Origin of the sequence: Pseudomonas sp. Irchel s3h14 (assembly GCF_900187425.1) — a bacterium.
Classification (GTDB): domain Bacteria; phylum Pseudomonadota; class Gammaproteobacteria; order Pseudomonadales; family Pseudomonadaceae; genus Aquipseudomonas.
In genome coordinates this window covers 460,677-573,748 of the sequence record NZ_FYDJ01000002.1, presented here as the reverse complement: position 1 = coordinate 573,748, position 113,072 = coordinate 460,677, and the positions used below count along the sequence as shown (strand labels likewise).

Below are 113,072 nucleotides of genomic sequence, written 5' to 3'. Positions count from 1 at the left end.
GTTTATCACTTCCTGGGTGACTCGAACCGGTTGCATCTGGGTGAAGACAACCATGTGCTGTTCCGTCCGCACGAAGTGTCGCTGTCGCGCCATGAACTGGAAGATCACCACGCGGCCGAGGTGCGGGATATTCGTCCGTTGGGCGCGACGACACGGGTGACGCTGAAGGTCGAAGGCCAGAGCGAATTGATCGAAGCTGAAGTGGTGAAAGATCACGACAGCCTGATCGGGTTGACGAAGGGCGAAACCTTGTTCTTCAAACCCAAGGTCTGGCAGAAGCTCGCCAACATCTAAGATCAAAAGCTTCGCGAGCAAGCCCGCTCCCACAGTGATTTGTGTCGTTCACAATTCCCCTGTGGGAGCGGGCTTGCTCGCGAAAGCGATCTACGCCGCTGCGTTTTTCTGACGCAAGCGCACGCCACCCACCCGCGCCTCGATCTGCTCTTTCAGGTCATGCCGCAACCCCAGCAAAAACGCCAACTCAACCACCACAAACAACGGCCCGACAATCAACCCCGTCACATCATCGACAAACGCCGGTTTGCGTCCTTCGTAGTGATGACCGACAAACTGAATCGCCCAACCCACCACAAACATCCCGATGCCGCTCGCCAGCCAGACCCACGTGCTCTGCTGCGCGAGGACATGACCCAGCCAGACACAAAGGCCCAGCAACACCGTCATCAGTACGCCCAGCCGTAACTCCAATCGCAGATAAAACCACGCCGAAGCCAGTGCCAAGAGCACGGCCGGTGACACCCAAACCCCGGCCAGCGACCACTCGGGCCGTGACAGCAGCACCGCCACTGCGACAACGATCAGCGGAATACCGATAAAGTGGCTGGCAATATTGCGCGGGTCACGGTGGTAGGCGGCGTATTGACTGAGATGGTCGACGAGGCTTTTCATTGTTGTTCCTCCTGTTGGGTGATGGATCATGCCCCGGGTCCACATTTCGCTCTGTCAGGCAGGCGACAATCTCCAGGAGTTTTCATGGACATGCAGGTTTGGCGTTCGCGGCTGGATAAAGGGCAGTGGTTCAGCCATTTACCTGTTCCTTTACAGGATAGTCTGCTGGCCGCCGCCAGGGTGCGGCGGTTGTCGCCGGGCCAGCGGCTGTTCAAGCGTGGCGATCCACCGTGCGGGCTGTACGCGGTGCTCGAAGGCTCGGTACGCATCGGCGCGGTGAGCGAGCAGGGCAAGGAGGCGCTGCTGAGCCTGGCGGAGTCGCCTCACTGGTTCGGCGAAATCTGCCTGTTCGATGGCCAGCCGCGCACCCACGATGCGTTCGGTCTGGGTCATTGCACCCTGTTGCACATCCCGCAAACCGCGCTACTGACATTGCTTGATGAACAACCGACGTACTGGCGACAACTGGCATTGCTAATGAGCCAGAAACTGCGCCTGACCTTCATCAATCTCGAACAGCTGAGCCTCATGCCTGCCGCCGCTCGACTGGCTCATCGCCTGCTGATGATCGCCGAGGGTTACGGCGAGATCGACCCGCCACGACGAGTGTTGCAACTGCCCCAGGAACAATTGGCGTCGATGCTTTCGCTGTCGCGCCAGACCACCAATCAGCTTCTCAAGGACTTGCAGGGGCAGGGGATTGTGAATCTTAAGTACGGCGAGATCGAGATTCTGGATGCGCAACGATTGCGGATGTTGGCGATTATTTAAAACCCGGCGTTAGTGGTGGGCTTTGGACGCGAAGGCGCCTAGCCTGTGATGACGACAATCGAGGTGTGCCATGCGTGTGCTGTTAGTAGAAGACGAACCTGAGACCGCCAAACTCCTGGCCAAGGGCCTGAGCGAGGCAAGTTACTCAGTCGATGTGGCGCTCAACGGTATGGACGGCCGTCGTTTCATCGAGTCTGGCGAATACGAGCTGATCATCCTCGACGTGATGCTGCCGGGGCTCAATGGCTGGCAGTTGCTGCAGCAGATCCGCAAGCTCGGTGATACGCCGGTGCTGTTCCTCACCACCAAGGACGGCATCGAGGATCGCCTGCGCGATCTGGAGTTGCATGAAGACGATTACCTGCTCAAGCCGTTTGCCGTGAGTGAACTGGTGAAGCGAGTGCGCAAGTTGTTGCGGCGGGATCGGGGGCGCTGAGACCGGGCCCGATCAATCAATGAGCTAGACTCCGACTTGGTTATGCATTAAATACAATGCAAATAGATTATTTCAATAAATATGCACTGTATATGATGCAGGTGAGCGGAATGGAAAACCTCGGCGAACTGATCAGGTTGCTGCGCAAAGAGCGAAAGATGTCTCAACAAGACCTGGCAAAGCAGTACGGCATGAGCCGTTCCACGATTTCGGGTATCGAGAACAACACCATTTCCGAAATTGGCCTGCGCAAGGTTGAAGCGATCCTTAATGGCTTCGGGTACGAACTGACGGCCGTGCCGCGGCGGTCGACGCGTCCAACACTGGACACCCTCAAAAAGGTGAACTTCCATGGGTGAGCAGCAGGAAAAGGAAAGGCTGCACATCAGTGTTTCCGGCACAACGGTCGGAACCCTCGGCCGTGCTCAGTCTCGCATTGATTCAGTGTTTGCCTACGCCGAAGACGCGCTAGAAGAAAATGCCGTCTCGTTGACCATGCCCGCTCGTCTCGAGAGCTACACGTGGGAGCAAGGTGTCCCGCCGGTTTTTGAAATGAATCTACCGGAAGGCGCACTGCGCGATGAATTGACTCGTCGCTTCAGCAAAGCGATTCGAGGGTTTGACGACTTCGCGATGCTGGCGATCGTCGGCCCGCACCAGCTTGGGCGAGTGGGGATTAAAAACGCGCAAGAGGCGGGTGACCGGCTACCTGAAACCAGCCTCGCGGATCTGCTGGTTCATGACGGTGCGCAAGGTTTGTTCGAAGATCTGCTGCACACCTATGGCCAATATTCGGGCGTTTCCGGTGTGCAGCCGAAGGTGCTTATCCGGGACAGTGCGACAACTGTCGACCGATTGACCCATCGAGGGGCAACGCATCTGGTCAAATCGTTTCGGCCAGAGGAATACCCGGAACTCGCTGCCAACGAATACTTCTGCATGAGGGCTGCGCTGCATTCGGGTCTTGAAGTGCCGGTTTTCGAACTGAGCGATCACGGTAAATTTCTGGTCGTCGAACGTTTCGATCTGAATGAAAGAGGTTATCTGGGCTTTGAAGATTTCTGCGTGCTCAATGCCTGGCCTTCGAAGGCCAAATACGATGGTTCGTACGAAGGCGCCGCGAGGCAGATCAAGGAGTTTGTCTCCCCGCCGTTGCTCAACGACGCCCTTGAGTCTTTTTTCAAAATAGTGGCGTTGTCATCCGCTCTGAAGAATGGCGATGCTCACCTCAAGAACTTCGGTGTGCTGTACGAACATTGCGGGGCTGATGCGCAAATCAGACTGGCTCCGGCCTATGACATCGTCACGACTTCGGTCTACATCAAGGCCGACAGTATGGCGTTGCTGTTAGGTGGATCAAAGGCGTGGCCCAAATACAAAATGCTGATGCGTTTTGGTCGGTCGGCTTGCAGCCTGACCGAGGGGCGGTGCAATGAATTGCTGCAGCAAGTCGCTCATGGAATAGATGTCGCGAAGGCGGAAATGGTTGATTACATCAGGGGAAATGGCGCCTTTGCCATGGTTGGCGAAGCGATGATCGAGCAGTGGAAATCAGGTGTAGCGCGCAGCTTGGTCAAAAGCTGATTACTGCAACCCATCCCGAAACTGCCCCGGTGTCATCCCGGTCCAGCGCTTGAATGCGCGGCTGAAGCTGCTCGTGTCCGCAAATCCCAGCAGATAGCTGATCTCGCTCAATGAGCATTGCGGATCGCGCAGATGCAGCAGCGCCAGGTTCTCGCGACTCTCGTTGAGCAGTGTATCGAACCGGCAACCCTCGTCCGCCAGATGCCGTTGCAGGCTGCGCAAACTCAAATGCAGGGCCTGGGCGATGTGTTCGGCGCTGGGCTCACCTTCCGGCAATTGCTCCTCAATGGCGTCGCGAACCTTGCGTTCCCAGGTCAGGGGTTTGAGTTGGGCGAGGGTGCGTTTGAGCACGGCTTCGTTGTGCTCGGCCAGTTCCGGGTTGGCGTCGTCCAGGTGGCTGTCGAAGTCCACGACGGCGAATTCCAGTCGGTCTTCATCGGCGGCGAAGTACACCGGTGAGCGGAAGACTTTGTGCCATTGATGCGGGTCCGCCGGCTCCGGGCGGCGCAGGTACACCGCCAGCGGGGCGTAATCGCGGCCCAGGCGATTGCGGCAGGTGCGTACGTAAATCGCCGTGAAGGCGTCGATGGCTTCGAAGGCCGGGGCCGGATTGCCTGGCGGGATTTTTAGGCGGAAGCGGTAGCGGTCCTCGGCGCGAGTCAGTTCCAGATCCAGGGCATCGCTGACCACTTGGTGATATCGCACGATGCGCTCGAACACTTCTCGCAGACTGCCGCTGGCGACCAGTGCATAACCGAGCGCGTGAAACGTGGTGGGGCTGACGAAGCGCGATACCCGCAAACCAATCGCAGGATCGCCGCTGACTTGCACCGCGATTTCCCACAGCCGCGTGGTGCCGGACAACGGGTAACGGGCGTTCGGGTCGTCCATCAATTGCGGGTCGAGCCCCGCCTGTTGGCACAGGGCGGTGCTGTCGAGGCCCAACGCATCGAGTTGCTTGCGCAGGGCGCGGGTCCAGCTGGCGAGGGAGGTCGGTTCAGTCATGCTGATTGGCGCTTCCGGTCAACAGGTTGGCGTTCACGGCTACCGCGTTGCGAGGGTTCACAAGGCAGGATGCGAACATCAATAACCAGAGGATGGAAGCATGCACGGTACTTCTGCAAGTCCCCAGCGACTGAATGCAGCACAACGATCAGCGCATATTCGTGAAGTGGTGCTGGCCAAGGGCGTTGAACTGCGTCAGCGCTACCCGATTCTCAACCATCAGGACGCCTTGGGCGCGGGCATTCTGGCCTTCGCGCTAGTCGGCATGATTGGCTCGGCGACGCTCTACATGACCGGGCACATGGCCTGGTGGGTGTGCCTGTTGCTCAATGCATTTTTCGCCTCGTTGACCCACGAGCTGGAACACGACCTGATTCATAGCATGTACTTCCGCAAACAGCGCGTACCGCACAACCTGATGATGGGACTGGTGTGGCTGGCCCGGCCGAGCACGATCAATCCGTGGATTCGTCGGCATCTGCACCTCAATCACCACAAGGTCTCCGGCACAGAGTCCGACCTGGAAGAGCGCGCGATCACCAACGGCGAACCCTGGGGTTTTGCGCGGCTGTTGATGGTCGGCGACAACGTGATGTCAGCGTTCATTCGTATGCTGCGGGCCAAGACCTGGGCTCACAAGATCAGCATCATCAAGCGCACCCTGAAGGTCTACGCGCCGCTGGCGCTGGTGCATTGGGGCGCTTGGTACATGTTTCTCGGCTTTCACGCGGCCAATGGCATCGCCTATCTGATGGGAGCGTCGATTGAATGGTCGGCGACTACTTTGTCGGCGATGCAAGTCATCGACATCGCCGCGGTGGTGATCATCGGCCCGAACGTGTTGCGTACCTTTTGCCTGCATTTCGTCAGCTCGAACATGCACTACTACGGTGACGTGGAGCTGGGTAATGTAATCCAGCAGACCCAGGTGCTGAACCCGTGGTGGATGTGGCCGTTGCAGGCGTTCTGCTTCAATTTCGGCAGCACTCACGGCATCCATCACTTTGTGGTCAAGGAACCGTTTTACATCCGTCAGATGACCGTGCCGACGGCGCATAAGGTGATGCGCGAGATGGGCGTGCGGTTCAATGATTTCGGGACGTTTGGGCGGGCGAACCGATTTGTGCGCACGGAAACAGCGGAGGCGCAGGAGGTTCGTGCCGCTCAGGTTTAGTGGATGTACTCGGGAACTCAAAACGTTGGTCATCAATTTGACCCAAAGGGGCGCTAAGTTGTGACGCAAGGAGTGATTGGTATATGCGATTTCGGCCTATAAAAGTAATTAAATATTCCTTTATTAGATAACCGTTTCAGCCAATCATCGCATCCAGTGATGTTGATAGCGCTATCAGATTTTGAGTTTCCGGGGCCGTCTCCTTGGCAGGGTGCGGCCCCTTTTTTTGTCCTCAGTAAAGTGATCGTTCCCACGCTCCTGCGTGGGAATGCAGCCCGGGACGCTCTGCGTCCCATCTAGAGCCGAACGCGGAGCGTCCGTTGAGGCATTCCCACGCGGAGCATGGGAACGATCAGTGAAGACTTGATATTCTATTAAGGTATTAATAAATAGCTTCTTATTCCTTAACGAATATAACTCTTCTCCCTATACTTGCTCAGGAACAGACACGCAGCAGGAGAGCTCCCCCATGCGCAACGAATCAATTCGCTACCTGATTGTGCCGGGCTGGCAAGGATCGCCAGAAGATCATTGGCAAAGCCATTGGCAGAACAGCCTGCCGAACAGCGCGCGGGTGGAGCAGGCCGACTGGTTGACGCCGCGTCGTGAAGACTGGGTCGCGGCACTGGCTGAGGCGATTGCCGCTGACAGCACGCCGGTGATCCTGATCGCCCATAGCCTGGGTTGCATCACTGTCGCGCATTGGGCTGCCACCGCGCCCGTGCAGTTTTTGCGTCAGGTTCGCGGCGCCTTGCTGGTCGCCCCCGCGGACGTCGAGCGTCCAGCCTGCGCACCGGCCCTGCGCAATTTCGCACCGATTCCGACAAACCTGCTGCCGTTCCCGAGTCAGGTTGTCAGCTCCGACAACGACAGCGCCGTCAGCACACCGCGTGCATTGGAACTGGCACGTAACTGGGGCGCCGAGGCGGGGATTTTGTCGGGTGCCGGACACATCAACGTGAAGTCCGGTCACCAACGCTGGGAGCAGGGTTTTGCCTATCTCTATCGCCTGCAAAACCGAATGGAACACCACGCCCTGCGCCGCGCTTGAACCTTTTCTTTTTTGCTTTTGTTTTTTAAAACAACGCCCCCCGTCTCCCGGCGGTTCAGGGCGGGAGTCTGCCATGAGTTTTGAAGCCTTCGGTCAGCCGCTGCTGACCTTCCCCGATGCAGAAAAAAGTCCTCTGAGTATTCGCGCCAAGGCGCTGGTGTTTGTCGATCCGCGTTCGCGTCAGTTGCGCCAGGAGCTGGAGCTATTGGCACCGCGCTCGATCTCGGTGTTGATCCGTGGCGAAACCGGCAGCGGCAAGGAGTTGCTCGCGCGGCACATCCATCGTGCGAGTGATCGCGGCGGGTTGTTCGTCTCGGTCAACTGCGGCGCGATCAGTCCGACTTACGCCGATGCTGAATTGTTCGGTTATGCCGCCGGCAGTTACAGCGGTTCGGCCAGCAGTCGCGCGGGCTGGTTCGGTTCTGCCAACGGCGGGACCCTCTACCTGGATGAGATCGGCGACCTGCCTCTACCGATCCAGATCAAATTGCTCGCGGCGCTGGAAAACCACGAAGTCACTCGCGTCGGCGCTCAACAACCGAGCCCTGTGGACGTGCGCCTGGTCGCCGCTACCAGCATCGACCTGGCCCAAGCGGTGGCCGCCGGAAAATTCAATGAGCGGCTCTACCACTACCTCAGCGAAGGCCAGCTCGAACTGCCGGCCTTGCGTGAACGGGTGGGCGATATTCTGTCGCTGTCCGAATATTTCCTCGGCATCTATAGCCAGCGCCTGGACCTGCCGGTGCCGCTGATCAGCGAAGCCGCGCAGCATTTGTTAGAGCAGCACAGTTGGCCGGGCAATACCCGGGAGCTGGAGAACGTCATTCACTTTGCGTTGCTGGTCAGCACCGGCGATGAGATTTTGCCGGAGCATTTGAATCTGCCTGAGGCGCCGCCGTCATTGACGCAGATTGAGCAACAGCTCAAGCAAATCCTCGGCAATGGTTCCATCGCTGAGAAAGAAGCCCTGAAACAACTCCTCAAAAACACCGCGCTCTTGTAGGAGCAAGGCTTGCCCGCGATGGCGTTTGACAGACAGACCGCGTTGCCAGGATCGCGAGCAAGCTTTGCTCCTACGGGGTCGATGTGCGAGCCAGAGCTGTATGAACAAAATGGAATATGAAAGTGAATAAAAGATATTGTTCGGGAATAAAAAATCCCGGTATTGTCCGCGTCACGCCAGCAATAGCACTTCACTGGCACTCGTACTAAACAAGCCGTCGTCGATGACGACCGTGATTTTCGATAAGGACACTGCATGAAAAAGGTTCTGTTGTTCACCGCATTGGCGGCTGCCCTGACCGCGGGCCTGGCCCAGGCTGGCGAGAAACTGGTGGTTGCGGCGACCCCGGTTCCACACGCCGAGATTCTGGAACTGATCAAACCCACCCTCGCCAAAGAAGGCGTGGACCTGGAAATCAAAGTCTTCACCGACTACGTTCAGCCGAACGTACAGGTCGACCAGAAGCGCCTGGATGCCAACTACTTCCAGACCCTGCCGTACCTGAAAAGCTTCAACGAAGGCAAAGGCACCAACCTGGTGACCGTGATCGGCGTGCACGTCGAACCGTTCGGCGGCTACTCGAAGAAAGTCAAAACCCTGGCTGAGCTGAAAGATGGCGCGACTATCGCTATCCCTAACGAAGGCAGCAACAGCGGCCGCGCCCTGATCCTGCTGCAGAAGGCTGGCCTGATCGAGTTGAAAGACCCGAAAAACGCTCTGGCCACCCCGAAAGACATTGCCAAGAACCCGCACAACTTCAAGTTCAAGGAACTGGAATCGGCCATGCTGCCGCGTGTTCTGGACCAGGTCGACCTGGACATGATCAACACCAACTACGCGCTGGAAGCAGGTCTGAACCCGGCTAAAGACGCGCTGGTGATCGAAGGTGCAGATTCGCCTTACGTGAACTTCCTGGTGGCTCGTCCGGACAACAAGGACAGCGTTGCCATCCAGAAGCTGGCCAAAGCGTTGACCAGCCCTGAAGTGAAAGCATTCATCGCCAAGAAGTACAGCGGCGCGGTACTGCCGGCGTTCTGATTCGCGAGGTAAACCCCTTCAAGGTTTCAAACGCCGACGGCTGATTCAGCGTCGGCGTGATCGTTCCCACGCTCCGCGTGGGAATGCCTCAAGGGACGCTCCGCGTCCAGTGACGCGGAGCGTCACGGGCTGCATTCCCACGCAGAGCGTGGGAACGATCCATATCTCTAGGCCACCCCGGCCTTCAACGCCCTGCGCAACGCCATCAACAACTTCACAATGTCCTGCGGATCCAGCCGCTGTGGCACTTTTACGTCAGCCATTTTTCTCTTCCTTGTGATGGTTCGGCCGGGGAGTCTGGCCAAAAGCTGTGCATCCTTGGAGGGGGATTCTGAAAAAAAGATCCTTCCTACAGCGCAAAGAAAAATAGTCGTCTTCCGCCGCCACAGCAAATGCGGAGGATAGTTTTTTGCGTGATATCAATATGCTTTAACGGTATTTAAATTCTTCTTTTTATACCTTTAAAGTCGGTGCCTGCCGGGTAGTTATCCACTGCCCATGGACTGCACCACCGTCGCTTACCCTGCGGCGTCCAGGATGTTCAATGAACTTCGATTACGCATTTATCCTCAGCACCCTGCCGGCGTTTCTTAACGCCGTGGGCGTGACGCTGCAGGTCGGCTTTATCGCCATTGGCACGTCGTTGCTGGTGGCGCTGATCAACGCGACGATTCTGGTGTTCCGCACGCCTTACTTGCAGCGGCTGGTCGGGCTCTATGTAGAGCTCGCCCGCAACACGCCGCTGCTCATTCAACTGTTCTTCGTCTACTTCGCCTTGCCGGCACTGGGCATCAAGGTCTCGGGCTTTGCGGCGGCGATCATCACCATGACCTTCCTCGGCGGCGCCTACCTCACCGAAGTGCTGCGTGCCGGCGTCGACGCGGTGCCACAGGCGCAGCTCGAGTCCGGGCGCTCCATCGGCCTGTCCCATGGGCAATTGCTGCGCTACGTGATCCTGCCGCAAGCCGGCATCCTCAGCCTGCCGTCGCTGTTCGCCAATTTCATTTTCCTGCTCAAGGAAACCACCGTGGTCTCGGCGGTGGCAGTGCCGGAGATTCTCTACACCACCAAGAGCTACATCGCGCTCTACTACAAAACCTACGAAATGCTCGCCGTGCTGACGCTGATTTGCGTGCTGCTGTTCTTGCCGCTGTCGCTGCTGCTCAGCCGTCTGGAAAGGAGGCTCCAGCATGGCCAGTTCGGGTCTTGAGTTGCTCTGGGTGTCATTGCCGCAACTGGGCAAGGGCGCTGCGCAAACCTTGTCGATCTCTTTCCTGAGCATCGCCATCAGCACCGTTGGTGGCGTGCTGTATGGCGTTTTGCGCACGCTGAATTCGAAATGGCTGAACGCAACCCTGCGCGTTTATCTGGAATTGTTCCGCGCAATTCCGGTGCTGGTCTGGTTGTACTTACTGTTTTTTGGCCTGCCGATTTTCTTCGGCCTGAGCATTCCGAGTTTCTGGTGCGCAGTGCTGGTGTTGTCGTTGTGGGGCGCCAGCGAAGTCGGGGAAGTGGTGCGCGGTGCGTTGCATTCGTTGCCTCGCGGTCAGCGTGAGGCAGGGTTGTCGATTGGCCTGGACGGCCCGCAACTCTACGGCTACGTGCTGCTGCCTCAAGCGCTAAAACGCATGACGCCGCCGACCATCAACGTCTACACGCGGATCATCAAGACCAGCTCCCTGGCGGTGCTGATCGGCGTGGTCGATGTGATCAAGGTCGGCCAGCAGATCATCGAGCGCACTTACGAATCGGTGCTGATCTACGGCGCACTGTTCCTGTTTTTCTTTTTCATCTGCTACCCGCTCTCGGCCGCCTCGCGCGTGCTGGAGCGGCGCTGGACGCAAGCATGAGCGCATTGATCGAGTTCAAGGGTTTCAACAAGTTTTTCGGTGAGCAGCAGGTGCTCAAAGAGATCGACCTGCAAGTGAAGTCAGGCGAAGTGATCGTCATCCTCGGCCCCAGCGGCTGCGGTAAAAGCACCTTGCTGCGTTGCCTCAACGGTCTTGAAGTCGCCCACAGCGGCAGCTTGAATTTTGCCGGTCGCGAGTTGCTGGACAAGGACACCGACTGGCGCGAAGTACGGCAGCAGATCGGCATGGTGTTCCAGAGTTACCACCTGTTCCCGCACATGAGCGTGCTCGACAACCTGCTGCTCGGCCCGGTCAAAGTGCAGAAGCGCGACCGCCGCGAGGCCCGTGCTCAGGCTGAAGCGTTGCTTGAGCGCGTGGGCCTTTTGGACAAGCGCGATGCCTTTCCGCGTCAGCTCTCCGGTGGCCAGCAGCAACGCATCGCCATCGTCCGCTCGCTGTGCATGAACCCGAACGTCATGTTGTTCGATGAAGTCACCGCAGCCCTCGACCCGGAAATGGTCAAGGAAGTGCTGGACGTCATCCAGGGCCTGGCCCGCGAGGGCATGACGCTGTTGATCGTCACCCACGAAATGGCCTTCGCCCGCGCCGTGGCTGACCGCATTGTGTTCATGGATGCCGGGCGAATCCTTGAGCAAAACCCTCCCGAGATTTTCTTTACGAACCCGCAAACCGCACGAGCGCAGCAGTTCCTGGAGAAGTTCTCCTACGTCGCCGCACTACCCAAAACGACTCAAACAAAGGAACTGGAACTGCTATGAAAACTGCCAAGACTTCTCTGCTGCTACTCCCGCTGCTCGGCCTCGCGTTGCTGGCCGGTTGCAACAAAACCGAAGAACCCGCCAAACCGGCGGCCACCAGCGTCAGCTATCTGGAAAAAATCAAAGCACGGGACAAGTTGATCGTCGGTGTCTTCACCGATAAACCGCCGTTTGGTTTCGTCAATGAAGCCGGGCGTTACGTCGGTTTCGATACCGACATCGGCCGTCAATTCGCCAAAGACCTGCTGGGCGATGAGAACAAGGTCGAGTTCGTCGCGGTAGAACCAGCGAGCCGGATTCCGTTCCTGCAAAGTGACAAGGTCGATCTGATCCTGGCCAACATGACCGTCACCCCGGAGCGCAAGGAAGCGGTGGAATTCACCAATCCGAACCTGAAAGTTGCGGTGCAGGCGCTGGTGCCACAGGCAAGCACTGTGAAGAACCTCGATGACCTGGCGACCCGCACCACCATCGTCACCACCGGCACTACGGCCGATATCTGGCTGACCAAGAACCATCCAGACTGGAAGCTTCTGAAGTTCGAGAAAAATTCCGAGTCTCTGCAAGCATTGGCCAATGGACGGGGCGATGCGTATGCGCAGGACAATCTGGTGCTGTTCAGTTGGGCGAAGCAGAACCCTGGCTATCGTGTGCTGACCCAGACCTTGGGTGCTGAAGCACCGATTGCGCCGGCGGTGAAGAAGGGCAATATCGAGCTGCGTGATTGGGTGAATGTCGAGTTGGCGAAGCTGGGTGAAGAGAAGTTTTTGCTCAAACTGTATGACCAGTATGTGCGTAAAGAGCTGAGCGATGACACCAAGCCTGAGAGCGTGATTGTCGAGGGTGGGAAGTGGCAGGGGTGATGACCTGACCGATGTTGTGATCTTTCGATCGCCTTCGCGAGCAAGCCCGCTCCCACATTAGACCGCGTCCGCCGGGACAACTCGGTCAACTGTGGGAGCGGGCTTGCTCGCGAAAGCGGTCTATCAGGCGCCGCTCAATCCGGCCAATACCACGCCGGTTCATCCAGCATCCGCTGCCCGACAATCCCGGTCTGGCCCAATGTCTTCTCCAGCACTATGCAATTGCACTCCGGATCCTCCTGCAACGCCGAGATCAACCGCCGCGCATGAGAAACCACCCACACCTGACACTGCTCGGACGCGCGGATAATCAACCGCGCCAACGCCGGCAACAGGTCCGGGTGCAGACTGGTTTCCGGCTCGTTCAGCACCATCAACGTCGGTGGCCGAGGCGTCAGCAACGCCGCCACCAGCAACAAATACCGCAACGTCCCGTCTGACAGCTCGGCCGCTGATAACGGCCGCAACAACCCTTCCTGATAAAACTCGATGGCAAACCGTCCGCCCTGCAACTGCTCGATATTCAAGCGCGCCCCGGGGAACGCGTCGCTGATCGCGGTCTGCAAAGCCTCCGGATCGCCGATTTCGCGGATGGTTTGCAAAGCAGCGGCGAGGTCGCGGCCGTCGTGATGCAATACCGGCGTACGGGTGCCCAATTGAGGTTGGCGCACCGGCGCGTCGGCGTCGCTGCGAAAGTGATCATAGAACCGCCAGCGGCGGATGAATTCACGCAGTTGCAGGACTTCCGGTGAGGTGCGCAAGCTGCCGACCTGATCGAACAGGCTGTCGAAATTCGGCGTGTGCTGGGTCAGTACTTCCCAGCTGCGACCTTCGCGAGCGCGGATCATCGGGCCTTCGCGGTCCACCAGCAGGCTGGCGGAGCGGTAGAATGGCCCGGACCAGATGCATTCTTTTTTGATCTCCGGGTCCAGGGCAAAGTACGAGCGCGTCGGTGTCGGCAGGCCCAAGGCAATCGAATAGCTGAAATCCTCCCCGGCAAAGCCCAGGCGCAGGCGTTTGACGCCGTGGCGCACGGTCGCTTCGATCGGCACTTCGCCGTTTCGCATGCGTCGGCTGATGTTTTCCGGTCCGGCCCAGAAGGTCGAATCCAGCCCACCCTCGCGGGCCAGGGCATTGACCACCCCGCCCTGAGCGGTTTCCGCCAGCAGGCGCAACGCGCGGTAGAGGTTGGATTTACCGCTGCCGTTGGGGCCGGTGATCAGGTTCAACCTGCCCAGCGGAATCACCAATTTATTGATCGAGCGGTAATTGGCCACCGCGAGGGTTTTGAGCATGGGAAGCTTCCTGCTGCGTGGTGCGCGATTCTGCCTTATTGTCGATGTCATCGTGCGCCAGGCTTTATTTCAAACCGTGAGGCGCACCCTTGGAACCCTGTTCTAAGCTCACAGTCGTATCGCCATTGGCACGAACGTACAACGCAAAGGAGTCTGCATGGTAGGTCCCGGATTGAAAACAGTGGTTGGCCTGAGCCTCCTTGTCCTGCTGAGCGCCTGTGGCGATAAAAAACCGGTCGAAAAGGACCGTCCGCGGGTATTCGTACAAGAGGTCAAATCGGCGGATTACGCGGCGACGGTGACCTTGACCGGTGATGTGCAGGCGCGGGTCCAGACTGACCTGTCGTTCCGCGTTGCCGGCAAGATCATCCAGCGTACAGTCGATGTCGGTGATCGGGTTTCGGCCAAACAGGTTCTGGCAAAACTCGATCCCAAGGACCTGCAAACCAGCGTCGACTCGGCTCAGGCGCAGGTTGTTGCCGAACAGGCCCGAGTCAAACAGACCGCCGCCGCTTTCGTTCGTCAGCAAAAACTCCTGCCCAAGGGCTACACCAGCCAGAGCGAATACGATTCCGCCCAAGCTGCATTGCGCAGCAGCCAGAGCGCCCTGACGGCGGCCCAGGCGCAACTGGCCAACGCCCGTGAACAACTGGGCTACACCGCATTGGTCGCCGACGCGCCGGGGGTGATTACCGCGCGCCAGGCCGAGGTTGGCCAGGTGGTGCAGGCCACCGTGCCGATTTTCAGCCTGGCGCGCGATGGCGAGCGCGACGCGGTGTTCAACGTGTACGAATCGCTGCTGACAGAGCCGCCAGAAGGCAAAACGGTGGTCGTCAGCCTCCTCGACAAACCTGAGATCAAAACCACCGGCACCGTTCGGGAAATCACCCCGGCCGTCTCCGCGCAGACCGGCACGGTGCAGGTCAAGGTCAGCCTCAACGGACTACCGGAAGGCATGCAGCTCGGTTCGGTGGTGAGTGCCACGGCCAAGACGCCAGGCAAGTCGGCAGTCGAATTGCCCTGGTCGGCACTGACGAAAAATCTCAGCGACCCGGCCGTGTGGCTGGTGGACAGCGAGGGAAAGGCACAGCTGCACACCGTCACTGTCGGCCGCTACCTGACTGGCAAAGTGATCATCAGCGCCGGCCTGAAGGGTGGCGAAAAAGTTGTCATCGCCGGCGGCCAGTTGCTGCACCCCGGCGTGAAGGTGGAAATCGCCGAAAACACCTATAAGGACTTAGTCGAGGGAGCCCAGCCATGAAGCGTCTGTTACTGGTTTGCGCCGGTGTGATGCTGGTGGCCTGCTCGAAAGAAGAACCGCCGCCGGAGCCGGTGCGTCCGGTGCTATCGATCAAGGTCCAGGCGCTGGACGAAGAAAGCCTGGGCCGCTTCGCCGGCAGCATCCAGGCCCGTTATGAAAGCAATGTCGGCTTCCGGGTGCAGGGACGCATCGCCAGCCGTAATGTCGATGTCGGTGCCGAAGTCGATCAGGGCGCGTTGCTCGCCACGCTCGACCCCACCGATCAGCAGAACCAGTTGCGTTCCGCTCAGGGTGATCTGGCCAACGTCCAGGCGCAACTCATCAACGCTCAGGCCAACGCCCGGCGTCAGCAAGAGTTGTTCGATCGTGGCGTGGGCGCCCAGGCGCAACTCGACGTCGCACAGACCGACCTCAAAACCACCCAGGCCTCCCTCGATCAAGCGAAGGCAGCGGTCGATCAGGCCAAGGACCAGCTCAACTACGTCGAACTGCGCGCCGACCACAAGGCCATCGTCACCGCGTGGAGCGCCGAAGCCGGGCAAGTCGTCAGCGCCGGCCAGCAAGTGGTGACCCTGGCGCAGCCGGACATCAAGGAAGCCGTGATCGATCTACCGGACACGCTGGTCGACCAGTTGCCGGAAGACGTGGTGTTTCAGGTTGCCGTCCAGCTCGACCCGAGCATCACCACTACAGCCATCGTTCGTGAAATCGAACCCCAGGCGCAAAGCGCGACCCGCACCCGTCGCGCCCGGCTGACACTGACCGACACGCCACCGGGGTTTCGCCTGGGCACGGCGATCAGCGTGACCCTTAGCTCTGCGATCAAACCGCGTATCGAACTGCCCCTGACCGCGCTCCAGGAGGTCGATGGCAAACCGCGGATCTGGGTCATCGACCCGCAGACCCAAACCGTTTCCCCACGAGACGTCAGCCTGATCAGCCGCACTGACTCAACGATGGTCCTGGCCAACGGCGTGAAGTCTGGCGAGCGAGTGGTCAGTGCCGGCGTGAATAGCCTGAAACCGGGGCAAAAAGTAAAAATCGATGAGGACAGCCCGCAATGAAAGGGAGTTTCAACTTATCCGAATGGGCCCTCAAGCATCAGTCGTTTGTCTGGTATTTGATGTTCGTCGCGCTGCTGATGGGCGTGTTTTCGTACATGAACCTCGGCCGCGAGGAAGACCCGTCGTTCACCATCAAAACCATGGTGATCCAGACCCGCTGGCCGGGCGCGACCCAGGAAGAAACCCTCAAGCAGGTCACTGACCGGATCGAGAAAAAACTCGAAGAGCTCGACTCCCTCGACTACGTGAAAAGCTACACCCGCCCCGGCGAGTCGACGGTTTTCGTTAACTTGCGCGATACCACCAGCGCCAAGGACATCCCGGAAATCTGGTATCAGGTGCGCAAGAAGATCAACGACATTCGCGGCGACTTCCCACAAGGCCTGCAAGGGCCGGGGTTCAACGATGAATTCGGTGATGTGTTTGGTTCGGTGTACGCCTTTACCGCCGACGGTTTGTCGATGCGCCAATTGCGCGATTACGTCGAGCAGGTCCGCGCCGAGATCCGCGAAGTGCCGGGGCTGGGCAAGGTCGAGATGGTCGGCGAGCAGGATGAAGTCCTCTACCTGAATTTCTCCACTCGCAAACTGGCGGCGCTGGGCATCGATCAGCGTCAGGTGGTGCAGAGCCTGCAATCGCAAAACGCGGTGACACCGGCCGGTGTGATCGAGGCCGGTCCCGAGCGGATTTCCGTGCGTACGACGGGGCAGTTTGCCTCGGAGAAAGACCTGGAAAACGTTAACCTGCGGCTCAACGACCGCTTCTACCGCCTCGCCGATGTCGCCGAAATCAGCCGTGGCTACGTTGACCCGGCGACGCCGGAATTCCGCTTTAACGGTCATCCTGCCATCGGCCTCGCCATTGCGATGAAGAAGGGCGGCAATATTCAGGAGTTCGGCAACGCGCTGCACCAGCGCATGAATGACCTGACCGCCGACCTGCCGGTGGGCGTCGGCGTGCACAACGTTTCCGACCAGGCCGAAGTGGTGGAAAAAGCCGTCGGCGGCTTCACCAGCGCATTGTTCGAAGCGGTGGTGATCGTGCTGATCGTCAGCTTCATCAGCCTCGGCGTGCGCGCCGGGTTGGTGGTGGCGTGCTCGATTCCGCTGGTGCTGGCGATGGTCTTTGTCTTCATGGAGTACAGCGGCATCACCATGCAGCGGATCTCCCTCGGCGCGCTGATCATTGCGCTCGGCCTGCTGGTGGATGACGCGATGATCACCGTCGAGATGATGGTCACGCGCCTGGAAATGGGCGAGACCAAGGAGCAAGCGGCCACGTTCGCCTACACCTCGACCGCGTTCCCGATGCTCACCGGTACGTTGGTGACGGTGGCCGGTTTCGTGCCCATCGGCCTGAACGCCAGCTCGGCCGGCGAGTACACCTTCACGCTGTTCGCGGTGATCGCGGTGGCCATGATCGTGTCCTGGATTGTCGCGGTGCTATTCGCCCCTGTGATCGGTGTGCACATACTCAGCGCCAACGTGAAACCTCACGACGCAGAACCGGGACGCATCGGTCGGACGTTCAATTACGGCATGCTCTGGGCCATGCGCAATCGCTGGTGGGCGATCGGCATCACCATCGCGCTGTTCGTGGCGTCGGTGTTTTCCATGCAGTTTGTGCAGAACCAGTTCTTCCCGTCCTCGGACCGCCCGGAAATCCTCGTCGACCTGAACCTGCCGCAAAACGCCTCGATCGCCGAAACCCGCAAGGCTGTGGACAAGCTCGAAGCAACGCTCAAGGACGATCCGGACATCGTGCGCTGGAGCACCTACATCGGCGAAGGTGCGATCCGTTTCTACCTGCCGCTCGACCAGCAATTGCAGAACCCGTATTACGCGCAACTGGTGATCGTCAGCAAAGGGCTGGAATCGCGTAACGCGCTTAGCCAGCGCTTGCGCGAGCGGCTGCGCAATGATTTTGTCGGTATCGGCAGCTACGTCCAGGCGCTGGAAATGGGCCCGCCGGTGGGGCGGCCGATTCAGTACCGGGTCAGCGGCAAGGACATCGATCAGGTGCGCAAGCACGCCATCGCCCTGGCCACTGAACTGGATAAAAACTCGCACATCGGCGAGATCATTTACGACTGGAACGAACCGGGCAAAGTCCTGCGTATCGACATCGCCCAGGACAAGGCGCGGCAATTGGGGCTGTCGTCGGAAGACGTGGCCAACCTGATGAACAGCATCGTGGTCGGTGTGCCAGTGACTCAGGTCGATGACGATATCTACCTGATCAACGTGGTGGGGCGTGCGGAAGACGCCGAACGCGGCACCCCGGAAACCCTGCAGAATTTGCAGATCGTCACGCCGGGCGGCACGTCGATTCCGCTGCTGGCGTTCGCTTCCGTGCGTTATGAACTTGAGCAACCGCTGGTCTGGCGCCGCGACCGCAAACCGACCATCACCATCAAGGCGGCGGTGCGCGATGAGATTCAGCCGACCGACCTGGTGAAACAACTCCAACCCGACATCGATAAATTCGCCGCCAGTTTGCCGGTGGGCTACAAGGTCGCCACTGGCGGCACCGTCGAGGAAAGCGGCAAGGCCCAGGGGCCGATTGCCAAGGTTGTGCCGTTGATGCTGTTTTTGATGGCGACCTTCCTGATGATCCAGTTGCACAGCGTGCAGAAGCTGTTCCTGGTGGCCAGCGTCGCGCCGCTCGGCTTGATCGGCGTGGTGCTGGCGCTGATCCCGACGGGCACGCCGATGGGCTTTGTGGCGATTCTCGGGATTCTGGCGCTGATCGGCATCATCATCCGCAACTCGGTGATTCTGGTGACGCAGATCGATGCCCTGGAGAAGGACGGTCATGCACCGTGGGATGCCGTGGTGCAAGCCACGGAGCATCGTCGTCGGCCGATTCTGCTGACGGCTGCGGCGGCGAGCCTGGGGATGATCCCGATCGCCCGGGAAGTGTTCTGGGGGCCGATGGCCTACGCGATGATTGGCGGGATTATTATTGCGACGTTGCTGACATTGCTGTTTTTGCCGGCGCTTTATGTGGCTTGGTACAAGATTCGCGAACCGAAAAAAGAAGCGCAGTAATTGATGCGTTGATCGTTCCCGAGTGACGCTTGGGAACGGTCCTACTTACATGGGTGGTGCGTTGCTGTACGGTCCCTTTCCAAATGGAGGAGGGACTTCGATGTCACCGATGACCTATTGTCTGCGCTATGTGCTGTTGCTCGGCGCTCTGTTGTGTTCACCCCCGACGCTGGCCGGTAATGTGCTGGAAAATTCGCTGTGGCGCGTCGAACTCGATCCCGCCACGCTGGCGATCCGCGTCATCCCCGCACAACATTCGCCAGTGCAAGCCTCGTCGGGCGGTACTGGGTATAAGGTCAGCAACCTCAAGCAAAGCGCCAATCGCATGGACTGGCAGTGGGATGACGGCGCCTGGACGCTGAGTGCCGCCCTCGATCAGCGAGACCTGTCCCTGTCCATCACGGCCCGTGATCCCGGTGAGCTGAGCTTTCTAAAACAGCCCGGCAGTTCTATGGGCAAAGGACTGATCTTGCCGCTGGCCGAGGGGCGTTATGTGCCTGCCGGTGATCCGTTGTGGCAAACCTTTCTGCTCGATCAGGGGGAGTTCAATACCACCCAAGACCTGAGTTTGCCGCTGTGGGGCGTTGATCACGGTGGCTTCACGCTGAACTGGCTGATGACCAACCCTTACAACAATCGCCTGATTTTCAGCGCCGAAAACAACAACACCCTTGCTCTGACTGTCCATCATCAATTCACCTCCCTTGAGCCCAATGCACCGCTAACTTTCAAGCTGTCGTTGGGTGATGTCGATCTGTTGGCGGGTGCCAAGCGCTATCGGAAATGGTTGGTCGACAGCGGGCAATACGAAACCTTGAGCGACAAACTGCTGAAGATTCCCGAAGCCAAAAAGCTCCTGGGAGCCAGTCATGTTTATCTGTGGGGTAACGACCTGCTCGGACCGGACGATGTTCGAAGCTGGCCAGCTTTGCTGAAAGGGTTGCGCGGTAACGGTGTACTGGCCAGCGAGTTACGTACCAGTTTTGACGCTGAAAGTACGCAGTTATTGGCCCGGGCTGAGCCACCGCTTGATCGTTACCAGCAAGTCACGTTGCTACGCAGCCTCAATGCTGCGCTCAACAAGAAGGCACGCAACGGCTGGCAGTCTGTCGTCGAACCGGACATGCAAAAACTGGCTGACGGCTACGGCTTGTTACGTGCAGAGCTGGCAGTGGCGTTCTCCGATGCTGTGACGGCAATACCGGAGCGCTGGGGCAATACCTTGTCACCAACGACTATCGAACAACTGAAAGCTGCGGGCTTGTCGCGATTATGGTTAGGCCTTGGCGAGGGTTGGGAAGGTGGTCTCTGGCACCCTGAAACGGTGCGTCAAGGCGTTGCCGCAGGCTACCTGGTGGCGCCTTATGATTCCTATGAGACGGCACTGACCATCACTGAAAACCCGGACTGGACCACCGCGCATCTGGGCTTCAGAGCCAATCAGGAATGTGCGATCGTGTTGGAAACCGGGACGTTCAAAAGCGGGTTTCAGCAATCGGGGCATTACACCGAGCCGCGTTGTGTTCGGCCATTGCTTGAGGCGCGCATCAGGGCTGTACATGGCAAGGCCGGGTTCAATAGCTGGTTTCTGGACGCCTACGCCACCGGCATGCTGTTTGATAGCTACCGTGTGGGAGCGACCATGACTCAGGTGCAAAATGCCGAGGGCAACATCGACGCCTCGCGCTGGGTCAACGAGACGTTGAAGCTACCGACCGGCTCCGAGGATGGCAACGCCACCACGGCCCAAGGTGTACTGTTTGCCCATGGGATGCAGACACCGGTGATCGGCTGGGGGGATTCGGATATGAGCAAGAATCCGAAGTCGCCCTATTACTTGGGCCGCTGGTTTCCTAATGAACAGCCGCAGGTTTTCTTCAAAACCGTGCCCCTCAAGGAACCCTACCGCACGGTTCACTTTGCTCCGCAAACGCGCTTGCCGCTTTATCAGGCGGTGTTCCATGGCTCGGTGATCACCACCCATCACTGGCTGTTCGACAGCTTTAAGTTGAGCAATGTGCGCGCCGAGAATGAGCTGACTCAATTGCTCTACAACGTGCCGCCGCTGTATCACCTGAGTGCGGCGACGCTGAAGCAGCGGTTACCGGTGATTGCTCGTCAGGATGTTTTCTTCCGCCCGCTGCATGAGCGTCTGGCGACTCAGGCGATGACAGATTTCCGTTGGTTGACTGAGGATCGTCAGGTACAGCAGACAACGTTCGCCGATGGCACCAGACTGGTGGCGAATTTTGATTTACGCGAACGTGAGATTGATGGGCGACAGCTGGCCGATCGAAGCATCACCGCGTTTGACGCGCATGGGGGAGTGGCAACCTATCAAGTCGCTGTGCAACGTTAGAAAACTTTCGCGAGCTTGCTCGCGATTGCGTCCTGACAGGCTACGCCGGCTTACGCCAAACACTCGCCAACCAAGGCTGCTGCTCCCGCGGCAGTCCCGCCGGCCGGTAGTAATGCTCCAGCTCCACAAACCCCGCCGCCGTCAGCAATTGCTGCCACGACTCAAGATCGTGGTACGCCCCATAACGCGGCCCATTCCACCCCTCCTGATTCTCGCCACGCGGATTGGAACTGAACAACACGCCACCCGGCTTCAAAGCACCGCGCAACTCCTTCAACACCCGAGGCAATTCCTGACGCGGAATATGGAACAACACCGCATTGGCGAAGACCCCGTCAAAGCGCTCAGCCGGCAAATCCAGCTTCAGAAAATCCTGCTGCCAGACCTCACAACCGCTGTCTTCGCGCGCCATCTGCGCGAACTTCTCCGAGCCATCAAGCCCGACAGCGGTGTGGCCCATGCGCGTGAAGGTTTGCAAATCACGCCCCGGCCCACAGCCAAAGTCGAGAATGTCGAACGGCGCCTCCCCCTGAATATGCCGCAGCAGCGCATCAATGTTCTGGCTGACATCATGATCGCGAGTCCCTTCGCGAAAACTTTCCGCCACCGAGTTGTAATGGCCCAGGGTGGTGGAGGTGATCTGCTCGAGGTCGGTGGGGGTCTGTTTCATGGTCGGCTGCGCAGGCAATTGGGATTTGCCGAATATACGCCAAGGCGCCGGTGGCTGCTTCGCAGCCATTCGCGAGCAAGCCCGCTCCCACATTCGACCGCGTTGCCCGGGCGGACGCGATCAAATGTGGGAGCGGGCTTGCTCGCGAAAGCGGTATCACTGACAACCAATGACTTGAGCCAGACTCAACGCTTGTTCAATCCACGCGCCAGCCGATCTCCGCCCAACTGAATCACCGCCACCAACACCACCAGCAACACAATCACCGTCAACATGATCTGGCTATCAAACCGCTGATACCCGTACCGATAGGCGATGTCCCCCAGTCCACCCGCACCAATCGCCCCCGCCATGGCCGACGAGTTGATCATTGTCACCAGCGTAATGGTGAACCCGCCGACAATCCCCGGCAGCGACTCAGGCAACAGCACATGCCAAACGATATGCCAGCGCCGGCAACCCATCGCCTGCGCCGCTTCTATCAACCCGTGATCAACCTCACGCAAACTGACTTCGGCAATGCGCGCAAAGAACGGCGTGGCAGCGATGGTCAGCGGCACCACGGCTGCCCAAACGCCGTACGTGGTGCCGACGATCAACCGCGTAAACGGAATCAGCGCCACCATCAAAATCAGAAACGGAATCGAGCGGAACAGGTTCACGAATGCACCCAACGCACGGTTCAACGCCGGTGCCTCGTAAATCCCGCCCTTGGAGCTGGTGACCAGAATCACCGCCAGCGGAATGCCCGCCAGCAGCGCGATCAATGACGACACGCCGACCATCAGGAAGGTGTCGATAAAGCCTTGCAGCAAGCGATCAAACCACATAACCCAGCACCTCCACCTGCTGCGCCCAGTTGCCGGCGCGTTGACGCAATTCCTCTGCGCCGAGGGACGAACCGGTCACCGCCAGCAGCAATTGCCCGAGGGCGTGGCCCTGAATCCGTTCCACGCCGCCTTGCAGCAAGCGCACGCGCCCGCCGAGGGCACTGAACAACGCGGCCAAGTCCGGCTCGTCGCTGGCGCTGCCGGTGAACTGCAAGCGCAACACAACAGCGGCGCCCGAGGACTGTGGATGTGCCTGCAAGCGGCTTTGCAGTTCTTCCGGCAAACCGTGTTGCAACGGTGCCAGCAAGGTTTTGCTGACCTCGTGCTGCGGGTTGCCAAAGACTTCCCAGACCGGGCCTTGCTCGACGATTCGTCCGTGTTCAAGCACGACGACTCGATCACAGATATCGCGAATCACCGCCATCTCGTGGGTGATCAGCACGATGGTCAGGCCCAGGCGCTGATTGATCTCGCGCAGCAGGCCGAGGATCGATTGCGTGGTCTCCGGGTCCAGCGCCGAAGTGGCTTCGTCGCACAGCAGAATCGCCGGGTCATGCACCAGTGCCCTAGCGATGCCGACGCGTTGTTTCTGCCCGCCGGACAGCTGCGCCGGGTAGGCTTTGTGCTTCTCTTGCAGGCCCACCAGTTCCAGCAATTCGCGGACTTTCTGCTCGCGTTTTTCCTTCGGCACACCTGCGACTTTCAGCGGCAATTCGACGTTCTGCCAAACAGTCTTGGCCGACATCAGGTTGAAGTGCTGGAAGATCATGCCGATGCGCCGACGCAGCGCCACCAGGCGGTCTTCATCGAACTCGCCGATGTCGACCTGATCGATCAGCACGCGGCCCGTGCTCGGTTGTTCCAGGCGGTTGATGGTGCGAATCAGCGACGACTTGCCGGCGCCGCTGCGGCCGATGATGCCGAACACTTCACCGCGCTGGATCGCCAGGTCGATGCCGTGCAGTGCCGCAACCGGACCTTGCTGGCCGTTGTAGGTTTTGCCCAGACCGATGAAGCGTACGTGAGCGCGGTTCAGGTCTGGGTGCAGTTCGGTTTGTATAGCGTTGTGTGGCTCTGGAATTTCCAGTCGCAGTTGGGTGGCTGCCGTCATATTCAGCTTTCCCAACCGGCTTGGTAGAGCTTGCCGTGGGCCTTATCCAGCGCGGCACGAACGGCCGGCGAATGCTGGTAAATGTCGACAAACTTGATCAGGCGCGGGTCGGTTTTGCTTTTCGGCTGGATCACGAACTGGATCACGTATTCCTTGTGATCGAGGCCGTCGAACAGTAAGGCAGAGCTGGCATCGAAGGTCTTCGACAAGCGGATGTAGGCTGGGTAACCCTGGACCAGATCGGCGTCGTCATAGGCGCGTACCAGTTGCACGGCTTCGACCTGCAGGATTTTGATCTTCTTCGGGTTGGCGATGATGTCTTCTTCGGTGGCCTTGTAGCCGACACCCGGTTTGAGGGTGATCAGGCCAGCCTTGGCCAACAGTTGCAAACCACGACCGCTGTTGATCGGGTCATTGGCAATCGCCACGCTGGCGCCTTCCGGCAGTTCGTCGAAGCTTTTGTATTTCTTCGAGTAGAGGCCGACGTTGTTGATGATCCCCGGCGCGAACGGCACCAGGTCAAAACCGGCGGCGGCCTTGGCGTTTTCCAGGAACGGGACGTGCTGGAAGTAGTTCACGTCGATGTCGCCGGCGGCGAGGCTGACATTGGGCGCGATCCAGTCGCTGAACTCCACCAGGTCGACTTGCAGGCCTTGTTTCTTGGCTTCTTCGACAGCGGCTTCCAGGGGAATGGCGAAAGCGGCGGTGGTGCCGACTTTCAGCGGCGCGTCGGCGGCGAAGGTGATGGAGCTGAAAAGGCCGAGGGCCAGGGCCAGTGCTTTGACTGGGTGAGAGAAGTAGGTCTTGGTCATGATGAGTTTTCCAGTCAGTGCATTGAATTTACGGATCGTTCCCACGCTCCGCGTGGGAATGCCTCCCGGGACGCTCCGCGTCCCTGCGGCGGTGACGCAGAGCGTCACTGGCTGCATTCCCACGCGGAGCGTGGGAACGATCAGTTACAGGGGTTAGTGTCGGTAGTGGGAACCGGTGTGTTGCTCAGGCAAATGCGCCTCGCCGTGAAACAGTTTTTCTCGCAGGCTGCCGCTGTCGTAAGCGGTCTTGTACGACCCTCGGCGTTGCAACTCCGGAATCACCAAGTCGATGAAATCCACATAGCTTTCCGGCGTGACAATTCGCGTCAGATTGAAGCCATCGAGGCCGGTCTCGGCGATCCACGATTCCAGCTCATCGGCGACTTGCTCAGGCGAACCAACCACCGTGATGTAGCGACCACCCAGCGCGTGTTGCTCGAGTAATTTGCGGCGGGTCCAGTCGTTGTTTTGCAGGTTCTTGGTGGCGGATTGGATCGCATTGCTCTTCACGTACTGGATCGGTTCGTCGATGGTGTATTCGGAGAAATCGATTCCGGTGGACGCCGAAAAATGCGCCACGCCGGCCTCGGCACTGGCGTAGCTCAAGTACTCGGCGTGCTTGGCCCAGGCCAGCTCTTCGGTGGCGCCGACAATCACGTTCAGCCCCATGAACACCTTGATGTCCTCAGGGTTACGCCCGGCCTCGACGGCACTGGCGCGCACCTTGTCCACTTGAATCTTGGTCGACGGTTTGTTCTGGCCGCTGATGAACACGCACTCGGCATGTCGCCCGGCGAACAGCAAACCGCGATCCGAACTGCCGGCCTGGAACAGCACGGGTGTGCGCTGCGGCGACGGCTCGCAGAGGTGATAACCCTCGACCTGATAGAACTCGCCCTTGTGCTCGACCTTGTGCACTTTCTCCGGTTGGGCGTAGATCCGCTGCTGCGGATCGTTAAGCACCGCGCCGTTTTCCCAGCTGCCTTCCCAGAGTTTGTAGAGCACTTGCAGGTATTCATCGGCCTGGTCGTAACGACGGTCGTGTTCCACCTGTTCGCTCAGGCCCATGGCTTTGGCTGCGCTGTCGAGGTAGCCGGTGACGATGTTCCAGCCGACCCGGCCACGACTCAGATGGTCGAGCGTGGACATGCGTCGGGCGAACAGATACGGCGGTTCGTAAGTCAGGTTGGCGGTGAGACCGAAGCCAAGGTTTTTGGTGACCGCGGCCATGGCCGAGACCAGCAGCAACGGGTCATTGACCGGCAACTGGATCGACTCTTTGAGCGGCACGTCCACCGAGTTTTGGTAGACGTCGTAAACCCCGACAATGTCAGCGATGAACAGGCCATCGAACAGTCCGCGCTCCAGTAATTGGGCGAGTTCGGTCCAGTATTCGATCGTCTTGTATTGGGTTGAAGTGTCCCGGGGATGCGTCCACAGACCATGGTTGATGTGCCCGATGCAGTTCATGTTGAACGCGTTGAGCAGGATCTTCTTTTTGGCATCGGCCATCAGATGGTCCCCCGCAGTGGCGGGTTTTCATCGTTGAGGTAGTAATTGCCGACTGCGTGATACTTCCAGCGCACCGGGTCGTGCAGCGTGTGTACCCGAGCGTTGCGCCAGTGACGGTCCAGACCATGTTCGATCAGGGTTGCCTGGCTGCCGGCCAGTTCAAACAGCGTGCTGCCAGCGGCGAGGGATATCTCGGTGCTGATGGCGCGGGCTTCAGCGACGGCAATCGACGCGGCGGCGACGGTCTCGGCGTTGGTCTTGGCCTGAGCCTTGTCGAGGTATTCGCCAGAGCGTTCCAGCAAGGCTTCGGCGGCGTGCAGACGAATGCTCAAGTGGCCGAAGCTCTTGATGGTCAGTGGGTCTTCGGTGGCTTTGTCGTGGCCGGAATCGATCCACGGACGGGTTTTGGTGCGCACGAAGTGCAGCGCATCTTCATAGGCAGCACGGGCGATACCGGTGTCGATAGCGGCGTGGAGGATCTGCGCCAGCGGGCCGACGGTGGTCGGGCGCTCGAACGCGCTCTGAAACGGGATCACGTCTTCGGCGGCGACGTAGACATCTTCAAACACCACCGAACCGCTGCCGGTGGTGCGCTGGCCGAAACCGCTCCAGTCGTCGATTACCGTCAGACCCTTGGCGTTACGAGGGACGAAAGCGAGTTGCTGAACACCGTTTTCGTCCACGACCGACGTCGGAATGCGCTGGGCATAAATCGCCCCAGTGGCGTAGAACTTGCGGCCGTTGATGCGATAGCCGTCACCGTCGCGGGTCAGGCTGGTGACGCGGTCATGGGCAGTTTTGGTGCCCAGTTCCGCGAGGGCATTGCCGAAGCGTTGACCGGCCAATACTTCTGCGTACAGGCGCTTCTTCTGCTCTTCGCTGCCATTCACACGCAACACTTCGAGCGCGTAGAAGTGGTTCTGCGGAATCTGGCCGAGGGAGCCGTCAGCCTGGGCGATCAGCGCGATCACCTTGGCCAGGGTGACGTTGGAAACCCCGGCGCCGCCATATTCTTTTGGCACGCTGATGCCCCAAAGACCCGAGCGGGAAAACACTTCCAGTTCCGGGTGTGGCAAACGGCGCTCGCGGTCGCGCAGGGCGCTGTCGCGTTTGAAATCTTCGGCCAGGTCACTGGCGACGATCAGGGCTTGCTCATCGCCGGTTATGACCGCGACGTGGTGAGAAAGAGTCATGTGTTTCTCCAGAGATCTGGTCAAAAGTGTTCTGGTCGTTAGATCCAGGAGTGCCGTGCGGGCAGTGTGCCGTTCAGGTGATAAGTGCCGACGGCGTGATATTTCCAGCGCACCGGGTTGTGCAGCGTGTGCACGCGGGCGTTGCGCCAGTGGCGGTCGAGGTTGAATTCGGCGAGGGTGGCGCGGCTGCCGGCCAGTTCGAAAAGCTTTTCGCTGGCCAGCAGCGAGATCTCGGTGGTCAGCACTTTGGCTTCGGCCACGGCAATCGAGGCGCGAGCGGCGGACTCGGCGGTGAGCGGTGCGGCATTGACTTGATCGAGCACTTGCCCGGCCTTGCGCAGCAGCGCTTCGGCGGCGTGCAGTTCGATTTTCAATTTGCCAATGTCGGCGATCACGTAGAGGTCGTCGCTGGCCCGTTCGACCTTGGCGTCGATCCACGGCCGTGCGCGGGTTTTCACGAACGCGATGGCGTCGTCGATGGCACCCCGGGCGATGCCGGCGTCAATGGCTGCTTGAATCAGCTGCGACACGGCACCCTGAATGTTCGGGCTGTCATTGATCTTCCAGTTGTCCACCACCAGCTCGGCGTCGACCTGCACGTTGTTGAGCAAAATGGTGCCGCTGGCGGTGGTGCGTTGGCCGAAGCCCGACCAGTCGTCAACGATGCGCAGGCCAGGAGTGCCGCGACGAACGAAGGCCAGCACTTGCTTGCCGTCGTCGTTCAGCGCCTTGACGGCGACCCAGTGGGCGAACAGGGCGCCGGTGGAATAGAACTTCTGCCCGTTGAGGACGAAGCCGTCGCCGCTGGCGGTGATTCGCGCCTTGAGTTCAAGGGTGTTTTTGGTGCCGCGCTCAGGTCCCGCGTTACCGATTCGCCAGCCCTCGAGCACGCTTTTGAACAGCTGTTTTTTTTGCGATTCAGTGGCGCTGCCGAGCACCAGGTTGAGAATGCCGAACTGGTTCTGCGGGATCTGTCCCAGTGCCGGGTCGGCCGCGGAAATGATCGCGAAGACTTCGGCCAAAGTTACGAACGAAACCTGCGGGCCACCGTACTCACGCGGGATGGCAATGCTGCCCAGGCCGCTGCGGGTGAACTGTTCGATTTCCGACCACGGCAGCTTGCGCTGCTGGTCGCGTTTGGCTGCTTGCAGACGGGCGACTTGCGCCAGTTCATGAGCGGCCTTGATGGCTTGTGCGTCGTTGCGCAAGACCTGCGCGGGCAACAACAGGGGGGCGATGTCCAGATCACTCTGGACGATTGCATCTGCCAGACTGGACATCAGTGCCGCTCCTTGGCTGCACGCAATGCCCTGGCGATCTGCACTGGGGTGATTGTGTTCCGGACCATACCTACCTCACATCTCATGGAAACGTCGCGATGGTTGCGACGAACGAAAACAAGAATGTCCGGTGGTCCGGTGCATATACCCTAAGCGTGTATAAAAAATTAATAAACTAACTTTTAGGAATATGCATAGAAGGGGTATCACAGATTCATGTAGCAGCTGGCGAAGCCTGCGTTCGGCTGCGCAGCAGTCGTAAATCCTGAGTCCACGATTAACCTGAATGACCGCGACGCCTGATTTCACGACTGCTGCGCAGCCGAACGCAGGCTTCGCCAGCTGCTACACGAATCTCAGTGTTTGCGGGGTTCGGCGGCCATGAGCATTTCTTTCGACCGGGCCTTCAAATAGGGATTGGCGCAACCGATCTTCAGCCTGCGCGGGGGGGCCCAGCGGGAGTTGTTACCCACCCGGTCTAGGATGCAGTAAGTCACTTCCAGCCGCAGGTCTTCGCCGGCTTCGAGAATGATCGCCGGCGGCACCCAGACCTGGATCGGCTGGCCGACATCGCCGGCCTTGAGTCGTGGCAGATCCATGCGCACATCGCCCCAGCGAAGGGTGATTTCGTCGTCGGCGGCCATGTTCAGGTAAGGCTCGATGGTCAAAGGAACCCCACGCTTGATCTGGTTCGGATTGACTCCCTGACGGCGAATGGTCTCGGGGATATTCACGGGCTCCAGACTCTGGTTTTCATCGCCGCACAGCGCAGACGGTTGGCCGCCAGGGCAGTCGAGTTTGATTTGCACCCGTCTGGCGGCGGACAGAGTTGGCCCTTGCCCGATCTGCATGATCCGGTAGTGAACGCGCGAGGTGCCATTGGCGATGAAGCTCTCGGGCACACGCAGTTGGACCGGTTGACCGACATCGTCGGCCGTCAGCACTCTGGAGGCCACGTAGCAGTTATCCCAGAACAGTTCGATCAGGTCGCCTTCGTCCATGCCGGAGTAGGGCGCCACATCGATCAGCAGGTGCGCCGCCGAGGTGATGTTGATGCAGGTCTTGTGAGATTGCGCCAGGGTCGGGGCCGCAAGTTCGGGTTTGTTCGAAGTGCTTGTCATGGGGGTTTCTCCTTGAAGCCTTGCAGCGAAAGTCCGTTTCTGAAAGTTCGAAAGGCGTGAATTGCCGAGCAACAAAACTGTTCACTGTGTGTGAAATTAAATAGTGAATGAGTGCAAGGTTGAACGCCTGTTGGAGACTAGATAAGAGTGCGCTTGAATAGGTGTCAATAGAGTTGGCTAGTTAAGTGTTGGATCTAGTGTTATTCAGAAAAATCCTACGCATTGAAGTTAATAAGCTGCACCGCTCTGTCGACTTTGACCTTGTTTTATGGGCTTTCAGCGCGTTGCTGACGGGGAGGGCCGGTTCGGTGAGGGCGCTGGGTTTGGCGAATTTTAGGCGAGGTTATTCTGTTGCAGGACATATATATGTACCGCACACAGCAATAAAAAATTATCTATTGTTCGGTGGGATGAATAAGAGAAGATAATATATCGAGCGGTTTTGTTAGTTGGGGTGGTTGTCACTTCCGTCCATGGAAGTTGACAAGTAGTGAAGCGATGTTTCAGTGGTGAGCGTTATTCAGGAACTTGCTGAGAAACTGCTTCGTCCGCTCTTCTTTTGGATTGGCAAACAGCGCCTTGGCTTCGCCTTGTTCGACGATCACACCCTTGTCGAAAAACACCACGCGGTTCGCCACGTCCCGGGCAAAGCCCATTTCGTGGGTGACGATGACCATGGTGCGTCGCTCTTCGGCGAGGCTGCGGATGGTTGCCAGCACTTCACCCACCAGCTCCGGGTCGAGGGCTGAGGTAGGTTCGTCGAACAGAATCACTTCCGGCTCCATCGCCAGCGCGCGGGCAATCGCCACACGCTGTTGCTGACCACCGGAAAGGCGACGCGGGTACGCGTCTTCCTTGCCCGCCAGACCGACCCTGGCCATCAGCTTTTTACCCAGGGCAACGGCTTCGGCGTGCGGGATCTTCTTTACGATGATCGGGCCTTCGATGACGTTTTCCAGGGCGGTGCGATGAGGGAACAGGTTGAAGTTCTGGAACACGAAACCCACGTGCTGGCGCAAACGTCGCACCAGGCCTTGCTGCTGGTTCAGCGGACGGCTGCCATCGATCTCGATGTCACCGACCTTGATCCGGCCGCTGGTGGGTTCTTCCAGGAAATTCAGGCAACGCAGGAACGTGGTTTTACCCGAGCCGCTAGGCCCGATGATCGCCACCACCTCGCCTTCCTTCACTTGCAGATCGATGCCGTTGAGCACCACTTGACCCTTGAACTGCTTTGTCAGTTTTTCCACGACAATCATTGGGTCAGGACTCCAGGTCGTGCCGATTGACCCGTGCTTCCAACTGGTTCTGCAGGTGCGAAAGCACCGTGGCCAGAACCCAGTAGATCAGCGCGGCGGCAAGGTACATGGTGAAAATTTCAAAGGTACGGGCAGTAATCAGCTGCGCCTGACGGAACAGTTCCGGCACCTGAATAGTGGCTGCCAACGCGGTGTCCTTCACAAGCGAAATGAAGCTGTTGCCCAGCGGTGGCAGGGCCGTGCGCATCGCTTGCGGCAGGATGGCCCGGCGCAGCGTCTGCGCACGGGTCATACCGATACTCGCGGCGGCTTCCCACTGACCGCGCTCGATGGAGCTGATCGCGGCGCGGAGGATTTCGCAGGCATAGGCCGCCATGTTCAGCGAGAAGCCGATCAGGGCCGCCGGCAGCGGATCAAGTTCGATGCCCAATTGCGGCAAGCCGTAATAGATCACGAACAGTTGCACCAGCAACGGCGTGCCGCGAAAGAACGACACGTAGATGCGGGCGATCCAGCTCACCAGTTTGAAGCGCGACAGGCGCATCAATGCCAGGCCGAAGCCCATCACCAGGCCGAAGAACATCCCGCCCAGGCTCAAGATCACCGTGTAGTACGCGCCCTTCAGCAGGAAGGGCGCGGAATCCAGCGCGAGTTGGAAAGCTTCTTCCATTATTTAGTGACGTCAGCGCTGAAGTATTTTTCCGAAAGCTTTTTCAGCGTACCGTCGGCACGCAGCTTGTCGATGGCTTTGTTCACCGCGGCCAGCAGCTCAGGCTCGCCTTTGCGCAGGGCGATGCCGGCTTCCTGGCGGGAGAACGCTTCGCCGGCGGCGGCAGTGTCCTTGGCTTTCTTGGCGTATTCCAGCGCGGCGAGGCGGTCGATCAGAATGGCGTCGATGCGGCCAACGCGCAGATCCTGGAACTTGGTCGGATCATCTTCGTAGGTGCGGATGTCAGCCTTCGGCACATTCTCTTTCACCCACTGCTCGTAGTTGGTGCCCAGACCTACGCCTACTTTCTTGCCGGCCAGATCGGCGGCGGTCTTGATGGTGTCTTTGTTCTTGGTCAGGGTCAGCGCCTGAATCCCGGAAACGGTGTACGGCTCGGAGAAGTCATACTTCTTCTTGCGCTCTTCGGAGATGGTCACCTGGTTGATCACAGCGTCCAGACGTTTGGATTCCAGTGCTGCGAGGATGCCGTCCCATTTGGTCGGCTGCAGTTTGACCTTCACGCCCAGCTCTTTGGCCAGGGCTTCGGAAAACTCGACTTCGAAGCCGGCCAGCTTGCCGTCGGCGTCGACGAAACTGAACGGTGGGTAAGTGCCTTCCAGGCCAACGTTGATCACGCCAGCGTCTTTGATTTTTTGCAGCTGCTCACCGGCAACCGCTTGCCCCAGCAGACCGGCGCTCAGCGCCAGGCCCAGCGAACCTACCAGCAGATTTCGTCGTAGTGCGGAAAAATTCATGACAAGCCCCTGTGTTTTCTTATGAAGACGCTTTTAGGAATGTTGGCAAATTCGGGATTTGAACGACTGCAATATCCTGCCCTAAAGCATCGTATGCGTCTCGCTGCAAATTCGCCTGCGGCGTGACTATATGATGGTGCTTTTAGATAGGAAAATAATAAATATCAACTTTGTTATTCGTTTTTGAGCTAAGCGATCGTTCCCACGCTCCCGCGTGGGAATGCCTCTAGGGACGCTCCGCGTCCAGTGACGCGGAGCGTCACGGGCTGCATTCCCACGCAGAGCGTGGGAACGATCATTCAAAGAAAGTCTTTGTAGGCAAACAACGCCGGCGCCCCACCGGTGTGCAGGAAGATGATCGGGCCGTCATTGAAGCGCTGGCGGCCGATGCCATCGAGCAAACCTGCCATGGCCTTGCCGGTGTAAACCGGGTCCAGCAGCAAACCTTCCTGACTCGCCACCAGCTTCACGGCGGCCAGCGTCCCGGCATTCGGTTCGCCGTAGCGCGGGCCGAAATACTCGTCCCACAATTCGACCTTGAAACTCGCTGGCAGGCTCACGCCCAGCAGCTCGGCAGTGCGCTCGGCGAGGCCTTGGACTTTCGGGCGTTGGTCTTCTTCGCTGCGAGAAACCGTGACGCCAATCACTGGCAAATCCGGCAGTGCTTCACTCAACGCCAACGCCAGGCCGCTATGGGTCCCGGCGCTGCCCGAAGCCAGAACCACGGCGGCGAATGTCAGCCCGGTGTCCTTGATCTGCTCGGCCAATTCCAGCCCGGCACGCACATAACCCAAAGCACCCAACGCATTGGAGCCACCAATTGGCACCAGATACGGCTTCTTGCCGTTGTTGCGTAGGCGATCGGCCAAGGCCTGCAGTTGTTCGTCGGCGTTGTCGAGGTTCTCCACCAACTCGACCTTGGCATCGAACAGGTCCAGCAACAGCCGATTGCCGTTGCCGACATAGTTAGCGTCGTCGGTGCCGAGAGGGTTTTCCAGCAACGCAACGCAGCCCAGACCAAGCTTGGCCGCAATGGCGGCAGTCTGGCGCACGTGGTTGGACTGAAGCGCCCCAGCGGTAATCAAGGTGTCGGCGCCTTGTGCCAGTGCATCGGCCGCCAGGTATTCGAGTTTGCGCAGCTTGTTGCCGCCCATCGCCAGCGGCGTCAGGTCATCACGCTTGACGTACACATCGCGGCCCAACCAGGCCGACAGGCGTTCGAGTTTTTCCAGGGCAGTAGGATGACCGAGCAGGTCGAGACGGTTAAAGCGGGCAAGCTGTTGTTTGATCATGGGGTCCGTACTGGCGGAGGGAGATGACAGGACTATAGGCACGCCTATTTAGCGGGGCAACTGCCAATCGGCCTTATGCCAAAAAGTGCTGAGCACAGCACAATCGGTTCTTAATTCGGCTTCCAGACCATGCCGTAAAGTAATCGCGGTTAACGCGGCCAGACAGTCCGGCCGCCCGTGAGGAGTTTTTACCGTGAGCGAGCGTTCCAGTCATTGGCAACTGCAGACCATCGTCAGCCAACTGCGCACGGCGCGTGATCAGTGGCGCGTACAAAATGGTCGCGCCAGCACCGAACAGGGTGGTCGCGAGTTGCCTTCCCGAGCGGCCATGGCAGAGATTCTCGAAGCCCTCTGTGGCGCGTTGTTCCCGATGCGTCTCGGCCCGGTGGATTTGCGCGAGGAGAGTGAAGACTTCTACGTCGGCCACACGCTGGACGTTGCGTTGAACGCGTTGCTGGCTCAGGCGCGACTCGAATTGCGCTACGCCGCTCGCCACAGTGCCCAGGCCGACACTGAAGTCGAGGCCAAGACTATTCAGATCATTCAGGACTTCGCCCTCGCATTGCCGGGGCTGCGCAGCCTGCTCGACACCGACGTGCTGGCGGCCTATCACGGCGATCCGGCGGCTCGCAGTGTTGATGAAGTGTTGCTGTGCTATCCGGGGATTCTGGCGGTGATTCACCATCGCCTGGCCCATCATTTGTACCGCGCCGGATTGCCGCTGCTGGCACGGATCAGCGCGGAAATCGCGCACTCTGCCACTGGCATCGATATTCACCCTGGCGCGCAGATTGGCCGCAGCTTCTTCATCGATCACGGGACGGGTGTAGTGATCGGCGAGACCGCCATCATCGGCGAGCGTGTGCGGATTTATCAGGCCGTGACGTTGGGCGCCAAGCGCTTCCCGGCGGATGAAGACGGTCAGTTGCAGAAGGGGCAACCGCGACATCCGATCGTCGAGGATGACGTGGTGATCTATGCCGGTGCGACGATTCTGGGGCGGATCACCATCGGCAAGGGCTCGACCATTGGCGGCAATGTCTGGCTGACCCGCAGCGTGCCGGCGGGGAGCAACCTGACTCAGGCGAATCTGCAGCATGATGACGGGACGCAGAAGTAAGCCCGGAAATCTCTACTGTGACTGATCGTTCCCACGCTCCCGCGTGGGAATGCCTCAAGGGACGCTCCGCGTTCCAGGGCCGCCGCCGATGCAGTGTCTGGCACCGATGTGACGCGGAGCGTCACGGGCTGCATTCCCACGCAGAGCGTGGGAACGATCGCGATAACCCTACCTCAAACCCATCCTTGAGCTAGCGTACGAACAGTGCCGCCGAGCCTTGCGATTAGTCCTTAGCACCCTATTCATGTTTAACTTGAACGCTCATTCAAGTTAAACCGCCGGTTTGCTGCCCGCTCACAACAGGAGGCTTGCCTTTGCCGAGTCCGTTATTGATTGGCCTGTTTCACCCCCTTGAGGTGCACCTTTCATGAGTGCATCGCCCACCCCCGCCAGCGGCCAGGTCCGCATGAATCCGCCGGTGTTTTATTTCTCGGCGACGTTTATTTTGCTGTTCGGCATCATTGTCATCGTCATGCCTGAACAGGCCGGCGCCTGGCTTCTGGAAGCGCAAAACTGGGCGGCCAACACGGTCGGCTGGTACTACATGCTCGCGATGACCCTGTATCTGGTCTTCGTGGTGGTCACCGCCTTGTCCGGCTACGGCAAGATCAAGCTCGGTGCCGACCACGACGAACCCGAATTCAGTTACCTGTCCTGGGCCGGCATGCTGTTCGCCGCCGGGATCAGCATCACGCTGTTTTTCTTTTGCGTATCCGAACCGCTGACCCACTTGGCGCAACCGCCGCAAGGCGAAGCCGGCACGGCGGATGCAGCGCGTCAGGCGATGCAGATTCTGTTTCTGCACTGGGGCCTGCACGGCTGGGGCGTGTTCGCCTTTGTCGGCATGGCGCTGGCTTATTTTGCCTACCGTCACAACCTGCCGCTGGCCCTGCGTTCGGCGCTCTATCCGCTGATCGGCAAGCGCATCAACGGCCCGATTGGTTACGCGGTGGACGGCTTTGGCATCATCGCTACGGTGTTCGGCCTCGGTGCCGACATGGGCTTTGGCGTGTTGCACCTCAACTCGGGTCTGGACTACCTGTTCGGCATCGCTCACACCCAGTGGATTCAGGTCGGCCTGATCACGCTGATGATGGGCGCGGCGATCATCGTTGCCGTGTCTGGTGTCGATAAAGGCGTGCGCGTGATGTCCGACATCAACATGCTGCTGGCCTGCGCGCTGCTGCTGTTCGTGTTGTTTGCCGGCCCGACCCAGCATCTGCTCAACACCTTGATCCAGAACATCGGCGACTACCTCGGCGCGTTGCCGATGAAGAGTTTTGATCTGTACGCCTACGACAAACCGAGCGACTGGCTGGGCGGCTGGACGGTGTTCTACTGGGCCTGGTGGATCGCATGGTCGCCGTTCGTGGGCCTGTTCATCGCACGGATTTCCCGTGGCCGGACCATCCGCGAATTCGTCTTCGGCGTGCTGTTGATTCCGCTCGGCTTCACCCTCGCGTGGATGTCGATCTTCGGCAACAGCGCCATCGATCAAGTCCTCAACCATGGCATGAGCGCGCTCGGTATGTCGGCCATCGATAATCCATCGATGACCCTTTACCTGCTGCTGGAAACCTATCCGTGGAGCAAAACCGTCATCGCGGTCACGGTGTTCATCAGCTTCGTGTTCTTCGTCACCTCCGCCGACTCGGGCACCGTGGTGCTGTCGACGCTGTCCGCCAAGGGCGGCAATCCCGACGAGGACGGACCAAAATGGCTGCGAGTGTTCTGGGGTGCAATGACCGCGTTGGTGACCAGTGCGCTGCTGTTCTCCGGCAGTATCGATGCGCTGAAGTCAGCGGTGGTGCTGACCTCGTTGCCGTTCTCGATGATCTTGCTGCTGATGATGTGGGGGCTGCATAAGGCGTTCTACCTGGAGTCGCAGAAGCAGATCGCGCAACTGCATTCGCTGGCACCGGTGTCCGGATCGCGGCGTGGCGGCTGGCGTCAACGCCTGAGTCAGGCCGTGCATTTCCCGTCACGGGATGAGGTCTACCGCTTCCTCGATACGACGGTGCGCCCGGCGATTGAAGAAGTCTCGGCGGTGTTCATCGAGAAGGGCTTGAACGTGGTCACTCAGCCCGATCCGGCCAACGACAACGTCAGCCTGGAAATCGGTCATGGCGAGGAGCGTCCGTTCATTTATCAGGTGCAGATGCGTGGCTACTTCACACCGTCGTTTGCCCGTGGCGGCATGGGTTCCAAGGAACTCAACAACCGTCGTTATTACCGGGCCGAAGTGCATTTGAGCGAGGGCAGTCAGGATTACGATCTGGTGGGGTACACCAAGGAGCAGATCATCAACGACATCCTTGATCAGTACGAACGGCACCTGCAGTTCTTGCATTTGGTGCGTTGATCGAACACTCACGTCTCGGTGGTCAACACCATGAACAACACCAGCGCCGCCACCGGTACACCGAACACGGCGCTGCCGACCACCAGTTCCGTGCTGAACGGCTGGCCGGCATTGACCATGCCGACCGCGCCGTTGATCAACGTCAGCGCCAGCCACAGCACGACAAAGCTGAAGGCAAGGACTTGGCGACTGAAGCCGATTTTCTCGCCGATGAACAGCATCAGCGCCAGTAGGATCAGGCCGAAGGTGATGATGATCGTGGTGTGCATGGGTGTGTACTCCTGAGTAAATGATCGTTCCCACGCTCCGCGTGGGAATGCCTCAAGGGACGCTCCGCGTCCAGTGACGCGGAGCGTCACGGGCTGCATTCCCACGCAGAGCGTGGGAACGATCAAAAGTCGTCGCAATCCTGTGGGAGCGAGCCTGCTCGCGATAGGGGCGCTGCGGTGTCAAGTGAGCATAGTTAAACCAACCCGCCGTTGACGCGCAGGATTTGCCCGTTGACCCAACCCGAATCCGGCCCGACCAGGAAGGACACAACGCGGGCGATGTCTTCTGGCTGAGCCAGACGTTCCAGCGGGGCCATCTTGGCGAAGGTCTGGATCTGCTCTTCGCTCTTGCCGTGCAGAAACAGGTCGGTAGCCACCGGACCGGGGGCCACGGCATTGACGGTGATACTGCGCCCGCGCATTTCCTTGGCGAACACCTGGGTCAGGGATTCCACCGCCGCTTTGCTGGCGATGTACACCGCGTAGCCCGGCAGGTTCATGCCGACGGTGCTGCTGGAGAAGTTGATGATCCGACCGCCAGCGTTCAGGCGAGTGGCGGCTTCACGCAGGGTGTTGAACGTGCCGCGAGCGTGAATGTTGAAGTTCTGATCGAACAGCTCATCCGTGTGTTGCGCCAGCGGCAGGACTTTGAGGATACCGGCGTTGTTCACCAGCACATCGACTTTGCCCAGTTGCGTTTCGGTCTCGTCGAACATCCGGCGTACGTCGTCGGCGTTCGCTACATCCGCCTTGATCGCTATGGCCTGGTGGCCGGCCTGACGCAATTCGACCACCAGTTTTGAAGCTTCGGTGGCACTGCTGGCGTAGTTGATGGCGACGGCGAAACCTTGTTTGGCCAGTTGTTTGGCGATCACCGCGCCGATGCCGCGGGAGGCGCCGGTCACGATGGCAACTTTCGAAGTTTGAGTAGTCATGGCGGTGATTCCTTGAAGTTGATGGCTTGGGGTGAAGCCAGATTCACATGTTTACTCAGGCCGATAAATGCACGAGAGTTGCCTTGACTGTTCAAGAATCGCCAACAATCGACCACCAGGAGACCCGCGTGGATCAAGTCAAAGCGATGAAGGTTTTCGTGCGGATCTATGAGCGCAGCAGCTTTACGCTGGCGGCTGATGACTTGAACCTGCCGCGGGCGACGCTGACCCACACGCTGAATCAATTCGAAGCCTGGCTCGGTACACGTTTACTGGAGCGAAGCACCCGCAAGGTGCGGCCTACGCTGGACGGCGAGGCGTACTACCTGCGCTGCGTGCAGCTGCTGGCGGAACTGGAAGAAGCCGAACTGGCATTTCGTAGCGTCGCACCGAAGGGCCGGTTGCGCGTGGATTTGCATGGCACGCTGGCCAAACACTTCGTGATCCCGGCATTGCCGCAGTTCATGGCGCGCTACCCGGACATCGAACTGTCCATCAGCGAGGCCGACCGCTTTGTCGACCTGATCGCTGAAGGCGTCGACTGCGTGCTGCGCGCCGGCACCTTGGGCGACTCCGGGCTGATCGGCCGCCGCGTCGCCAACCTGCGCCAAATCACCTGCGCCAGCCCCGCGTACCTGCGCAAATACGGCGAACCGAAAAGCCTCGACGACCTGAAACATCATCGTGCCTTGAACTACGTCTCGCGCACGACCGCCAAGTTATTTCCCTTCGAATTCATGGTGGATGGCGAACTGAAGGAAGTGGCTATCGATGGCGCGCTTTCAGTGTTCGGCGCGGAAATTTATGCGGCATCGGCGATTGCCGGGCTGGGCCTGATCCAGTGCCCGCATTACCGAATGGACACGCAGATTTCCCAGGGCTTGGTGCAGGAAGTCCTGATCGACACGCCTCCGCCACCAATGCCGGTTTCGGTGTTGTATCCGCACAACCGACACATGTCGCCACGGGTTCGGGTGTTTGTGGATTGGCTGGGGGAAGTGTTTGCGGGGGCACAGTAGCCGCTGGTCTATAGGGAAATCAGGCCTCTGCACGATAGGCTAATATTTATCAGAGTGTGTATGGTGTGTATTGGCGTGAAGCTTCGTCGCGTAGTGTGCGCAGCAGGTGCTGCCCACAAGGACGAAGGTGATGCGAAGTCGGGAAATGATCAGGATGATCGAGGAGGATGGTTGGTATCTGGTGGCCGTGAAAGGCAGCCATCATCAGTACAAGCATCCGTGCAAGCCAGGCAGGGTGACGATAAAGCACCCGGACTCGGATCTTCCAAAAGGAACGATCAACAGCATATTGAAACAGGCGGGTCTGAAATGAGCCCCGACACCGGATACGAAAGCCCCGAGCGGGCCACATCACAGGAAGGACTTACCGAAATGAAATTCCCGGTCGTTCTGCACAAGGATGCCGACTCAGAATACGGAGTAATTATCCCGGACGTGCCGGGTTGCTTCTCCGCAGGCGGTACTGTGGCGCAGGCATTTGAAAACGTGAAGGAAGCGTTGTCGTTGCACTACGAAGGCTTGGTGGCCGATGGAGATCCACTGCCGCAGGTGCATGAGATCGACGCTCATCTTGATAACCCTGATTACGCGGGCGGCGTGTGGGGGGTGGTTGAATTCGATATCACGCCTTACTTCGGCAAGTCAGTGCGCTTCAATGCCACGCTGCCTGAGCAGTTGCTTGAGCGTATCGATCAAACAGTCAGGCGGGATCAGCGGTACAGCTCACGGTCTGGCTTTTTGGCTGCCGCTGCCCTGCGTGAGTTGTCGGCGTAAATGTTGATCGCTCCTACGCAGGGCGTGGGAACGATCAACGGGCGGCAAAGATGAAACATGTGAAACGTTTCAGCATTTTCTCGAGTTCGAGGTTTATCGGCGTTTGTCTGGGCGTATGCTGGGCAACTTGCGAAGCAGTCGATACCAACTTCAAGACAGACAAGAGAGGATTCGATGACCTACACCGCTGCCGAAAACCGCTACGACTCCATCCCTTACCGCCGCGTGGGTCGCAGCGGTCTGGTGCTGCCGGCGCTGTCCCTGGGCCTGTGGCACAACTTCGGCGACAGCACGCCGATCGACACCCAGCGTTCATTGCTGCGTACCGCGTTTGATCTCGGCGTCAACCATTTCGACCTGGCCAACAACTACGGCCCGCCGTATGGCAGCGCCGAGATCAATTTCGGTCGTTTATTGCGCGAAGACTTCAAGCAGTATCGCGACGAGCTGATCATCTCCAGCAAGGCCGGTTGGGACATGTGGGCCGGGCCTTATGGTCAGGGCGGCGGTTCGCGCAAATACGTGCTGGCCAGCCTCGATCAGAGCCTGCAGCGACTGGGCCTGGACTACGTGGACATCTTCTATTCCCACCGCTTCGACCCGGACACGCCGCTGGAAGAAACCGCCAGCGCACTGGCCACCGCGGTACAACAAGGCAAGGCGTTGTACATCGGTATCTCCTCGTACTCGGGGGTTAAAACCCGTGAAATGGCCGCGCTGCTGAAAGAGTGGAAAGTCCCGTTGCTGATTCACCAACCGGCTTACAACCTGCTCAATCGTTGGGTGGAAAAAGACTTGCTGGATACCACGGACGAACTCGGTACGGGTGTAATTGCGTTTACGCCGCTGGCTCAGGGGTTGTTGACTGACAAGTACCTGAATGGTGTGCCGGCGGACGCGCGGGTCAATCGTCCGGGCGGTGCTTCGTTGCAGGCGGCGCACCTGTCCGAAGCCAACATCGCTCATGTGCGTGCGCTGAATGAGATCGCCAAGCGTCGCGGTCAGAGCCTGGCGCAGCTGGCATTGGCGTGGACGTTACGCGATCCGCGCGTGACGTCGGCGCTGATCGGTGCGAGCCGGCCTGAGCAGATTATCGAGAACGTCGGGGCGTTGAAGAATTTGAGCTTTAGCTCGGAGGAGTTGGCGGAAATTGACCGGTTTGCCCAAGAGGGCGGGGTCAATCTTTGGGAGAAGCCTTCGACGGCTGAGTAATCGAGCGCTGATCGTTCCCACGCTCCGCGTGGGAATGCCTCCCGTGACGCTCCGCGTCACAGTGGACGCGGAGCGTCCATGGCTGCATTCCCACGCAGAGCGTGGGAACGATCAGATCGGCTTACCGGAAGAACGGCGCATCCCCCAACACCGTCGCCCGCTGCATCACCCGCCGCGCGGGCCGGTAATCATCCACGGCGTAATGCTGTGTCACGCGGTTATCCCAAAACGCCACGTCGTCCTTCTGCCAACGCCAGCGAATGGTAAATTCCGGCCGTGTCGCGTGGGCAAACAGAAACTTCAGAATTACCTCACTTTCGGTTTCCGACAGCTCATTGAGCTTCGACGTGAAGCCTTCATTGACGAACAACGACCGGCGTCCGCTCACCGGATGAGTGCGAATCACCGGGTGTGACAGCGGCGGGTTTTTCCTGCGCGCTTCTTCCCACTGGGCCAAGGCTTGCGGCGTGTTGCCATAGCGCTCCAGCGGGAACGAACGAGTGAAATCGTGGGTGGCGGTCAGCCCTTCGAGCAAGGACTTCATCGGCGCGGACAGTGCTTCATACGCCGCGATACCGCTGGCCCACAGCGTGTCGCCACCAAACTCCGGCAACAACTTGGCGCTGAGCACCGCGCCCAGGGCCGGCGTCGGCAAGAAGGTTACGTCGGTGTGCCAGATCGCGTTGTCGCGCACGTCGGTGACGGCGGTGTCGAGGATCAGCACTTCCGGTTGTTCCGGCACATTCGGGTAAATCGGGTGTATGTGCAGGTCACCGAAATTGGCGGCGAAACGCGCCTGTTGCTGAGGTGTGATCGGCTGATCGCGAAAGAACAACACTTGATGTTTGAGCAGCGCCTGCTCGATGACGTCGCGCTGTTCCAGGTTCAGTGGCTGGCTGATGTCGACGCCGCTGATGTGTGCGCCGAGGGCGTAGCTTAAGGGAACGATGGTCAGGTTGCTCATGGTCTTTCTCTTCAATCCGGGCGCCGATCTGCCGGCGTAGTCAGTGCGATCAAAACGTCTTAGTGCGTCTGGCCATGCCACGGCACCAGTTTGCGTTGCAAGGCGCGCAAGCCCATCTCCATGGCGAAGGCGATCAGTGCGATCACCAGAATCCCCAGCACCACAACATCGGTGACCAGGAACTGCGCGGCCGACTGCACCATGAACCCCAAACCACTGGTGGCAGCGATCAATTCGGCGGCAACCAGCGTCGACCAACCCACACCCAAGCCAATGCGCACACCGGTCAAAATGTCCGGCAACGCACTCGGCAGAATCACATGACGAATCAACTGCGCCCGGGTCGCGCCCAACGACTGCGCCGCGCGCAATTTGGCCGGGTCGACGGTGCGCACGCCGGTCGCCGTAGCGATGGCGATCGGGGCGAAGATCGCGAGGTAGATCAGCAAGACTTTCGACAGCTCACCGATGCCGCACCAGATCACGATCAGCGGCAGATAAGCCAGCGGTGGAATAGGGCGGTAGAACTCGATCAGCGGATCGAGAATGCCGCGAGCGATGCGGTTGTGGCCGATGGCGATGCCGACCGGCACGGCGGTCAGCACGGCGAAGCCCAGGCCCAGACCGATTCGGCTGAGACTCGCGCCCAAGTGCTGCCACAACGTTGAATCCATGTAGCCGGTGGTCACCAGCAGCCAGCCTTTTTGCAGCACCGCGGAGGGTGGCGGCAGGAACAGCGGTTCGATCATTCCTGTGGCGGTGACGGCCCACCAAATGGCAACGAGTGCGACCAGCGTCAGTACGCTGATCCAGCGCGTGTTCAAACTGCGACGTAGCGCAATTACCGTCGAACTCGACTTCACCGTCGCGGCGGGAATTTCATAGGTACTCATGCGCGCTCCTGCCGCTGGACGGCGCTACGTTGGGAGAACACTTTGGCGAGCACGTGTTCGCGGGTTTCGATAAAGCGCGGGTCGGATTTGATCGATCGAGCCGACTCGCCAGCAGCGTAACGCTGACCGAAGTCCAGGCTCAGGCGCTCTACGATTTGCCCTGGATTCGGCGCCAGCAGAATCAGGTCCGTGGCGAGAAACACCGCTTCTTCGATGTCGTGAGTAATCAGAAATACCGGTTTTGCGGTGCGCTGCCAGACTTGCAGCAGCAACTCCTGCATCTGTTCGCGGGTGAAGGCATCGAGGGCGCCGAAGGGTTCGTCCATCAGCAAAACCCGAGGATCAGCAGCCAGAGCACGGGCCAGGCCGACACGTTGTTTCTGGCCGCCCGAGAGTTGCCAGATTCGGCGGTTTTCGAAACCGGAAAGGTCCACCAAGGCGAGCATTTCCCGAGCGCGCAGTTCACGTTTTTCCCGCGCAATGCCGGCCAGTTCCAGACCGAAGCCAACGTTGGCCAGCACGTCCTGCCAAGGCAGCAGGGCATCGTCCTGGAACACCACGCCGCGTTCGGCGCTCGGGCCTTTGACCGGCACGCCATCAAGGGTGATGCGCCCGGCGCTAGGCTCGACGAAACCGGCAATCAGGTTCAACAGCGAGGTCTTGCCACTGCCGGACGGGCCGAGGGCGACCAGCAACTGCTGGGGCCCAAGACTCAGGGAAATATCCGCCAGTACCGGTTCGGCGGCGCCGGGGTACTGTGCGCTGATGCGCTCCAGCTGAAGCAAAGCCATCGCGGTTAACTCCGATCAGTTGGTGATGTACTTGGCGCTGACATACGGGGCGTAATCCGGCAGCACGGCTTCAACCTTGCCTTGTTCTTTCAGGAACGCGGCGGTGTCGGTGATGGCCTTGGTGGTCGGCGCGCCGAGGGTGATCACCTGGTCAGCCGCCAGCGGGAAGACGTTGCCTTGCAGCAGCAATGGAATGTCGCTGGCCTTGGCTCCGGAGAGTTTCACCAGCTTGTCGACATTGGATGGGTTGGCTAGCCAGGCTTTCGGGTCTTTGCGGTAATCCGCGTAGGCATCGAGGGTCACTTTGGCGAACGCGGTGACGATTTCCGGGTGCTTCTCGGCGAAGTCTTTACGCACGATCCACGCATCAAAGGTCGGCGCGCCGAACTTGGCCAGTTCACCGGAGGTGATCAGCACTTTGCCGTTTTCCTTGGCGACACCAAGGGCTGGGTCCCACACGTAGGTGGCGTCGATGTCACCGCGTTTCCACGCAGCAATGATGGCTGGCGGGGCAAGGTTGAGGACGGTGACTTTCGACGGGTCGATGTTCCAGTGCTTCAGCGCGGCCAGCAGGCTGTAGTGGCCAGTGGAAACGAACGGCACGGCGATTTTCTTGCCGATCAGATCTTGTGGGGTTTTGATCCCGGAACCGTCGCGGGCAACCAGGGCTTCCGCGGCGCCGATCTGCGTGGCGATGAGGAAGGTTTCTACCGGGACTTTGCGAGTGATTGCCGCCGTCAGGGGGCTGGAACCGAGGTAACCGATCTGCACGTCGCCGGAAGCGATGGCGGCGATGATGTCGGCGCCGTTGTCGAATTTTCGCCAGTCGATTTTGGCGTTGGTGGCTTTTTCGTACGCGCCGTCGGCCTGGGCGACTTTTGCCGGGTCTACGGTGGTCTGGTAGGCGACGGTGACGTCAGCCGCTTGGGCAAAGAAACTCACCGCAGCCAGAGACACGGCCGCCAGGAGGCGAAGGGGGAAAGTCAGTTTCATTGAGAAGCTCCTTGTCAGGCGACCGAGAGTCGGCGTGAAAAGGAGACTAAATGATATAAGAATCCGAAAATAAATAACTTTTTCGAATGAGCTTATGAGCGGAAAATTCTAAGAGAGAGTAGTACATCGTTATCCATGTGGGAGCGGGCTTGCTCGCGAAGGCGGCGTGTCAGCCGACATCAATGTTGACTGACACGCCGCCTTCGCGAGCAAGCCCGCTCCCACAGGTGACCTGCGATTGCAGGTCAGTTGCTGATGGCCAGAATGCTCGCTTGATACGACCCGACAAACACATCGAAATCGCCGACTTCGTTCTGCTCCAGCTCCACTTGCTCAGCCAGCGATGTGCGCGCCCGGTCTTCAAATTTCGCCTGGTCTTCGCTTGAAAGCGGCTCGCTACGGAAAAACTCCGCATGTGCCTGGCTCTGACGCAGGGAGAACTGAGCAAAGCTCTCCTTGTGCTCAGCCATCGCCGCCAGCACCTGGGCCGATGGCGTCAGCGATGGATCCTTGATCTTGACCAGCTGCGCATCCAATGCCTTGCTATGCGCATCGCCGCCATGACTCTGATCCAGCATCGCCGCCAGCGGTGCAATCTTCTCCAGCAACTCGCTGGCCCACTCTTTCAGGTCCACCGGATGACCGTCGCGTTGCAGTTGCAGGCCCGGACGGCGACCTTCCTTGACCACGCTGAGGAAGTTCGAGGTCGCGTTGCCGCACGAGGTATTGGTCAGTAGCGGGCTGTCGTTCAGCGCGCAATACAGCAGGAATGCGTCGAGGAACCGCGATTCCGGCAGGTCGATGCCCATCGGCAGGAACGGGTTGATGTCCAGGCAACGCACTTCAACGTACTGAATGCCGCGGGCCACCAGCGCCTGAATCGGCCGTTCGCCGGTGTAGGTCACGCGTTTCGGGCGGATGTTGGAGTAGTACTCGTTTTCGATCTGCAGGATGTTGGTGTTGAGCTGAACCCACTCGCCGTCCTGATGCGTACCGATTTCGACGTACGGCGCGTAAGGCGTTGCGACCGCTTTGCGCAGGCTATCGGTGTAGCTCGCCAGATCGTTGTAGCAAGGCGTCAAACCGGCTTGGGCATTGCTCTGGTAACCCAGGTCACTCATGCGCAGGCTGGTGGCGTACGGCAGGTACAAGGTGTCCGGGTCCAGTTGTTCCAACTGATGCGAGCGGCCACGCAGGAAGCCGGCGTCCAGCGCCGGCGAAGCACCGAACAGGTACATCAACAGCCAGCTGTAGCGACGGAAGTTACGGATCAGGGCGATGTAGGCCGAAGACTGATAGTCGCGGTCGGTGCCGACAAAGCCTTCAGCCTCTTTAAGCAGCGGCCAGAGCTTTTCCGGCAGGGAAAAGTTGTAGTGAATCCCGGCGATGCACTGCATGGTCTTGCCGTAGCGCAGGGCCAGGCCCTTGCGGTAGACGTACTTGAGCTGACCGATGTTGGAGGTGCCGTAATAGGCGATCGGGATGTCTTCCTCGGCCGGCAATGGGCACGGCATCGATGGACTCCACAGGTACTCGTTGCCGAGCTTGCTGTAGGCAAAACGGTGAATCTTGTCCAGGCTCGACAGCGTATCCGCCGGGTCGGGCAGGGCGGGCGTGATGAACTCCAGCAGCGACTCGGAATAGTCGGTGGTGATTTGTTCGTTGGTCAGCGCGGAACCCAATTCTTCCGGGTGCGGCGTTTGCGCCAGGCGACCTTCGCCGGTCACGCGCAGGCATTCACGTTCGATGCCGTGAAGGCACTGTTCGAGCAGAGAGAGGTTAGCGCGCTCGCCGAGCAGAGCCAGGCGGCGGTTGAGAAGTTCGCTCAAGTTGGATTCCTTCACGCGTCAGTCGCCCCAATATGGGGGTGGGCAAGACGGTCTACAAGGGTGAAGTTGAAACTGGCGTTGTCGCCTGGTTTTGGATCGCCACAATCCCTGTGGGAGCGGGCTTGCTCGCGAAGAGGGCGTGTCAGTCAACGATTAAGTCGCCTGATACACCGCTTTCGCGAGCAAGCCCGCTCCCACAGGAAATCCCGACGCAGGATTCATTGCGCCGAAATTAACTCAAATTGATGACGAGTAGCTACAGGACAGCGAACGTGCCTTGTGCTTTTGCGACGAGTTTGTCGCCTTGCATCACGTCGGCTTCAACTACCAGCGTGCGGCGGCCCGGGTGGATCACCCGCGCCGTGCACATCACTTCACCGTCTGCGACGGCGCGAATGTAATTGATCTTGCATTCGATGGTCGCGCTCTGCTGGTCAAAACCATGGGTGCTGGAACAGGCCAGCCCCATGGCAATGTCCACCAGACTGAACAAGGCCCCGCCGTGCAGCTTGCCGCCGCGATTGCGCAGTTCTGGTTCCAGCGCCAGGGCGACTTGCGCCACCCCGGTCTCCAGACTGTGCAAGCGACACCCCAGCAACTTGAAAAAAGCGCTTTCGGTCAGCCCGGCCGGGATGTCCATCAGCGTTTCTTCAACTGCTTGGCGTTGGCGAACAGCGAAGCCATGGCATTGTTGACCGGAGCCGCCGCCGTGGTTTCTTTACGCGGCGCGGTGTTCTGGGACTGGCGTGGCGCCGAACCCGGACGTGCACCACGGGCGCCATCGATTTTCTCGCCCGGGGTGTCGCTCATGCGCATCGACAGGCCCACGCGTTTGCGCGGGATGTCGACTTCCATGACCTTCACTTTCACCACGTCACCGGCCTTCACCGCTTCACGCGGATCCTTGATGAACTTCTCCGAAAGCGCAGAGATGTGCACCAAACCGTCCTGATGCACGCCGATGTCGACGAACGCGCCGAAGTTGGTCACGTTGGTCACCACGCCTTCGAGGATCATGCCCAACTGCAGGTCCTTGAGGTCTTCGACGCCTTCCTGGAACTCGGCGGTCTTGAACTCGGGACGTGGATCGCGGCCAGGTTTTTCCAGCTCTTGCAGGATGTCGGTGACCGTTGGCAGACCGAAGGTTTCGTCGGTGTACTTTTTCGGATCAAGACGCTTGAGGAAGCTGGCGTCGCCGATCAGCGAGCGAATATCGCGGTCGGTCTCAGCAGCGATGCGCTGGACCAGCGGATAGGCTTCCGGGTGAACCGCAGACGAATCCAGCGGGTTGTCGCCGTTCATGACGCGCAGGAAGCCAGCGGCCTGTTCGAAGGTTTTCTCGCCCAGACGAGCGACTTTCTTCAACGCCGCACGGGTTTTGAACGCGCCGTGCTCGTCGCGGTGGCTGACGATGTTTTGCGCCAGGGTCGCGTTGAGGCCGGAGATGCGGGCCAGCAGCGCCACGGAGGCGGTGTTCACGTCGACGCCCACGGCGTTCACGCAGTCTTCGACCACAGCGTCCAGGCCGCGCGCCAGTTTCAGCTGCGACACGTCGTGCTGGTACTGGCCGACGCCGATGGATTTCGGATCGATCTTCACCAGCTCGGCCAGTGGATCCTGCAGGCGACGGGCAATCGACACTGCGCCACGGATCGACACGTCGAGGTCCGGGAATTCCTTGGAAGCCAGTTCCGACGCCGAGTAAACCGATGCACCGGCCTCGGAGACCATGACTTTGGTCATCTTCATGGCTGGGTATTTTTTGATCAGTTCAGCGGCCAGTTTGTCGGTTTCGCGGCTGGCGGTGCCGTTGCCGATGGCGATCAGGTCCACTGCATGCTTGGCGCACAGGGCAGCCAGAATCGCGATGGTCTGATCCCACTTGTTGTGCGGCACGTGCGGGTAAACCGTGGCGTGATCCAGCAGCTTGCCGGTGGAATCGACCACGGCGACCTTGCAACCGGTGCGCAGGCCCGGGTCGAGACCCAATGTGGCACGTGGGCCAGCCGGGGCCGACAGCAGCAAGTCGTGCAGGTTGTGCGCGAACACGTTGATCGCTTCGGTTTCCGCGCCATCGCGCAGTTCGCCCAGCAGGTCGGTTTCGAGGTGGGTGTAGAGCTTGACCTTCCAGGTCCAGCGCACCACTTCGCCCAGCCATTTGTCGGCGGCGCGGTTCTGGTTCTGGATGCCGAATTGCTGGCCGATCATGCCTTCGCACGGGTGCATGGCGCCCGGCAGTTCTTCGCCGACTTTCAGCGCCGAACTCAGAATGCCTTCGTTGCGGCCACGGAAAATCGCCAGCGCGCGGTGCGACGGCATGCTTTTCAGCGGTTCGTCGTGTTCGAAGTAGTCGCGGAACTTGGAGCCTTCCTCTTCCTTGCCGGCGATCACGCGGGCACTCAGAGTCGCTTCCTGCTTGAGGTAGCTGCGCAGCTTGTCCAGCAGGCCGGCGTCTTCGGCGAAGCGTTCCATCAGGATGTACTTGGCGCCTTCGAGGGCAGCCTTCACATCGGCGACGCCTTTTTCGGCATCGATGAAGCGCGCGGCTTCAGCGTCTGGCGTCAGGGTCGGGTCGTTGAACAGGCCGTCGGCCAGCTCGCCGAGGCCAGCTTCCAGGGCGATTTGGCCCTTGGTGCGGCGCTTCTGCTTGTACGGCAGGTACAAGTCTTCGAGGCGGGTTTTGGTGTCGGCGAGCTTAATGTCGCGTTCAAGTTGCGGGGTCAGCTTGCCTTGTTCCTGGATGCTGGCAAGGATGCTGATACGCCGTTCGTCGAGTTCTCGCAGGTAGCGCAGACGCTCTTCCAGATGACGCAACTGGATGTCATCGAGGCTGCCGGTCACTTCTTTCCGGTAGCGGGCGATGAAGGGCACCGTGGAGCCTTCATCGAGTAGCGCGACGGCCGCTTCGACCTGTTGTGGGCGGACGCCGAGTTCCTCGGCGATGCGGCTGTTGATGCTGTCCATAAAACCACCTGACAAATTGTGAAAGCAGGCTCGCAGGCGCAGAGATAAGGGCTCGGCGAGTCTGGTTGAGCGGCCTGGCCTGCGCCGCTACCTGGATCAACAGGTATCCCGTTGACCCGTGAAATCGAACAATTACTGCCTGCGCCATGAAAATAAAAAACGGCCACCTACAGTAATGATCAGACGTTGCCTGACACAAAAGGCCGCGCATTATAACCAGCGTTCTGTCATTCGGGGGCATCGCAGGCTGTAGGCATAAAGCCCGGATTTCTGGCGATCAAGGAAAAATCTGCTAACAATGCACACGGTGCGTATAACGGCAGCTACGCCATAATGCGCGCCGAGATCAAAGGAGCATCTAATGAGCAGCACTGCAAACATTGCTGAAGGCGAAAAAATTCTTATTGTTGACGACGATCCAGGGCTGAGCAGCCTGCTGGAGCGGTTTTTCGTCAGCAAGGGCTACCGCGCCCGCGCCGTACCGAACACGGAACAAATGGATCGCCTGCTGGCGCGTGAAGTGTTCAACCTGGTCGTCCTCGACCTGATGCTGCCCGGCGAAGACGGCTTGACCGCTTGCCGCCGCCTGCGCACCGCGAACAACCAGATTCCAATCATCATGCTCACCGCCAAGGGTGATGAGCTGAGCCGTATCAAGGGCCTCGAACTGGGCGCCGACGATTACCTGGCCAAGCCGTTCAACCCGGACGAGCTGATGGCGCGTGTCAAAGCGGTCCTGCGTCGCCAGTCGGCTCCGGTTCCGGGCGCTCCGGGCAGCGAAGACGAAAGCGTGACCTTCGGTGACTACGAATTGTCCCTGGCCACCCGCGAGCTCAAGCGTGGTGACGAAGTGCACATGCTCACCACCGGTGAGTTTGCGGTGCTCAAGGCGTTGGTCATGAACGCCCGTCAGCCACTGACTCGCGACAAACTGATGAACCTGGCCCGTGGCCGCGAGTGGGATGCCCTGGAGCGTTCCATCGACGTGCAGATTTCCCGTCTGCGCCGGATGATCGAGCCCGATCCGTCCAAACCGCGTTACATCCAGACAGTCTGGGGCGTGGGTTACGTGTTCGTTCCGGATGGCGCCGCCACCAAGTGATCGGTGATTTGTAGGAGCGGGTCTTGCGGGCAACGGGTCAGATGACCTTGCTCGCAGACTCGCGATCCGCAATATGCGAGCATCGCTCGCTCCTGCAAGTGTGTAGCGGTTATCCATGAAAACCCCCGTTTGGTTCCCCCAGAGTTTCTTCTCCCGCACCCTTTGGCTGGTGCTGATCGTCGTGCTGTTTTCCAAGGCGCTGACCCTGGTTTATCTGTTGATGAACGAAGACGTGCTGGTGGACCGCCAATACAGCCACGGCGTCGCCCTGACGCTACGCGCTTATTGGGCGGCCGATGAAGAGAACCGCACGAAGATTGCCGATGCCGCGACCCTGATCCGGGTAGTGGGCGCTGGCGTGCCGGAAGGTGAGCAACACTGGCCTTACAGCGAGATCTATCAGCGGCAGATGCAAGCGGAGCTGGGTGCCGACACCGAAGTCCGATTGCGTATGCACTCGCCGCCGGCCCTGTGGGTTCGGGCGCCAAGCCTGGGTGATGGCTGGCTGAAAGTGCCGCTTTACCCTCATCCGTTGCGCGGCCAGAAAATCTGGAACGTGCTCGGCTGGTTCCTTGCTATCGGTTTGCTGTCCACCGCCTCGGCGTGGATCTTCGTCAGCCAGCTCAATCAGCCATTGAAACGTCTGGTCTATGCCGCGAGGCAACTCGGCCAGGGCCGCAGTGTGCGCCTGCCGATCAGCGACACGCCGAGTGAAATGACCGAGGTTTACCGCGCGTTCAACCAAATGGCGGAAGACGTCGAACAGGCGGGGCGTGAGCGAGAATTGATGCTGGCCGGGGTGTCCCACGACTTGCGCACGCCGCTGACCCGTTTGCGGTTGTCTCTGGAGCTGATGGGCGACCACAGTGACCTGACGGACGACATGGTCCGCGACATCGAAGACATGGACGCGATTCTCGACCAGTTCCTGGCGTTCATTCGTGATGGTCGTGACGAGTCGGTGGAAGAGGTGGACCTGAGCGATCTGGTGCGCGAAGTCGCGGCGCCATACAACCAGAATGAAGAGAAAGTGCGCCTGCGCCTGGAGCCGATTCAGCCGTTTCCGTTGCGTCGAGTGTCGATGAAGCGGCTGCTGAACAACCTGATTGGCAACGCCTTGCATCACGCGGGCAGCGGGGTTGAGGTGGCGGCTTATGTGTCCGGTGATACCAGCGCGCCGTATGTGGTGCTGAGTGTCATGGACCGTGGGGCGGGGATTGATCCGTCCGAGCTGGAAGCGATTTTCAACCCGTTTACTCGGGGTGACCGTGCCCGGGGCGGGAAGGGGACCGGGTTGGGTTTGGCGATCGTGAAGCGGATTGCTTCGATGCATGGTGGGAATGTTGAGTTGCGCAATCGGTCCGGTGGCGGGCTGGAAGCGCGGGTGCGGTTGCCGTTGGGACTTATGTTGCCGAGGGATGCCGTCTAACCCGATCGTTCCCACGCTCTGCGTGGGAATGCCTCAACGGACGCTCCGCGTTCGGCTCTTGATGGGACGCGGAGCGTCCCGGGCTGCATTCCCACGCAGAGCGTGGGAACGATCACCGCGATCAGTGTGTTAACCCTTGCCTTTGGTGCGCGTCATATTCGGCCCACCATTCTTCTCAAGGTGCTCAATGATGATCCCCGCCACGTTCTTGCTGGTGGTGGTTTCAATCCCTTCAAGCCCAGGCGACGAGTTCACTTCCATCACCAACGGCCCGTGATTGGAACGCAGGATGTCCACACCCGCCACCGACAACCCCATGACCTTCGCCGCGCGCAACGCCGTCATGCGTTCTTCCGGTGTGATCTTGATCAGGCTGGCACTGCCGCCGCGATGCAGGTTGGAGCGAAACTCCCCCGGCTTCGCCTGGCGTTTCATCGCCGCGATCACCTTGTCGCCCACCACGAAGCAGCGAATGTCCGCGCCGCCGGCTTCCTTGATGTATTCCTGAACCATGATGTTCTGCTTCAGGCCCATGAACGCCTCGATCACCGACTCCGCCGCCGTCGCCGTTTCACACAGCACCACGCCGATGCCCTGAGTGCCTTCCAGCACCTTGATCACCAGCGGCGCACCGTTGACCATCTCGATCAAGTCGGGAATGTCATCCGGGGAGTGCGCAAAACCGGTGACTGGCAAACCGATTCCCCGGCGTGACAGCAATTGCAGGGACCGCAGTTTGTCCCGCGAGCGGGCGATGGCCACCGATTCATTGAGCGGGAACACCCCCATCATTTCGAACTGACGCAACACCGCGCAGCCATAAAACGTCACCGACGCGCCAATCCGCGGGATCACCGCATCGAATCCCTCCAGCGGTTTGCCGCGGTAGTGGATCTGCGGCTTGTGGCTGGCGATGTTCATGTAGGCGCGCAGGGTGTCGATCACCACCATTTCATGGCCACGCTCGGTACCGGCTTCGACCAGACGACGAGTGGAATACAGACGCGGGTTCCGCGACAGCACAGCGATCTTCATGCAACACCTGTGGAGGAGGTAGATACCGGGAACACCGGCTTGTCTTGTACGTACTTAATGCCCGGATTGACCACCAACTGGCCGTCGATCAGGGCTTTGGAACCGAGTAACAGGCGATAACGCATGGACTTGCGGCAGGCGAGGGTGAACTCGACCCGCCAGACCCGATCACCGAGGGCCAGGGTGGTGCTGACCACGTAACGCATCTGCGCGTGGCCGTTGGAGCTTTTAATGGTTTTCATCGTCACCAGCGGTGCTTCGCAGCGCCGGTGACGCAGTTGCACAACCGTGCCCAAGTGAGCAGTAAAGCGCACCCACTGTTCCCCGTCGCGCTCGAACGGTTCGATATCGGTGGCATGCAGGCTGGAGGTGCTGGCGCCGGTGTCGATTTTTGCGCGCAGGCCCGCGACTCCCAAATCCGGAAGCGCCACCCACTCGCGCAGACCGACAACGGTCAAATGGTCAAATGTCTTCAAAGGTGCTCAACCGGTAGAAACCGCTCAGGCCGCACGCGGCCGAATTCGCGGTATTCACGCAGAATAATGGGTAAAAGGCGACAGATATCTACGGCCCGGATTTCCAGCCCTCAAGGGAGGTACTGGAACGCGTGCATTGTAATCCGAGTCGGTGTAATTCATGGCACGACAGAAACGGTAGTACAGTTCAGCAATATTTCAGAATGAGGAAATTCCATGGCACAAAAAAGCGAAGAGGACGACAAAGTCCGTCTCGATAAGTGGTTGTGGGCCGCGCGTTTTTATAAAACACGCGCCTTGGCCAAGGCGGCGATTGAAAGCGGCAAGGTGCATTGCCGGGGCGAGCGCTGCAAACCGGGCAAGGAGCCGAGGATCGGCGACGAGTTTCAGATTCGCGCAGGGTTCGAGGAACGCACGGTGGTGGTTCAGGCGCTATCGATCGTACGCCGTGGCGCACCAGAGGCTCAGGCGCTTTACGCCGAGACCGAAGCCAGCATCGCCAAGCGCGAGGCGGCTGCGGCCATGCGTAAGGCCGGCGCACTGGGCGTGAGCACCGATGGCAAGCCGAGCAAGAAGCAGCGACGGGATTTGTTCAAATTTCGTGGAAGCAGCAACGACGAATAAGCCAGTGAAAGTGCCACTCGTCGAAAACCACACACAGCCTCTGATCTGTACGCCATAACCAAAAGGCCAGCAGCGCCAGAGGTAAGAAATTGCATAAAGCCAACCGGCGGAGGTTCCTCCTTGCTTGGAACAAACCCGGATTGTTCATAAAATGCCGCTCACGGCTGAACATCGCGCACCCAAAGGGTGCCGCAGAGGCGCAATTTCTCACTGTTTGAAATCATTTTGTCATTACTTCAGATACCCACACCTATGACCGATTTACCGGATACCGACTACACCCAACGCTTCATCTTCGATGACAGCGACACCCGCGGCGAGCTGGTTGCGTTGGAGCGTAGCTACGCCGAAGTCCTCGCTAAACACCCCTACCCGGAGCCGGTTGCACAACTGCTCGGCGAGCTGATGGCGGCGGCATCGTTGTTGGTCGGCACCTTGAAGTTCGATGGCTTGCTGATTCTCCAGGCCCGTTCCGAAGGCCCGATCCCGCTGCTGATGATCGAGTGCTCCAGCGAGCGCGAAATCCGTGGCCTGGCCCGATACGAAGCCGACCAGATCGCGCCGGATGCGACCCTCGCCGACCTGATGCCCAACGGCGTATTGGCGCTGACCGTCGACCCGACCCAGGGCCAGCGTTACCAGGGCATCGTCGACCTCGATGGCGAAACCCTGTCGGAGTGCTTCACTAATTACTTCGTGATGTCCCAACAAGTCGGTACGCGTTTCTGGTTGTACGCCGATGGCCGTCGCGCCCGTGGCCTGTTGCTGCAGCAACTGCCTGCTGATCGATTGAAAGACGAAGAAGAACGCGCCGCCAGCTGGCAGCACATCACCGCGCTGGGCAGCACCCTGACCGCCGATGAATTGCTGAGCCTGGACAACGAAACCATCCTCCATCGTCTCTACCACGAAGAGCAGGTTCGTCTGTTCGATGTGCAGAAATTGCGCTTCCGTTGCAGCTGCTCGCGCGAACGTTCTGCCAATGCGCTGGTCAGTTTGGGTCTGGAAGATGCTCAGTCGCTCGTGATCGAACACGGTGGCAACATTGAGATTGATTGCCAGTTTTGCAACGAACGCTACCTGTTCGACGCCGCCGATATCGCTCAATTGTTCGCTGGTGCGGGTGTTGATACGCCGTCAGATACCCGTCACTAAAACGGTTCAGCGCAGGTAAATTCACTGGTTTGTGCCGGAATAACGCCGTTACGACGGGAGGGCCCTACTATTTTTGGGCTTTTCTGGCATAATCCGGCCCACTTTTTTCGCGGTAGTAGTGCACGACTTTCTACTACAAAACGTTTGGAGCACTCGGCCAATGGCCGACGGGGAACCTCATGACGCAAGCCAATAACGCCGTGTACACCGATCTGAGTGTTGATGATCTGGTTAAAGAAGCCCTGAATCGCGGTGAAGGCGAGCTTGCCGATACCGGCGCGCTGGTTGTTCGCACCGGTCACCGTACCGGCCGCTCGCCAGTCGATCGTTTCATCGTTGAAGAGCCGTCCACTTCGGCTTCCATCGCCTGGGGCCCGATCAACCGCAAGTTCCCGGCCGACAAGTTCGATGCCCTGTGGGACCGCGTTGAAGCGTTCAACAACGCGCAAGAACATTTCGTTTCCCACGTGCATGTAGGTGCGTCTGAAGACCACTACCTGGCCGTGAAGATGACCACCCAGACTGCCTGGCAGAACCTGTTCGGCCGTTGCCTGTTCATCAACCCGGAAAAGTACAACCCGGCTGGCCGTGATGAGTGGCAAGTGCTCAACGTTGCCAACTTCGAGTGCGTGCCAGAGCGTGACGGCACCAACTCCGACGGTTGCGTGATCCTCAACTTCGCTCAGAAGAAAGTGCTGATCGCCGGCATGCGTTACGCCGGTGAAATGAAGAAAGCCATGTTCTCGGTGCAGAACTTCCTGCTGCCGGCTGCCGACGTGCTGCCAATGCACTGCGCCGCCAACATCGGCGAAGCGGGCGACGTGACCCTGTTCTTCGGTCTGTCCGGCACCGGTAAAACCACCCTGTCCGCCGATGAAAGCCGTTACCTGATCGGTGACGACGAGCACGGCTGGGGTGAAGGCGTTGTCTTCAACATCGAAGGCGGCTGCTACGCCAAGTGCATCGACCTGTCCGAGAAGAACGAGCCGGTCATCTGGAAAGCCATCAAGCACGGCGCAGTCCTGGAAAACGTCGTTATCGATGACGCCAAGCACGCCGATTACGCTGATGTCAGCCTGACCCAGAACAGCCGCGCTGCCTACCCGCTGGAGCACGTTGCCAAGCGTTCCGAGAAAAACCTCGGTGGCGAGCCAAACGCTGTGATCTTCCTGACCTGCGATCTGACTGGCGTGCTGCCGCCAGTCTCGATCCTCAGCGAAGAACAAGCGGCCTACCACTTCCTGTCCGGCTACACCGCACTGGTGGGCTCGACCGAAATGGGTTCCGGCAGCGGCATCAAGTCGACTTTCTCCACCTGCTTCGGCGCACCGTTCTTCCCGCGCCCGGCTGGCGAATACGCTGAGTTGCTGATCAAGCGCATCCGCGGTTTCGGCTCCAAGGTCTACCTGGTCAACACCGGCTGGACCGGCGGTGGCTACGGCGTCGGCAAACGCTTCAACATCCCGACCACTCGCGGCGTGATCGCAGCGATCCAGAGCGGCGCGTTGATCGGTGCTGAAACCGAACACCTCGACACCATCAACCTCGACGTGCCATTGGCCGTACCGGGTGTTGAAACTGGCCTGTTGAACCCACGTAACACCTGGGCTGACAAGGCTGCTTACGATGAAGCCGCTAAAGCACTGGCTGGGTTGTTTGTTGAGAACTTCAAGAAGTTTGAAGTGAGCGACGCGATCAAGGCTGCTGGGCCTAAGTTGTAAGTGTTGGTTTGATGGAATGAGAAAGCCGCCTCTAGGGGCGGCTTTTTTGTGGGTGCTATTCAGGCTGCCAGGGAAACCGTAACTGCCATTATTCCAGCTGAAAAGGCGCTAAACGACCAGAATAATGGCACTTACGCATTCGGCTAGATGCCTTCCAATTCCTGTGTATCCCACCGTTGCAACTTGATCGCTTGGTAAATCATTCCGATAGTCAGCGGGACCTTGTCACCACGCCCCTTGGCTCTGCGCTTGAGAAACACATCAAACCCTTCTGGCTGAAAGTAGCGGTAGGCGTCGTAGTCGATGAAGTCGATGGCGAATTGTTCTTCCAAGGCTTCCATCAGGTTTCGCGCATCAGCACCGTCGCAACCCAGGTCGAAGTTAATCGAAGTGGTGAGGCTGATGGTTTTGCGTTCGGGGAGACCGAGTTCTTCGTGCAGCAGCTGCATGAGCAGGTGCATGGTGTGGTCGTCGGGGAAGTTGGGGGCGAGGTTCATTGCGGGGTGTCCGGTTGGGCTTGGGTGGAGCTTATTGATCGTCGGGCTCTGGGGGAAGGGCCGCCTCTCTTGATCGTTCCCACGCTCTGCGTGGGAATGCAGCCCGGGACGCTCTGCGTCCCTTTCGAGAGCTGGAACGCGGAGCGTCCCTTGAGGCATTCCCACGCAGAGCGTGGGAACGATCTTCGCTCGGCGTCAGGTTGGTGCTTTCCAGCCCATCATGCGTTGTTGGGCGACTTTCAGTAGGTCGCAGCCGTCCTGAGTCAACAGATAGACGGCGTGGGTGATATGCGGGATGTCTTCCACATCACCGTTTTTGAAGCATTGGCAATGTAGGGTTTTGAGTAGGTCGCTGGAGGCTCGGATACGCTGGAGGGCTGCTTCGAGGATGTCTTGCGGATTGGCCTCTGTGTCGATGATCAGGGGCGGGGAGTCGGTGAGGTTTGTTTCGAGTGGGCGGTAGCGGTTTGGAAACGGATTTAATGTGGTCACTGAAGAACACCTCTATTTAAATTGGGAATGTGTGCTCTCTTTGTCGGGTGACCAAGCCCGAGTCGCTGATTTGGCAGCGACAGTCCGACTATAGGTGTGAGTCGCTGGCCGGCGATAGGCGACAAGGTGTCTTCGGTTGTAGGACCGGGATGAAGCTTTGATAGGTCGTTGCCTACGGACTTATCCCCAGCCGCAAACTCTCTCGTTTGATTGTTATCAGGTGCACCGCGTTATCGTTCTTCGCGGGCAAGCCTTGCTCCTACAGGGGTTGTGGTTGGGCATCAGGCTGCGGTGATTTTCGGTAGTCGTTGCCGTGCGATATCAAGCAATTCATTACCGTCCTGAGTCAGCAGATACAGCGCGTTCACGATGTTGGGAATATCACTCGCATCCGCCTGTTTGAAGCACAGGCAATACAGCGTTTCGAGCAGTTCACTGGCGGCGCGGATGCGTTGGCGGGCGGCGTCGAGGATTTCGTGAGGGTCGGCTTCTGTATCGATGACCAGCACGGGGGTGTCGCTGTAGCGGGATTTGAGCGGGCGATAGCGTTCTGTAAACATCGAGGTTCGTCCTGTACGAAATCGGGAGGTGGCTCCCGGCAGGCCGAGACACTGTTTTCAGCCGCGCCGCAGACTATAGAAGGGCACGGCGCCACCCGGCAATACGGCCCCGATGGACAGGGTTTGTAGGGGTTTTACCTGCCTTTTCGGACCGAACCTACGCGTTTCCCGAGGTTTTTTACGCCTAAACCCTTAGACGGCAAATTTCCTACGGGTTTGTCAGGCGCAACGCAGCAAACCTCTGTATGGTGCGCGCCAGAATCAGTAGGACGTTTCGAAACGTCCGTCCAACGCTTAAAGGGAATTAAGTATGCAATGGCTACGTATGGCCTCGATTTTGTTGCTGTGGGCCGGGATTTGTCGCGCAGCAGATGCTGCTGACGCCGGTCACTCGATGGTCCTGGCCAATATGGACCGCACCGGTTGGCCGGATGCGCTGACCAGTCAGGCGAGCATGGACACTGCTTTTCGCGCTGAAGTGCTGATGTTCGGCAAGGCATTGCTGGCCAGCGAAGCGCTGGACGAACAGAGCCTGAAACAACGACTGGGCGTGCAGGATGTGAAGCTCAAGTCGGTCAGGCAGGTGCGTGACGGGCTGTGGGACCGGTTGCTGACCACCTATCGCAGCGCCAGCCAGAACTGCGACGGCGAACCCTTCTGCCCCCGCGTGCGAAGCGTCGCTGATTTGCGTCAGTTGGCGGCGGCATTCACCGGCGAAATCAGCCCGGCCCATGCCATTTGGGCGAGCAAGAGCCAGGTGTTCCATGAGCAGGCGCTGAATGAGCAACTCCGCGTGGCGGTGTTGGTGCCGTAGCCTCATCGTCTGCTGACGATCGTTCGAAGCTGTATCATCCCGTATCGTTTTGGTCCCCGACCTTTTCTCGACTCGCTGCGTTTGCCGGCTAGGCTTTGGGCTTCGCAGCGGTCAACGGAGTGACAGCTTATGCACAACACCCTGGAACAGGTTTTCGGTTATCCACAGTTTCGGCCCGGCCAGGAAGCGGCGGTCAGCGCGGTGTTGGCCGGGCGTTCGGCGGCGGCGATTTTCCCCACCGGCTCGGGCAAGTCCCTTTGTTATCAATTACCAGCCTTGCTGCTGCCGCACCTGACATTGGTGGTCTCGCCGCTGCTGGCGTTGATGCAGGATCAACTGGCGTTCCTGCAGCGCCATGGGATTGCGGCGGGCAGTATCGATTCGGCCCAGAGCCGCGATGACGCCAGCGACGTGATGGCTCGGGCCAAGTCTGGCGAACTGAAGATTTTGATGATCTCCGTGGAGCGCCTGAAGAACGAGCGTTTCCGCAATTTCTTGCAGCAGGTGCCGATCTCGCTGCTGGTGGTGGACGAGGCGCACTGCATCTCGGAGTGGGGCCACAACTTTCGCCCCGACTACCTCAAGCTCCCCGACTATCAGCGCCAGTTCAACATCCCTCAGGCGTTGCTGCTGACCGCCACCGCGACACCCAAAGTGATCGCTGACATGGAGGCCAAGTTCGCCATCGCCCCCGACGATGTGGTGACCACCGGTTTCTATCGGCCGAACCTCAATCTGTTGGTCGAGCCGGTGCGCGGTCAGGACAAGCGCCGACGCCTTGTCGAATGGATGAGTCAGCGTCCCAACCAGCCAAGCATCGTCTACGTCACCCTGCAGAAAACCGCCGAGCATATCGCCGAACACCTGAACCGCAACGGCATTCAGGCCGAGGCGTATCACGCTGGTTTGCCCCACGAACAGCGCGAAGCAATCCAGCGCCGGTTCATGGGCGGGCAGTCCAATTGCATCGTCGCCACCATCGCGTTCGGCATGGGCATCGACAAGAGCGACATCCGCAACGTGGTGCATTTCGACCTGCCCAAATCCATCGAAAACTACAGTCAGGAAATCGGCCGCGCCGGGCGTGACGGGCAGCCGTCCGACTGCCTGGTGTTGGCCAACCGCGACAGCCTCAACGTGCTGGAAAACTTCGTCTACGGCGATACGCCTGAGCTGGATGGCATTCGCTATGTGCTCGACGAGTTGCAAGCCGCCGCGCCCGAGGGGCAGTGGGAGTTTCTGTTGGGGCCGTTGGCGGACCAAAGCAACATCCGCCAATTGCCGCTCAAGACTTTGCTGGTGCAGCTTGAGCTGCGCGGAATCATCGCGCCGCGTTACGCCTATTACGCCGAATATCGCTTCAAGTACTTGCAGGAGCCCGAGGCTTTGCTGGCCCGCTTCGAGGGTGAGCGCAAGGACTTCGTCGCGGCGATCATCCAGACCTCCAGTCGCGCACGGACCTGGGCCACGGTGAATTTCGATGCGCTGTATGAGCAGCATCAGGCCGAGCGTAATCGCGTGGTCAAGGCGCTGGATTATTTTCAGGAAAAGGGCTGGGTCGAACTCGAAAGCAAGCAAATGACCGAGGTTTACAGCCTGCTGCAAACCGACTTTGATGCCCAAGCGCTGAGCGAAGAGCTACACGCCTACTTCACCCGCCACGAACAAACCGAGATCGCGCGGATTCACGCCATGCTGGATCTGTTCGCCACGGACCATTGCCTGGGTTATCGCCTGGCCGAGTACTTCGGCGATGAAAACGCGCCGCAGCAGTGCGGGCATTGTTCGGTATGTCACGGGGATGTGGCGCGACTGCCCGCGCCACCGGAACTACCGGCGCTTGTGGATAAAAACTTCGAGGCGTTGTGCGGTGATTTTATCCACAGGCACGAGCAGCACACCGGCAACGTTCCGTCGGCGGAACGCGTGACGCGGTTTTTATGCGGTATCGGTGTGCCGCTGTTTACCAAGCTCAAGGCGCGGTCAATTTCGGGTTTTGCGGCGCTGGAGGATTATCCGTATGCCGAAGTCCGGGGGTGGGCTGAATCCCACCTTTAGATCGTTCCCACGCTCCGCGTGGGAATGCCTCAAGGGACGCTCTGCGTTCCAATGGGACGCGGAGCGTCCCGGGCTGCATTCCCACGCAGAGCGTGGGAACGATCAGGTGGGGAGCGCATCCATCCGCTGAATGTTGCTCATCACACGAATAAATTTCAAAAGTGCGCGGTGGCTGACTATGGTGAAGGCTGTCTTTGGATCGCCAACAAGAGAACAACCATGAGCCAGACACCGTTCAATATTCAGCGCGCCGCCGTCATTGGCGCCGGCACCATGGGCCGTGGCATTGTCATGTGTCTGGCCAACGCCGGAGTCCCGGTGCAGTGGGTCGATAACAATCCACAGATGCTTGAGCAGGCACTGGCTACCGTGGCGGACACCTATGCCCACAACGTGCGTCAGGGACGGATCGATCAGGCCGAAGCGGACGCTCGCATAGCGCGGGTAACGGCGGCTGCTGACTACGCGGCGATCCGCGATGTCGATCTGGTGATCGAAGCGGTGTACGAAAACCTCGAGCTCAAGCAGAAAATCTTCCGTGAACTGGACGGTCTGCTCAAACCTGAAGCGATTTTGGCCAGCAATACCTCGGCGCTGGATATCGACGCCATCGCCGCGGTCACTCGCCGTCCGCAACAGGTCCTGGGCCTGCACTTCTTCAGTCCGGCGCACATCATGAAGCTGCTGGAAATCGTTCGCGGTGCGCAGACTTCACCGGCGGCGCTTGAGGCCGCCCTGGCACTGGGCAAGCGCATGGGCAAGGTCAGTGTGGTGTCGGGCAACTGCCATGGTTTCATCGGCAACCGCATGCTGCATCCGTATGTGCTCGAAGCGCGCAAGATGTTGCTCGAAGGCGCTTATCCCTATCAGGTTGATGCGGCGCTGCAAGGTTTTGGCTTTGCCATGGGACCGTTTCGCATGTACGACGTGGTCGGCATCGATCTGGAGTGGCGCGCTCGGCAGTTGGCCGGCATAGGGCAGGATGCGCCTGAGGTTCAGGTGGACAATCGTCTGTGCGAATTGGGTCGTTTCGGCCAGAAGAGTGGCAATGGCTATTACCACTATGAGTCGGGCAGTCGCCAGGCTGAGCACGATGTTGAAGTCGATGCGCTGGTGCTGAAGGTCAGCGAAGGGTTGGGCTTCCAGCGTCGCGAGATCGGGCCTGAGGAGATTCTGGAGCGCTGTTTGCTGGCACTGGTCAACGAGGGTGCGAAGATCCTTCAGGAAGGGATTGCCGAATCGGCGCACGACATCGATCGGGTGTACCTCAACGGTTATGGCTTCCCAGCGGACAAGGGTGGACCGATGGCCTGGGCGGACCAGCAGGGATTGGCGGATATTCATCAGCGATTGTTGCAGCTGGAAACCAAGCAGGGTGATCAGTGGACACCTGCGCGGTTAATTGGGGAGTTGGCGGCAGTGGGTAAAGGATTTGCGGATCGGTAGACTTCACCTGTTCGGGACGCGGAGCGTCCCAGGCTGCATTCCCACGCAGAGCGTGGGAACGATCCTCAAGGCGAGAACCCATGAATCAACGCACTGACTACCTCCACTTCCAACCCATCACCACCCGCTGGCACGACAACGACGCCTACGGTCACGTCAATAACGTCACCTACTACAGCTTCTTCGACACAGCGGTGAACACCTACCTGATCGAAGTCGGCGGCCTGGATATCCATGACGGCGAGGTGGTGGGCTTTGTGGTGAGTTCGGCCTGCGATTACTTCGCTTCCATTGCCTTCCCTGACCGGATAGAAATCGGTTTGCGGGTGGGCAAGTTGGGCAACAGTTCGGTGCAATACGAGTTGGCGGTGTTCAAGGCCGGGGAAGACGAAGCCTGCGCGGCTGGGCGCTTTGTGCATGTGTTTGTAGACCGGGCGTCTAATCAGCCGGTGGCGATTCCTGCCGGGTTGCGCGGGGCACTGGAGCGGTTGGTGGTGTGACGGGCAAAAAAAATCGCAGCCCTTGGGCTGCGATTTTTTGATCTACCGGTAAACGAGGTGATTCAACCTCAGTCGTGATAGCGATGTTTGTGCTTGCGATGCCCATAGGCATGACCGCGCCCCGGATGGCCGTCACGGTAGTAGCGACGATCACCATGGCCACCACGATAGGAACGACGATCATCATCATCGTCATCGCTCTTGTTGCCCATGTAGTTACCCAGCGCGCCACCGGCGCCGCCGCCTGCTGCGGAGCCGATCAGGCTGCCGGTGGTGCCGCCCATGCTGCGACCGACCACGTTACCGCCTGCTGCGCCCAACGCACCGCCAATGGCGGCTTCGCCACGGCTGCGTTTGTCTGCGCCAACTGCGCTACCACCCGCGCCGCCCAGGGCCGCGCCAATGGTGGAACCTGTACTGCCGCCTAATGACTGACCGACGACTGAGCCCAGAACCCCGCCCAATGCGCCGCCCACACCTGCTTCGGTGGTGCCGCCAGCAGAAGCGAAGCCACTGACCAGGCCAAGGGACAACAAGAGAATCGAGGAGAACTTCATTAGAGGAACCTCAAGGGGATGACGGCGCGATCCTGAGGCTGTGTCATGGTCGTGACAATCGAAATCCGACGAGTAACACGACTTGAGCACATTTCTATAAGTTACTGTTTTTTAGCCGGAACTTAAGTGTTTTTCGCCGGTCTTTAGTTACTTCGGATAGGCCGTTTTCATGCAAAACGGCCTTTTTTGTGGGCGATGGGAAAGTTTACGCAATGATCGTTCCCACGCTCTGCGTGGGAATGCCTCAATGGACGCTCTGCGTCCGCTTTGGGACGCGGAGCGTCCCGGGCTGCATTCCCACGCGGAGCGTGGGAACGATCTTGATTAAGCCGATTTGGCCATGATCAACCCGGTTTCACTCGCCGCTTCCAACCGGATCGCCACAAACTTCGACGTCGGCGTATGGCTGCCATCCCCGGTGCTTTCCAGCGGCACCAGCGGATTCACTTCCGGGTAGTAAGCCGCCGCTTGCCCGGCAGGGATATCAAACGCCAGCAGCGTAAAGCCCTTCACCCGACGCTCACGGCCATCATCCCAGATCGAAACGATGTCAGCCTTCTGCCCCGGCTTGAACCCCAGGCGAATGATGTCGGCTTCGTTGACGAACAACACATCACGCTGACCTTTCACGCCGCGATAGCGGTCATCAAGCCCATAAATCGTGGTGTTGTACTGATCGTGAGAGCGCATTGACTGCATGATCAGGTCCGGCAATACGCCGGTGGCGCGAGTGCGTTCGTGCACCAGGTCTTTAGGCAGGATGTTCGCACGGAAATTGGCGCGCCCCGACGCGGTATTCCAGCGGCGCGCACCGGCGCTGTTGCCGAGGTAGAACCCGCCCGGGTTCTGGATCTTCTCGTTGAAGTCCTTGAAACCCACAATGGTGTCGGCGATCAGGTCGCGGATGCGCCGGTAATCGGCCACCAGCCAGTTCCAGTCCACCGGTTTGCTGCCCAGGGTCGCGGCGGCGATGCCGGCAATGATCGACGGCTCAGAGCGCATCTGGTTCGACAGCGGCTGCAACTGGCCGTTGGAGGCGTGAACCATGCTGAACGAGTCTTCGACGGTCACCGCTTGCGGGCCTTCGGTCTGGATGTCGATGTCGGTGCGGCCCAGGCACGGCAGGATCAACGCGTCTTTACCGTGCGCCAAATGGCTGCGGTTGAGCTTGGTGCTGATTTGCACGGTCAGGTCGCAGTTGCTCAGCGCCTGGAAGGTCCGTGAGCTGTCCGGGGTGGCTTGGGCGAAGTTGCCGCCCAGGCCGATAAAGACTTTCGCCCGGCCGTCGGCCATGGCATGGATCGCCTCGACCACGTTGTGACCGTTTTCACGCGGTACCTTGAACTTGAAGCGACGCTCCAGGGAATCGAGGAACGCCACCGGCGGACGCTCGTTGATGCCCATGGTCCGGTCGCCCTGCACGTTACTGTGGCCGCGCACCGGGCACAGACCGGCGCCGGGCCGGCCGATGTTGCCGCGCAGCAATATCAGGTTGGCGATTTCCTGGATGGTCGCCACCGAATGGCGATGCTGTGTGATGCCCATCGCCCAGCACATGATCACGTTCTTGCCTTCGGCGTACATCCGCGCCGCTTGCTCGATTTCAACCAGCGTCAGTCCGGATTGTTCGACGATCTGCTCCCACGAGGTGTCGTCGACGATGCCCAGGTATTCCAGCACGTTGACACTGTGTTCATTGAGGAAGTCGTGGTCGAATACGGCAGGCTCACCCGCCTTCTGTGCATCACGTTCCCACTGCAGCAGGAACTTGGCCATGCCGCGCATGATCGCCATGTCGCCGCCCAGTGCCGGGCGGAAATACGCAGTGTTGGTCGGCTTGTCGCCGTTGGTGAGCATTTCGATCGGGTGTTGCGGGTGCTGGAAGCGTTCCAGGCCGCGCTCCTTCAAAGGGTTGATGCATACCACCTGAGCGCCGCGTTTCACCGCTTCGCGCAGCGGTTCGAGCATCCGTGGGTGGTTGGTGCCAGGGTTCTGACCCCAGACAAAAATCGCGTCGGCGTGTTCGAAGTCGTCGAAGGTGACGGTGCCTTTGCCGACGCCGACACTTTGCGCCATGGCCACACCGCTGGCCTCGTGGCACATGTTCGAGCAATCGGGGAAGTTATTGGTGCCGTAGGCACGCACGAACAATTGATACAGGTACGCCGCTTCGTTGCTGGCGCGGCCCGAAGTGTAGAACTCGGCCTGATCCGGGCTCGACAGGCCTTGCAAATGTTTGGCGATCAAGGAGAACGCAGCTTCCCAGCTGATCGGCTTGTAGCGATCGGTTTCGGCGTCATAGCTTAATGGCTCGGTCAGGCGACCCTGATATTCCAGCCAATAGTCACTTTGTTCCAGCAACGAACTGACGCTGTGTTTAGCAAAGAACGCACCGTCGACACGGCGTTTGGTAGCTTCCCAGTTCACCGCTTTGGCGCCGTTCTCGCAGAACGCCACCATGCCGGCTTCATTGGAATCGCCCCAGGCGCAACCGGGGCAGTCGAACCCGCCGTTCTTGTTGGTTTTGAGCATCATGCGCAGGTTTTTCAGCGCGTTGTCGCTGGTCAACCAGGCCCGGGCAACGCTGGCCAGCGCGCCCCAGCCACCGGCCGGGCCTTTGTAGGGCTTATAACGCGGAACGGGTTTCTGGTCGGCTTGACGATGTTGACTCACGCTTGGTTCTCCGTCGCAGGGCTGTAGACCCGCGGCGCACTTTTCTGCGGCAGGTGGATGAGATTGAGGTTGTGGCGACGGGCCCATTGCACGGCAAGGCCCGTGGGCGACGACAGGCTGACCAGGGTCTGGATACCTGCGCGCAACACTTTCTGGATCAATTCGAGACTGCAACGGCTGGTGACAATCGCCAGTCCGCCGGTGGTCGGGATCTTTTGTCGGATCAACCCACCGATCAGCTTGTCGAGGGCGTTGTGACGGCCGATGTCTTCGCGGCCCATCAGCAATTGGCCCTGACTGTTCATGAACACGGCGGCGTGCACTGCGCCGGAGTACTGGCCAAGAGGCTGGAACGCACCGATGCGCTGACGTAAACCATCGAGCCATTCGGCGGGCGGCAAGGGTGCGCCGGGCAACACCTTGAGGTCTGGCAATGCCTGTTCCACCGCTTCCACACCGCAGAGCCCGCAACCGCTGGTGCCAGCCATTTGCCGACGCTGTTGCTTGAGGTTCCAGAAGGCGCGGTTGGCGATGGTCACTTGCGCGTATTGCGCTGAACCCGAGCCGCTGAGTTGCAGGTCATAGATGTCGCAGGCGTCTTCGATGATGCCGCTGCCAAGGCTGAAGCCGACGATGAAGTCTTCAAGGTCCGTCGGCGTCACCAACATCACCGCCTGACTGATGCCGTTATAAGCGATCGCCAACGCGACTTCTTCGGCCAGCGCGGTGCTGGCTGATTCGGTGTCTTGAAGGTCGCAGTAACTGTACGTCTGGCTTGCGGCGGGCGCTGGCGTTTCGAGGGCTGGCGCCGCGCAGGCAGGGCGCTTGGCGTTCATGAGGTATCACCGACGGTTTAGGCTGCTTTAAGCCTAGGCGTGTCAACTTGTCGCGTCTAATCGCTAATACTGATCTACCGATAGATGGCGTCGATCAAGAGCTCGGCAGCGATTGCTGAAGAATCGCGAAACAGGCTTCTGCGAGCGCCGAACGCGGGGCGCTACGCCGCATGATCAGGCCCAGCCGGGCGAGGGTTTGAGCATTTTCTATGGGGTGCAGGCGCAAATGATCGGTGAGTTTCTCCAGGCCTCCATCCAGCGGCATCACTGCGCAGCAGAATCCGCCGTGCACTGCTTGTAACAATTGGTGGACGGCATCGGTTTGCAGCAACGGCTGCGGGGTGAGGCCGCGACTGTGGAAGTTGTGGTCGATGGACTGTCGAAAATGCATGCCGCTGGTGAGCATGCCCAGCGGCAGCTCGATCAGCGACTCCCAACTCAGCGGCGCCTCGCCGAATCTGAAGAAGCGCTGATCGTAGAGCAGGCCCATGCGGGTTTCGCTGAACGCCAGGGAATCGAAGCGTTCGCCGTCCAGTCGCTCCAGGTACGAAACGCCGAGGTCCAGGCGATTGTTTGCCAGTTGTTCCAGGATTTGTTCAGAACTCAGGGCCGAGAGTTCGAAGCGCAGGTTTGGGTGTTCGGCGTGCAAGCGTTGCATCAGCGGCAGCGGATCGAAGCTCGACAGCGGCACCACGCCCAGACGCAACGTACCGACCAGATTGCCGCGACAGGCAGCCGCTTCGGCCTGCAAGCCGTCGTAGGCCGCCAGCACGGTGCGCGCCCAGGCCAGCACCCGTTCACCCGGTGCGGTGAAACCTTCGAAGCGCTGCCCGCGATTGACCAGCGGCAGCTCGAGTTCTTCTTCGAGGCTGCGCAGGCGCATGGACAGGGTCGGCTGGGTGATGTGACAACGCGCAGCGGCCTGGCCGAAATGCCGGGTTTCGTCGAGGGCGATGAGGAATTTCAGTTGCTTGATGTCCATCTTCGCTCCAGGGCGCGGGAAGGTTCGGATTCTAGCGCTTGGGGGGAAGCGGCGTCATTGGTCGGGTTGGAACCGCAAGTGACAGCCTTGGTCTAGGCTTTTGCGTCTGGAACCCAAAACCCAAGGAGAGTGCACCATGAGTATTTTTAGCTTTGTGAAAGAAGCAGGCGAAAAACTTATCGATTTACTGACGCCAGGTAACGCCAATGCCAGCGAGCAGTTGAAGGAACACATCAGCAAGGTCGGCCTGGGTAACCCGAATGTGCAGGCGACGGTGGACGGCGACAAGGTCATCGTGACCGGCGAAGTCGGCAGTCAGGAAGAGAAGGAAAAGATCCTGCTGGCGGTGGGCAATATTGCCGGTGTCGGTAGCGTGGATGACCAGATCACCGTGACCGGGCCGGTGGTTGTGGCCGCGAAGTTTGTAACGGTTGTGAAAGGCGACACGCTCAGCGCGATTTCCTTGCGCGTTTATGGCGATGCCAACAAGTATCAAAAAATCTTCGAGGCCAACAAACCGATGCTCAAGGACGTGAACAAGATCTATCCGGGGCAGTCGTTGCGGATTCCTGAGTAACCCTCAAGACCGTGTGATGGCCATCGCGGGCAAGCCTTGCTCCTACAGGATGTATGCAAAATTCGCGTACGACACGGACCTGTAGGAGCAAGGCTTGCCCGCGATGCAGGCGACGCGGTCTTAGAGCCCTTCGATCAGTTCCCGATAATCCCCCACCGCCGCAAACTCGGCCGTGTCCTTCGGCCCTTTACGGCTGTCCGGCTCACTCACGGCCAACAGATGCGCCACACCAAAATTCCGCGCGCTGCGCAGGATCGGCAACGTATCGTCGATAAACAGACTGCGCGCCGGATCAAAGCCGATGTCCGCCTGCAAGGCATCCCAAAATTGCGGGTTTTCCTTGGCGAAACCGTAATCATGCGAGCTGATCAACCGCTCGAAGTACGGCGCCAGTTCGATTCTTTCCAGTTTCAATGACAGCGAATCGCGGTGTGCATTGGTGATCAGCACCACGCGCTTGCCGGCCTGTTTGATGGCGGCCAGAAAGGTGTCCGCATCCGGTCGCAGGGCAATCAAATGCGCGGTTTCCAGTTTCAGTTCGCGCACTGGCAGTTTGAGCTCGGCGCTCCAGAAATCCAGGCAATACCACTGCAACTGGCCGGCGTTGCGTTCGAACAACGGTTGCAACTCCATCTCGGCCATGGCCCGACTCACCCCGTGCAACTCGGCGTAACGCTGGGGCAGGTGTTCCATCCAGAAATGGTTGTCGTAGTGCAGGTCCAGCAGCGTGCCGTCCATATCCAGCAGAACGGTGTCGATGTCGCGCCAGGGCAGCAGGGACATAAAAAACTTCTCCAGCGGTAAAAAAGATATCCGAGGTAAACAATCAGGATAGGCCGGGTATAGTAACGCGTTCACGCCAAGGAGCTTTTCATGCGCCAGAAACCCACCATCCTCGCCCGCGAGATCGTCGCCACCAGTCGTTTGTTCTGCGTCGAAGAGCTGAAGTTGCGCTTTTCCAATGGCGTGGAGCGCACGTATGAGCGACTGGTCGGCAAGGGCGCCGGTTATGGCGCGGTGATGATCGTGGCGATGCTGGATGCGGACCACGCGGTACTGGTTGAAGAGTATTGCGGCGGCACCGATGAATACGAGCTGTCCTTGCCTAAAGGCTTGATCGAGCCGGGCGAGGACGTGCTGGCGGCGGCCGAGCGGGAGCTCAAGGAAGAGGCCGGGTATGGCGCGCGGCAACTGGAGCATCTGACTGAGTTGTCGTTGTCGCCCGGTTACATGAGCCAGAAGATCCAGGTCGTGTTGGCCACCGATTTGTACGAAGAAAGCCTTGAAGGCGATGAGCCCGAGCCGATGGGCGTGGACAAAATCAACCTGCGTGAGTTGTCGGCCCTGGCCCAGAACCCGCGATTCACTGAGGGCCGTGCATTGGCAGCACTGTATCTGGCCCGTGACCTGCTGACTCAGCGTGGAGTGTTCCAGCCATGATTTTCCCCCATCCGTTGATGGCGCCTGTTGTTGAACTGGCTTTGAAAGCCGGTGAAGCGATTCTGCCGTTTTGGCGTGCCAACGTCGCCGTGACTGCAAAATCCGATGATTCCCCGGTGACGGCCGCCGACATGGCCGCTCACCATGTGATCCTGGCCGGACTGACGGCGCTGGACCCGAGTATCCCGGTGCTGTCCGAAGAAGACGCCAACATTCCCCAGAGCGTGCGCGCCGGGTGGCAGCGTTGGTGGCTGGTGGACCCGCTGGACGGAACCAAGGAATTCATTTCCGGTAGCGAAGAATTCACCGTCAACATCGCGCTGATCGAACAAGGGCGTGTGGTGTTTGGCGTGGTGTCGATGCCGACCAACGGGCGCTTCTACGTCGGTGGTGCGGGTCTGGGGGCGTGGCGTGGCGATAAAGACGCGTCGCCTTCGCCGATTCAGGTTCGCGAGGTTCCTGCTGAGGGTGAAGCGTTTACCGTGGTTGCCAGTCGTCGGCATTCAAGTCCTGAGCAGGAGCGTTTACTGGCAGGGTTGAGCGACAGTTTGGGTGAACTGCAATTGGCCAATATCGGCAGTTCGCTGAAGTTTTGCCTGCTGGCAGAAGGGGCGGCGGATTGTTATCCGCGCCTGGCGCCGACTTCGCAGTGGGACACGGCGGCTGCGCAAGGCGTGCTGGAAGGGGCTGGCGGTGAGGTGCTGGATTTGAGCGGTGCGCCGTTTAGTTATCCGGCGCGGGAGTCGTTGTTGAATGAGTTTTTCCTGGCGCTGCCGGCGAAGGCTGCGTGGCGCGAAAAACTGCTGGAACTCGCCCGCCGCTAAGATCGTTCGCAGCCTCGTTTCACTCGACAGCTGCTACAGGGGGACGCGTTTCTCTGTAGCAGCTGTCGAGTGAAACGAGGCTGCGATCTTTTGCTTTAGCGGTGGAGTACGTACTGCCCAGTAAACTTCACGGCATCGTCATTACTGTCCGTATTTACGATCCGGGAATGCAGTGTCAACCGCGCCCGCCCATATCGCTTATACATCGCCAAAAACTTCTTCCACACCGCCGCACTCGGCGCATGGCAAATCGCTGTCGCGTCCATGGTCACTGGCAGCGGATAGCTGATCTGTCCTTCCTGAATCACGATGTGCCCGCCTTCAACCCCTTCTTCACGCAACCGCAAATGCAACCAACCCCAGCCCGCCAGCACTGCGCCGCAATACAGACTGCCACCGAACATGGTGCTTTTATGATTGACGTTGGCTTCCAGCGGCAAGTGCAGGCGCAGTTGCTGGTCGTGCCAGTCGAGCACCTTGAGGCCCATGTCCCGCGTAAGGGGAATGTCGCGATGGAGGACTGATTCCAGATGACGGCTGTCGCGGCTCATGCACGGATCTCTTGTTTGAGGATGATGATTTGACGGTAGCTCAATCGGGTTCGTCGGTGTGGCTGCTGCCACCGTCGGCGAAGTTCAGCCCGTGTTTGCGCAGTTTGTCGTGCAAGGTCTTGCGTGGGATGCCAAGGGCTTCGGCGAGGCTGCGCACCGAGCTGTGAGAACGCGCCAGTTCGGCGGCGATCAAGCTCTTCTCGAAGTTTTCCACTTGTTCGCTGAGACCGCCGCTGACCACGTCGACCGTCATGCCGACAGCGCCATCCACTGCGTTATTGTCCAGGGCCAGTTCCAGGCCCAGGGCAAAGCGTTCGGCAGCATTCTGCAATTCCCGCACGTTACCCGGCCAGGTGTGGCGCAGCAGCAGCGCACGTTGTCCCGGCTGCAACTCGTGGGGTGGTAGGCCGTGGCGGGCGCTGGCTTCGTCGGCGAAATACTGGAACAGCATCAGCGCATCTTCGCCGCGTTCACGCAGCGGCGGAATACGCAGTGGTGCGACGTTCAGGCGGTAATACAAGTCGGCACGGAAGCGGCCCTGATCGGCGGATTGGCGCAGGTCTTCCTTGGTCGCGGCGATGATGCGGATGTCCAAGGGGATCAACTGATTGCCGCCCAAGCGCTCGACGACCCGTTCTTGCAGCAAACGCAGCAATTTCACCTGCACATCCAGGCTCATGCTTTCGATTTCATCGAGGAACAACGTGCCGCCATTGGCGAATTCGAACTTGCCGATGCGGCGCTTTTGCGCGCCAGTAAAGGCGCCTGGCTCGTGACCGAACAGTTCGCTTTCTACTACCGACTCGGCCAGGGCGCCGGCGTTGATCGCCACGAACGGGCCGTTACGCCGACTCGACAGATCGTGCAGTGCGCGGGCCACGACCTCCTTACCCGCACCGGTTTCGCCAAGGATCAGCACATCGGCCTTGGTCGCCGCCAATGCACCGATCTGCTCGCGCAGGCGCAGCATCGGCGCCGATTGCCCGACCAATCGGGTGCTCAGTTCGTTGCGATCGCTCAGGGCCAGGCGCAGGCTGCGGTTGTCCAGCACCAGCCGGCGCAGTGCCAGGGCGCGGCGGACGCTGTCGAGCAGGGCGTCGCTGGCAAAGGGTTTTTCCAGAAAGTCATAAGCCCCGGCGCGCATGGCTTGCACAGCCAGCGGCACATCGCCGTGACCGGTAATCAGCAGCACTGGCAGCTCCGGGTCCTGGGCATGCAGTTCAGTCAGCAGTTCAAGACCGTCCATGCCCGGCATGCGGATGTCACTGACCACCACGCCGGGCCAGTCGCGCTCCAGTTGTGCGGCCAGGCCCTTGGCTTCAGCGAGCGGCAGGATTTTCAGGCCGGCAAGGTCCAAGGTCTGGCCCAGGGCCTGACGCAGGTGCGGATCGTCGTCGATCAGCACGACCTGGATGCGGTTGTCGATGGTCATGCACTTCGGTCCTCGGACGGTTGCAGGCTCACACCCGGTGCGCCTGCACGCAACTTCAGGGTAATAAGGGCGCCACCTTCCTTGTGGTTAGCGAACGACAGTTCACCACCGAAGGCGCGCATCAGGGTTTCGCAAATCGCCAGCCCTAACCCGAGCCCCTGAGTGCGGGTCTTGGTGGTGTAGAAGGGCTCGCTGGCGCGGCCAAGTGCCTCCAGGCAGAACCCGGGGCCGTTGTCGCGAATGTACAGATTGACGCCATCGGCAGTGGATTGGGCACTCAACCAGAGCTTACGCGGCGGGCCTTTTTCCGTCAGGGCGTCCAGGGCGTTGGCCAGCAGATTGCCGAGTACCTGACGCAGACGGGTTTCCCCGGCCTCGACCCACAGGGTGGCGGCCGGCAAGTCGCGGATCAGCTCGACTTCCATGCTGCGCCGACGCTTGGCCAGCAGCGCCAGCGCATCGTCCAGCGCCGGTTGCAGGGCCACGCTTTCCGGGGCGTGACGATCGCGCCGGGCGAAGGCGCGCAGGTGGGCAATGATCGAGGCCATGCGCCCGGTCAGTTCGCTGATCAGCTTGAGGTTGCCGCGCGCATCGTCGGTGCGCTGATGATCGAGCAGCACTTCGGCGTTTTCGGCGTAGCTGCGGATCGCCGCCAGCGGTTGATTCAATTCGTGGCTGATGCTCGCCGACATGGTGCCAAGGGCCGACAGTTTGCCGGCCTGCACCAGATCATCCTGAGCGCGCACCAGCTCTTGCTGGGCCTGTTCGCGTTCCAGCACTTCCTGTTTCAGTCGACGGTTGAGGCCTTCGAGGTCGCTGGTCCGCTCGGCTACCCGGCCTTCCAGTTCGCGACGGGCCTTGGCTTCGAAGGCGATTCGTTCGAGGTAATGCCGGCGTCGCTGCATCATCAGACCCAGCAGCAACATCAACACCAACAATGTCGCGCCGCCGATGGCGACGACCGTGCGTACCGGGCGATCGATCAAAGTGCGTGGAGCGAGGATGCTGACGTTCCAACCGGTTTCTGCGATGGGCTGGGTTTGTGTCAGCCAGGCGTTGGGGTTGAGCCGCAATGGTTTGGGATCACGGGTCGGATAAGGTTGAATCGCGGTGATTGCCTTTCTTTCCTCTTCGCCCAACGGGCGGGTCGATCGGAATCGCCACTCGGGCCGCGACGTGAGGATGACCACGCCGTTATGGTCGGTCAGCAGCAGTTGTTCCGGGGTTTTGCCCCAGAGGCTTTCGGTGTGGTCCAGGTCAACCTTGACCACCAGCACGCCGAGGATCTTTTCGCCGTTACGCACGGCGGCAGCGAAGAAATAGCCACGCTTGGCCGAGGTTGTGCCCAAACCGAAAAAGCGCCCAAGCCGCCCGGCCATGGCTTCGCTGAAATACGGCCGGAAGGAAAAATTACGCCCGACGAAACTGTCGTGTTTGTCCCAGTTGGACGCGGCCAGGGTCTTGCCCGTGGTGTCCATCAGGTACATGACTTCGGCGCCGGTCTGGGCGCTGATATTTTTCAACAAGCGATTGGCGTTGCCCTGAGTGACGCCATCGTCGGGCGCGCCGAGGACGGCTCGCAGGGCCGGCAGATCGCCGAGGATCTGCGGCAACACTTCATAACGGTGCAGGGTGCCCAGCAAGTTGGCGACGTAAAGGTCGAGCGTCTGACGGTTCTGCCCGGCCAGTTCGCTGCGGTAGTAACGTTCGGCCAGGTGCTCCAGCGGCCACAGCAATGGCGCCAGGCACAGCGCGAGCAGGGCCAGGCTGCGCCAGCGGGGTCTGCGGGGGAGGGTTGGAGTCATGAGCATCGAGCGCCTGTGGGTACAGGCGCATTATGCCTAGGCTTGCGGGCGCAGTCTGCGCGCCGTGGGTCAGGCACGCCTGTGCGGCGAAGATTCAGACGGTGTTTCAGGAAAAAACGTCAGCGTCCTTGAAGAACGCGGCGGCCTGATCTTTATGGGACAGTTTCGGTGCTTCGTCCAGTTGCCAATCGATTGCCAGATCCGGATCGTTCCAGCGAATGCTGCGCTCGGCGGACGGGGTGTAGTAGTCGGTGGTTTTGTAGAGGAATTCGGCGAACTCGCTCAGCACCACGAAACCGTGGGCGAAACCCTCCGGGACCCACATTTGACGATGGTTCTCGGCAGACAGACGCACGGCCACCCACTTGCCGAAATGTGGTGAACTGCGGCGAATGTCCACCGCCACGTCGAGTACTTCACCGGCTGTGACGCGAACCAGTTTGCCCTGAGTGTTTTCCAGTTGGTAATGCAGGCCGCGCAATACGCCTTTTTGCGAGCGGGAATGATTGTCTTGAACGAAATTCGTCTCCAGGCCAGTCATTTCTTTGAAAGCCTTGGCATTGAAGCTTTCATAGAAGAAACCGCGCTCGTCACCAAATACCTTGGGTTCGATGATCAGAACACCGGGCAGGTCGGTGGTGACTACTTTCATGGTCTTTCTCCAGCAATAGGTGTAGATGGGTGCCATTCTTGCGCAAAGTGGCGGCCGGTGCGAGGGGCGCGATTGTTCAGGCGATAAAATCCTCGAAGTCGCGGAGGTTGATCAATAGAAGGGCTATCAATCTCCAGGCGCCGCATTGTCATGGTGTTCGTTTCTACCTTGAAAGGTTCGTGTATCCGTACGGGTCATAGGTTGGGGTCAAGGTCAGCGGAAGGCAATCCGAGATTGGCGTAGGAAAGTTCAATAGAGACTTGAAGGGGGGTTGCGTATCGCCCCAAGCAGTGGCGATATAAGCGCCTAATAAAACTTCAGGGGTCGTTGTATGCCGCTCGCCACGTTGATTCATCGCGCCAGTTTGCCCAGCCCGCAAGTGTCTGCGGAGCAAGCGCTTGAGCTGCTGAAGGGACATTACGGGCTGAGTGGAAGGTTGCAGGCCCTTGGTAGCCAGCAAGATCTTAACTTTCGGGTCGACAGCGATCAGGGGCGTTTTGTCCTGAAAATCTGCCGTGGCGATTACTCGGCGCAGGAGCTGCACGCCCAGCACGCCGGGCTCAAGCATTTGGGTGAACACCCTGATGTGCATGTGCCAAGAGTTATTCCCGCAAAAAACGGTGCAGACCTTCTCTCCCTGGAAGTCGGCGGCCAACCGGTGCATGTGCGCCTGCTCGATTACATCGAAGGCCAGTCGCTCACACACCTGGATCATCTGCCCGGTTCAGTGGTGGCCGGCTTCGGTCGGCTCTGCGGTGAAATGGATCTGGCCCTGGCCGGTTTCGACCATCCGGGCCTTGAGCGCACCCTTCAATGGGACGCCCGTCACGCCAACGCGCTGATCGCGCATTTGCTGCCGGTCATCAACGACGACCAGCAACGTCGGCTGATTGCCGATGCGGCCGAACAGGCCGAGCGTCATTTGCAGCCGCTTGTGGATAAGCTGCCGGTGCAAGCCATTCACATGGATATCACAGACGACAACGTGGTTTGGCAGCGAGATTCGCAACGCCAGTGGCAATTGCAGGGTGTGATCGATTTCGGCGACCTGGTTCGTACCTGGCGCATTACTGATCTGTCGGTGACGTGTGCGGCGCTGCTGCACCATGCCGATGGCGATCCGTTCTATATTTTGCCGGCGGTTCAGGCCTATCACGCTGTCAATCCGCTCACGCAGGAAGAGCTACTGGCGCTCTGGCCGTTGATCGTCGCCCGTGCGGCGGTGTTGGTGCTTAGCGGCGAGCAGCAGGTCAGCATCGATCCTGGCAACGCGTACAGCCGCGACAACCTCACCCACGAGTGGGAGATTTTCCGCGTCGCTACATCGGTGCCGTTGGCGTTGATGGAAGCGGCAATCCTGACCTCGGTCGGCCAGAACCTGCCGAGCATCGGCAGCGAAGGCTTTGCGCCGCTGCTGCCGAGCCTGGTAGGGCGTGAGTTTGCGTTGATCGATTTGGGCGTGCTAAGTCCGCATTTTGAGGCCGGCAACTGGGAGCAGGAGGGGATCGATCAGCGTCTGCTGACTGAAGCTGCCGCGGCTCATGGTCTGGCAGCCAGTCGTTATGGGCAATATCGCTTGTCCCGCACCCGGCCGGACAGCGGCACTGAGCCGGACACTTGCCCATTGCACGTCGAATTGCGAGTGCCCCACGGCACGGCGGTCGAATCGCCGTTTGCCGGGGTGGTGCATCAGCCGGCAGCAGGTGTGCTGCAACTGGATGGCCCGCAACTTAGCGTGCGGTTGTGGGGCGTGACCCCGTCGCTGCACACGGGCGCAGCGCTGGTCAAAGGCCAGGTGCTGGGTTCGATCAGCGGGCCGTTGATTGTGCAGTTGTGCCGGGGCGCTTCGTTCACGGCGCCGTTGTTTTGCACGCCGTCTCGCGCAGCGGCCTGGCAGGCGTTGTGCCCGTCACCGGCAACTCTGCTTGGGTTGGCCTGTGACGCTGAAGAAGAACTCGATTCGCAGACGTTGCTGGCGCGCCGTGACGCCAGTTTCGCCCGTACCCAGAAGCACTATTACGTAGACCCGCCGCGCATCGAACGTGGCTGGCGCAATCACCTGATCGACATGCAGGGCCGCTCCTACCTCGACATGCTCAACAACGTCGCGGTGCTGGGCCACGGTCATCCGCGCATGGCTGCTGTCGCCAGTCGTCAGTGGTCGCTGCTCAACACCAACTCGCGCTTCAACTACGCGGCGATTGCCGAGTTCTCCGAACGTTTGCTGAAACTGTCGCCGGACTCCATGGACCGGGTGTTTCTGGTCAACAGTGGCAGCGAGGCCAATGACCTGGCAATCCGTTTGGCTTGGGCCTACAGCGGCGGTCGCGACATGCTCAGCGTGCTGGAGGCCTATCACGGTTGGACAGTAGGCGCGGACGCGGTCTCGACTTCGATCGCCGATAACCCGAAGGCCTTGAGCAGCCGTCCGGACTGGGTGCATCCGGTCACCGCGCCGAACACCTATCGCGGCGAATTCCGTGGGCCGGATAGCGCGCCGGACTACGTGCGCAGCGTCGAACACAACCTGGCGAAAATCGCCGAGCAGAAGCGCCAGCTGGCCGGTTTCATCTGCGAACCGGTGTACGGCAATGCCGGTGGTATCTCGCTGCCACCAGGGTATTTGAAGCAGGTTTATGCGCTGGTTCGTGCCCAGGGCGGTGTGTGTATTGCTGACGAAGTGCAGGTCGGTTACGGCCGCATGGGCAACTTTTTCTGGGGCTTCGAAGAGCAAGGCGTGGTGCCGGACATCATCACCATGGCCAAAGGCATGGGCAACGGCCAACCGTTGGGCGCGGTGATCACCCGTCGGGAAATCGCCGAAGCACTGGAAGCCGAGGGTTACTTCTTCTCGTCGGCTGGTGGCAGCCCGGTCAGTTGCCAGATCGGCATGGCAGTGCTGGATGTGATGGAGGAAGAAAAGCTGTGGGGAAACGCCCAGGTCGTTGGCGGGTATTTCAAGGAACGGCTTGAAGCGCTGATCGATATTCATCCGCTGGTGGGCGCGGTGCATGGTTCCGGCTTCTATCTGGGCGTCGAGTTGGTCCGCAATCGCGAAACCCTGGAACCGGCGACCGAAGAAACCACGGCGCTGTGTGATCGGTTGCGCGAGCTGGGGATCTTCATGCAGCCGACCGGCGATTACCTGAACATCCTCAAGATCAAACCGCCGATGGTGACCTCGCGTCAGAGCGTGGATTTCTTTGTGGACATGCTTTCCAAAGTTTTGGGCGAGGGGCTCTAGACACTGATCGTTCCCACGCTCTGCGTGGGAATGCCTCACTGGACGCTCCGCGTCCGCTCTTGGGACGCGGAGCGTCCCCGGCTGCATTCCCACGCGGAGCGTGGGAACGATCAGTGAAGGGTGATAAACATCGATTGTTATCGGGTTAAATTGAGATATTTTCGACAGATTGATTATTTGTCGCTTTAAAAGACGATTTTTATCGGTTATAAAGTCGCCACTGCCCCGGTGTGGACCCACCACGCCCGGTGCTTCCCATTTCTGTCATTGGTCGATGCCACACTCGACCCTCAAGCAATTGCCCCGGAGATGATTCATGAGCCGCATCGTTACCGTCGCCGCCACCCAGATGGCCTGTTCCTGGGATCTTGAAGCCAACATCGAGACCGCTGAGAGGCTGGTCCGTGAGGCCGCGGCGAAAGGCGCGCAGATCATCCTGATCCAGGAACTGTTCGAGGCTCCGTACTTCTGCCAGAAGCCGAACCCGGATTACCTGCAGCTGGCCACGACCGTTGAAGACAACGTCGCCATCAAGCACTTCCAGAAAGTTGCCAAAGAACTGCAAGTCGTTTTGCCGATCAGCTTCTACGAACTGGCGGGCCGCGCGCGTTTCAACAGCATCGCGATTATCGATGCCGACGGCAGCAACCTCGGGATTTATCGTAAAAGCCATATCCCGGACGGCCCTGGTTACCACGAAAAGTACTACTTCAATCCGGGCGATACCGGCTTCAAAGTCTGGAACACCCGTTACGCGAAAATCGGCGTGGGCATCTGCTGGGACCAGTGGTTCCCGGAATGCGCTCGCAGCATGGCGTTGCTGGGCGCGGAAATCCTGTTCTACCCGACCGCGATCGGCAGCGAGCCACACGACAAGACCATTTCGTCCCGTGATCACTGGCAGCGCGTGCAACAAGGCCATGCCGGCGCCAACCTGATGCCGCTGATCGCCAGCAACCGCATCGGTAACGAAGAGCAGGACGGCTACGACATTACGTTCTACGGCTCGTCGTTCATTGCCAACCAGTTCGGCGAGAAGGTTCAAGAGCTCAATGAAACCGAAGAAGGTGTGCTGGTTCAGAGCTTCGACCTGGTTGAACTGGAGCACATCCGCAGCGCGTGGGGTTCGTTCCGTGATCGTCGCCCGAACCTGTATGGCACACTAAAGACCCTCGACGGATCCCTGGAGTCCTGATCGCTATGACCACTTTGCACAGCACGCCGCGCGCCGACGGCTTTTACATGCCGGCCGAATGGGCGCCGCAAACCCAGACCTGGATGATCTGGCCCGAGCGTCCGGACAACTGGCGCCTGGGTGGCAAACCGGCGCAAGCCGCGCACGTCGCGGTGGCCAAAGCCATTGCACGTTTCGAACCGGTGACCGTGGCGGTTTCCGCCGGCCAATACGAAAACGCCCGTGCCCGTCTGGACGTGCCGAATATTCGTGTGGTGGAAATGTCCAGCGACGACGCCTGGGTTCGCGACACCGGCCCGACGTTCGTCATCAATAACAGTGGCGAAGTCCGTGGTGTGAATTGGGACTTCAACTCGTGGGGCGGTTTCGACGGGGGGCTGTATTCGCCGTGGAATCGCGATTCCCAGGTGGGCGGTAAGATCCTCGAGATCGAGCGCAGTCAGCGCTACCGCACCGAGGGCTTTGTGCTTGAAGGCGGTTCGATCCACGTTGATGGCGAAGGCACGCTGATCACCACCGAAGAATGCCTGCTTAACCGCAATCGCAATCCGCACATGAACCGTGCAGAAATCGAAGCGGTGCTCAGCGCGAATCTGGCTGTGGATAAAATCATCTGGCTGCCGGACGGTTTGTTCAACGACGAAACCGACGGTCATGTGGATAACTTCTGCTGCTACGTGCGTCCGGGCGAAGTGTTGCTGGCCTGGACCGATGACCCGCAGGACCCGAACTACCCGCGCTGCCAGGCGGCGATGAAAGTGCTGGAAAGCAGCACCGACGCCAAGGGTCGCCCATTCACGGTGCACAAGATGCCGATTCCGGGGCCGCTGTATGCGACCGAAGAAGAGTGCGCGGGTGTTGATCCGGTGGACGGGACTCAGGAACGTAATCCGACCGTGCGTCTGGCCGGTTCCTACGTGAACTTTCTGATCGTGAATGGCGGCATCATCGCGCCGAGCTTCGACGATCCGTTGGATGGCCCGGCAAAAGAGATTTTGCAGGCACTGTTCCCGCAGCACGAAGTGGTGATGGTGCCCGGCCGCGAACTGTTACTGGGAGGCGGTAACATCCACTGCCTTACCCAACAACAGCCAGCACCGCACAAGGAGTGAGTGGGGTTGTAACAGCTTGAGTTGGTTGCAAAATAATTCAGGCAAACGTTTTCACTCATGGTTTAGCAGAAAGCCCGCAGCCCTACAGGACTGCGGGCTTTTTTGTATCCGCTTGTCGACAGTTGCGAAACCTTGGCACAGCTCTTGTATCGCTCATGGTGCAAAACAGGGAGGGGGGAGAACTGCGATGTTCTGTCATAAACCTTGGATAAGTTAGCCGCTCACAAACCAGGAGAGAGCGCGGAAATGAACGCCGAAATGAATGTTGTGAGCGAGCGGGCGTTGCATCCCCTGGCAGTAAACAGCGAATCGCTCCAGGTCCTGGCGCACTGGTTGAAGTCCAATGGAACGCGTCAGATCAGAGAACCTGATCCGCGCCGGATGATGATCGAACGCTACCCCGCTGGTTTATTCAGCGAAGCGGAGCTGGAAGCGTTGTGGGATGTGATGGAAGGATAAGAAGAAAAAACAACGGATTGGTAAAAGCGCTGCCGGGATGGCGGCGCTTTTTTTATGGGCGAAGGTTTTGTGCCCATGATCGTTCCCACGCTCCGCGTGGGAATGCCTCACCGGACGCTCTGCGTCCGCTCTTGAGACGCAGAGCGTCTCAGGCTGCATTCCCACGCGGAGCGTGGGAACGATCTAGTCGTGGGGGCGGTGTTTTTTAGAAGCTGTAGGTGCCAGTCACGACCAGACTGCGCGGTTCACCCGGCTGAATCTGCGCCGCGCTGGTGGCCGACGAGTAGTAGGTCTTGTCGCTGATGTTGTTCAGCGCCGCGCGCAAATCCCAATCCTTCTGCCGGAACCCGGCCAATGCATCCCAACGACCGTAACCCGGCAGGACGGTGGTGTTGAGGTTGTCGGCATAACGCTGGCCTACCAGGGTCAGACCGGTTTCGGCGTACCAGCCCATTTCCGGTTTCCAGGTCAGGAACAGGCTGCCGTTATGCTTGGCCACGTTGCTGATGCGTTTGCCTTCAAAGCCGTTGTTGTCCTTCTCGACCGTCGCGTCCTGCACACCCACGCCACCACGCACGTACCAGTTGCCAGCGATCTTGCCGGTTCCGGTCAGCTCGATCCCGCGGGAACGTTGCAGGCCGGTCATCAAGGTGACGGTCGGATCGTTCGGGTCGCTGGTACGGCGGTTGTAGAGTTCCAGTTCGTAGATCGCCAACGTGGTACTCAGGCGGTCATCGAGCCAGTCGCTCTTCACGCCGATTTCCTTTTGCTTGGTCAGTTCGGGGCTCAGGTCGTTGCTGTTGCCGGCAGCGCCCGGGGTGATACCGATCAAACCACCGCCGACCGGGGAAAACGTCTTGGTCCAGGAGGCGTAGAAGGAATGATTCTGCAGCGGCGTCCACACCAGTCCTACACGCGGACTGGTGCTATGGCTGTCACGATCTTCGGAAATGTCCCGCAGCTTGTTGGACGACTCGATGTCGAAGGTGTCGTAACGCAAGCCGGCCAGCAGTTGCCATTGATCGTTCAGACGCAGTTGATCCTGCACGTACACCGCACGGCTTTCGACTTCGGTGTGAGTGCTGCTGGAAACCTGCATCCGCCCGGTATGGCGCAAATTGCGGTCGGGGTTGTACAGGTCCAGTGCCGGTACAGGCTCAGTCCCGCGTCCGGTGGCTGCGTTGTACAACGTAGGGTCGCGCCGCTGGCTGCCGATTTCGATGCCGGTCAGCAAACGATGCTCAAGGCCGAACGTGTCGAAACCGCCTTCCAGTTCGACGTTGTTGTAGACGTTGCGGGTGGTCAGGTCCTGTTGCCAGTGCTGGCGCGTGACCTTGTTGGTCGCCGGGGTATAACCCGTCAGGTAGGTGTTGTCGAAATCGCTGTTGAGCTTGAACACGCCCAGGGTGTGGCGCAGTTGCCAGTTGTCGCTGAGCTCATAACTGAGTTTCGAGCGCAGGGATTGCGACTTGTCGTCGATGAAATCGTGTTCGCTGCCGTAGGTCGTATCCCGTCCTACGTCCGCCGGGCGTCCGTTTACACCGGGGATACCGCGATCCGGCGTACGGTTGTAGCGGCTGTATTCGTACTGCACCAGCCAGTTCAGGTCTGGCGTCAGTTGCCAGCTCATCGAGGGAGCGAACAGTTGGCGATTGCCGCTCACGCCGTCGCGGAAGCTGTTTTGATCCATGTTGCCCATGTTCAGGCGCAGGCTGATGTTCTCGCTCGGGTCGGTGCTGAGGTCGGCGTAGAGGCTGCGCAAATCGTCGCTGCCGCCCTGGGCCTCGAGGGTCGAGCGGCGACCGAATTCAGGCAGCTTGCTGACCCGATTGACGATCCCGCCCTGACTGCCACGACCATACAAAACAGCGGCCGGGCCTTTGAGGACTTCGATGCGTTCGATGTTGTGCAAATCGCGTACGTATTGGCTGTCGTCGCGAATGCCGTCGAGGTAGAAGTCGTTGCTGGCGTCGAAACCGCGGATGCGCAGGCTGTCGAAGCGAGTGTCGGCGCCGCTGCTGACGTTGGGGATGCCGCTCAGCGCGGTGCCCAGATCGTTGGTGCCGTAATCCATGACGTTCGCGGTTTTAATTGAGTCGATGGCTTGTGGAACGTAGCGCACCGGCGTGGCGGTGCGGGTCGCGGTGCTGGTTTCCTTCACACGCGGGTCATCGGTTTCAGCTTCGGCGCTGATCGACGTTTCGGGTAAAACGGTGGGGGCGGCGCAGGCAAAACCGGCAGAGAGAAATGCAGAAAGCCCAAGGGTGACGGGCGTAAGGCGAAAGGGGGCAGGCATCTGAAGCGCATCCGAAAGGGTGGAGTAATTCGAGGGTGCGAATGGTAATGCTTGCTATTTACTTCTGTTAATTATTCTTGAAAGGTTCCGTGTTTTGATTATTTCTAATTGTGTCGAGATGGTTACAGTGGGGTCGTGAGGCCATTCGACCGATTCATGAAACAGACTGAAAGCCATTGCAGCGTTTTTCAGAAACGGGCGGAGGACTAATCTGCCGGCATCTCGTTTTCCTACGCTTTTGCCGGAGCCTTCCCATGATCCTTCACTACATTTACGACCCGTTATGCGGCTGGTGCTATGGCGCAAAACCGCTGGTGCAAGCCGCTCAGGCTGTGTTGCCAGTGATCGCCCACGGCGGCGGCATGATGACCGGCGCCAACCGCCAGACCGTCTCGCCACAACTACGCAACTACGTGATGCCCCATGACCGGCGCATTGCCGAGTACACCGGTCAGCCGTTCGGCGAGGCGTATTTCGAAGGATTGCTGCGCGATGAGACGGCGGTTTTCGATTCCGCACCGCCGATTGCCGCGGTGCTGGCAGCCGAGCAGATCGCCGGCCGCGGACTGGAGTTACTGGGGCGTTTGCAGAGTGCTCACTACGAGGAAGGTCGACGCATTGCCGATGAATCTGTGCTGTTAGAACTCGCGACAGACATCGGTCTGGAACCTCAAGCGTTCCAGGCTGCTTTCAAAGCAGCTGAAACCGATCGCCACATCAAGGACAGTCGAGCATTCCTGGCCGAAGTCGGCGGCCAGGGTTTCCCGACCTTCGCCCTGGAACACAACGGCCAATTTACCCTGATCGATATCAGCCCGTGGCTCGGCAAGCCGCAAGCCTTCGCGGCATGGCTGAGTCAGTCGCTTCCCGCACAAGCGTCATCATCGGAGCTTCAAGCCTGTGGCCTGAGCGGCTGCGCCGATTGACGTCGACAAGTGATTTCTTAGACGTTTTTCGCCTGTTTACAGACGATTCATGAAATTGACACATCGTTAAGGGCGCGGCTAGGATTCGCCCCACGCCTGTGGCTAACCGCCATGACTCATAAAATAACAAAAAGGCCCGCCACGATTTCTTCGTGCGCGGGCCTTTTTGTTTGGGGTGAAAAAAGAGTGCGATAGCGCCGTTTCAGCCGTTCGACGCAGCGCGTATCAACCGATCATAAGGAAAAGAACAAAATGTTGAACACGCGAATCAGCCTGATCGCTCTGGGGATGTTGAGTGCTACACAGGTCATGGCTAACGACCAGGCCGAGTCCAAGGGTTTTGTTGAAGACAGCAGCCTCAAAGTGCTGCTGCGCAATGCCTACATCAATCGTGACAAAAAAGACGGCAATGACGACCAGCGTGAATGGGGTCAGGCTGCCATCGGCACCTACACCTCGGGCTTCACCCAAGGTACCGTCGGCGTGGGCGTTGATGCCTTCGGTCTGTACGGCTTGCGTCTGGACCGTGGTAGCCACAGCGGCGGCCAAGGCATCGACTTCTTCAAGGAAGGCGACAGCGGTAACCCGGCCGGCGATCTGGCCAAAGCCGGTGGCGCGGTAAAATTCCGCCTGTCCAGCACCGTTCTGACGTACGGCGACCAGATGCCGGCCCTGCCGGTGTTGAGCTACGACAACGGGCGTCTGCTGCCAGAAAGCTACACCGGCACGCTGATCACCTCCAGGGAGATCAAAGGCCTGGAGCTGAACGCCGGTCGCTTCACCGCCGAATCGCGCAAAAGCGCTGAAGGCCATGACAGCGGCGGCCTGAAGTCGATCAACGTGTTGGGCGGTAGTTACCAGTTCACCGAACAGTTCAAGGCTGCGCTGTACGCCTCCGACGTCGAAGACGTGCTGAAGAAGCAATACGTGAACGCCAACTACGTGTTCCCGATCGACAAGGATCAGTCCCTGACCCTGGACTTCAACGGCTACCGCACCAAGTTGGAAGATTCCTACGTCCGCGACAGCGGTGCGACCGGCGACGACAACAAAATCTGGAGCCTGGCCGCCACATTCGCCACCGGCGCGCACTCGTTCACGCTCGCCCACCAGCGCAGCACCGGCGACAGCAACCTGGGCTACGCCTACGGCGGCTACCAGAAAGATCAAGGTCGCGTCGGCGACGGCGGCAACACTATCTACCTGGCGAACTCCTACTGGTCCGACTTCAACGCCGAAGACGAACGCAGCTGGCAGCTGGGCTACGGCCTCGACTTCAGCACCTTCGGTATTCCAGGCCTGAGCTACAACTTCGCTTACGTGCGCGGCGACAACATCACCACCTCCACCAGCGAAGGCGGTACCGAGCGCGAAATCTTCAACCAGTTCAAGTACGTCGTGCAAAGCGGCCCGGCCAAAGACCTGAGCGTGAAACTGCGCAGCTCGATCCTGCGTGTCTCGCAGAAATCGAGTGAGTACAACTCCAGCGGTAACGAAGTGCGTGTGTTCGTGGATTATCCGATCAACATTTTCTGATGATCGGTTGCACCATCGAGGCCTGATGCAAGGCTGAGAAAGGAAAAGCCCCGACTGGTTTGGGGCTTTTTTTGTGGGCGCTGTTGCGGGTTTCAGTGTGTGAGGGGCTCAGTGAGATTGTCCAGTTTCGAAACGGTTTTGTGCAAAAAGCCAGATTTGTGATCGTTTTTGAGCAAGTAAAATCGTTTTTATGCGTTTTTGGTTAGTTCGACGGTGTCCAATTCAATGCTCACTGGCGAGCGGTTGCAGGCGCCAGAACCTATAGGCGGTAAGTATGTCGACGCCATCAACGCCGATTTGATGGTGGCGGCTTCACCCGAAGAGGCGGTGAAGGTGCCGCTATGGCGAGTGAATGACAACCTGCCTGGAACGAGCTACTTCTGCCCAATCGTCGTCAAGACTGCAGCAGTCATGTCAGCAGCGGACCTCGATGTGCCTCACCTCTTTGTTATCACCGACGACTCTGCTGAGCGGCGTCTTTATGACAGCGTGCTGAATCAGGTTTCAAAACCGCTCATGCAGGGCATACGAGACCAGGTAACATTCGCCAGTACTCGTACGCAATACCCTGACGGTGTGGTCTCGAATATTGAATTCACAGGCCAGGATCAAGCCCGCCCGGTGTGGCGCTATCCGAACCTGGGGCCACACGTTGTTTTCATGTCTAACGTCATTCGCCGCACCATCACCGAACAGATGCGTGAAGAGTCGCGGTATTTACGAAGTCACATAAGGGCCAGACAGGCAATCAAGGAGGTCGTTGAGATGCCTGATCAACAGGCTGATCGGCTCTTGCGATCCATAGAGCAGAACGAAGGGACGCTGAGCAACGTATTGGCAAAGGAAATGCCTGTGCTGGCAAGGCCGGATATTTGGGCCGCCATTATCGAAGCTGTGGCTCAGTCGGTTCGGGGGGAGGAGCCGATAGACAGTAGCGTGAGTGATCGATACCACCCGAAACAGCCAGTGGGTCGATGACCGACTTACGCAAAAAGCCCCGATTGATTTGGGGCTTTTTTATGCGCGCGGCTTGGGTCTACGTGACGACGTCACGGGTTGCGATTGTTACCCGGTGCATCGAGCACCTTCGCTACGTCATCGATGATCGCCTTACTCATATCCTGCAAAAAATGCGACGCCCAGGCATGTCGGTCGGTGTCACGAACCATGGCAGCGTCTGATGCAAGGAGTTTGGCGATGTGGAGCAGGTCGGAGGCGTGGGAGAGGGCCTGGATGACCGGGACACCGGCGTTGATGCGGAACAGCGGTTGGTTGTCGTGGTAGGAGAAAGGGGTGAGGCCGATGGTTTTCAGGTCTTGGGGGTTGGTCATTGGGCACCTCCGGTTTTTGGGCGGTGGTGGGCGTGACCCGGTGTAGCAATAGCGAAAATTTTGAATGGATTGCGGGCATGCATAAGGAGAACTCCGGCTGGTTTCTGCATCGAATTCGAGTTCTCAGGCCCGGTCGCTGAATTGGCAGCGACGGGTTGAAGGTAGCTTGAGAGCGGTGGATGCGCAATCGTGGCTAGGTGGTGGCGTGGGTTGAAGGTTTTAGTGATTTTTATGGCTGGGCAATAATTATTAGTCAGCCATAATTTTCATAATTTGAAGAAGGCGTGCTGATTGCCTTGCCGACTTGCTGAAGGAGATATCAGGAATGGACATTGAATTGGATAAGTTTCAAAAGGATTTGCTGGAATCTGTACGCGAAATGAATGAGAGCCAAGCGCTTCCAATCGCTGAGGGGAGGCCGTTAACGAAGGAACGCATCGACTCGCGTATGTCGTCTCCAGCGACACGTTCTAATAACGTGTCGCTGAAAGTGAAAAAAAGCGACACGTAACAAGACGGACTACATCAGAAGGGGCTGAGTCCTACTGCAAAATCACACAACGTCTAGCAGGCGTTAGCTTGTGAAATTACGATCTGAGGCAAAGCCCCGGCATCGTTGGATGGCAACGTAAAAGTCGTTCGAAAGCCGAGTTTATCCAGCATGTCCATCATTGCATCGATCGTAAATTTCTCGATCTTGCCAGTGGTGAGTTCTGAGACGCGTGATTGGGTCACGTTCAACCTGGCTGCCGCCTCACTTTGTCTGAGGCCCAGGGTTTTGATGCAGTCAGTGATGAATATCGATAGCTCCATCTTCAGCGCTTTTTTGCTAGCGACTTCGCTGTGATGCGTGGCATGGAATGGGCTGTCGAAATATTGAACTGCCATTAACGTCTCCCTCCTTTGAGTTATCTAAAATTTACGATAAATGCAGGCTAGTCGATTGATCGTTTTTGATGCAAACGTATTGTGTCTGCGAGACATAACTCATTACACCGCGTAACTAATGATGTTCCCGCCCCCACCTTTATCCCCTCCAGCCAACCCCATACATTGAACTCCAACGCCTACCCATTCATTCCGAAGGGAAGGTCACTGGAGATTCCTCATGCCTTTCGTAAGCGTACGCATCACCCGCGATGGCGTTACCTCTGAGCAGAAAGCTCAGGTGATCGCCGAAATCACTGAAACCCTGGAACGCGTCCTCAACAAGGATCCGCACCTGACCCACATCGTGATCGAAGAAGTCGACACCGATAACTGGGGCTACGCCGGCATCACCACCACCCAGTACCGCAAGCAGCTGGCTGAGGCGGAGGGGCAGTCATGACCGCGTCGGTCTCCATCGATTTCATCTCCGACGTGGTGTGCCCGTGGTGCGCGTTGGGCGCGACGGCGCTGGAGCAGGCCATCGAAAACGTGGCCGGTGAAATCTCGGTTGAGCTGACCTACAAGCCCTTCGAGTTGAACCCGGACATGCCGGCAGTCGGCGAAAAAGCGGTCGAGCATTTGATGCGCAAGTATGGGCGCAGCGCCGAAGACGTTGCCGCCGGCAAAGCGATGCAGATCGCTCGCGGTGAGGCCATTGGCTTCAAGTTCGATCTGGAGAAGCGCAGCCACTTCTACAACACGTTTGATGCTCACCGGTTGTTGATGTGGGCGTTGCAGGAAGGGCGGCAGGTCGCACTCAAGAAAATCCTGCTGCGCGCTTATTTCACCGACGGCCAGAACCCGAGCGATCGCGAGACGCTGGTGGGTCTGGCTGCTGAAGCGGGACTGGATGCGGCGGCTGCTCAAGAGGTGTTGGTGTCCGGCGCGTTCGCCAAAGAAGTGCGAGAGCTTGAAGAGTTTTACCGCCAGCGCGGTATCAATTCGGTTCCGGCCATGGTGCTTAACGGTCGTCACCTGGTGTCCGGCTCGCAGTCGGTCGAGTACTACGAACAGATGTTGAGACAAATGGCGAAGGCCCCCGCCGAAGCCTGATTACTTATTTTTTCAAACCATCATTTATTAGTTGAGGTTCATCATGAGCAATTCGAAAAAAGTCATCGTTATTACTGGCGCCTCCCAAGGTCTCGGCGCAGGCATGGTCAAGGCGTTCCGTGATCTGGATTACAAAGTTGTCGCCACTTCGCGTTCGATCAAACCGTCCACCGACCCGGACATCCTCACCGTGGCGGGCGACATCGGCAACCCGGAAGTCGCCCAGCAAGTCATCCGTGAAGCCATCGCACGTTTCGGCCGCATCGACACCCTGGTCAACAACGCCGGGATCTTCGTTGCCAAACCGTTTACTGCGTACACTGCGGAAGACTACGCCAACGTGCTGTCGGTGAACCTGAACGGCTTCTTCTACATCACCCAACTCGCGATCACCGAGATGGAAAAGCAAGGCAGAGGCCACGTCGTCAACATCACCACCAGCCTGGTGGACCACGCCATCGACGGCGTGCCGTCGGTACTGGCGTCGTTGACCAAAGGTGGCCTGAACGCGGCGACCAAATCCCTGGCCATCGAGTACGCCAAGCGCGGTATTCGTGTGAACGCGGTCAGCCCCGGCATCATCAAGACCCCGATGCATGGCGAGGAAACTCATGAAGCGCTGGGCAATCTGCACCCGATCGGGCACATGGGCGAGATCAGCGACATTGCTCAGGCGGTCGTGTATCTGGACAGCGCCAACTTTGTCACCGGCGAGATCCTGCACGTTGATGGTGGGCAGAGCGCGGGTCACTAAGACCTGACTTTCCAAATCCCGGAAACAACAAAGCCCTCGTATTTCTACGAGGGCTTTGTTTTGTATGGTGCCGGCACCAGACGAACGGTATGTTTCGGCGAGAGTAGGTTTTTCGGGCATCTGGAGTTCGCTGGAAAATTCGGCGTACCCCAACTAGTAACTATAAACAAATCAGCTAGTTATGGCGTTCGGTGGAATCGAACTCGGGATTTTTTAGATGTCAGCACGTTGTCGGTCTGCAAGTAATTCAGAGCCGCATACGGAATGGTAAACCTCCCGAATTCGAACGTTGTTGATCATCCCCTCCGTCGAGAATAGGTAGGAATCCGCCAAAAGCTGCCGTGGCGACAGGCAGCAGACGGCCAGAAGCGGTCATTAGGGCTCTGTACGAAACCAACTATCGTAGACACCGCAACGAGCATGCGAGTGTGACCATGGCTGAAAAGCTTCCCGCCAGCTTGTCGTAGCGGGTGCCGATGCGGCGGTTTTCCTTCAGTCAGCCGAACATCCGCTCAGTGATATTGCGCTGCATGTTCTTGGGTTTGTCGAACAGGCGCGGCAAGCCAGGTCTGGGTTTACGCTTCATGCTCCGTAGCGGAATGACCGGATGCATCCGGTAGCGGTCGCAGTATTGCCGTAATGCCTCGGCGTCGTAGCCTTTATCGGCGAGCAGCCACCTGCACCGCTTTCTTGGTCGACCGCGCGGAGTGGGCAGACTCGCCCCGTCTAGAAGAGGTTGTGCGTAGTTGATGTCGCTGGCGCTGCCGCCGGAAAGGAGGAAGCGGAGGGGGACGCCGTTGGCGTCACACAGCATGTGAATTTTGGTCGTCAAACCACCACGGCTACGGCCTATAGCGTGATCGTCAGGCTCATCAGGCCCCCTTTTTTGCCGGCCCCAGCAGAGGAACGGGATGCACGTACCGCTGTGGAATCGATCATCCAGGTCTTCAAATCGATCTGCCCGTTTTCATTGAGCTTGAGCTGCAATCGCTTGAGCATCTGATCGAATACCCGTTGGTTTCGCCAGTCACGAAAGCGCTGATAGACGCTGGACCAGGGACCGAGCTCATCTAGCATATCGCGCCACGGCGCACCTTAGCAGAGCACCCAAAGGATCCCGTTGAGCATTTTTCTGTCGTCACGACGAGGCCGGCCCCTTCGGGTGGGGCCAACGAACAGATCAGCAACGATGTCCCATGCTTTGTCCGAGAGGTTGTATCGACTGGCCATCACAGGACTCCTTTCCTTGGGTGCCGCGCGACTCTATGCAAAATCGGGCATTGCGGGGGCTTTGTACCGTTTCGATGGTTCACGTACAGAACCTAATACGAGGGTTCGCAGCTCAAGCGCCCTTGTGGATCCAGGCGTGAAATCTGTAATATCACATTACTGGCACTCACTGCCGAGTGACCAACTGCCATGGAGAAAGGAATGTTCGGCTTCCTCAAGGTTATCGTAGGCGCAGGGGGAACATTCGCAGCCCTGGGAGCTGCCATGTTTTACTCGATGTACGCTGGTTGGTTTAAGTCTGAATTGCTCAAGGTCTTGCCAGCCGAATCCATCTACAAGCTGTTTCTATACTCTCTCGGCAGTTGTGTCCTCTGTTTTGTTTTGTTAATTGCTTTGCAAGCTTTCAGCAGAAAGCCGACAATTTCTGCATCGTCAGATAACAACTCCACTACTATCGTATCTACAGGTCGCGGCAATGTGACCGCACATAAGCCATGAGCCTGTTCACACCAAACATTGACGCTCAGGCAACGAACGGTGGTTTAACAGTAGTCAGCACCGGAAGCGGGCCTATCACGGTAGCACCAACCCCCGCTGCTATTTCATCACTGCTTAACCCCCTTTTGTTGAAAATTGTGTCGACTCACACTCCTTATGATGAGATCGCTGACGTCGAGATGGACTACCGTGGGGTCGATGAAAAAATCGAGCACAATAGAGTGTCGGTATATTCAGAAGTCATTGTCGACAATGTAGGCTACATGGAGCTCATTGAAAGTCTTATTTTGACTATCGACGACGAAGAGCCTGGCGCACAAAAAAGGTTTCTTTACGCCATAAATCAGAAGTACAGAACCGCCAGGCGTGAAGTATTTATGCGCCAGACGGTGCGACCAGTTACTGAAGAGCAAAAGCTAAATATAATCCGGATGAACTCCGACGAACTTGTACTGAGAGTCGCCGAGCTCATCGTAGATATCAAAACAGGCTTCCATGGCGCTGCATCTGAGCTTGTTGAATGGGCAAGGCAGCTGATAGTTTGCTATGGCTTCATTCACTGCAAAATACTGGAGCCTCCTCAATGATTATTCAAAATACCAGCTCTCCACTCAAGAGCCTTTACATCGTAGGCGGGCGGGTATTGATGGTTTTGAAATCTAGTGAGTTTGGCACCATGAGCCCCCTGGCACTATTTGAAAGGTATCAGGAAAAATTTGAGCGCGTTTCTTTTGCTTACATTCTGTACGCGCTCGATTGGCTTTACGTCATCGGAAGTGTAGAGCTAACGAAGCAAGGTGATATTTCTTTATGCAGCTGATTAAATTATCTGTATTTGATGGAAGCGAAGAAATACGTACCATCACCTTCAAGGAAGGAATGAACATAATTACCAACCTGGGCGAAACTGGTAACCAGATTGGTAAAAGTACATCGCTTCGCGCACTGGCGTTTTGTTTGGGCGGGAAAGCTGAACCCCTCTGGAAAGACCCAGACAACAACAAAGTCAACGAAAAAGTAAAAAAATTCCTAACCAAAGGCGATCTAAGGTTCGAGCTAATACTAAAGATTTCCTCTATTACTCACAGAATCACTCGAGTTCTCTCAAATAAAGTAGGAGCTCGCGAGACCATCGCAACATCCAGCACTATTGATGGCATTGAGTACAAGACCGCAACCGCCTTCACCCGCGAACTACCACGCCTATTCGGATACACTAGAGAACAGCCGAAGTTCAACTCGATACGTAGCAAATTCTTTAGAATCAACAGACCCACAAGCAACAACACGCTAAAGTATTTAAACGCTTTCACGACCAACAACGAATACGATTTAATCTACGCTTACCTTTTTGATTTTGAATTCATAGACTCCGTTCGTCAAATCAATTTGATTGAAGGAGAAATTCAGATAGAGGAAAGTCGCGTCAAGACACTCCTTGGCGGGGCCGAGTTAGAGTCTCGCCTGGAAGAAATCGAAAAAATCGATTATAAGATTTCTAACTTGCAAGTCAAGGAGGATGAATACGAACTGCTTGACTCTCAAAACTACGCAATTGCAGAACTTCGCGAGTCTCGAAGAAGCGTAGCCGCACTAACATCGCGAATAGTCAATCTGGAAACTAAGCTTTACTACAACAACAAAACGATTGAGCGGTACAGAAATAACTTGGTAGAGGTTAATGTAGGAGAGATTACCGCCCTCTACAACGAAGCGAAATCCCTAGTGCCAAACCTGAGTAAGACACTAGAGGAAACTGTTGAATTCCACAATTCAATAATGAGTCGTAAGGCCGCCTACGTCGAAGAGCTTTCTGCGGATACAGCAGATGAACTTGACTCATTAAGAAGTAGCCTTGCTCAACGGCTAGCCGACGAAAAGTCTATCGTTAAAGACCTTTCGAGGGATAGCCATTTTAGCGGTTTGATTCTGGCTGAGAAACAAATGCAAGACCTGCGTGAAGCTCGAGGACGACTCGCATACGTCACCAGCGAGGTAGAGGCTTCTCGTAAAAGAATTGCAGAATTGAAAAGAATAGTTGAAAACATCAGGCGAACTATCGCCGTGTACTATTCAGATCTACATACAAAGCTGGAAGTTTTCAATGAGGCCTATGCCGATATCACCAAAAGGCTATTCGTTACTCACCACAACGAATTGGTGGTTACAGCCGCGCTAGATGGAAAAGCAGATTTCACAATCGTAAACGAAGAACTAAACACCGGCGATGGTGTTCCACGGGCTGCTGCTATGGCTTTCGACATGGCCTACGTGCACTTCGTCAATAAGTTCAAATCCAAACTTCCTTCATTTACCATTCAAGATTATCTAGAAGTTGTTGACGAGGACAAGCTAATCAAGCTTTTCAGCTTCGCCAACGAGAAGAAAATTCAAACTATCGCAGCCATTTTGAATGACAAACTGGACGGCTTCGACAAACAGTTCTTGAAAGAAAACACCATCCTCGAGCTTACTAAAGAAGAAAAGTTTTTCAAACTTCAGTGAGACCGCACTGGGTAAAGAGCAAGGGGCGCAACAGCGCCCCTCGTACATTCATTGGCTAGTTTCTGTACGTAAACCATCGAAACGCTACAAAGCTCCAGCAATGCCCGATTTTGCGTAGAGTCGCGCGGCACCCAAGGAAAGGAATTCTGTGATGGCAAAACGGTACGAACTCTCGCATGAGGCCTGGACTGTGGTCGCTGATCTCTTCACTTAAATCCATGGCCGGGGGCGGCCCCGCCTGTGCGACCGCCTGATGCTCGATGGCCTGCTCTGGGGGCTCTGCTCGGGCGCTGTCCGCGCTCCCCGAGCCTCATTCGGCGCATCATCGATGCGAATGTTTGGCAAGCTGAAAGAGAACCGCCGGATCGTGACACGCTTCGACAAGCTCGCGAAAAGCTATGCCGCTATGGTCTCGCTAGCTTGTTCCATGCGCTGTTTGGTACATCTCTTTTTGTACAAAGCCTAGATACCTGCGACTGGCTCCTATTGGCCGAACGCTGCCTGTCATAAGGGCTGCATTCGGCCAGAAGCAGCCGGTCAAGACAGGCAACAATCGACTGTGGATTCAACTGATCGACGCAACAGACTGGCTAAATATTTCAGGGACTTATCGCTGTGATGGATATGTTCTTAAACTTTGCATACAATCCGCATACTTAAAGACTGGGATGCTGGAGTTAGTAATGGAAAAAATAATATTAACTGCGCTTTTTTCAGCGCTAGCCGGATTTATTACGGCTGTAATTAGCATTGTCAAGTTGGTAAATGAAAAGGAGCGCAGGACAACTGATTATCGCCAGGCTTGGACCGACTCAGTTAGGAAGGCGTTAGCGGACTTAATTGGTAATATTGATGCTCAGGCGTCCAGAATGGTTGCGAGTGAGGGCGTTAAAGATGAGTTAAATCGAAAGTACGCTTATGATTTAGACGATGAAACGTCGGGAAGCAAGAGGGTGCTTGATCATCTGGATAAAATTTTAGTCGAGCACCGAAAAGTGCTGTACGAAACGAAGCGCGCGATATATGAGAACTACGCACTGGCTCGTCTACATTTTAAGCCGAACGACACTGGCTTTGAACGTGTAGAAAAGAAATTTGAAACCTTAGAGTTGCTTTTAACTAAGCTAAGTAGGACTCCCGCTCACGATGATCGCGAAATTATTCGCGCAGATATTCACGCGGGCGCGAATGAAATAGCTGCTTTTGCTAGGGACTTATTGAAGGAAGAATGGGAGGCCGTTAAGCGAGGAGAGCCGTTCTATCAGTTAACCAAAAAGTGGTCAATTAGGACCTCATTGGCCATGTTGGTTATATTGCTTAGTATTGGCGTTTATGCTGGTATAACGATCTGGAAAGCGAGTGTTATGCCCGTTGGCCCGATGGGGTGACCTCTCCGCGCTCCTGAAGGCAAGTCGTAATCTCATGATGTGAAAACCCAAAACGGGGACAGATTTATTTTTGAATAAAAAATCTGCCCCTTTTTACCAAAATCAGTAGAAATTCCGGTTTTAAAACTGACGGAGTGATCAATAGGGGCGTATACCCAACTTTCAGAAAAGCGAACTATTTGAATCTTACGCCGCAGCGAGTATTGCTAATACTAAGGGATTTCGCCACTGCGAGGATTTGCTTTCATACCTAGCCCCTTACACTTGGTGGCTCCTGCGCACACGGGCGTATAGCAAGGGCACAGAATATGAGATTGATCCATGCTTTAAAGCACAAAAAAACAAGCGCTCTGAAAAGAATTTCGGACATAATTAGAACGCTGTAGTCAACGTTGGTATCCGAGCAAGGCTGATCAAGCGTATAGATTAAACAAATTGGATGCCGTGCACAGATGCCTCGGACCAAAGCGATTATTGATTTTAAGGAATTTATATGGCCAAGAAAATATACGTAGTCTACTTAGAAAGAGGGCGAAGCAATCCTGAGCACCCTACCTTCTATGAAAATGTATTGGGGTTAAAGGCAAAATCACCAGACTTCGGAGGAATTAATAACATGTGTATTCTTAGCCATCACATGGATAAAAAGACGGTGCACATGCTTTGCTCTTCTGGACTAGAAGACAGGCAAGCGGTAACGATTGAGGAAGTAACGAAAAAAACACTTCACCCTGAAAGTGGCATACACAAAATGCATACCGATCTTGTTGAGGGTTATTTCCTACCGCACGATAGCTATCCAAATATCAAATAGATTCGTGAATGCGGCTATGACATCAACTTAGCAGCTCGCCTAAAGTAACTAGCTGCGTAGTAAAATATTAAGGTGGCCCAATAGTTTTTACATGGTCGGACAGTGACTTGCTGATAGTCACTATCAACCAGCAACGGGTCATTTGATAATAGGCCCAACAGTAGATAGCCTAATTTCAAGTCAATCAGATATGACCAGCAATATTTTAGCACAGGAAGTGGTTATGAAAAATTCAAGCACCGAAATATTAGAGCTAACTATCAGTCATCTTGCGAAGATAAAGAAAAAACATACAAGTAAATCCATTCGTTTTCCATTAAGTAAAAAAATCAAGAAAGACGCTACAGAACACTTCTTGATTATTATAGAGCAAGCAGAAAAAATCATCAGCAAACGAGATGATTGTCTGCTCTGCGGATTGCCACACTGGGACAATGACAAGGAGTTTTTAGAAAATTTTTTTGCTGATGACCTAATGCAGTTTTTAACAGAAGAAAAAATTACAATTCCAGGGATAAATTCTCTCGTCTACGCGCAAAATTCAATCCCAGAAAAAGCCGCCTTCAACATCGCTAGATCGAGATTGCTGCCTAGCACATACAGCTCCATAGAGCTTGCCAATCACTCCGTTGCCTATCAAACTTTCTCAATCCCCTTCTTGATTAGGCTCACGATAGAAAACAAACTGAAGAGCATAATAGGTTTTGTTAAAAGCGATATAAAACGCCCTGGAATCCCTGTAATTCGAGATACTCAAGAGTTTCCTGTAACAGGATTAATCCAAGAGCTTAAACACCTAAACTGCTTGGATCTTCCTTGCAGTCTTGAAGACTTACAAGAAATATACAAGTGGTCTTGCCAGTTCTGCCATACCGGAAAAAAGGAGTATCTGTGGCTCCATCTTAAAGCCATCGAAATTCTTTCTCCGCTATTTTCCCATGATGAACATCTAAAATGTCAAATAGAGGTTCAGACATTGTGGGGATGTGGAGTACTTAAACCTGAAATCATGTTAGAAAAACTTATTGATCATAAAGGACCGTGCCTACCTCTCTATTATTTAAATAAAGGATGGAGCATAAAAAAACTTGAAAACGCCCTTAACAATCCAAAAAACAAGTCTATTACACCTTATAAATTCTATCTATCAGAGAGCGCGCTAGACGAACGCTCTGCATTTTATTGCAACAAAAACAAAATTTATATATGAATCTTTGACAGGAGTACTATTCTTATTGGTTTTTGACTAGACTAACTGCCTTGGGTATTACATAGCTTAAGCGATCGCCGCCCCTTGCATCGTCAAAGGTCGGCCAATGCAGACGCTTGATCTGGAGCGAAATGCCTAGTTTCACCAGCGCCATTCAACCGTCAAACCCCGCCAAATATATTTAAAGTTGGAAAGCTAACGCGGCTTAAGTGAGCGACTCACGCCTCACTGCTACTACCTGTGCACGTTTTCTGGCCATACTGAGCGGCCGATTTTGGCCGTTTTCTGACCTTCGTTTAGAGGTTGAACTGCCAGGATTTTCCTAAGCGATGAGTGAGTAATTGCATGGTCAGCAAATAGTAATAGCGCGTCGATTGAGTGTGCTGGTTTAGGTGGTGATTCAAAAACCACGCAAGGTGTTTTCTCTGCCAAGTCCATGGATTGTCGCGTTGCCAGTGCTCAGCGATTGCTGTTTGGATAGCCTTCGCCTGACGCAAGTGGCGTTGGCGCGTGGTATGCGACCCGGTCAGGACGCCCGCCAGGAACAGATCCATATCGAATGCCGTGCTCATGCGCGACCACCAATGTAAGCGGCCACCACGACGATACGGTTGTGCCCCAGCTCATAGCTGATTTGTACTCGGGCTTCCTGATCGAGACGTCGGTCGAGTTGATAGCAATGGCCACCGTTGATGGGGGCGGGATGGTGGGTGATTTGCTCATAGCGTTCGCACGCATAGGCTGCCCGCAATTCGTGGAAGCCTTTGAGGTTGTACTGATGGAGGATGTCCCGTGCAGGACGGACGATTCCCCGTTGGAAATCGAGGTAGGTTTCGTTCGGTGCAAGTAGGTTGCGGCTACCGTCGGGTGAGACCTGTTCGGCGAATTTCAGCGCCTCGCGAATATGATCATCCGCCCTGATCCAGCGAGGTGCCGAGGCACCTGAGCGGCCCCCCTTGGTGCCATCCTGGATGTTGATCTTGCCGTATTGTTCGGCCTCACGTTTTAAGCGCGGAAGGTCGGCCAAAATGGCCTCACGTAAGCGCATGCCGGTGGCTCGCGCTAATTGAGCGATGGCCGCGGCACGCGGCTGCTGGTGTGCGCAAAGCACCTCTACGACCCTCTTCACATGTTCGCGGTCTTGGCCTTGCGGCACCGAACGACGAACACTGGTGCGCCGCATTCCTAGCGCCTTGCTCGGACTCGGTACTTTCACATACTGATCACCGCGAAGCGCTGCCAGGGTCCGATTGACGCTGGACAATCGGTTTTGCGCAGTGGCGATGGCGAGATCGCTGCGCTCAACCAGGTGACGCAGATGCTCCGCGTAATCCAGCAAGGTCTGCCGATCAATCTGCCGTGCATCATTAATTCCCGGGCCATCCTCCGACCGACACCAGCGCACGAACGTCTGCCAACGATCACTGTGTGCTTTGACCGTCCCGTAATGCCCACCGCCAAACAGGTCTTTCAGTGCCTGCGGCCCGGCATAGCTCAATTGCCGGCCATAGCCAAAATTACGCCCCTCCCGTCTACCGACCAATCCCATGACCAAACTCCTCTGTAAGCCACACTTGTAAAACCTTCCCCACGTCATCCCGCCAAGAATGTTGAGTGTTATCAGGGATCAAGGCCCCTGCGACCTGTGAGGGTTGTCCACTAACGCGGGACTTGCGGCTCCTTACGACCGGGAGCTTGGGCATTTCATGATCTGGCCTCCTGAACACTTCCAAGGAAGTGGGCGGGTGGAGGCTGCACTGGCTGACGAGACCGGCGCCGCGAGATCCTGAGTCGGGTGAAGGCAGTGAAGCGATGACAGGGGCATGCCTGACTGTCAGTCAGGTGCAGTCCATTCCTGAGGCTGCGGCACCATCATCTGCATCGCTGTTGCTGGTGACTTTTCGGTGTTTGTCACGCCGATTGTCACGAGGGGGAATGCCGCAAAGCCTTGTACGAGATGGGCTGCAGCAGCGGTACGAGCGCCCGTCTCTTTCCGGGAGAAAGAGACGGGCGCAGGTTGGCGCAATGAAATGGCCAAACGGATAGGTTGCTGCAGGGCAGATATGAAAGGGGGAAGTTGCCGCAGTGGGCACACTGGTAAAAGTAGGCATCCATCACATCGCTGTGACCGTGCGAGCCGCCGGACGCTAATCGCACTTTGGGAGAACCACCACGGTGTGGCGTAGCCTTAAAGGTTCTGGCTACCTGGGTTGCTGTCAACGACAGCGCTTTGCCCGATCTTTTCTACGCCTGTGGATAATTTGGGTCAAGGCTCGAATTTTCGGGAACTCTGCGGCTGTGGATGAAATTATCCACCGGTGGAAATCTATGGTTTTCCACAGACAATTTGCGTGGGCTTTAGATTTTTTAAATGAGGTCCATCCAAGCAGGGCGGCTTTGCAGCCCCGCTTGGATGGACCCGCGTGGAAGGGCGGACTGCGGTGATCTTATTGGCTTACCCACGTTTGGATGCGCCACGGCTATTTTGTAGGGCGGTAATGTTGTCGCCGACCGGGTGAGCGAATTCGTGGGGCGTCACATGCCCATGGCGGTTGGCGTCGATGTAGTTGCTCCACCACGCCATGATCAGCCTGCGCTGCTCGAGGAATTCGGCCTTGTGGATATACGCGGCGCGCACGCGGTTGCGTTCCTTGTGGCTCATTTGTCTTTCGATGGCTGCGTCGGTCCATAACCCGGACTCAAGCAGGGCGCTACAGGCCATGGTCCTGAAGCCGTGGCCGCACACGTCCTTACTGGTGTCATAGCCGACGTTGCGGAGCATGGTGTTCACCGTGTTCTCGGACATGGGCTTCCAGTACTTGTGGTCGCCCGGTAGCACCAACTCTGAAAAGCGACTGAGGCTGCGCAGGCGCTCCAGTATTTCGATGACCTGCGGTGATAGCGGAACCATTTGAATGTCGCCGTTCATCTTGGTCCCGCGTGTGGAGTTGCGTACCCCTTCAATCGGTGCGCGCGTATCGGGGATTTCCCACATGGCGCGTTGGAGGTCGAACTCACTCCATCGAGCGAAGCGCAGTTCGCTGGAGCGGACGAATACATGTAGCGTGAGCAGGACGGCAAGGCGCGTCAGCTCGCGGCCGTTGTAGTTGTCGATACGGTGTAGCAGTTCGGGTAGGCGGTTGAGGGAGAGGGCCGGGCGATGGACTGTGCGCGGCGCGTGAATCGAGCCTGCCAGATCCAGTGCAGGATTCATGGTGATCTGCCGAGCCCTTTTGGCCCCGCGCATGATGGTGGATAAGTAGTTCTGTACCCTTAACGCCACATCCATGGTGCCGCGTTCCTTAATGCGCTGGGTGATCTCTAGCAGGTCGTGGGTATCGAGTTCAGCGATGGGTCGTTGGCCGATTAGCGGGAAGACGTGGGTGCGCAGTCGGCTCATTACGGTTTTCGCGTGGCCTTCGGTCCAGCGGCGGGACATATCAGCGTGCCACTCCAGGGCGACGGTTTCGAAAAGCAGTGCCGCCCGCTGGGCTACGATCTTGGCCTTCTTCTTTTCTTCCATTGGGTCGAGGTTGTCGAGCAGCAACGCCTTGGCTTCGTCTCGCTTACGTCGTGCGACGGAAAGGGTAACTATGGGGTAATTGCCGATGATGAGCGTACCTTCCTTGCCGCTGGGCTTGGTGTACTTCAAGCGCCAGGTCTTCACGCCATTGGGTTTGACGAAAAGGTACATGCCGCCACCGTCGAACAGTTTGTAGGCGCGCTCGCGGGTTTTGGCCGTGCGGCATTGCAGGTCGCTGAGAGGGATCGCGAGACGTGGCATAGGGGTACGCGCTCCTGACCGGAAAATCGCAGTACCCCTAACATACCCTCGGGGAAGGGGGATTTTGTTGGATCCCGACAGAGGGTCCTGGAACGAAAAAACCCGCCAAATGGCGGGTTTTCGGGGCTTCCAGAGCATTCAGTAGAATGCAATGGAGCCTAATGTGGTGCCGGCACCAGGAGTCGAACCCGGGACCTACTGATTACAAGTCAGTTGCTCTACCAACTGAGCTATACCGGCGTGTTGGGCGACGATTATAGCGATTGGGTTGGTTCTGTAAACCCCTGAATTCAGACTATTTTTGCGCAGGCGTCAAGCTGGCCCCGCGGATGCTTCTGCGGGGCCGACCGGTGCAATTGCTTCAGCCCCTTACACGCCGTTTTTGACCGCGTTGATCAGGTCCTGACTCAGCACCTGCGCGGGCGCCACTTGCACGCTTTGCGTGTAGAACGGCGGCAGGTTCTGGGCCAGTGTCGATAACGCTTGGGCGGTGGTGTTGCCGGGCAATAACACATATTGCAGGTTGGACGGATAGCTCTGCGGCACGGGGCCTTCCATGGTCGAGCCGTACGCGCCGAAGGTCATCACGGCCTGCGGGGTGGTGGGATCGGGTGCATAGAGGAAGACGAAGGTGCCGTACTTTGGATGCGTCAGGTATTGCTCGGCCTGGGCGCGAACCGCCGGGTCGGGGTCGTTCATCAGGGTCCAGCGCATGACCGCGTAGTTGCGGGTGGTTTCCATAAACGCTGTACGAATTGGCGACTGGTTCTCGACGCCGCCCAGACACACCAGCAGGTTGCCGAATGGATCGATCAGAGCCACCGAATTGAACACCGTGCTTTGTTGCGCGGTTTTCAGCAGGGGAGGAGCGAGCTCAGCGCCGGGATCACGTGGGTTCGCCGATTGCACAGTCAGTGCGAACGGGCTGAGCGCTGTCAGTGCCTGGCGCACCTTGCTGTTGGCCGGCAGGTTGGCCGGGTTTTGCAGTTGATCCGGCGGCAGACCGCTGTTGTTACTGGCCTCGCGCACGGTGTTGACGCTGGCGGAGAAGATCGAACTACAGAGGAAGTACGCCGCCGAATCGATTGTTTGTCCGCCGAACACCGGACTGTTCGAGCCCTGATAGGCCCGGCTGACAGGCGCCGCAATCGCGTAATAACCCCAGGTGTCCTGCGCCTGTTGGCGGATCTGCGGTGGCAGCGACGGAAAGGTGAACTGACTGTTGTAGTTGATGCCTGCGTAGTCATCGATCGCACTGACGGCGACGTTAAATCCTGCAGTCAGCAGCGAACCGGCGCACATGGCGCATGGGTCCAGGGTGGTGACGACAGTCAACTGATTGGGCGGTGGCAGGTTCAATGGCGCGACGTTTTCGTAGTACCAGTCCACCAACTGTCGCTCGCCGTGGGCGGTCGGGTCATGGGGTAGAAAGTAAGTGGTGCCATTGCCGGGGAAAGGCATCAGCACGTTGTTGTGTAGCGCGGCAATGACCTCGCCCGTTGCGTTGTTGATGATGGCGCCGCCCACCGCGAAGGTTTGCTGCAGTGCAGCATAAATGGCTTGGTTGGCGACGGTATCGACGGCTTCCTGCGCACTGTTCAGTGTGCTCATGTTTTCCCAGCTCCTTGCTGTCCCTGATGCCAGAGAATTCTGGCGCCTTGCAAAGATAGTTGAGGATTTCCAGGTCGTTTATGTTCTTTTGGCTTAACGCTTATGCACAACGCAGACTTGCGGCACTACAGTCAAGAGCGCAATTGTGGATCGGTTCTCAATTTGCTCGCAAATACCTGTTTTTCCGGTTTTTTATTCATGTGTACGAAAAATGAACAGTGGTGTTTAAACCCCGAAACAGGCGTGTTTATTGGATCCACGATAATTCCATCAACAGAGTTATCCACAGGCTGAGCGTATTTAAGGGCGTTCGGCCAAGAGTAGAAAGTTACGGGGTGTGAGCGGAGTTTCGCAGAAGGTGCCGAGGCGAACGGCATAACCTTGCTCGGAGAGGAAAAGTGCCCGATCGAGTACCAGCCAAAGCTCCAACGGGCGTCGGAAAAGACCGCGCAACAGCTCCAGATTGCGCACTTCGGCCAATCGCTGCCAACCGGCGGCTTCGAGTGCTGACCAATCCTGCGAGCCGATTGTGGATAACTCTTTGAGCGAGGCCAAATGATGGCAGTAATCAGCAAAGGATTTATCCAGCCAGGCGCTGGGCAGGGAAGGGGTGGGCAGGTATTCGTCAATGCCGCGCAGTTGCCGCTGGAGCAGGTCGAAGGCCAGGCGTCGGGCCATGGAGGTGTCACGCTGACGTCGGACGCGAGCGCCAGCGGTGACGGTTTCGCTCATCGGTAGCGAAAGATCTTCGAGGGATAGCTGTAGGTCGGAGCGCTTGGCCGACGAGGAAAGCGGCTGATACTCGCTCAGACTGATCCGGTTGTAGCAGCAAGGCGCGATGGCCAGTTGTTTGCAACCAGACGCACTGGCGAGCTGAATCAGCCGCACATGCAGATCACCGCAGGCGTGCAGCGCTACCGGCGTGTGAGCACTATTTAATAAAGAGGCGGCATCCGCAGCGAGTACATCTTGCTCGACATGCAGTGCATGCAATTGATGACGCTGGCTGAGTGCCTGGCCGCTGGCGACCAGCGCCGGGTCGTATTCCAGGCAGGTCAGTTGTTGTCCGGATTGCAGCAGACGTCGACCCAAGTGGCCTTTGCCCGAACACCAGTCCAGCCAATGGCTCGGCGCGACAGCAAACTGCAAACGACTGGCGAAGGCTTCGATCTGCTGCCACTTGCGCCCTGGTACATCGACATTCAACCGATGGTTTGCCGCTTCAAGCGCATGAGCCGGCAATTCATCTACCGCGCTCAACTCAAGGGACATCGCCGCCAATGAGGCAAACGGCTCCGGCGCGTCCAAAAGAGCTGGGTTGTTATGCGCGTTTTCCGCGTCCTCCAGCGATCGCCCGCGTAGCCAGGTCGCCAACTCGGGGTAGGACGCTTCCCAAGGAAGCTGTAGATGAGTAAACGGCCGAGGCTTCCACAGCGCCTGATGCTCGATCAGAAAAGCATCCAGCGCCGCGAAACGGGTGAGTAAGGCCTCGCCCGTCAGCACGCAGGCATCAACGCCCTTGGCAGGCATCGACGCGCAACCAGCGCTCTAGCTGACGGAACGCCTGCACCAGTACAAACGACATCAATAGATAGAACACACCGGCAGTAAAGAACATGTCCACCGTCAGGTAGTTGCGGGCAATGATGGTGCGCGCCATGCCGGTGAGTTCCAGCAGGGTGACGGTGCTCGCCAGAGAACTGGCTTTGAGCATCAGGATCACTTCGTTGCTGTAGGCAGGCAGGCCGATCCGTGCCGCTCGCGGCAGGATGATGTAAAACAGCGCCTTGGCCTTGGACATGCCCAATGCGCGTGCCGCTTCGATCTCACCGGGCGGAATCGCCTGGATCGCGCCGCGCAGGATCTCCGCAATGTAAGCTGCCGTGTGCAACGTCATGGTGGCCGTGGCGCACCAGAACGGACTTCGCAGGTAAGGCCACAGGACGCTGTCGCGCACCACGTCGAACTGCGCCAGGCCGTAATAGACCAGGAACAACTGAACCAACAGTGGTGTGCCGCGAAAGAAAAAGATGTAGGCGTAGGGAAACGCGCGAACGTACCAAAGCTTGGACGAGCGCGCGATGCCCAATGGGATGGCCAGCAGCAGGCCGAGAATCACGGCGATGCCCACCAGCTCCAGCGTCAGGGTGGCGCCCTGGATGAACTTCGGCAGCCATTTGTAGATGACTTCCCATTCCATTACGTCGTCCTCACAAAGCCGCGGGCAGCGCGTTGTTCCAGAAAATGCATGCCAACCATGGCCAGTATTGTCAGGCCCAGATACATGAAGGCCGCGACCATGAAGAACGTAAATGGATGCTTGGCAAAGGTCACGGCGTTCTGTGCGTGACGCATGATTTCTTCCAGGCCGATCACGGACACCAGTGCCGTGTCTTTCATCAGGACCATGAACAGGTTGCCCAGGCCCGGCAGGGCGATGCGCCACATCTGCGGCATGATCAATCGGGTGAAAATACGGAATTTCGACAGGCCCAACGCCACACCCGCTTCACGGTGACCTTTAGGGATAGCCAAAATCGCACCACGAAACACCTCCGTGGCGTAGGCGCCGAAGCACAGCCCCAGTGCAATCACGCCAGCGGCGAAGGCATTGAGTTCGAGGTCGGGGTTGCCGAAAAACTCGCCCAGGGCACGCATCAAGTTGACCGTGCCGAAGTAGATCAACAGCACCCAGAGCAATTCAGGGATGCCGCGAACCAGTGTTGAATAAGTGCCGCCAAGCCATTGCAACGGCTTGTACGGGGAAGTCTTGGCCAAGGCGCCGAGCAGACCGAGCACCAGCCCCAGGCACAAGGCCGAGAGTGCCAGTTTCACAGTCATCAGCGCGCCAGCGGCGAGCGCCGGGCCGAATCCGTAGAGATCGATAGTCATGGATTTCTTTTCAAATTGCGGCAGGCAATGCCAGGGACTGACGCCGTCAAAGGACGGCGCCGGCCCGGCAGGTCAGAATCAATAGATGCTGAACGGGAAGTACTTGTCGTTGATCTTTTTGTAGGTGCCATCAGCGACGATTTCTTTCAGTGCGGTGTTCAGCTTCGTACGAATCTCATCGCCTTTACGTACAGCGATACCGATCTTGTCGCTTTCTTCCACCGGGTCGCCTTTGAACTCATAAGAACGGCCGGCGTCGCTTTTCAGCCACTCGTAGTTGACGTACTTGTCCGCGAGGATGCCGTCCAGACGACCGGAGGTCAGGTCGAGGTAGGCGTTCTCCTGGGTGTCGTAGAGTTTGATTTCAACGCCTTCCATGTTGTCTTCCAGCCAGGTGCCGGCGAGGGTCGCACGTTGTGCACCGATCACTTTGCCTTGCAGGGAAGCCTTGTCGGTTTTGAAGTCGACGTCTTTCTTGGCGATGAATTGCAGCTTGTTGGAGTAGTACGGGTCGGTGAAGTCCACCGCTTGCTTGCGCTCGTCGGTGATCGACATCGAGGAAATCAGGAAGTCGAATTTCTTGGCGTTCAGGGCCGGAATGATGCCGTCCCAGTCGGACGTGACCACGGTGCATTCGACTTTCATCTTGGCGCACAGGGCGTCACCGATTTCTTTGTCGAAGCCGACGACATTGCCACTGGCATCTTTGTTGTTGAACGGCGGGTAGGCCGCTTCGATGCCCATCTTCAAGGTCTCGGCGGCGGCACCGGCGCTGAAGGCCAGGGTGACGGCAGCAGCCAGGAAGATTTTTTTGTAGTTCTGCATGCGGGTAGCTCCGTTAGCGGTTGCTGGACATGAATTGTTTGCAGCGCGCCGAAAGCGGGTTTTCGAACACCTGCTGTGGCGATCCTTGCTCTTCTACCAGGCCCTGGTGGAGGAACACCACCTCGCTGGAAACCTGACGGGCGAAGCCCATTTCATGGGTGACCAGCAGCATGGTGCGGCCTTCTTCGGCCAGTGCGCGGATGACATTAAGTACTTCCTGGACCATTTCCGGGTCAAGGGCGGAGGTCGGCTCGTCGAACAGGATCACCTTGGGCTGCATTGCCAACGTGCGGGCAATGGCCGCGCGTTGTTGCTGACCGCCGGAGAGTTGCGCCGGGTAGGCGTGACGCTTGTCAGCGATGCCGACCTTGGCCAGCAAGGCTTCGGCGACTTCGATGGCTTCGGCCTTGCTCTGGCCGAGCACCCGGCGCGGGGCTTCGATGATGTTGTCGAGCACGCTCATGTGCGGCCAGAGATTAAAGTTTTGAAATACAAAACCGATCTCGCTGCGCAGGCGATTGATCTGCTTGCCGTCGGCTGCGACCAGTTCGCCGTTCTTGGCGGCTTTGAGCTTGAGTTCTTCGCCGGCCACCAGGATCTGGCCCTGATGCGGGTTTTCCAACAGGTTGATGCAACGAAGGAAGGTGGACTTGCCGGAACCGGAAGAACCCAGGATCGAGATCACGTCGCCGTCGCGGGCGGTCAGCGAGATGCCTTTGAGCACCTCAAGCTGTCCGTAGCGTTTGTGCAAGTTGCGGATTTCAAGCGCGGGCGTGGCCTCAGCCATGTGCGTTCCTCATAAGTATTTCGCTCCTGCTGTTGGCGGCCTTCCTGGCGAGGCGGCCAAGCTAGCATAGCGTCTGAATGGCAGCCAACAGCGCTACGGGCGGTAAACGGGTGACCTGTGGCAGGTTGTCGCATCGGTACAGCAGACTGTCGCGCTGCTATCAACCGAACAGCCGTTTGAACCTGCTTTTAAATACAAAACAGCCGCGGGTCCCGTAAAAAAGGGCGCGATGTTGCCAGCTTTGGCGGGGTGTTGGAAGCGCTAACCGGCCAAACGTTCCTGATCCGCACTTTTATTGTGCATCGCTATATTTTTGGGTGTGTTTCTGGTGCGCCGCTTCGTTCTTAAAGTGGGTCGCAGGGTAACGCTCTGGCGAATTGCCATTAATCTCAATGACTTGCGATGACTGTCCGGTCCGGCGGAGAGCCCCATGCCTGGGCGTTCTGTAACATTTTGGCGCAATTATTGCGTGCAGAATACGGAACGCCCCGTTGGTTTCTTTTTACGAGAAGGATCGCCACGCCGGGTGGACGTAATCGCTTTTCCTTACAAAGGTAGTTTCAATGAGCAGTACCCCAAGCTCCAATGGCCTCGAACAGGGGCTCAAACCGCGTCATGTGACCATGCTGTCGATTGCCGGGGTAATCGGCGCCGGCTTGTTCGTCGGCTCGGGTCATGCCATCGCCGCCGCAGGCCCGGCCGTGCTGTTGGCCTACGCCGCCGCCGGTATGCTGGTGGTGCTGGTGATGCGCATGCTCGGCGAAATGGCCGTGGCTTCGCCAGACACAGGCTCCTTCTCGACGTATGCCGATCGCGCGATCGGTCACTGGGCCGGTTTCACCATCGGCTGGCTCTACTGGTGGTTCTGGGTGTTGGTGATTCCGCTGGAAGCCAACGCCGCCGCGACTATCCTGCATGCCTGGTTCCCCAACGTGGCCATCTGGGCCTTCACCTTGGTCATCACCTTGCTGCTGACGGTGACGAACCTGTTCAGCGTGAAGAACTACGGTGAATTCGAATTCTGGTTCGCCCTGGTCAAAGTCATCGCGATCATCGGTTTCATTGGCCTTGGCATTCTGGCGATCTTCGGCTTCCTGCCGACCAGCCAGGTCAGCGGCGTTTCGCACCTGTTCGACACCCAAGGCTTCCTGCCAAACGGCATGGGCGCAGTGTTGGGCGCGATCCTGACCACCATGTTTTCCTTCATGGGCACCGAGATCGTGACCATTGCGGCCGCGGAATCGAAGAACCCTGGCCAGCAAATCTCCAAGGCCACCAACTCAGTGATCTGGCGGATTGGCTTGTTCTACCTCGTATCGATCTTCATCGTTGTGGCCCTGGTGCCTTGGAACGACCCGGTGTTGGCAGCCGTCGGCTCCTACCAGACTGTGCTTGAGCGCATGGGCATCCCGAATGCCAAGCTGATCGTCGACATCGTGGTGCTGGTTGCTGTGACCAGCTGCCTGAACTCGGCGCTCTACACTGCATCGCGCATGATGTTCTCCCTGGGCAAGCGCGGTGATGCACCAGCCGTTTCCCAGCGCACCAACAAGAGCGGCACGCCGTACTGGGCCGTCATGTTGTCCACCGGCGCTGCGTTCATCGCGGTTTTCGCCAACTACGTGGCCCCGGCCGCCGTGTTCGAATTCCTGCTGGCCAGCTCCGGCGCTATCGCGCTGCTGGTGTACCTGGTGATCGCCATCTCGCAATTGCGTATGCGCAAGCAGCGTATGGCACGCGGTGAAAAAATCGCTTTCAGCATGTGGCTGTTCCCGACCCTGACCTATGCGGTGATCATATTCATCGTTGCGGCCCTGACGATCATGCTGTTCCAGGAAGCGCATCGCGTTGAGATCCTCGCGACCGGTCTGCTGAGTTTGCTGGTGGTGGCTGCCGGTTTGTTTGTGGCTCGTCGTCGCAAGCTGCAGAAGATGGGTGCGGTGGTGCTGAACTGATTCGTACCGCATAACGCAAAACGGCCGCTGTCAGTGATGACAAGCGGCCGTTTTTGTTTAGGCTACGCACAGTTCAATTCGGTTGACCGGTTCTTCTAAGCTTGGTCGTTAATCAGGGTTGTTCCCGGTTTGTCATGAAGTCATCACTGACGTCATCGCCGTCGAACCAATTGTCCCAATCTTCTCCTGCGGGCGTGATGATGCGAGACCTACCGATGGAGACAACATCGACTTGTTTCACATTGTTCGGCATTACTACGGCCTTGGGCAGATAGATGATCTGGCTTCCATTGCTGATGAGTAGGGTGGTCTTCTCCATCGAGGTCTCCTGCGATTTTCAATGAAAACGGCCGCTGTCACTGATGACTAGCGGCCGTTTTTTTCTACTCGAAGGCGCTTATTCAGCCTTTTCTTCCTGCGCATCCAGCGACTCGCGATAGCTGTCGAGCGCCGTGCCGAAGTCAGTGATGAACTGCGGATCTGTCAGCCAGGCCTGGGCGGTGTCGCGGTCCATGCCGTCGGCCCACATGCGGTAATCGATCAGCATGTCGGCAGCCAGGTGAGTGGCGGCCATGGCTTCGTTGTCGGCGTTCTCCATGTCCAGCAGTTCTGGATGGTCGCTGATGATTCCGGCGAGGTTCGATAGCAAGGTCAGCAGCATGTCGTTGCGGCTGGTGGCTTCCGCGTCACGCATTTTGCTGAACATTGCCAGGGTGTATTCCGGGATCGGCTCGCCGATTTCCCCCAGATCATCGTCCAGTGCGGCGGGTTTTCTGCCGTGGATGTTGATTTGCTTGGCTTTGATCTTGGCGCGTTTGGCGCGTTTCTGTTGCTTGTTCAGGGAGGCCATGGGAACTCAGTTCGGTTTCTGTTGGTTTTGGGTCGCGATAGCTTCGGAAGCCGCCACGTAATCAATCTGGAAGGCCGGGGATTCGATCCAGGCCAGGGCACTGGCTTCGTCCGCTTCGGTGGACCATTGGCGGTACTCAATCAGCGCAGCGATGATGAAGTCTGTCGCTGTTTCTTCGCCTTCCTGCTCCAGCACTAGCGCGAGCAGCGGGTGTTCAAGAAACGCCGCGCACATAGCTTGTTGACTGATCTTTTGCGCGTCGATCATTTCTTTGAACAGCTCGGTCAGGTCCACCGATTCGAAGTCGATACGGTCGTCGTTCGGGTCCAGCTCGACCGGTGCGGCGGCCCGTTGGGTGCGGTTCTGCTTGGCCTTGGCTTTGGCGCGTGTGGCGCGTTTTTGCTGCTTGTTGGCGGAGGCCATGGGCGTCGTTCCGTATTTCGTTGAGTGGGCAAGTCAATCAGCTGCGTGGTACTAGCCGCCCGGGTGTGTCGGGGGTCAGTTCGCCGGTCTGCAGCCAGGACAGTGCAATGGGCCATAGTGTGGCTTGGTATGCGCTACGAAAAAAGGCGAAATGTCCGACTTCTTGTTCGCCGATGTCTTCGGGGGCGATTCGCAGGTGGCTGTTCGTTGCTCCGGTGAAGTAACCGAGCAGGCGTTCGATAGCTGGAATCGTGCCGTAAGGATCGTCGCTGATGCTGATGGCCAGGTTTTGTGCGGTGACGGATGAGAAGGGCAGTCGCCCGGATTTTGCGTGAAGGTCGCGACCGCTGGGGCGTTTCTCGTAGTGCGCAGTAGGCATGCTCCAGTCGCGAACCACACCGGCGGGGGTGTCCTCTAGCCAGCCGAGACGTTTGCCGGGGAAGTAGCCGCAAAGCCATGTCATCAACGGCATCACCAGATGCCACTTGCCGAACATCCGCCAGCGATGGGCGGGCGCATAATCGCGCCAGTAAGCGAATTGTGCACCGACGGTCACCAGACGTCGAATCATATGCCCGGAAGCTCCCAGGCCCGCTGCACAGCCTCCAAAGCTGTGGCCTACAACATCGATGGGTTGTCCGGGGAATTCACGCTGAGCGCGCTTGAGCATCGCCTCAAAGTCCAGCGCGCCCCAATCTGACCATGAAGCCCGAAGCCCTTTCAGCGATGTGGGTCGCGATTCGCCGATGCCACGGTAGTCGTAAGTGATCACGTCGAAGCCGTTGGCGTACAGGTAATCGGCGAAGCGTGAGTAGTGGCGACAGCGGACCGATGTTGCGGCGTTGATGATCACCACAGGACGGATCGAGTCTTGATTCGCATGCCGCCAGGTGAAGCCGCCAAGGATGAAACCGTCGGCGGCGGGTTCCTTGAAAGAGTCACCAGGTGTGCCGGTGGGCAACGGCAATTCAAGTTGCGTCGGGGCCAGTGAGGGCATGTCCTGCAAATTCATCGGCTTTGAACCTTTGCGGTTAGCCAGTCACCATAGTCTTCACGCCGTTTATG

At 58.2% G+C, this 113,072-nt stretch carries 109 protein-coding genes, 1 tRNA gene and 4 pseudogenes (2 of these 114 cut by a window edge); 56 read left to right on the top strand and 58 right to left on the bottom strand.

Annotated elements, in window-relative coordinates; translation table 11 throughout:
• Positions 1-294, top strand: the end of a protein-coding gene (locus tag CKW16_RS06260; RefSeq protein WP_095127656.1) for a sulfate/molybdate ABC transporter ATP-binding protein. Its footprint begins 696 nt before the window's first position; the window shows 294 of its 990 coding nt (coding positions 697-990); the start codon falls outside the window, past its left edge; its stop codon occupies positions 292-294.
• A 90-nt stretch (positions 295-384) separates the two neighbouring features.
• Here the strand turns inward: CKW16_RS06260 and CKW16_RS06255 are convergent, their stop codons facing one another.
• A complete protein-coding gene (locus CKW16_RS06255) occupies positions 385-909 on the bottom strand; it encodes a DUF962 domain-containing protein (protein WP_095127655.1) in 525 nt (174 codons plus the stop codon).
• A gap of 84 nt (positions 910-993) precedes the next feature.
• On the opposite strand from CKW16_RS06255, the gene CKW16_RS06250 reads away from it, so the two are divergent.
• From CKW16_RS06250 to CKW16_RS06235, 4 genes are all read left to right on the top strand, one after another.
• On the top strand, positions 994-1,680 hold the full coding sequence (locus tag CKW16_RS06250) for a Crp/Fnr family transcriptional regulator (protein ID WP_095127654.1): 687 nt from the start codon (positions 994-996) through the stop codon (positions 1,678-1,680).
• A 70-nt stretch (positions 1,681-1,750) separates the two neighbouring features.
• Positions 1,751-2,116, top strand: coding sequence for a response regulator (locus CKW16_RS06245; RefSeq protein ID WP_095127653.1), 366 nt, complete (start codon positions 1,751-1,753; stop codon positions 2,114-2,116).
• Between the two features lie 110 nt (positions 2,117-2,226).
• Positions 2,227-2,475, top strand: a complete 249-nt coding sequence (locus CKW16_RS06240) for a helix-turn-helix domain-containing protein (RefSeq protein WP_056745799.1) — start codon at positions 2,227-2,229, stop codon at positions 2,473-2,475.
• Positions 2,468-3,700, top strand: a complete 1,233-nt coding sequence (locus CKW16_RS06235) for a type II toxin-antitoxin system HipA family toxin (RefSeq protein ID WP_095127652.1) — start codon at positions 2,468-2,470, stop codon at positions 3,698-3,700. The genes CKW16_RS06240 and CKW16_RS06235 overlap by 8 nt, the downstream gene beginning before the upstream one ends.
• On the opposite strand, the gene CKW16_RS06230 is transcribed toward CKW16_RS06235, so the two are convergent.
• Complete coding sequence (locus tag CKW16_RS06230) at positions 3,701-4,705, bottom strand: AraC family transcriptional regulator (RefSeq protein WP_095127651.1); 1,005 nt, start codon at positions 4,703-4,705, stop codon at positions 3,701-3,703.
• Between the two features lie 100 nt (positions 4,706-4,805).
• On the opposite strand from CKW16_RS06230, the gene CKW16_RS06225 reads away from it, so the two are divergent.
• The 8 genes from CKW16_RS06225 to CKW16_RS06190 all read left to right on the top strand — a co-directional run bounded on the left by CKW16_RS06225 (position 4,806) and on the right by CKW16_RS06190 (position 12,463).
• Positions 4,806-5,879, top strand: coding sequence for a fatty acid desaturase (locus CKW16_RS06225; RefSeq protein ID WP_095127650.1), 1,074 nt, complete (start codon positions 4,806-4,808; stop codon positions 5,877-5,879).
• A 469-nt stretch (positions 5,880-6,348) separates the two neighbouring features.
• Positions 6,349-6,930: an alpha/beta hydrolase gene (locus CKW16_RS06220; protein WP_095127649.1), complete on the top strand. Its 582-nt coding sequence runs from the start codon at positions 6,349-6,351 to the stop codon at positions 6,928-6,930.
• A 73-nt stretch (positions 6,931-7,003) separates the two neighbouring features.
• A complete protein-coding gene (locus CKW16_RS06215) occupies positions 7,004-7,933 on the top strand; it encodes a sigma 54-interacting transcriptional regulator (RefSeq protein ID WP_095127648.1) in 930 nt (309 codons plus the stop codon).
• Between the two features lie 255 nt (positions 7,934-8,188).
• Positions 8,189-8,971: a MetQ/NlpA family ABC transporter substrate-binding protein gene (locus CKW16_RS06210; RefSeq protein WP_046052269.1), complete on the top strand. Its 783-nt coding sequence runs from the start codon at positions 8,189-8,191 to the stop codon at positions 8,969-8,971.
• A gap of 544 nt (positions 8,972-9,515) precedes the next feature.
• Positions 9,516-10,181, top strand: coding sequence for an amino acid ABC transporter permease (locus CKW16_RS06205; protein ID WP_095127647.1), 666 nt, complete (start codon positions 9,516-9,518; stop codon positions 10,179-10,181).
• The gene (locus tag CKW16_RS06200) at positions 10,162-10,821 is read left to right on the top strand and encodes an amino acid ABC transporter permease (RefSeq protein WP_095127646.1); all 660 of its coding nucleotides are present in this window, start codon (positions 10,162-10,164) and stop codon (positions 10,819-10,821) included. The genes CKW16_RS06205 and CKW16_RS06200 overlap by 20 nt, the downstream gene beginning before the upstream one ends.
• Positions 10,818-11,600 carry an amino acid ABC transporter ATP-binding protein gene (locus CKW16_RS06195; RefSeq protein WP_095127645.1) on the top strand — a complete coding sequence of 261 codons (783 nt, stop codon included), beginning with the start codon at positions 10,818-10,820 and terminating at the stop codon, positions 11,598-11,600. The genes CKW16_RS06200 and CKW16_RS06195 overlap by 4 nt, the downstream gene beginning before the upstream one ends.
• Entirely contained in the window at positions 11,597-12,463 is an 867-nt protein-coding gene (locus CKW16_RS06190) for a transporter substrate-binding domain-containing protein (RefSeq protein ID WP_095127644.1), read from the top strand. Before CKW16_RS06195 ends, CKW16_RS06190 begins: the two co-directional genes overlap by 4 nt.
• Before the next feature lie 134 nt (positions 12,464-12,597).
• Here CKW16_RS06190 and CKW16_RS06185 read toward each other — a convergent pair whose 3' ends face one another.
• A complete protein-coding gene (locus tag CKW16_RS06185) occupies positions 12,598-13,758 on the bottom strand; it encodes an AAA family ATPase (protein ID WP_095127643.1) in 1,161 nt (386 codons plus the stop codon).
• Positions 13,759-13,915: 157 nt separating this feature from the next.
• Between CKW16_RS06185 and CKW16_RS06180 the strand changes: the two genes are divergently transcribed.
• The 4 genes from CKW16_RS06180 (at position 13,916) to CKW16_RS06165 (ending at position 21,492) form a co-directional block, all read left to right on the top strand.
• Complete coding sequence (locus tag CKW16_RS06180; RefSeq protein WP_095127642.1) at positions 13,916-15,019, top strand: efflux RND transporter periplasmic adaptor subunit; 1,104 nt, start codon at positions 13,916-13,918, stop codon at positions 15,017-15,019.
• On the top strand, positions 15,016-16,083 hold the full coding sequence (locus tag CKW16_RS06175; protein ID WP_095127641.1) for an efflux RND transporter periplasmic adaptor subunit: 1,068 nt from the start codon (positions 15,016-15,018) through the stop codon (positions 16,081-16,083). The genes CKW16_RS06180 and CKW16_RS06175 overlap by 4 nt, the downstream gene beginning before the upstream one ends.
• Complete coding sequence (locus tag CKW16_RS06170) at positions 16,080-19,133, top strand: efflux RND transporter permease subunit (RefSeq protein ID WP_095127640.1); 3,054 nt, start codon at positions 16,080-16,082, stop codon at positions 19,131-19,133. Before CKW16_RS06175 ends, CKW16_RS06170 begins: the two co-directional genes overlap by 4 nt.
• 100 nt (positions 19,134-19,233) lie before the next feature.
• Positions 19,234-21,492, top strand: a complete 2,259-nt coding sequence (locus CKW16_RS06165) for a glycoside hydrolase (RefSeq protein WP_095127639.1) — start codon at positions 19,234-19,236, stop codon at positions 21,490-21,492.
• A 40-nt stretch (positions 21,493-21,532) separates the two neighbouring features.
• On the opposite strand, the gene CKW16_RS06160 is transcribed toward CKW16_RS06165, so the two are convergent.
• From CKW16_RS06160 to CKW16_RS06105, 12 genes are all read right to left on the bottom strand, one after another.
• Positions 21,533-22,162 carry a bifunctional 2-polyprenyl-6-hydroxyphenol methylase/3-demethylubiquinol 3-O-methyltransferase UbiG gene (locus tag CKW16_RS06160; RefSeq protein ID WP_095127727.1) on the bottom strand — a complete coding sequence of 210 codons (630 nt, stop codon included), beginning with the start codon at positions 22,160-22,162 and terminating at the stop codon, positions 21,533-21,535.
• A 185-nt stretch (positions 22,163-22,347) separates the two neighbouring features.
• Complete coding sequence (locus CKW16_RS06155) at positions 22,348-22,992, bottom strand: methionine ABC transporter permease (RefSeq protein WP_008148260.1); 645 nt, start codon at positions 22,990-22,992, stop codon at positions 22,348-22,350.
• Positions 22,982-24,103, bottom strand: coding sequence for a methionine ABC transporter ATP-binding protein (locus tag CKW16_RS06150; RefSeq protein ID WP_095127638.1), 1,122 nt, complete (start codon positions 24,101-24,103; stop codon positions 22,982-22,984). Before CKW16_RS06150 ends, CKW16_RS06155 begins: the two co-directional genes overlap by 11 nt.
• Before the next feature lie 2 nt (positions 24,104-24,105).
• Complete coding sequence (locus CKW16_RS06145; RefSeq protein ID WP_095127637.1) at positions 24,106-24,915, bottom strand: MetQ/NlpA family ABC transporter substrate-binding protein; 810 nt, start codon at positions 24,913-24,915, stop codon at positions 24,106-24,108.
• 153 nt (positions 24,916-25,068) lie between these two features.
• Positions 25,069-26,427: an LLM class flavin-dependent oxidoreductase gene (locus CKW16_RS06140; RefSeq protein WP_095127636.1), complete on the bottom strand. Its 1,359-nt coding sequence runs from the start codon at positions 26,425-26,427 to the stop codon at positions 25,069-25,071.
• Positions 26,427-27,620: an SfnB family sulfur acquisition oxidoreductase gene (locus tag CKW16_RS06135; protein ID WP_095127635.1), complete on the bottom strand. Its 1,194-nt coding sequence runs from the start codon at positions 27,618-27,620 to the stop codon at positions 26,427-26,429. Before CKW16_RS06135 ends, CKW16_RS06140 begins: the two co-directional genes overlap by 1 nt.
• Positions 27,621-27,658: 38 nt before the next feature.
• Entirely contained in the window at positions 27,659-28,900 is a 1,242-nt protein-coding gene (locus CKW16_RS06130; RefSeq protein ID WP_095127634.1) for an SfnB family sulfur acquisition oxidoreductase, read from the bottom strand.
• A gap of 356 nt (positions 28,901-29,256) precedes the next feature.
• A complete protein-coding gene (locus CKW16_RS06125) occupies positions 29,257-30,021 on the bottom strand; it encodes a hypothetical protein (protein ID WP_095127633.1) in 765 nt (254 codons plus the stop codon).
• A gap of 503 nt (positions 30,022-30,524) precedes the next feature.
• Entirely contained in the window at positions 30,525-31,280 is a 756-nt protein-coding gene (gene tcyN / locus CKW16_RS06120) for an L-cystine ABC transporter ATP-binding protein TcyN (RefSeq protein ID WP_095127632.1), read from the bottom strand.
• Positions 31,281-31,284: 4 nt separating this feature from the next.
• Entirely contained in the window at positions 31,285-31,950 is a 666-nt protein-coding gene (gene tcyL / locus CKW16_RS06115; RefSeq protein ID WP_008148276.1) for a cystine ABC transporter permease, read from the bottom strand.
• A complete protein-coding gene (gene tcyJ, locus CKW16_RS06110) occupies positions 31,950-32,744 on the bottom strand; it encodes a cystine ABC transporter substrate-binding protein (protein ID WP_095127630.1) in 795 nt (264 codons plus the stop codon). The genes tcyL and tcyJ overlap by 1 nt, the downstream gene beginning before the upstream one ends.
• A gap of 299 nt (positions 32,745-33,043) precedes the next feature.
• Complete coding sequence (locus CKW16_RS06105) at positions 33,044-34,036, bottom strand: D-cysteine desulfhydrase (protein ID WP_095127629.1); 993 nt, start codon at positions 34,034-34,036, stop codon at positions 33,044-33,046.
• Between the two features lie 193 nt (positions 34,037-34,229).
• Between CKW16_RS06105 and epsC the strand changes: the two genes are divergently transcribed.
• Positions 34,230-35,156: a serine O-acetyltransferase EpsC gene (gene epsC / locus CKW16_RS06100; protein WP_046045486.1), complete on the top strand. Its 927-nt coding sequence runs from the start codon at positions 34,230-34,232 to the stop codon at positions 35,154-35,156.
• Positions 35,157-35,562: 406 nt separating this feature from the next.
• Positions 35,563-37,518, top strand: coding sequence for a choline transporter BetT (gene betT, locus CKW16_RS06095; RefSeq protein ID WP_176471526.1), 1,956 nt, complete (start codon positions 35,563-35,565; stop codon positions 37,516-37,518).
• 8 nt (positions 37,519-37,526) lie between these two features.
• On the opposite strand, the gene CKW16_RS06090 is transcribed toward betT, so the two are convergent.
• Positions 37,527-37,787: a hypothetical protein gene (locus CKW16_RS06090; RefSeq protein ID WP_095127627.1), complete on the bottom strand. Its 261-nt coding sequence runs from the start codon at positions 37,785-37,787 to the stop codon at positions 37,527-37,529.
• 194 nt (positions 37,788-37,981) lie between these two features.
• Positions 37,982-38,722 (bottom strand): SDR family oxidoreductase, encoded by a 741-nt coding sequence (locus CKW16_RS06085; RefSeq protein ID WP_095127626.1) that lies wholly within the window; start codon positions 38,720-38,722, stop codon positions 37,982-37,984.
• 128 nt (positions 38,723-38,850) lie between these two features.
• On the opposite strand from CKW16_RS06085, the gene CKW16_RS06080 reads away from it, so the two are divergent.
• From CKW16_RS06080 to mgrA, 4 genes are all read left to right on the top strand, one after another.
• Positions 38,851-39,741 (top strand): LysR family transcriptional regulator, encoded by an 891-nt coding sequence (locus CKW16_RS06080; protein ID WP_095127625.1) that lies wholly within the window; start codon positions 38,851-38,853, stop codon positions 39,739-39,741.
• Positions 39,742-39,871: 130 nt separating this feature from the next.
• On the top strand, positions 39,872-40,054 hold the full coding sequence (locus CKW16_RS06075) for a type II toxin-antitoxin system HicA family toxin (RefSeq protein ID WP_046045491.1): 183 nt from the start codon (positions 39,872-39,874) through the stop codon (positions 40,052-40,054).
• Complete coding sequence (locus CKW16_RS06070; protein WP_176471520.1) at positions 40,051-40,515, top strand: type II toxin-antitoxin system HicB family antitoxin; 465 nt, start codon at positions 40,051-40,053, stop codon at positions 40,513-40,515. The genes CKW16_RS06075 and CKW16_RS06070 overlap by 4 nt, the downstream gene beginning before the upstream one ends.
• A 174-nt stretch (positions 40,516-40,689) precedes the next feature.
• Entirely contained in the window at positions 40,690-41,727 is a 1,038-nt protein-coding gene (mgrA, locus tag CKW16_RS06065; protein WP_095127624.1) for an L-glyceraldehyde 3-phosphate reductase, read from the top strand.
• A 121-nt stretch (positions 41,728-41,848) separates the two neighbouring features.
• Here mgrA and tauD read toward each other — a convergent pair whose 3' ends face one another.
• The 7 genes from tauD to CKW16_RS06025 form a co-directional block, all read right to left on the bottom strand.
• Complete coding sequence (gene tauD, locus CKW16_RS06060) at positions 41,849-42,691, bottom strand: taurine dioxygenase (protein WP_095127623.1); 843 nt, start codon at positions 42,689-42,691, stop codon at positions 41,849-41,851.
• A 59-nt stretch (positions 42,692-42,750) separates the two neighbouring features.
• Positions 42,751-43,584, bottom strand: coding sequence for a taurine ABC transporter permease TauC (tauC, locus tag CKW16_RS06055; RefSeq protein ID WP_095127622.1), 834 nt, complete (start codon positions 43,582-43,584; stop codon positions 42,751-42,753).
• Positions 43,581-44,375 (bottom strand): taurine ABC transporter ATP-binding subunit, encoded by a 795-nt coding sequence (tauB, locus tag CKW16_RS06050; protein WP_046045496.1) that lies wholly within the window; start codon positions 44,373-44,375, stop codon positions 43,581-43,583. The genes tauC and tauB overlap by 4 nt, the downstream gene beginning before the upstream one ends.
• A 15-nt stretch (positions 44,376-44,390) precedes the next feature.
• On the bottom strand, positions 44,391-45,368 hold the full coding sequence (gene tauA / locus CKW16_RS06045; RefSeq protein ID WP_095127621.1) for a taurine ABC transporter substrate-binding protein: 978 nt from the start codon (positions 45,366-45,368) through the stop codon (positions 44,391-44,393).
• Between the two features lie 245 nt (positions 45,369-45,613).
• Positions 45,614-47,197, bottom strand: coding sequence for a glutamate--cysteine ligase (gshA, locus tag CKW16_RS06040; RefSeq protein WP_095127620.1), 1,584 nt, complete (start codon positions 47,195-47,197; stop codon positions 45,614-45,616).
• A gap of 256 nt (positions 47,198-47,453) precedes the next feature.
• Positions 47,454-47,837, bottom strand: a complete 384-nt coding sequence (locus CKW16_RS06030) for a PaaI family thioesterase (RefSeq protein WP_095127618.1) — start codon at positions 47,835-47,837, stop codon at positions 47,454-47,456.
• Complete coding sequence (locus tag CKW16_RS06025; RefSeq protein ID WP_095127617.1) at positions 47,837-50,161, bottom strand: Tex family protein; 2,325 nt, start codon at positions 50,159-50,161, stop codon at positions 47,837-47,839. Before CKW16_RS06025 ends, CKW16_RS06030 begins: the two co-directional genes overlap by 1 nt.
• Positions 50,162-50,522: 361 nt before the next feature.
• Here CKW16_RS06025 and ompR point away from each other — a divergent pair, with 361 nt between their 5' ends.
• On the top strand, positions 50,523-51,263 hold the full coding sequence (ompR, locus tag CKW16_RS06020; RefSeq protein WP_008149284.1) for a two-component system response regulator OmpR: 741 nt from the start codon (positions 50,523-50,525) through the stop codon (positions 51,261-51,263).
• Between the two features lie 115 nt (positions 51,264-51,378).
• A complete protein-coding gene (locus CKW16_RS06015; protein ID WP_008149285.1) occupies positions 51,379-52,692 on the top strand; it encodes an ATP-binding protein in 1,314 nt (437 codons plus the stop codon).
• Positions 52,693-52,821: 129 nt separating this feature from the next.
• Here CKW16_RS06015 and rimK read toward each other — a convergent pair whose 3' ends face one another.
• Both rimK and CKW16_RS06005 read right to left on the bottom strand, forming a co-directional pair.
• Positions 52,822-53,727 (bottom strand): 30S ribosomal protein S6--L-glutamate ligase, encoded by a 906-nt coding sequence (gene rimK, locus CKW16_RS06010; protein ID WP_095127616.1) that lies wholly within the window; start codon positions 53,725-53,727, stop codon positions 52,822-52,824.
• Positions 53,724-54,185 carry an ATP-dependent zinc protease gene (locus CKW16_RS06005; protein ID WP_176471525.1) on the bottom strand — a complete coding sequence of 154 codons (462 nt, stop codon included), beginning with the start codon at positions 54,183-54,185 and terminating at the stop codon, positions 53,724-53,726. Before CKW16_RS06005 ends, rimK begins: the two co-directional genes overlap by 4 nt.
• Before the next feature lie 234 nt (positions 54,186-54,419).
• On the opposite strand from CKW16_RS06005, the gene CKW16_RS06000 reads away from it, so the two are divergent.
• The gene (locus CKW16_RS06000; RefSeq protein WP_095127615.1) at positions 54,420-54,827 is read left to right on the top strand and encodes an RNA-binding S4 domain-containing protein; all 408 of its coding nucleotides are present in this window, start codon (positions 54,420-54,422) and stop codon (positions 54,825-54,827) included.
• Here the strand turns inward: CKW16_RS06000 and CKW16_RS32445 are convergent.
• Positions 54,826-54,975: pseudogene (locus CKW16_RS32445) on the bottom strand (phosphoesterase); the annotation flags it as partial. The gene CKW16_RS06000 and the pseudogene CKW16_RS32445 overlap by 2 nt on opposite strands.
• Before the next feature lie 104 nt (positions 54,976-55,079).
• On the opposite strand from CKW16_RS32445, the gene hslO reads away from it, so the two are divergent.
• Both hslO and CKW16_RS05980 read left to right on the top strand, forming a co-directional pair.
• Complete coding sequence (hslO, locus tag CKW16_RS05990) at positions 55,080-55,982, top strand: Hsp33 family molecular chaperone HslO (protein ID WP_008149293.1); 903 nt, start codon at positions 55,080-55,082, stop codon at positions 55,980-55,982.
• Between the two features lie 179 nt (positions 55,983-56,161).
• Positions 56,162-57,703, top strand: a complete 1,542-nt coding sequence (locus tag CKW16_RS05980; protein WP_095127614.1) for a phosphoenolpyruvate carboxykinase — start codon at positions 56,162-56,164, stop codon at positions 57,701-57,703.
• Positions 57,704-57,846: 143 nt separating this feature from the next.
• On the opposite strand, the gene CKW16_RS05975 is transcribed toward CKW16_RS05980, so the two are convergent.
• The 3 genes from CKW16_RS05975 to CKW16_RS05960 form a co-directional block, all read right to left on the bottom strand.
• Positions 57,847-58,200, bottom strand: coding sequence for a DUF1493 family protein (locus CKW16_RS05975; RefSeq protein WP_095127613.1), 354 nt, complete (start codon positions 58,198-58,200; stop codon positions 57,847-57,849).
• Between the two features lie 195 nt (positions 58,201-58,395).
• Positions 58,396-58,692 (bottom strand): hypothetical protein, encoded by a 297-nt coding sequence (locus tag CKW16_RS05965; RefSeq protein ID WP_095127612.1) that lies wholly within the window; start codon positions 58,690-58,692, stop codon positions 58,396-58,398.
• A 281-nt stretch (positions 58,693-58,973) separates the two neighbouring features.
• Entirely contained in the window at positions 58,974-59,252 is a 279-nt protein-coding gene (locus tag CKW16_RS05960) for a hypothetical protein (RefSeq protein ID WP_095127611.1), read from the bottom strand.
• Positions 59,253-59,562: 310 nt separating this feature from the next.
• Here CKW16_RS05960 and CKW16_RS05955 point away from each other — a divergent pair, with 310 nt between their 5' ends.
• The 4 genes from CKW16_RS05955 (at position 59,563) to CKW16_RS05940 (ending at position 64,070) form a co-directional block, all read left to right on the top strand.
• Complete coding sequence (locus tag CKW16_RS05955; RefSeq protein WP_095127610.1) at positions 59,563-60,066, top strand: polysaccharide deacetylase; 504 nt, start codon at positions 59,563-59,565, stop codon at positions 60,064-60,066.
• Between the two features lie 129 nt (positions 60,067-60,195).
• Positions 60,196-62,124: an ATP-dependent DNA helicase RecQ gene (locus CKW16_RS05950; RefSeq protein WP_095127609.1), complete on the top strand. Its 1,929-nt coding sequence runs from the start codon at positions 60,196-60,198 to the stop codon at positions 62,122-62,124.
• Between the two features lie 219 nt (positions 62,125-62,343).
• Entirely contained in the window at positions 62,344-63,570 is a 1,227-nt protein-coding gene (locus tag CKW16_RS05945; RefSeq protein ID WP_095127608.1) for a 3-hydroxyacyl-CoA dehydrogenase, read from the top strand.
• Positions 63,571-63,650: 80 nt separating this feature from the next.
• Entirely contained in the window at positions 63,651-64,070 is a 420-nt protein-coding gene (locus CKW16_RS05940; RefSeq protein WP_095127607.1) for a thioesterase family protein, read from the top strand.
• Between the two features lie 68 nt (positions 64,071-64,138).
• Here the strand turns inward: CKW16_RS05940 and CKW16_RS05935 are convergent, their stop codons facing one another.
• The 4 genes from CKW16_RS05935 to CKW16_RS05920 all read right to left on the bottom strand — a co-directional run bounded on the left by CKW16_RS05935 (position 64,139) and on the right by CKW16_RS05920 (position 69,118).
• Positions 64,139-64,627 carry a glycine zipper domain-containing protein gene (locus CKW16_RS05935; protein ID WP_095127606.1) on the bottom strand — a complete coding sequence of 163 codons (489 nt, stop codon included), beginning with the start codon at positions 64,625-64,627 and terminating at the stop codon, positions 64,139-64,141.
• A 324-nt stretch (positions 64,628-64,951) separates the two neighbouring features.
• A complete protein-coding gene (locus tag CKW16_RS05930; protein ID WP_095127605.1) occupies positions 64,952-67,300 on the bottom strand; it encodes an FdhF/YdeP family oxidoreductase in 2,349 nt (782 codons plus the stop codon).
• Positions 67,297-68,136, bottom strand: a complete 840-nt coding sequence (gene fdhD, locus CKW16_RS05925; protein ID WP_095127604.1) for a formate dehydrogenase accessory sulfurtransferase FdhD — start codon at positions 68,134-68,136, stop codon at positions 67,297-67,299. Before fdhD ends, CKW16_RS05930 begins: the two co-directional genes overlap by 4 nt.
• A gap of 94 nt (positions 68,137-68,230) precedes the next feature.
• Positions 68,231-69,118, bottom strand: coding sequence for a LysR family transcriptional regulator (locus CKW16_RS05920; RefSeq protein ID WP_095127603.1), 888 nt, complete (start codon positions 69,116-69,118; stop codon positions 68,231-68,233).
• 136 nt (positions 69,119-69,254) lie between these two features.
• Between CKW16_RS05920 and lysM the strand changes: the two genes are divergently transcribed.
• On the top strand, positions 69,255-69,695 hold the full coding sequence (lysM, locus tag CKW16_RS05915; protein ID WP_046045516.1) for a peptidoglycan-binding protein LysM: 441 nt from the start codon (positions 69,255-69,257) through the stop codon (positions 69,693-69,695).
• A gap of 120 nt (positions 69,696-69,815) precedes the next feature.
• On the opposite strand, the gene yrfG is transcribed toward lysM, so the two are convergent.
• Positions 69,816-70,478 carry a GMP/IMP nucleotidase gene (gene yrfG / locus CKW16_RS05910; RefSeq protein WP_095127602.1) on the bottom strand — a complete coding sequence of 221 codons (663 nt, stop codon included), beginning with the start codon at positions 70,476-70,478 and terminating at the stop codon, positions 69,816-69,818.
• Positions 70,479-70,568: 90 nt separating this feature from the next.
• Here yrfG and nudE point away from each other — a divergent pair, with 90 nt between their 5' ends.
• Positions 70,569-71,135, top strand: a complete 567-nt coding sequence (gene nudE / locus CKW16_RS05905; RefSeq protein WP_033058385.1) for an ADP compounds hydrolase NudE — start codon at positions 70,569-70,571, stop codon at positions 71,133-71,135.
• Positions 71,132-71,959 carry a 3'(2'),5'-bisphosphate nucleotidase CysQ gene (gene cysQ / locus CKW16_RS05900; protein WP_095127601.1) on the top strand — a complete coding sequence of 276 codons (828 nt, stop codon included), beginning with the start codon at positions 71,132-71,134 and terminating at the stop codon, positions 71,957-71,959. Before nudE ends, cysQ begins: the two co-directional genes overlap by 4 nt.
• 95 nt (positions 71,960-72,054) lie before the next feature.
• Here cysQ and CKW16_RS05895 read toward each other — a convergent pair whose 3' ends face one another.
• The 4 genes from CKW16_RS05895 to rfbC form a co-directional block, all read right to left on the bottom strand.
• A complete protein-coding gene (locus CKW16_RS05895; protein ID WP_046052222.1) occupies positions 72,055-72,510 on the bottom strand; it encodes a YiiD C-terminal domain-containing protein in 456 nt (151 codons plus the stop codon).
• 40 nt (positions 72,511-72,550) lie between these two features.
• Positions 72,551-73,942, bottom strand: a complete 1,392-nt coding sequence (locus tag CKW16_RS05890; protein ID WP_095127600.1) for a sigma-54 dependent transcriptional regulator — start codon at positions 73,940-73,942, stop codon at positions 72,551-72,553.
• Entirely contained in the window at positions 73,939-75,747 is a 1,809-nt protein-coding gene (locus CKW16_RS05885) for an ATP-binding protein (RefSeq protein ID WP_095127599.1), read from the bottom strand. The genes CKW16_RS05890 and CKW16_RS05885 overlap by 4 nt, the downstream gene beginning before the upstream one ends.
• A gap of 106 nt (positions 75,748-75,853) precedes the next feature.
• Positions 75,854-76,399, bottom strand: a complete 546-nt coding sequence (rfbC, locus tag CKW16_RS05880) for a dTDP-4-dehydrorhamnose 3,5-epimerase (RefSeq protein WP_095127598.1) — start codon at positions 76,397-76,399, stop codon at positions 75,854-75,856.
• A 331-nt stretch (positions 76,400-76,730) separates the two neighbouring features.
• Between rfbC and CKW16_RS05875 the strand changes: the two genes are divergently transcribed.
• From CKW16_RS05875 to CKW16_RS05860, 4 genes are all read left to right on the top strand, one after another.
• Positions 76,731-79,643: an aminotransferase gene (locus CKW16_RS05875; protein ID WP_095127597.1), complete on the top strand. Its 2,913-nt coding sequence runs from the start codon at positions 76,731-76,733 to the stop codon at positions 79,641-79,643.
• Positions 79,644-79,959: 316 nt separating this feature from the next.
• Positions 79,960-80,838, top strand: a complete 879-nt coding sequence (gene aguB, locus CKW16_RS05870) for an N-carbamoylputrescine amidase (RefSeq protein ID WP_095127596.1) — start codon at positions 79,960-79,962, stop codon at positions 80,836-80,838.
• A gap of 5 nt (positions 80,839-80,843) precedes the next feature.
• On the top strand, positions 80,844-81,950 hold the full coding sequence (aguA, locus tag CKW16_RS05865; protein ID WP_095127595.1) for an agmatine deiminase: 1,107 nt from the start codon (positions 80,844-80,846) through the stop codon (positions 81,948-81,950).
• Positions 81,951-82,196: 246 nt separating this feature from the next.
• Entirely contained in the window at positions 82,197-82,409 is a 213-nt protein-coding gene (locus CKW16_RS05860) for a hypothetical protein (RefSeq protein ID WP_046045525.1), read from the top strand.
• Between the two features lie 205 nt (positions 82,410-82,614).
• On the opposite strand, the gene CKW16_RS05850 is transcribed toward CKW16_RS05860, so the two are convergent.
• The gene (locus CKW16_RS05850; RefSeq protein ID WP_095127593.1) at positions 82,615-84,705 is read right to left on the bottom strand and encodes a TonB-dependent siderophore receptor; all 2,091 of its coding nucleotides are present in this window, start codon (positions 84,703-84,705) and stop codon (positions 82,615-82,617) included.
• Positions 84,706-84,959: 254 nt separating this feature from the next.
• Between CKW16_RS05850 and CKW16_RS05845 the strand changes: the two genes are divergently transcribed.
• The 3 genes from CKW16_RS05845 to CKW16_RS05835 all read left to right on the top strand — a co-directional run bounded on the left by CKW16_RS05845 (position 84,960) and on the right by CKW16_RS05835 (position 88,145).
• On the top strand, positions 84,960-85,631 hold the full coding sequence (locus tag CKW16_RS05845) for a DsbA family protein (RefSeq protein WP_095127592.1): 672 nt from the start codon (positions 84,960-84,962) through the stop codon (positions 85,629-85,631).
• A gap of 252 nt (positions 85,632-85,883) precedes the next feature.
• On the top strand, positions 85,884-87,167 hold the full coding sequence (locus CKW16_RS05840; protein ID WP_095127591.1) for an OprD family porin: 1,284 nt from the start codon (positions 85,884-85,886) through the stop codon (positions 87,165-87,167).
• Positions 87,168-87,392: 225 nt separating this feature from the next.
• Entirely contained in the window at positions 87,393-88,145 is a 753-nt protein-coding gene (locus tag CKW16_RS05835; protein WP_176471519.1) for a hypothetical protein, read from the top strand.
• A gap of 71 nt (positions 88,146-88,216) precedes the next feature.
• Here CKW16_RS05835 and CKW16_RS05830 read toward each other — a convergent pair whose 3' ends face one another.
• Positions 88,217-88,498, bottom strand: coding sequence for a DUF3077 domain-containing protein (locus tag CKW16_RS05830; RefSeq protein ID WP_095127590.1), 282 nt, complete (start codon positions 88,496-88,498; stop codon positions 88,217-88,219).
• A gap of 325 nt (positions 88,499-88,823) precedes the next feature.
• Here CKW16_RS05830 and CKW16_RS05825 point away from each other — a divergent pair, with 325 nt between their 5' ends.
• Complete coding sequence (locus tag CKW16_RS05825; protein WP_095127589.1) at positions 88,824-89,009, top strand: hypothetical protein; 186 nt, start codon at positions 88,824-88,826, stop codon at positions 89,007-89,009.
• A gap of 53 nt (positions 89,010-89,062) precedes the next feature.
• Here CKW16_RS05825 and CKW16_RS05820 read toward each other — a convergent pair whose 3' ends face one another.
• Positions 89,063-89,386: a helix-turn-helix domain-containing protein gene (locus tag CKW16_RS05820; RefSeq protein ID WP_095127588.1), complete on the bottom strand. Its 324-nt coding sequence runs from the start codon at positions 89,384-89,386 to the stop codon at positions 89,063-89,065.
• A 220-nt stretch (positions 89,387-89,606) separates the two neighbouring features.
• Between CKW16_RS05820 and CKW16_RS05815 the strand changes: the two genes are divergently transcribed.
• Genes CKW16_RS05815 through CKW16_RS05805 form a run of 3 tightly spaced genes read left to right on the top strand, consistent with a single transcriptional unit; the run spans position 89,607 to position 91,235 of the window.
• Complete coding sequence (locus CKW16_RS05815; RefSeq protein WP_046045533.1) at positions 89,607-89,828, top strand: 4-oxalocrotonate tautomerase family protein; 222 nt, start codon at positions 89,607-89,609, stop codon at positions 89,826-89,828.
• Positions 89,825-90,481 carry a DsbA family oxidoreductase gene (locus tag CKW16_RS05810; protein WP_095127587.1) on the top strand — a complete coding sequence of 219 codons (657 nt, stop codon included), beginning with the start codon at positions 89,825-89,827 and terminating at the stop codon, positions 90,479-90,481. The genes CKW16_RS05815 and CKW16_RS05810 overlap by 4 nt, the downstream gene beginning before the upstream one ends.
• Before the next feature lie 43 nt (positions 90,482-90,524).
• A complete protein-coding gene (locus tag CKW16_RS05805) occupies positions 90,525-91,235 on the top strand; it encodes an SDR family NAD(P)-dependent oxidoreductase (RefSeq protein ID WP_095127586.1) in 711 nt (236 codons plus the stop codon).
• Positions 91,236-91,632: 397 nt separating this feature from the next.
• Here the strand turns inward: CKW16_RS05805 and CKW16_RS05800 are convergent.
• Positions 91,633-92,465, bottom strand: a pseudogene (locus tag CKW16_RS05800) (IS5 family transposase).
• 201 nt (positions 92,466-92,666) lie between these two features.
• Between CKW16_RS05800 and CKW16_RS05795 the strand changes: the two are divergent.
• The 9 genes and pseudogenes from CKW16_RS05795 (at position 92,667) to CKW16_RS05760 (ending at position 98,880) form a co-directional block, all read left to right on the top strand.
• A complete protein-coding gene (locus CKW16_RS05795) occupies positions 92,667-92,963 on the top strand; it encodes a hypothetical protein (protein WP_017478540.1) in 297 nt (98 codons plus the stop codon).
• Complete coding sequence (locus CKW16_RS05790) at positions 92,960-93,550, top strand: hypothetical protein (protein WP_095127585.1); 591 nt, start codon at positions 92,960-92,962, stop codon at positions 93,548-93,550. Before CKW16_RS05795 ends, CKW16_RS05790 begins: the two co-directional genes overlap by 4 nt.
• The gene (locus CKW16_RS05785; RefSeq protein WP_045190420.1) at positions 93,547-93,783 is read left to right on the top strand and encodes an ABC-three component system middle component 6; all 237 of its coding nucleotides are present in this window, start codon (positions 93,547-93,549) and stop codon (positions 93,781-93,783) included. The genes CKW16_RS05790 and CKW16_RS05785 overlap by 4 nt, the downstream gene beginning before the upstream one ends.
• Positions 93,774-95,468, top strand: coding sequence for a DUF2326 domain-containing protein (locus CKW16_RS05780; protein WP_095127584.1), 1,695 nt, complete (start codon positions 93,774-93,776; stop codon positions 95,466-95,468). The genes CKW16_RS05785 and CKW16_RS05780 overlap by 10 nt, the downstream gene beginning before the upstream one ends.
• A gap of 151 nt (positions 95,469-95,619) precedes the next feature.
• Positions 95,620-95,760 (top strand): annotated as a pseudogene (locus CKW16_RS32440) (IS5/IS1182 family transposase); the annotation flags it as partial.
• A 39-nt stretch (positions 95,761-95,799) separates the two neighbouring features.
• Positions 95,800-95,934, top strand: a pseudogene (locus tag CKW16_RS32260) (IS5/IS1182 family transposase); the annotation flags it as partial.
• Between the two features lie 217 nt (positions 95,935-96,151).
• Positions 96,152-96,856 (top strand): hypothetical protein, encoded by a 705-nt coding sequence (locus CKW16_RS05770; RefSeq protein WP_095127583.1) that lies wholly within the window; start codon positions 96,152-96,154, stop codon positions 96,854-96,856.
• 493 nt (positions 96,857-97,349) lie between these two features.
• Complete coding sequence (locus tag CKW16_RS05765; RefSeq protein ID WP_095127582.1) at positions 97,350-97,670, top strand: hypothetical protein; 321 nt, start codon at positions 97,350-97,352, stop codon at positions 97,668-97,670.
• 190 nt (positions 97,671-97,860) lie between these two features.
• Positions 97,861-98,880 (top strand): hypothetical protein, encoded by a 1,020-nt coding sequence (locus tag CKW16_RS05760; RefSeq protein ID WP_141232708.1) that lies wholly within the window; start codon positions 97,861-97,863, stop codon positions 98,878-98,880.
• Between the two features lie 296 nt (positions 98,881-99,176).
• Here CKW16_RS05760 and CKW16_RS05755 read toward each other — a convergent pair whose 3' ends face one another.
• The 10 genes from CKW16_RS05755 to CKW16_RS05705 form a co-directional block, all read right to left on the bottom strand.
• A complete protein-coding gene (locus tag CKW16_RS05755; protein ID WP_095127580.1) occupies positions 99,177-99,452 on the bottom strand; it encodes a hypothetical protein in 276 nt (91 codons plus the stop codon).
• The gene (locus CKW16_RS05750; RefSeq protein ID WP_095127579.1) at positions 99,449-100,429 is read right to left on the bottom strand and encodes an integrase domain-containing protein; all 981 of its coding nucleotides are present in this window, start codon (positions 100,427-100,429) and stop codon (positions 99,449-99,451) included. Before CKW16_RS05750 ends, CKW16_RS05755 begins: the two co-directional genes overlap by 4 nt.
• Positions 100,430-101,335: 906 nt before the next feature.
• Positions 101,336-102,664 (bottom strand): integrase arm-type DNA-binding domain-containing protein, encoded by a 1,329-nt coding sequence (locus tag CKW16_RS05740; RefSeq protein ID WP_024645034.1) that lies wholly within the window; start codon positions 102,662-102,664, stop codon positions 101,336-101,338.
• A 164-nt stretch (positions 102,665-102,828) separates the two neighbouring features.
• A tRNA-Thr gene (locus CKW16_RS05735) sits at positions 102,829-102,904 on the bottom strand.
• A gap of 129 nt (positions 102,905-103,033) precedes the next feature.
• Positions 103,034-104,275, bottom strand: coding sequence for a nucleoside deaminase (locus CKW16_RS05730; protein WP_095127578.1), 1,242 nt, complete (start codon positions 104,273-104,275; stop codon positions 103,034-103,036).
• A gap of 300 nt (positions 104,276-104,575) precedes the next feature.
• Complete coding sequence (locus tag CKW16_RS05725; RefSeq protein WP_095127577.1) at positions 104,576-105,805, bottom strand: methyltransferase; 1,230 nt, start codon at positions 105,803-105,805, stop codon at positions 104,576-104,578.
• A complete protein-coding gene (locus CKW16_RS05720; protein ID WP_095127576.1) occupies positions 105,786-106,475 on the bottom strand; it encodes an ABC transporter permease in 690 nt (229 codons plus the stop codon). The genes CKW16_RS05725 and CKW16_RS05720 overlap by 20 nt, the downstream gene beginning before the upstream one ends.
• The gene (locus tag CKW16_RS05715) at positions 106,475-107,167 is read right to left on the bottom strand and encodes an ABC transporter permease (RefSeq protein WP_095127575.1); all 693 of its coding nucleotides are present in this window, start codon (positions 107,165-107,167) and stop codon (positions 106,475-106,477) included. Before CKW16_RS05715 ends, CKW16_RS05720 begins: the two co-directional genes overlap by 1 nt.
• A 78-nt stretch (positions 107,168-107,245) precedes the next feature.
• Complete coding sequence (locus tag CKW16_RS05710; protein ID WP_095127574.1) at positions 107,246-107,992, bottom strand: ABC transporter substrate-binding protein; 747 nt, start codon at positions 107,990-107,992, stop codon at positions 107,246-107,248.
• 13 nt (positions 107,993-108,005) lie between these two features.
• Positions 108,006-108,779, bottom strand: coding sequence for an ABC transporter ATP-binding protein (locus CKW16_RS05705; RefSeq protein WP_007897462.1), 774 nt, complete (start codon positions 108,777-108,779; stop codon positions 108,006-108,008).
• Between the two features lie 563 nt (positions 108,780-109,342).
• Between CKW16_RS05705 and gabP the strand changes: the two genes are divergently transcribed.
• Positions 109,343-110,734, top strand: a complete 1,392-nt coding sequence (gene gabP / locus CKW16_RS05700; protein WP_095127573.1) for a GABA permease — start codon at positions 109,343-109,345, stop codon at positions 110,732-110,734.
• A 112-nt stretch (positions 110,735-110,846) separates the two neighbouring features.
• On the opposite strand, the gene vapB is transcribed toward gabP, so the two are convergent.
• The 5 genes from vapB to CKW16_RS05675 all read right to left on the bottom strand — a co-directional run.
• Positions 110,847-111,053, bottom strand: a complete 207-nt coding sequence (gene vapB / locus CKW16_RS05695; RefSeq protein WP_095127572.1) for a type II toxin-antitoxin system VapB family antitoxin — start codon at positions 111,051-111,053, stop codon at positions 110,847-110,849.
• A gap of 78 nt (positions 111,054-111,131) precedes the next feature.
• On the bottom strand, positions 111,132-111,584 hold the full coding sequence (locus CKW16_RS05690) for a hypothetical protein (RefSeq protein ID WP_046045548.1): 453 nt from the start codon (positions 111,582-111,584) through the stop codon (positions 111,132-111,134).
• A gap of 6 nt (positions 111,585-111,590) precedes the next feature.
• Positions 111,591-112,007 (bottom strand): hypothetical protein, encoded by a 417-nt coding sequence (locus tag CKW16_RS05685; RefSeq protein WP_095127571.1) that lies wholly within the window; start codon positions 112,005-112,007, stop codon positions 111,591-111,593.
• A gap of 37 nt (positions 112,008-112,044) precedes the next feature.
• Positions 112,045-113,019, bottom strand: coding sequence for an alpha/beta fold hydrolase (locus tag CKW16_RS05680; protein WP_095127570.1), 975 nt, complete (start codon positions 113,017-113,019; stop codon positions 112,045-112,047).
• A 48-nt stretch (positions 113,020-113,067) separates the two neighbouring features.
• A protein-coding gene (locus tag CKW16_RS05675; protein WP_095127569.1) for a YhcG family protein crosses the window boundary here: on the bottom strand, positions 113,068-113,072 show its 3' portion. It continues 1,075 nt past the right edge of the window; the window shows 5 of its 1,080 coding nt (coding positions 1,076-1,080); the start codon falls outside the window, past its right edge; its stop codon occupies positions 113,068-113,070.

Coding starts and splice junctions, on each gene's coding strand:
- CKW16_RS06235 (WP_095127652.1), top strand. CDS start 2,468: ATGGGTGAGCAGCAGGAAAAGGAAAGGCTGCACATCAGTGTTTCCGGC.
- CKW16_RS06135 (WP_095127635.1), bottom strand. CDS start 27,620: ATGACTCTTTCTCACCACGTCGCGGTCATAACCGGCGATGAGCAAGCC.
- CKW16_RS05835 (WP_176471519.1), top strand. CDS start 87,393: ATGCTCACTGGCGAGCGGTTGCAGGCGCCAGAACCTATAGGCGGTAAG.
- vapB (WP_095127572.1), bottom strand. CDS start 111,053: ATGGAGAAGACCACCCTACTCATCAGCAATGGAAGCCAGATCATCTAT.
- CKW16_RS05760 (WP_141232708.1), top strand. CDS start 97,861: ATGACCAGCAATATTTTAGCACAGGAAGTGGTTATGAAAAATTCAAGC.
- CKW16_RS05810 (WP_095127587.1), top strand. CDS start 89,825: ATGACCGCGTCGGTCTCCATCGATTTCATCTCCGACGTGGTGTGCCCG.
- CKW16_RS05935 (WP_095127606.1), bottom strand. CDS start 64,627: ATGAAGTTCTCCTCGATTCTCTTGTTGTCCCTTGGCCTGGTCAGTGGC.
- CKW16_RS05840 (WP_095127591.1), top strand. CDS start 85,884: ATGTTGAACACGCGAATCAGCCTGATCGCTCTGGGGATGTTGAGTGCT.
- CKW16_RS05730 (WP_095127578.1), bottom strand. CDS start 104,275: ATGAGCACACTGAACAGTGCGCAGGAAGCCGTCGATACCGTCGCCAAC.
- CKW16_RS05765 (WP_095127582.1), top strand. CDS start 97,350: ATGGCCAAGAAAATATACGTAGTCTACTTAGAAAGAGGGCGAAGCAAT.
- CKW16_RS05790 (WP_095127585.1), top strand. CDS start 92,960: ATGAGCCTGTTCACACCAAACATTGACGCTCAGGCAACGAACGGTGGT.
- CKW16_RS06085 (WP_095127626.1), bottom strand. CDS start 38,722: ATGACTACTCAAACTTCGAAAGTTGCCATCGTGACCGGCGCCTCCCGC.
- CKW16_RS05710 (WP_095127574.1), bottom strand. CDS start 107,992: ATGCAGAACTACAAAAAAATCTTCCTGGCTGCTGCCGTCACCCTGGCC.
- CKW16_RS06125 (WP_095127633.1), bottom strand. CDS start 30,021: ATGACAAGCACTTCGAACAAACCCGAACTTGCGGCCCCGACCCTGGCG.
- CKW16_RS05740 (WP_024645034.1), bottom strand. CDS start 102,664: ATGCCACGTCTCGCGATCCCTCTCAGCGACCTGCAATGCCGCACGGCC.
- CKW16_RS05860 (WP_046045525.1), top strand. CDS start 82,197: ATGAACGCCGAAATGAATGTTGTGAGCGAGCGGGCGTTGCATCCCCTG.
- CKW16_RS06250 (WP_095127654.1), top strand. CDS start 994: ATGGACATGCAGGTTTGGCGTTCGCGGCTGGATAAAGGGCAGTGGTTC.
- CKW16_RS06090 (WP_095127627.1), bottom strand. CDS start 37,787: ATGCACACCACGATCATCATCACCTTCGGCCTGATCCTACTGGCGCTG.
- CKW16_RS06145 (WP_095127637.1), bottom strand. CDS start 24,915: ATGACCAAGACCTACTTCTCTCACCCAGTCAAAGCACTGGCCCTGGCC.
- CKW16_RS06220 (WP_095127649.1), top strand. CDS start 6,349: ATGCGCAACGAATCAATTCGCTACCTGATTGTGCCGGGCTGGCAAGGA.
- CKW16_RS05895 (WP_046052222.1), bottom strand. CDS start 72,510: ATGAGCCGCGACAGCCGTCATCTGGAATCAGTCCTCCATCGCGACATT.
- CKW16_RS05850 (WP_095127593.1), bottom strand. CDS start 84,705: ATGCCTGCCCCCTTTCGCCTTACGCCCGTCACCCTTGGGCTTTCTGCA.
- rimK (WP_095127616.1), bottom strand. CDS start 53,727: ATGAAGATCGCTGTGCTGTCGCGGAACCCGCGTCTGTATTCCACTCGT.
- CKW16_RS06240 (WP_056745799.1), top strand. CDS start 2,227: ATGGAAAACCTCGGCGAACTGATCAGGTTGCTGCGCAAAGAGCGAAAG.
- CKW16_RS05920 (WP_095127603.1), bottom strand. CDS start 69,118: ATGGACATCAAGCAACTGAAATTCCTCATCGCCCTCGACGAAACCCGG.
- tauC (WP_095127622.1), bottom strand. CDS start 43,584: ATGAGTACCTATGAAATTCCCGCCGCGACGGTGAAGTCGAGTTCGACG.
- tauD (WP_095127623.1), bottom strand. CDS start 42,691: ATGAGCAACCTGACCATCGTTCCCTTAAGCTACGCCCTCGGCGCACAC.
- CKW16_RS05785 (WP_045190420.1), top strand. CDS start 93,547: ATGATTATTCAAAATACCAGCTCTCCACTCAAGAGCCTTTACATCGTA.
- CKW16_RS06175 (WP_095127641.1), top strand. CDS start 15,016: ATGAAGCGTCTGTTACTGGTTTGCGCCGGTGTGATGCTGGTGGCCTGC.
- aguA (WP_095127595.1), top strand. CDS start 80,844: ATGACCACTTTGCACAGCACGCCGCGCGCCGACGGCTTTTACATGCCG.
- CKW16_RS05940 (WP_095127607.1), top strand. CDS start 63,651: ATGAATCAACGCACTGACTACCTCCACTTCCAACCCATCACCACCCGC.
- CKW16_RS05980 (WP_095127614.1), top strand. CDS start 56,162: ATGACGCAAGCCAATAACGCCGTGTACACCGATCTGAGTGTTGATGAT.
- CKW16_RS05830 (WP_095127590.1), bottom strand. CDS start 88,498: ATGACCAACCCCCAAGACCTGAAAACCATCGGCCTCACCCCTTTCTCC.
- CKW16_RS06230 (WP_095127651.1), bottom strand. CDS start 4,705: ATGACTGAACCGACCTCCCTCGCCAGCTGGACCCGCGCCCTGCGCAAG.
- CKW16_RS05975 (WP_095127613.1), bottom strand. CDS start 58,200: ATGAACCTCGCCCCCAACTTCCCCGACGACCACACCATGCACCTGCTC.
- CKW16_RS05725 (WP_095127577.1), bottom strand. CDS start 105,805: ATGCCTGCCAAGGGCGTTGATGCCTGCGTGCTGACGGGCGAGGCCTTA.
- CKW16_RS05955 (WP_095127610.1), top strand. CDS start 59,563: ATGCAATGGCTACGTATGGCCTCGATTTTGTTGCTGTGGGCCGGGATT.
- CKW16_RS05815 (WP_046045533.1), top strand. CDS start 89,607: ATGCCTTTCGTAAGCGTACGCATCACCCGCGATGGCGTTACCTCTGAG.
- CKW16_RS06150 (WP_095127638.1), bottom strand. CDS start 24,103: ATGACGGCAGCCACCCAACTGCGACTGGAAATTCCAGAGCCACACAAC.
- CKW16_RS05820 (WP_095127588.1), bottom strand. CDS start 89,386: ATGGCAGTTCAATATTTCGACAGCCCATTCCATGCCACGCATCACAGC.
- tauA (WP_095127621.1), bottom strand. CDS start 45,368: ATGAAACTGACTTTCCCCCTTCGCCTCCTGGCGGCCGTGTCTCTGGCT.
- CKW16_RS05890 (WP_095127600.1), bottom strand. CDS start 73,942: ATGACCATCGACAACCGCATCCAGGTCGTGCTGATCGACGACGATCCG.
- fdhD (WP_095127604.1), bottom strand. CDS start 68,136: ATGAACGCCAAGCGCCCTGCCTGCGCGGCGCCAGCCCTCGAAACGCCA.
- CKW16_RS05960 (WP_095127611.1), bottom strand. CDS start 59,252: ATGTTTACAGAACGCTATCGCCCGCTCAAATCCCGCTACAGCGACACC.
- CKW16_RS06255 (WP_095127655.1), bottom strand. CDS start 909: ATGAAAAGCCTCGTCGACCATCTCAGTCAATACGCCGCCTACCACCGT.
- CKW16_RS05845 (WP_095127592.1), top strand. CDS start 84,960: ATGATCCTTCACTACATTTACGACCCGTTATGCGGCTGGTGCTATGGC.
- CKW16_RS06140 (WP_095127636.1), bottom strand. CDS start 26,427: ATGGCCGATGCCAAAAAGAAGATCCTGCTCAACGCGTTCAACATGAAC.
- betT (WP_176471526.1), top strand. CDS start 35,563: ATGAATCCGCCGGTGTTTTATTTCTCGGCGACGTTTATTTTGCTGTTC.
- lysM (WP_046045516.1), top strand. CDS start 69,255: ATGAGTATTTTTAGCTTTGTGAAAGAAGCAGGCGAAAAACTTATCGAT.
- CKW16_RS06245 (WP_095127653.1), top strand. CDS start 1,751: ATGCGTGTGCTGTTAGTAGAAGACGAACCTGAGACCGCCAAACTCCTG.
- CKW16_RS05950 (WP_095127609.1), top strand. CDS start 60,196: ATGCACAACACCCTGGAACAGGTTTTCGGTTATCCACAGTTTCGGCCC.
- tcyL (WP_008148276.1), bottom strand. CDS start 31,950: ATGGAAGAAGCTTTCCAACTCGCGCTGGATTCCGCGCCCTTCCTGCTG.
- cysQ (WP_095127601.1), top strand. CDS start 71,132: ATGATTTTCCCCCATCCGTTGATGGCGCCTGTTGTTGAACTGGCTTTG.
- tauB (WP_046045496.1), bottom strand. CDS start 44,375: ATGGCTTTGCTTCAGCTGGAGCGCATCAGCGCACAGTACCCCGGCGCC.
- CKW16_RS06160 (WP_095127727.1), bottom strand. CDS start 22,162: ATGAAACAGACCCCCACCGACCTCGAGCAGATCACCTCCACCACCCTG.
- CKW16_RS06210 (WP_046052269.1), top strand. CDS start 8,189: ATGAAAAAGGTTCTGTTGTTCACCGCATTGGCGGCTGCCCTGACCGCG.
- yrfG (WP_095127602.1), bottom strand. CDS start 70,478: ATGTCCCTGCTGCCCTGGCGCGACATCGACACCGTTCTGCTGGATATG.
- CKW16_RS06195 (WP_095127645.1), top strand. CDS start 10,818: ATGAGCGCATTGATCGAGTTCAAGGGTTTCAACAAGTTTTTCGGTGAG.
- CKW16_RS06205 (WP_095127647.1), top strand. CDS start 9,516: ATGAACTTCGATTACGCATTTATCCTCAGCACCCTGCCGGCGTTTCTT.
- rfbC (WP_095127598.1), bottom strand. CDS start 76,399: ATGAAAGTAGTCACCACCGACCTGCCCGGTGTTCTGATCATCGAACCC.
- aguB (WP_095127596.1), top strand. CDS start 79,960: ATGAGCCGCATCGTTACCGTCGCCGCCACCCAGATGGCCTGTTCCTGG.
- CKW16_RS06000 (WP_095127615.1), top strand. CDS start 54,420: ATGGCACAAAAAAGCGAAGAGGACGACAAAGTCCGTCTCGATAAGTGG.
- CKW16_RS05825 (WP_095127589.1), top strand. CDS start 88,824: ATGGACATTGAATTGGATAAGTTTCAAAAGGATTTGCTGGAATCTGTA.
- CKW16_RS06015 (WP_008149285.1), top strand. CDS start 51,379: ATGAAAACCCCCGTTTGGTTCCCCCAGAGTTTCTTCTCCCGCACCCTT.
- CKW16_RS05685 (WP_095127571.1), bottom strand. CDS start 112,007: ATGGCCTCCGCCAACAAGCAGCAAAAACGCGCCACACGCGCCAAAGCC.
- CKW16_RS05705 (WP_007897462.1), bottom strand. CDS start 108,779: ATGGCTGAGGCCACGCCCGCGCTTGAAATCCGCAACTTGCACAAACGC.
- CKW16_RS05680 (WP_095127570.1), bottom strand. CDS start 113,019: ATGAATTTGCAGGACATGCCCTCACTGGCCCCGACGCAACTTGAATTG.
- mgrA (WP_095127624.1), top strand. CDS start 40,690: ATGACCTACACCGCTGCCGAAAACCGCTACGACTCCATCCCTTACCGC.
- tcyN (WP_095127632.1), bottom strand. CDS start 31,280: ATGATTGTCGTGGAAAAACTGACAAAGCAGTTCAAGGGTCAAGTGGTG.
- CKW16_RS06190 (WP_095127644.1), top strand. CDS start 11,597: ATGAAAACTGCCAAGACTTCTCTGCTGCTACTCCCGCTGCTCGGCCTC.
- CKW16_RS05945 (WP_095127608.1), top strand. CDS start 62,344: ATGAGCCAGACACCGTTCAATATTCAGCGCGCCGCCGTCATTGGCGCC.
- CKW16_RS05885 (WP_095127599.1), bottom strand. CDS start 75,747: ATGACTCCAACCCTCCCCCGCAGACCCCGCTGGCGCAGCCTGGCCCTG.
- CKW16_RS05770 (WP_095127583.1), top strand. CDS start 96,152: ATGGAAAAAATAATATTAACTGCGCTTTTTTCAGCGCTAGCCGGATTT.
- CKW16_RS06165 (WP_095127639.1), top strand. CDS start 19,234: ATGTCACCGATGACCTATTGTCTGCGCTATGTGCTGTTGCTCGGCGCT.
- CKW16_RS05795 (WP_017478540.1), top strand. CDS start 92,667: ATGTTCGGCTTCCTCAAGGTTATCGTAGGCGCAGGGGGAACATTCGCA.
- CKW16_RS06215 (WP_095127648.1), top strand. CDS start 7,004: ATGAGTTTTGAAGCCTTCGGTCAGCCGCTGCTGACCTTCCCCGATGCA.
- CKW16_RS06030 (WP_095127618.1), bottom strand. CDS start 47,837: ATGGACATCCCGGCCGGGCTGACCGAAAGCGCTTTTTTCAAGTTGCTG.
- CKW16_RS06025 (WP_095127617.1), bottom strand. CDS start 50,161: ATGGACAGCATCAACAGCCGCATCGCCGAGGAACTCGGCGTCCGCCCA.
- CKW16_RS05875 (WP_095127597.1), top strand. CDS start 76,731: ATGCCGCTCGCCACGTTGATTCATCGCGCCAGTTTGCCCAGCCCGCAA.
- CKW16_RS05755 (WP_095127580.1), bottom strand. CDS start 99,452: ATGAGCACGGCATTCGATATGGATCTGTTCCTGGCGGGCGTCCTGACC.
- CKW16_RS06105 (WP_095127629.1), bottom strand. CDS start 34,036: ATGATCAAACAACAGCTTGCCCGCTTTAACCGTCTCGACCTGCTCGGT.
- CKW16_RS06075 (WP_046045491.1), top strand. CDS start 39,872: ATGCGAAGTCGGGAAATGATCAGGATGATCGAGGAGGATGGTTGGTAT.
- CKW16_RS06155 (WP_008148260.1), bottom strand. CDS start 22,992: ATGTGGTTTGATCGCTTGCTGCAAGGCTTTATCGACACCTTCCTGATG.
- hslO (WP_008149293.1), top strand. CDS start 55,080: ATGACCGATTTACCGGATACCGACTACACCCAACGCTTCATCTTCGAT.
- CKW16_RS05805 (WP_095127586.1), top strand. CDS start 90,525: ATGAGCAATTCGAAAAAAGTCATCGTTATTACTGGCGCCTCCCAAGGT.
- CKW16_RS06180 (WP_095127642.1), top strand. CDS start 13,916: ATGGTAGGTCCCGGATTGAAAACAGTGGTTGGCCTGAGCCTCCTTGTC.
- ompR (WP_008149284.1), top strand. CDS start 50,523: ATGAGCAGCACTGCAAACATTGCTGAAGGCGAAAAAATTCTTATTGTT.
- CKW16_RS06200 (WP_095127646.1), top strand. CDS start 10,162: ATGGCCAGTTCGGGTCTTGAGTTGCTCTGGGTGTCATTGCCGCAACTG.
- CKW16_RS05690 (WP_046045548.1), bottom strand. CDS start 111,584: ATGGCCTCCCTGAACAAGCAACAGAAACGCGCCAAACGCGCCAAGATC.
- gabP (WP_095127573.1), top strand. CDS start 109,343: ATGAGCAGTACCCCAAGCTCCAATGGCCTCGAACAGGGGCTCAAACCG.
- CKW16_RS05720 (WP_095127576.1), bottom strand. CDS start 106,475: ATGGAATGGGAAGTCATCTACAAATGGCTGCCGAAGTTCATCCAGGGC.
- tcyJ (WP_095127630.1), bottom strand. CDS start 32,744: ATGAATTTTTCCGCACTACGACGAAATCTGCTGGTAGGTTCGCTGGGC.
- CKW16_RS05780 (WP_095127584.1), top strand. CDS start 93,774: ATGCAGCTGATTAAATTATCTGTATTTGATGGAAGCGAAGAAATACGT.
- nudE (WP_033058385.1), top strand. CDS start 70,569: ATGCGCCAGAAACCCACCATCCTCGCCCGCGAGATCGTCGCCACCAGT.
- CKW16_RS06070 (WP_176471520.1), top strand. CDS start 40,051: ATGAGCCCCGACACCGGATACGAAAGCCCCGAGCGGGCCACATCACAG.
- CKW16_RS06170 (WP_095127640.1), top strand. CDS start 16,080: ATGAAAGGGAGTTTCAACTTATCCGAATGGGCCCTCAAGCATCAGTCG.
- CKW16_RS05750 (WP_095127579.1), bottom strand. CDS start 100,429: ATGGGATTGGTCGGTAGACGGGAGGGGCGTAATTTTGGCTATGGCCGG.
- CKW16_RS06225 (WP_095127650.1), top strand. CDS start 4,806: ATGCACGGTACTTCTGCAAGTCCCCAGCGACTGAATGCAGCACAACGA.
- CKW16_RS06185 (WP_095127643.1), bottom strand. CDS start 13,758: ATGCTCAAAACCCTCGCGGTGGCCAATTACCGCTCGATCAATAAATTG.
- CKW16_RS06130 (WP_095127634.1), bottom strand. CDS start 28,900: ATGTCCAGTCTGGCAGATGCAATCGTCCAGAGTGATCTGGACATCGCC.
- CKW16_RS05715 (WP_095127575.1), bottom strand. CDS start 107,167: ATGACTATCGATCTCTACGGATTCGGCCCGGCGCTCGCCGCTGGCGCG.